General features: G+C 56.7%; 101 protein-coding genes, 3 tRNA genes and 2 pseudogenes (2 of these 106 cut by a window edge). 36 read left to right on the top strand and 70 right to left on the bottom strand.

The window, feature by feature from the left end; translation table 11 throughout:
• Positions 1-1,274, top strand: partial view of a DNA mismatch repair protein MutS gene (gene mutS, locus DVA43_RS23375; protein ID WP_114316920.1) — the end only. Its footprint begins 1,288 nt before the window's first position; only the last 1,274 of its 2,562 coding nucleotides appear in the window; its start codon lies beyond the left edge, outside the window; its stop codon occupies positions 1,272-1,274.
• A 151-nt stretch (positions 1,275-1,425) separates the two neighbouring features.
• Here mutS and DVA43_RS23370 read toward each other — a convergent pair whose 3' ends face one another.
• The 3 genes from DVA43_RS23370 to DVA43_RS23360 are packed head-to-tail and all read right to left on the bottom strand — an operon-like array spanning position 1,426 to position 3,695.
• Positions 1,426-1,665: a non-oxidative hydroxyarylic acid decarboxylases subunit D gene (locus tag DVA43_RS23370; RefSeq protein WP_114316919.1), complete on the bottom strand. Its 240-nt coding sequence runs from the start codon at positions 1,663-1,665 to the stop codon at positions 1,426-1,428.
• Between the two features lie 10 nt (positions 1,666-1,675).
• Entirely contained in the window at positions 1,676-3,103 is a 1,428-nt protein-coding gene (locus DVA43_RS23365; protein ID WP_114316918.1) for a non-oxidative hydroxyarylic acid decarboxylases subunit C, read from the bottom strand.
• Complete coding sequence (locus DVA43_RS23360) at positions 3,093-3,695, bottom strand: non-oxidative hydroxyarylic acid decarboxylases subunit B (RefSeq protein WP_114316917.1); 603 nt, start codon at positions 3,693-3,695, stop codon at positions 3,093-3,095. Before DVA43_RS23360 ends, DVA43_RS23365 begins: the two co-directional genes overlap by 11 nt.
• A gap of 172 nt (positions 3,696-3,867) precedes the next feature.
• On the opposite strand from DVA43_RS23360, the gene DVA43_RS23355 reads away from it, so the two are divergent.
• Complete coding sequence (locus DVA43_RS23355) at positions 3,868-4,275, top strand: MarR family winged helix-turn-helix transcriptional regulator (RefSeq protein ID WP_114316916.1); 408 nt, start codon at positions 3,868-3,870, stop codon at positions 4,273-4,275.
• Here DVA43_RS23355 and DVA43_RS23350 read toward each other — a convergent pair.
• A complete protein-coding gene (locus tag DVA43_RS23350; protein ID WP_114316915.1) occupies positions 4,272-5,159 on the bottom strand; it encodes a LysR family transcriptional regulator in 888 nt (295 codons plus the stop codon). The two genes, DVA43_RS23355 and DVA43_RS23350, sit on opposite strands and share 4 nt — an antisense overlap.
• Before the next feature lie 108 nt (positions 5,160-5,267).
• Between DVA43_RS23350 and DVA43_RS23345 the strand changes: the two genes are divergently transcribed.
• Positions 5,268-6,476: an MFS transporter gene (locus DVA43_RS23345; protein ID WP_114316914.1), complete on the top strand. Its 1,209-nt coding sequence runs from the start codon at positions 5,268-5,270 to the stop codon at positions 6,474-6,476.
• Positions 6,473-6,850, top strand: coding sequence for a DUF4440 domain-containing protein (locus DVA43_RS23340; RefSeq protein WP_114316913.1), 378 nt, complete (start codon positions 6,473-6,475; stop codon positions 6,848-6,850). Before DVA43_RS23345 ends, DVA43_RS23340 begins: the two co-directional genes overlap by 4 nt.
• Positions 6,851-6,901: 51 nt before the next feature.
• On the opposite strand, the gene rpoS is transcribed toward DVA43_RS23340, so the two are convergent.
• Positions 6,902-7,894 (bottom strand): RNA polymerase sigma factor RpoS, encoded by a 993-nt coding sequence (rpoS, locus tag DVA43_RS23335; protein ID WP_103180911.1) that lies wholly within the window; start codon positions 7,892-7,894, stop codon positions 6,902-6,904.
• A 60-nt stretch (positions 7,895-7,954) separates the two neighbouring features.
• Positions 7,955-9,019 (bottom strand): murein hydrolase activator NlpD, encoded by a 1,065-nt coding sequence (gene nlpD / locus DVA43_RS23330; protein ID WP_231604353.1) that lies wholly within the window; start codon positions 9,017-9,019, stop codon positions 7,955-7,957.
• On the opposite strand from nlpD, the gene DVA43_RS25210 reads away from it, so the two are divergent.
• The gene (locus tag DVA43_RS25210) at positions 8,925-9,128 is read left to right on the top strand and encodes a hypothetical protein (protein WP_231604148.1); all 204 of its coding nucleotides are present in this window, start codon (positions 8,925-8,927) and stop codon (positions 9,126-9,128) included. The genes nlpD and DVA43_RS25210 overlap by 95 nt on opposite strands.
• Before the next feature lie 66 nt (positions 9,129-9,194).
• On the opposite strand, the gene DVA43_RS23325 is transcribed toward DVA43_RS25210, so the two are convergent.
• The 11 genes from DVA43_RS23325 to cysG all read right to left on the bottom strand — a co-directional run bounded on the left by DVA43_RS23325 (position 9,195) and on the right by cysG (position 17,991).
• Complete coding sequence (locus DVA43_RS23325; protein ID WP_103822693.1) at positions 9,195-9,821, bottom strand: protein-L-isoaspartate(D-aspartate) O-methyltransferase; 627 nt, start codon at positions 9,819-9,821, stop codon at positions 9,195-9,197.
• Positions 9,815-10,576, bottom strand: coding sequence for a 5'/3'-nucleotidase SurE (surE, locus tag DVA43_RS23320; RefSeq protein WP_103180914.1), 762 nt, complete (start codon positions 10,574-10,576; stop codon positions 9,815-9,817). Before surE ends, DVA43_RS23325 begins: the two co-directional genes overlap by 7 nt.
• Positions 10,557-11,606 carry a tRNA pseudouridine(13) synthase TruD gene (gene truD, locus DVA43_RS23315; protein WP_114316912.1) on the bottom strand — a complete coding sequence of 350 codons (1,050 nt, stop codon included), beginning with the start codon at positions 11,604-11,606 and terminating at the stop codon, positions 10,557-10,559. The genes surE and truD overlap by 20 nt, the downstream gene beginning before the upstream one ends.
• The gene (ispF, locus tag DVA43_RS23310; protein ID WP_048959481.1) at positions 11,603-12,082 is read right to left on the bottom strand and encodes a 2-C-methyl-D-erythritol 2,4-cyclodiphosphate synthase; all 480 of its coding nucleotides are present in this window, start codon (positions 12,080-12,082) and stop codon (positions 11,603-11,605) included. The genes truD and ispF overlap by 4 nt, the downstream gene beginning before the upstream one ends.
• Entirely contained in the window at positions 12,082-12,792 is a 711-nt protein-coding gene (ispD, locus tag DVA43_RS23305; protein ID WP_114316911.1) for a 2-C-methyl-D-erythritol 4-phosphate cytidylyltransferase, read from the bottom strand. Before ispD ends, ispF begins: the two co-directional genes overlap by 1 nt.
• 19 nt (positions 12,793-12,811) lie before the next feature.
• On the bottom strand, positions 12,812-13,123 hold the full coding sequence (ftsB, locus tag DVA43_RS23300; RefSeq protein WP_032613637.1) for a cell division protein FtsB: 312 nt from the start codon (positions 13,121-13,123) through the stop codon (positions 12,812-12,814).
• A 167-nt stretch (positions 13,124-13,290) separates the two neighbouring features.
• Positions 13,291-13,614 (bottom strand): DUF3561 family protein, encoded by a 324-nt coding sequence (locus DVA43_RS23295; RefSeq protein ID WP_103822696.1) that lies wholly within the window; start codon positions 13,612-13,614, stop codon positions 13,291-13,293.
• A gap of 58 nt (positions 13,615-13,672) precedes the next feature.
• The gene (gene cysC, locus DVA43_RS23290) at positions 13,673-14,278 is read right to left on the bottom strand and encodes an adenylyl-sulfate kinase (protein ID WP_103822697.1); all 606 of its coding nucleotides are present in this window, start codon (positions 14,276-14,278) and stop codon (positions 13,673-13,675) included.
• A complete protein-coding gene (gene cysN / locus DVA43_RS23285; RefSeq protein WP_114316910.1) occupies positions 14,278-15,705 on the bottom strand; it encodes a sulfate adenylyltransferase subunit CysN in 1,428 nt (475 codons plus the stop codon). The genes cysC and cysN overlap by 1 nt, the downstream gene beginning before the upstream one ends.
• Positions 15,706-15,714: 9 nt before the next feature.
• Positions 15,715-16,623 carry a sulfate adenylyltransferase subunit CysD gene (gene cysD, locus DVA43_RS23280; RefSeq protein ID WP_015963247.1) on the bottom strand — a complete coding sequence of 303 codons (909 nt, stop codon included), beginning with the start codon at positions 16,621-16,623 and terminating at the stop codon, positions 15,715-15,717.
• A gap of 9 nt (positions 16,624-16,632) precedes the next feature.
• Positions 16,633-17,991, bottom strand: a complete 1,359-nt coding sequence (gene cysG, locus DVA43_RS23275) for a siroheme synthase CysG (protein ID WP_114316909.1) — start codon at positions 17,989-17,991, stop codon at positions 16,633-16,635.
• Positions 17,992-18,231: 240 nt separating this feature from the next.
• Here cysG and DVA43_RS23270 point away from each other — a divergent pair, with 240 nt between their 5' ends.
• Positions 18,232-19,275, top strand: a complete 1,044-nt coding sequence (locus tag DVA43_RS23270) for an aminopeptidase (RefSeq protein ID WP_114316908.1) — start codon at positions 18,232-18,234, stop codon at positions 19,273-19,275.
• A gap of 90 nt (positions 19,276-19,365) precedes the next feature.
• Here DVA43_RS23270 and cysH read toward each other — a convergent pair whose 3' ends face one another.
• From cysH to cysJ, 3 genes are all read right to left on the bottom strand, one after another.
• Complete coding sequence (cysH, locus tag DVA43_RS23265; protein WP_114316907.1) at positions 19,366-20,100, bottom strand: phosphoadenosine phosphosulfate reductase; 735 nt, start codon at positions 20,098-20,100, stop codon at positions 19,366-19,368.
• Between the two features lie 76 nt (positions 20,101-20,176).
• Entirely contained in the window at positions 20,177-21,889 is a 1,713-nt protein-coding gene (cysI, locus tag DVA43_RS23255; protein ID WP_103180923.1) for an assimilatory sulfite reductase (NADPH) hemoprotein subunit, read from the bottom strand.
• Positions 21,889-23,694 carry an NADPH-dependent assimilatory sulfite reductase flavoprotein subunit gene (cysJ, locus tag DVA43_RS23250; RefSeq protein ID WP_114316906.1) on the bottom strand — a complete coding sequence of 602 codons (1,806 nt, stop codon included), beginning with the start codon at positions 23,692-23,694 and terminating at the stop codon, positions 21,889-21,891. The genes cysI and cysJ overlap by 1 nt, the downstream gene beginning before the upstream one ends.
• Before the next feature lie 307 nt (positions 23,695-24,001).
• Between cysJ and queD the strand changes: the two genes are divergently transcribed.
• Entirely contained in the window at positions 24,002-24,364 is a 363-nt protein-coding gene (queD, locus tag DVA43_RS23240) for a 6-carboxytetrahydropterin synthase QueD (RefSeq protein ID WP_103822703.1), read from the top strand.
• On the opposite strand, the gene DVA43_RS23235 is transcribed toward queD, so the two are convergent.
• On the bottom strand, positions 24,365-26,689 hold the full coding sequence (locus DVA43_RS23235; protein ID WP_114316905.1) for a helix-turn-helix domain-containing protein: 2,325 nt from the start codon (positions 26,687-26,689) through the stop codon (positions 24,365-24,367).
• Positions 26,690-26,860: 171 nt separating this feature from the next.
• On the opposite strand from DVA43_RS23235, the gene DVA43_RS23230 reads away from it, so the two are divergent.
• Together DVA43_RS23230 and DVA43_RS23225 are read left to right on the top strand one after the other, a co-directional pair.
• A complete protein-coding gene (locus DVA43_RS23230; RefSeq protein WP_114316904.1) occupies positions 26,861-28,030 on the top strand; it encodes a M20 aminoacylase family protein in 1,170 nt (389 codons plus the stop codon).
• 26 nt (positions 28,031-28,056) lie between these two features.
• The gene (locus DVA43_RS23225) at positions 28,057-29,451 is read left to right on the top strand and encodes an MFS transporter (RefSeq protein WP_114316903.1); all 1,395 of its coding nucleotides are present in this window, start codon (positions 28,057-28,059) and stop codon (positions 29,449-29,451) included.
• Between the two features lie 20 nt (positions 29,452-29,471).
• Here DVA43_RS23225 and queE read toward each other — a convergent pair whose 3' ends face one another.
• Positions 29,472-30,143 (bottom strand): 7-carboxy-7-deazaguanine synthase QueE, encoded by a 672-nt coding sequence (queE, locus tag DVA43_RS23220; protein WP_103822707.1) that lies wholly within the window; start codon positions 30,141-30,143, stop codon positions 29,472-29,474.
• A 252-nt stretch (positions 30,144-30,395) separates the two neighbouring features.
• Between queE and DVA43_RS23215 the strand changes: the two genes are divergently transcribed.
• Positions 30,396-31,610 (top strand): glycosyltransferase, encoded by a 1,215-nt coding sequence (locus DVA43_RS23215; protein WP_114316902.1) that lies wholly within the window; start codon positions 30,396-30,398, stop codon positions 31,608-31,610.
• A 54-nt stretch (positions 31,611-31,664) separates the two neighbouring features.
• Here DVA43_RS23215 and eno read toward each other — a convergent pair whose 3' ends face one another.
• The 5 genes from eno to rlmD form a co-directional block, all read right to left on the bottom strand.
• Positions 31,665-32,960 (bottom strand): phosphopyruvate hydratase, encoded by a 1,296-nt coding sequence (gene eno, locus DVA43_RS23210; protein ID WP_103822709.1) that lies wholly within the window; start codon positions 32,958-32,960, stop codon positions 31,665-31,667.
• Between the two features lie 82 nt (positions 32,961-33,042).
• On the bottom strand, positions 33,043-34,680 hold the full coding sequence (gene pyrG, locus DVA43_RS23205; RefSeq protein WP_103180932.1) for a glutamine hydrolyzing CTP synthase: 1,638 nt from the start codon (positions 34,678-34,680) through the stop codon (positions 33,043-33,045).
• Between the two features lie 224 nt (positions 34,681-34,904).
• On the bottom strand, positions 34,905-35,696 hold the full coding sequence (gene mazG / locus DVA43_RS23200) for a nucleoside triphosphate pyrophosphohydrolase (protein ID WP_114316901.1): 792 nt from the start codon (positions 35,694-35,696) through the stop codon (positions 34,905-34,907).
• A gap of 69 nt (positions 35,697-35,765) precedes the next feature.
• On the bottom strand, positions 35,766-38,003 hold the full coding sequence (gene relA, locus DVA43_RS23195) for a GTP diphosphokinase (protein WP_103822711.1): 2,238 nt from the start codon (positions 38,001-38,003) through the stop codon (positions 35,766-35,768).
• Between the two features lie 52 nt (positions 38,004-38,055).
• Entirely contained in the window at positions 38,056-39,354 is a 1,299-nt protein-coding gene (gene rlmD / locus DVA43_RS23190; RefSeq protein ID WP_114316900.1) for a 23S rRNA (uracil(1939)-C(5))-methyltransferase RlmD, read from the bottom strand.
• A gap of 57 nt (positions 39,355-39,411) precedes the next feature.
• Here rlmD and barA point away from each other — a divergent pair, with 57 nt between their 5' ends.
• Positions 39,412-42,183: a two-component sensor histidine kinase BarA gene (gene barA / locus DVA43_RS23185; RefSeq protein WP_114316899.1), complete on the top strand. Its 2,772-nt coding sequence runs from the start codon at positions 39,412-39,414 to the stop codon at positions 42,181-42,183.
• A 40-nt stretch (positions 42,184-42,223) separates the two neighbouring features.
• On the opposite strand, the gene DVA43_RS23180 is transcribed toward barA, so the two are convergent.
• The 8 genes from DVA43_RS23180 to syd form a co-directional block, all read right to left on the bottom strand.
• The gene (locus DVA43_RS23180) at positions 42,224-43,363 is read right to left on the bottom strand and encodes a glycerate kinase (protein ID WP_114316898.1); all 1,140 of its coding nucleotides are present in this window, start codon (positions 43,361-43,363) and stop codon (positions 42,224-42,226) included.
• An 87-nt stretch (positions 43,364-43,450) separates the two neighbouring features.
• Positions 43,451-44,791: a glucarate dehydratase gene (gudD, locus tag DVA43_RS23175; protein ID WP_168194694.1), complete on the bottom strand. Its 1,341-nt coding sequence runs from the start codon at positions 44,789-44,791 to the stop codon at positions 43,451-43,453.
• A 12-nt stretch (positions 44,792-44,803) separates the two neighbouring features.
• On the bottom strand, positions 44,804-46,144 hold the full coding sequence (locus DVA43_RS23170; protein ID WP_103822956.1) for an enolase C-terminal domain-like protein: 1,341 nt from the start codon (positions 46,142-46,144) through the stop codon (positions 44,804-44,806).
• A 2-nt stretch (positions 46,145-46,146) separates the two neighbouring features.
• Positions 46,147-47,499 carry a galactarate/glucarate/glycerate transporter GudP gene (gene gudP, locus DVA43_RS23165; RefSeq protein WP_103822716.1) on the bottom strand — a complete coding sequence of 451 codons (1,353 nt, stop codon included), beginning with the start codon at positions 47,497-47,499 and terminating at the stop codon, positions 46,147-46,149.
• Positions 47,500-47,983: 484 nt separating this feature from the next.
• Complete coding sequence (locus DVA43_RS23160; RefSeq protein ID WP_103822717.1) at positions 47,984-48,433, bottom strand: flavodoxin; 450 nt, start codon at positions 48,431-48,433, stop codon at positions 47,984-47,986.
• Positions 48,434-48,436: 3 nt separating this feature from the next.
• Entirely contained in the window at positions 48,437-49,231 is a 795-nt protein-coding gene (gene truC / locus DVA43_RS23155; protein WP_114316896.1) for a tRNA pseudouridine(65) synthase TruC, read from the bottom strand.
• The gene (locus DVA43_RS23150) at positions 49,228-49,554 is read right to left on the bottom strand and encodes a YqcC family protein (RefSeq protein ID WP_103822719.1); all 327 of its coding nucleotides are present in this window, start codon (positions 49,552-49,554) and stop codon (positions 49,228-49,230) included. Before DVA43_RS23150 ends, truC begins: the two co-directional genes overlap by 4 nt.
• A gap of 633 nt (positions 49,555-50,187) precedes the next feature.
• Positions 50,188-50,733 (bottom strand): SecY-interacting protein, encoded by a 546-nt coding sequence (gene syd, locus DVA43_RS23145; protein WP_114316895.1) that lies wholly within the window; start codon positions 50,731-50,733, stop codon positions 50,188-50,190.
• Positions 50,734-50,801: 68 nt separating this feature from the next.
• Between syd and queF the strand changes: the two genes are divergently transcribed.
• The 5 genes from queF to xni all read left to right on the top strand — a co-directional run bounded on the left by queF (position 50,802) and on the right by xni (position 57,266).
• Entirely contained in the window at positions 50,802-51,644 is an 843-nt protein-coding gene (gene queF, locus DVA43_RS23140; protein ID WP_114316894.1) for an NADPH-dependent 7-cyano-7-deazaguanine reductase QueF, read from the top strand.
• Between the two features lie 116 nt (positions 51,645-51,760).
• Positions 51,761-53,125, top strand: coding sequence for a nucleotide 5'-monophosphate nucleosidase PpnN (gene ppnN / locus DVA43_RS23135; RefSeq protein ID WP_103822722.1), 1,365 nt, complete (start codon positions 51,761-51,763; stop codon positions 53,123-53,125).
• 549 nt (positions 53,126-53,674) lie between these two features.
• Positions 53,675-54,964: an HAAAP family serine/threonine permease gene (locus DVA43_RS23130; RefSeq protein ID WP_114316893.1), complete on the top strand. Its 1,290-nt coding sequence runs from the start codon at positions 53,675-53,677 to the stop codon at positions 54,962-54,964.
• A gap of 63 nt (positions 54,965-55,027) precedes the next feature.
• Positions 55,028-56,395: an L-serine ammonia-lyase gene (locus tag DVA43_RS23125; RefSeq protein ID WP_114316892.1), complete on the top strand. Its 1,368-nt coding sequence runs from the start codon at positions 55,028-55,030 to the stop codon at positions 56,393-56,395.
• Positions 56,396-56,507: 112 nt separating this feature from the next.
• Complete coding sequence (gene xni, locus DVA43_RS23120; protein WP_114316891.1) at positions 56,508-57,266, top strand: flap endonuclease Xni; 759 nt, start codon at positions 56,508-56,510, stop codon at positions 57,264-57,266.
• Between the two features lie 91 nt (positions 57,267-57,357).
• Here xni and rlmM read toward each other — a convergent pair whose 3' ends face one another.
• The 4 genes from rlmM to DVA43_RS23100 form a co-directional block, all read right to left on the bottom strand.
• Entirely contained in the window at positions 57,358-58,458 is a 1,101-nt protein-coding gene (gene rlmM / locus DVA43_RS23115; protein ID WP_114316890.1) for a 23S rRNA (cytidine(2498)-2'-O)-methyltransferase RlmM, read from the bottom strand.
• A complete protein-coding gene (locus DVA43_RS23110) occupies positions 58,451-58,846 on the bottom strand; it encodes a DUF423 domain-containing protein (RefSeq protein WP_039029918.1) in 396 nt (131 codons plus the stop codon). Before DVA43_RS23110 ends, rlmM begins: the two co-directional genes overlap by 8 nt.
• Before the next feature lie 45 nt (positions 58,847-58,891).
• The gene (gcvA, locus tag DVA43_RS23105) at positions 58,892-59,806 is read right to left on the bottom strand and encodes a glycine cleavage system transcriptional regulator GcvA (RefSeq protein ID WP_103180950.1); all 915 of its coding nucleotides are present in this window, start codon (positions 59,804-59,806) and stop codon (positions 58,892-58,894) included.
• Positions 59,807-60,155: 349 nt separating this feature from the next.
• A complete protein-coding gene (locus tag DVA43_RS23100) occupies positions 60,156-60,383 on the bottom strand; it encodes a YgdI/YgdR family lipoprotein (protein ID WP_032613722.1) in 228 nt (75 codons plus the stop codon).
• A 192-nt stretch (positions 60,384-60,575) separates the two neighbouring features.
• Here DVA43_RS23100 and csdA point away from each other — a divergent pair, with 192 nt between their 5' ends.
• On the top strand, positions 60,576-61,781 hold the full coding sequence (gene csdA / locus DVA43_RS23095; RefSeq protein ID WP_114316889.1) for a cysteine desulfurase CsdA: 1,206 nt from the start codon (positions 60,576-60,578) through the stop codon (positions 61,779-61,781).
• The gene (gene csdE, locus DVA43_RS23090) at positions 61,781-62,221 is read left to right on the top strand and encodes a cysteine desulfurase sulfur acceptor subunit CsdE (protein WP_114316888.1); all 441 of its coding nucleotides are present in this window, start codon (positions 61,781-61,783) and stop codon (positions 62,219-62,221) included. Before csdA ends, csdE begins: the two co-directional genes overlap by 1 nt.
• Here csdE and tcdA read toward each other — a convergent pair.
• A complete protein-coding gene (gene tcdA, locus DVA43_RS23085) occupies positions 62,212-63,018 on the bottom strand; it encodes a tRNA cyclic N6-threonylcarbamoyladenosine(37) synthase TcdA (protein WP_103822728.1) in 807 nt (268 codons plus the stop codon). The two genes, csdE and tcdA, sit on opposite strands and share 10 nt — an antisense overlap.
• Positions 63,019-63,088: 70 nt before the next feature.
• Entirely contained in the window at positions 63,089-64,186 is a 1,098-nt protein-coding gene (mltA, locus tag DVA43_RS23080) for a murein transglycosylase A (RefSeq protein ID WP_103822729.1), read from the bottom strand.
• Positions 64,187-64,393: 207 nt separating this feature from the next.
• On the opposite strand from mltA, the gene DVA43_RS23075 reads away from it, so the two are divergent.
• The 3 genes from DVA43_RS23075 (at position 64,394) to DVA43_RS23065 (ending at position 64,820) form a co-directional block, all read left to right on the top strand.
• Positions 64,394-64,470 (top strand) — tRNA-Met (locus DVA43_RS23075).
• Between the two features lie 43 nt (positions 64,471-64,513).
• Positions 64,514-64,590, top strand: a tRNA-Met gene (locus tag DVA43_RS23070).
• 153 nt (positions 64,591-64,743) lie between these two features.
• A tRNA-Met gene (locus DVA43_RS23065) sits at positions 64,744-64,820 on the top strand.
• A 103-nt stretch (positions 64,821-64,923) separates the two neighbouring features.
• On the opposite strand, the gene amiC is transcribed toward DVA43_RS23065, so the two are convergent.
• Entirely contained in the window at positions 64,924-66,177 is a 1,254-nt protein-coding gene (gene amiC / locus DVA43_RS23060) for an N-acetylmuramoyl-L-alanine amidase AmiC (RefSeq protein ID WP_103180955.1), read from the bottom strand.
• Between the two features lie 229 nt (positions 66,178-66,406).
• On the opposite strand from amiC, the gene argA reads away from it, so the two are divergent.
• Positions 66,407-67,738 (top strand): amino-acid N-acetyltransferase, encoded by a 1,332-nt coding sequence (gene argA / locus DVA43_RS23055; RefSeq protein WP_103180956.1) that lies wholly within the window; start codon positions 66,407-66,409, stop codon positions 67,736-67,738.
• Between the two features lie 48 nt (positions 67,739-67,786).
• On the opposite strand, the gene recD is transcribed toward argA, so the two are convergent.
• The 12 genes from recD to rppH form a co-directional block, all read right to left on the bottom strand.
• Positions 67,787-69,607 (bottom strand): exodeoxyribonuclease V subunit alpha, encoded by a 1,821-nt coding sequence (recD, locus tag DVA43_RS23050; protein ID WP_114316887.1) that lies wholly within the window; start codon positions 69,605-69,607, stop codon positions 67,787-67,789.
• Positions 69,604-73,149 (bottom strand): exodeoxyribonuclease V subunit beta, encoded by a 3,546-nt coding sequence (gene recB, locus DVA43_RS23045; RefSeq protein WP_114316886.1) that lies wholly within the window; start codon positions 73,147-73,149, stop codon positions 69,604-69,606. The genes recD and recB overlap by 4 nt, the downstream gene beginning before the upstream one ends.
• Positions 73,146-76,028, bottom strand: coding sequence for a pitrilysin (gene ptrA, locus DVA43_RS23040; protein WP_114316885.1), 2,883 nt, complete (start codon positions 76,026-76,028; stop codon positions 73,146-73,148). Before ptrA ends, recB begins: the two co-directional genes overlap by 4 nt.
• 141 nt (positions 76,029-76,169) lie before the next feature.
• Entirely contained in the window at positions 76,170-79,544 is a 3,375-nt protein-coding gene (recC, locus tag DVA43_RS23035; protein WP_114316884.1) for an exodeoxyribonuclease V subunit gamma, read from the bottom strand.
• Between the two features lie 11 nt (positions 79,545-79,555).
• Positions 79,556-79,879: a prepilin-type N-terminal cleavage/methylation domain-containing protein gene (locus DVA43_RS23030; protein WP_114316883.1), complete on the bottom strand. Its 324-nt coding sequence runs from the start codon at positions 79,877-79,879 to the stop codon at positions 79,556-79,558.
• Positions 79,864-80,268: a DUF2509 family protein gene (locus DVA43_RS23025; RefSeq protein ID WP_114316882.1), complete on the bottom strand. Its 405-nt coding sequence runs from the start codon at positions 80,266-80,268 to the stop codon at positions 79,864-79,866. The genes DVA43_RS23030 and DVA43_RS23025 overlap by 16 nt, the downstream gene beginning before the upstream one ends.
• Positions 80,265-80,828, bottom strand: coding sequence for a prepilin peptidase-dependent protein (locus DVA43_RS23020; RefSeq protein ID WP_114316881.1), 564 nt, complete (start codon positions 80,826-80,828; stop codon positions 80,265-80,267). The genes DVA43_RS23025 and DVA43_RS23020 overlap by 4 nt, the downstream gene beginning before the upstream one ends.
• Positions 80,819-81,283, bottom strand: coding sequence for a prepilin peptidase-dependent protein (locus DVA43_RS23015; RefSeq protein ID WP_114316880.1), 465 nt, complete (start codon positions 81,281-81,283; stop codon positions 80,819-80,821). Before DVA43_RS23015 ends, DVA43_RS23020 begins: the two co-directional genes overlap by 10 nt.
• A 183-nt stretch (positions 81,284-81,466) precedes the next feature.
• Positions 81,467-82,261 (bottom strand): thymidylate synthase, encoded by a 795-nt coding sequence (thyA, locus tag DVA43_RS23010; protein WP_103180965.1) that lies wholly within the window; start codon positions 82,259-82,261, stop codon positions 81,467-81,469.
• 6 nt (positions 82,262-82,267) lie between these two features.
• The gene (gene lgt, locus DVA43_RS23005; RefSeq protein WP_103180966.1) at positions 82,268-83,140 is read right to left on the bottom strand and encodes a prolipoprotein diacylglyceryl transferase; all 873 of its coding nucleotides are present in this window, start codon (positions 83,138-83,140) and stop codon (positions 82,268-82,270) included.
• A 185-nt stretch (positions 83,141-83,325) separates the two neighbouring features.
• Positions 83,326-85,572 carry a phosphoenolpyruvate--protein phosphotransferase gene (ptsP, locus tag DVA43_RS23000; RefSeq protein ID WP_114316879.1) on the bottom strand — a complete coding sequence of 749 codons (2,247 nt, stop codon included), beginning with the start codon at positions 85,570-85,572 and terminating at the stop codon, positions 83,326-83,328.
• A 12-nt stretch (positions 85,573-85,584) separates the two neighbouring features.
• Entirely contained in the window at positions 85,585-86,115 is a 531-nt protein-coding gene (rppH, locus tag DVA43_RS22995; protein ID WP_103180968.1) for an RNA pyrophosphohydrolase, read from the bottom strand.
• Between the two features lie 684 nt (positions 86,116-86,799).
• Here rppH and mutH point away from each other — a divergent pair.
• The 3 genes from mutH (at position 86,800) to DVA43_RS22980 (ending at position 88,997) form a co-directional block, all read left to right on the top strand.
• Complete coding sequence (gene mutH / locus DVA43_RS22990; protein WP_103822739.1) at positions 86,800-87,492, top strand: DNA mismatch repair endonuclease MutH; 693 nt, start codon at positions 86,800-86,802, stop codon at positions 87,490-87,492.
• A gap of 129 nt (positions 87,493-87,621) precedes the next feature.
• Positions 87,622-87,840 carry a YgdI/YgdR family lipoprotein gene (locus tag DVA43_RS22985; protein WP_039029896.1) on the top strand — a complete coding sequence of 73 codons (219 nt, stop codon included), beginning with the start codon at positions 87,622-87,624 and terminating at the stop codon, positions 87,838-87,840.
• 116 nt (positions 87,841-87,956) lie between these two features.
• Entirely contained in the window at positions 87,957-88,997 is a 1,041-nt protein-coding gene (locus tag DVA43_RS22980) for an NADP(H)-dependent aldo-keto reductase (protein WP_103180970.1), read from the top strand.
• Positions 88,998-89,138: 141 nt separating this feature from the next.
• On the opposite strand, the gene lplT is transcribed toward DVA43_RS22980, so the two are convergent.
• Both lplT and aas read right to left on the bottom strand, forming a co-directional pair.
• A complete protein-coding gene (lplT, locus tag DVA43_RS22975) occupies positions 89,139-90,332 on the bottom strand; it encodes a lysophospholipid transporter LplT (protein ID WP_114317189.1) in 1,194 nt (397 codons plus the stop codon).
• Complete coding sequence (gene aas / locus DVA43_RS22970) at positions 90,325-92,484, bottom strand: bifunctional acyl-ACP--phospholipid O-acyltransferase/long-chain-fatty-acid--ACP ligase (protein ID WP_114316878.1); 2,160 nt, start codon at positions 92,482-92,484, stop codon at positions 90,325-90,327. Before aas ends, lplT begins: the two co-directional genes overlap by 8 nt.
• Before the next feature lie 621 nt (positions 92,485-93,105).
• On the opposite strand from aas, the gene galR reads away from it, so the two are divergent.
• Positions 93,106-94,122 (top strand): HTH-type transcriptional regulator GalR, encoded by a 1,017-nt coding sequence (galR, locus tag DVA43_RS22960; RefSeq protein ID WP_114316876.1) that lies wholly within the window; start codon positions 93,106-93,108, stop codon positions 94,120-94,122.
• Here galR and DVA43_RS22955 read toward each other — a convergent pair.
• From DVA43_RS22955 to DVA43_RS22940, 4 genes are all read right to left on the bottom strand, one after another.
• Complete coding sequence (locus DVA43_RS22955) at positions 94,083-94,559, bottom strand: GNAT family N-acetyltransferase (protein ID WP_103822742.1); 477 nt, start codon at positions 94,557-94,559, stop codon at positions 94,083-94,085. The two genes, galR and DVA43_RS22955, sit on opposite strands and share 40 nt — an antisense overlap.
• A complete protein-coding gene (locus tag DVA43_RS22950) occupies positions 94,556-95,329 on the bottom strand; it encodes an FCD domain-containing protein (RefSeq protein ID WP_114316875.1) in 774 nt (257 codons plus the stop codon). Before DVA43_RS22950 ends, DVA43_RS22955 begins: the two co-directional genes overlap by 4 nt.
• Positions 95,330-95,419: 90 nt before the next feature.
• Complete coding sequence (locus tag DVA43_RS22945) at positions 95,420-96,847, bottom strand: glycoside hydrolase family 1 protein (RefSeq protein WP_114316874.1); 1,428 nt, start codon at positions 96,845-96,847, stop codon at positions 95,420-95,422.
• Entirely contained in the window at positions 96,844-98,181 is a 1,338-nt protein-coding gene (locus tag DVA43_RS22940; protein ID WP_114316873.1) for a PTS sugar transporter subunit IIC, read from the bottom strand. Before DVA43_RS22940 ends, DVA43_RS22945 begins: the two co-directional genes overlap by 4 nt.
• 292 nt (positions 98,182-98,473) lie before the next feature.
• On the opposite strand from DVA43_RS22940, the gene DVA43_RS22935 reads away from it, so the two are divergent.
• Positions 98,474-99,511: a LacI family DNA-binding transcriptional regulator gene (locus DVA43_RS22935; RefSeq protein ID WP_114316872.1), complete on the top strand. Its 1,038-nt coding sequence runs from the start codon at positions 98,474-98,476 to the stop codon at positions 99,509-99,511.
• Here the strand turns inward: DVA43_RS22935 and lysA are convergent.
• The gene (gene lysA, locus DVA43_RS22930; RefSeq protein ID WP_114316871.1) at positions 99,481-100,743 is read right to left on the bottom strand and encodes a diaminopimelate decarboxylase; all 1,263 of its coding nucleotides are present in this window, start codon (positions 100,741-100,743) and stop codon (positions 99,481-99,483) included. The genes DVA43_RS22935 and lysA overlap by 31 nt on opposite strands.
• Before the next feature lie 119 nt (positions 100,744-100,862).
• Between lysA and DVA43_RS22925 the strand changes: the two genes are divergently transcribed.
• Positions 100,863-101,801 (top strand): LysR family transcriptional regulator, encoded by a 939-nt coding sequence (locus DVA43_RS22925; protein ID WP_114317188.1) that lies wholly within the window; start codon positions 100,863-100,865, stop codon positions 101,799-101,801.
• Here DVA43_RS22925 and DVA43_RS22920 read toward each other — a convergent pair.
• Positions 101,788-102,480, bottom strand: coding sequence for an aspartate/glutamate racemase (locus tag DVA43_RS22920; protein WP_103176847.1), 693 nt, complete (start codon positions 102,478-102,480; stop codon positions 101,788-101,790). The genes DVA43_RS22925 and DVA43_RS22920 overlap by 14 nt on opposite strands.
• Before the next feature lie 137 nt (positions 102,481-102,617).
• Here DVA43_RS22920 and DVA43_RS22915 point away from each other — a divergent pair, with 137 nt between their 5' ends.
• From DVA43_RS22915 to DVA43_RS22905, 3 genes and pseudogenes are all read left to right on the top strand, one after another.
• Positions 102,618-102,941: a cupin domain-containing protein gene (locus DVA43_RS22915; RefSeq protein ID WP_039029883.1), complete on the top strand. Its 324-nt coding sequence runs from the start codon at positions 102,618-102,620 to the stop codon at positions 102,939-102,941.
• A 547-nt stretch (positions 102,942-103,488) separates the two neighbouring features.
• Positions 103,489-103,824, top strand: a pseudogene (locus DVA43_RS22910) (carbohydrate ABC transporter permease); the annotation flags it as partial.
• Between the two features lie 54 nt (positions 103,825-103,878).
• A protein-coding gene (locus DVA43_RS22905; protein WP_225321516.1) for an IS1 family transposase occupies positions 103,879-104,576 on the top strand; the annotation gives its coding sequence in 2 pieces (ribosomal slippage) (positions 103,879-104,128 and positions 104,128-104,576; 699 coding nt in all).
• A 17-nt stretch (positions 104,577-104,593) separates the two neighbouring features.
• On the opposite strand, the pseudogene DVA43_RS22900 reads toward DVA43_RS22905, so the two are convergent.
• The 4 genes and pseudogenes from DVA43_RS22900 to DVA43_RS22880 form a co-directional block, all read right to left on the bottom strand.
• Positions 104,594-104,902: pseudogene (locus DVA43_RS22900) on the bottom strand (oligogalacturonate-specific porin KdgM family protein); the annotation flags it as partial.
• 329 nt (positions 104,903-105,231) lie between these two features.
• Positions 105,232-106,410, bottom strand: a complete 1,179-nt coding sequence (locus DVA43_RS22890; protein ID WP_114316870.1) for an acetyl-CoA C-acetyltransferase — start codon at positions 106,408-106,410, stop codon at positions 105,232-105,234.
• A 170-nt stretch (positions 106,411-106,580) separates the two neighbouring features.
• Positions 106,581-107,093: a cupin domain-containing protein gene (locus DVA43_RS22885; RefSeq protein ID WP_114316869.1), complete on the bottom strand. Its 513-nt coding sequence runs from the start codon at positions 107,091-107,093 to the stop codon at positions 106,581-106,583.
• Positions 107,094-107,168: 75 nt separating this feature from the next.
• Positions 107,169-108,044, bottom strand: coding sequence for a LysR family transcriptional regulator (locus tag DVA43_RS22880; protein WP_114316868.1), 876 nt, complete (start codon positions 108,042-108,044; stop codon positions 107,169-107,171).
• A 105-nt stretch (positions 108,045-108,149) separates the two neighbouring features.
• Here DVA43_RS22880 and DVA43_RS22875 point away from each other — a divergent pair, with 105 nt between their 5' ends.
• Both DVA43_RS22875 and DVA43_RS22870 read left to right on the top strand, forming a co-directional pair.
• Positions 108,150-108,611: a multidrug/biocide efflux PACE transporter gene (locus tag DVA43_RS22875; protein WP_103176861.1), complete on the top strand. Its 462-nt coding sequence runs from the start codon at positions 108,150-108,152 to the stop codon at positions 108,609-108,611.
• A gap of 118 nt (positions 108,612-108,729) precedes the next feature.
• Entirely contained in the window at positions 108,730-109,959 is a 1,230-nt protein-coding gene (locus tag DVA43_RS22870) for an amino acid permease (RefSeq protein WP_114316867.1), read from the top strand.
• 43 nt (positions 109,960-110,002) lie between these two features.
• Here DVA43_RS22870 and DVA43_RS22865 read toward each other — a convergent pair whose 3' ends face one another.
• Both DVA43_RS22865 and yjdI read right to left on the bottom strand, forming a co-directional pair.
• Complete coding sequence (locus DVA43_RS22865; RefSeq protein WP_103176863.1) at positions 110,003-110,275, bottom strand: GNAT family N-acetyltransferase; 273 nt, start codon at positions 110,273-110,275, stop codon at positions 110,003-110,005.
• A 10-nt stretch (positions 110,276-110,285) separates the two neighbouring features.
• Positions 110,286-110,516 (bottom strand): 4Fe-4S mono-cluster protein YjdI, encoded by a 231-nt coding sequence (gene yjdI, locus DVA43_RS22860; RefSeq protein WP_040074154.1) that lies wholly within the window; start codon positions 110,514-110,516, stop codon positions 110,286-110,288.
• A gap of 185 nt (positions 110,517-110,701) precedes the next feature.
• Between yjdI and DVA43_RS22855 the strand changes: the two genes are divergently transcribed.
• On the top strand, positions 110,702-111,064 hold the full coding sequence (locus DVA43_RS22855) for a hypothetical protein (RefSeq protein WP_246842251.1): 363 nt from the start codon (positions 110,702-110,704) through the stop codon (positions 111,062-111,064).
• Positions 111,065-111,117: 53 nt separating this feature from the next.
• On the opposite strand, the gene ompA is transcribed toward DVA43_RS22855, so the two are convergent.
• Together ompA and DVA43_RS22845 are read right to left on the bottom strand one after the other, a co-directional pair.
• Positions 111,118-112,134, bottom strand: a complete 1,017-nt coding sequence (gene ompA, locus DVA43_RS22850; protein ID WP_371414045.1) for a porin OmpA — start codon at positions 112,132-112,134, stop codon at positions 111,118-111,120.
• A 143-nt stretch (positions 112,135-112,277) separates the two neighbouring features.
• The gene (locus tag DVA43_RS22845; RefSeq protein ID WP_114316864.1) at positions 112,278-112,907 is read right to left on the bottom strand and encodes a helix-turn-helix domain-containing protein; all 630 of its coding nucleotides are present in this window, start codon (positions 112,905-112,907) and stop codon (positions 112,278-112,280) included.
• 295 nt (positions 112,908-113,202) lie between these two features.
• Between DVA43_RS22845 and DVA43_RS22840 the strand changes: the two genes are divergently transcribed.
• Complete coding sequence (locus tag DVA43_RS22840; protein WP_003033850.1) at positions 113,203-114,438, top strand: tyrosine-type recombinase/integrase; 1,236 nt, start codon at positions 113,203-113,205, stop codon at positions 114,436-114,438.
• A gap of 251 nt (positions 114,439-114,689) precedes the next feature.
• Positions 114,690-115,343 carry the 5' portion of an EAL domain-containing protein gene (locus DVA43_RS22835; RefSeq protein ID WP_063215959.1) on the top strand. Its footprint extends 18 nt past the window's final position, so the window shows 654 of its 672 coding nt (coding positions 1-654); the start codon lies at positions 114,690-114,692; its stop codon lies beyond the right edge, outside the window.

Here is a 115,343-nt window from a genome sequence, read left to right as displayed (position 1 = left end):
ACGAAGAGCTGGACGAGTGGCGCTCACTGGCCGATGGCGCGACAGATTATCTGGATAAGCTGGAGATCCGCGAGCGTGAGCGCCTTGGACTGGACACCCTGAAGGTCGGTTACAACGCCGTACACGGTTACTTTATTCAGATCAGCCGTGGACAGAGCCACCTGGCCCCTATTCACTACGTGCGCCGCCAGACGCTGAAAAACGCCGAGCGTTACATTATTCCGGAGCTGAAAGAGTACGAAGACAAAGTGCTCACCTCAAAAGGCAAAGCCCTGGCGCTGGAAAAACAGCTCTATGACGCCCTGTTCGACATCCTGATGCCGCACCTTGCGGATCTGCAGCAGAGCGCCGCGGCGCTGGCCGAGCTGGATGTACTGGTCAACCTGGCGGAACGTGCCGAGACGCTGAACTACTGCTGCCCAACCTTTACCGATAAGCCAGGCGTGCGCATTACCGAAGGGCGTCACCCGGTGGTGGAACAGGTGCTGAACGAACCGTTCATCGCCAACCCGCTGAACCTGTCGCCGCAGCGCCGGATGCTGATTATTACCGGGCCGAACATGGGTGGTAAAAGTACCTATATGCGCCAGACGGCACTGATTGCGCTGCTGGCCTACATCGGCAGCTACGTTCCAGCACAAAAGGTGGAGATCGGCCCTATCGACCGTATCTTTACCCGCGTCGGCGCGGCGGACGATCTGGCGAGCGGTCGTTCGACCTTTATGGTGGAGATGACCGAAACCGCCAACATTCTGCACAACGCCACGGAGTACAGCCTGGTGCTGATGGATGAGATTGGCCGTGGCACCTCAACCTATGACGGGCTCTCGCTGGCGTGGGCCTGTGCCGAAAGCCTGGCCAATAAGATCAAAGCCCTGACCCTGTTTGCTACCCACTACTTCGAGCTGACGCAACTGCCGGAGAAGATGGAGGGCGTGGCGAACGTGCATCTGGATGCGCTGGAGCACGGCGATACCATCGCCTTTATGCACAGCGTGCAGGATGGCGCGGCGAGCAAAAGTTACGGACTGGCGGTGGCGGCGCTGGCGGGCGTGCCGAAAGAGGTGATCAAGCGCGCGCGCCAGAAGCTGCGCGAGCTGGAAAGCCTGGCACCAAACGCGGCGGCCACCCAGGTAGACGGCACCCAGATGTCGCTGCTGGTCCCTGCCGAAGAGACCTCCCCGGCGCTGGAAGCCCTGGAGAACCTCGACCCGGATTCTCTGACGCCACGTCAGGCGCTGGAGTGGATTTATCGGTTGAAAAATCTGGTGTAGCGCTCTGCGGTCTGTATCGCCCGGTGGCGCTGCGCTTACCGGGCCTACGGGGATTTCGCGCGGGCTTTACGCCCGGTGGCGCTACGCTTACCGGGCCTACAAAAGACGCTGGATGCCAGGCCGGGTAAGGCGTAGCCGCCACCCGGCTTTTTTATCCGCGCTTATCTTCCGCCAGTAATGGCGGAATGGTCGGCACCTGCGGGGCATCGTCGATATCTTTCTGCGTCATGCGAAAGGCTTCGGGATAGTGTTCGCGGCTGGTGCGGCGCAGCGGCTCGGTATCACGCCAGGTATAGAGACAGTGCTGGCACTGATACACCGTCCAGACATCTTTAACCGGCGACGTCGCCATCACCTCAATATGTTCATCGGCACAACGTGGACAAATCATTTTCCCCTCCTTATTTACGTGCGGCCAGCATCGCGGTCAGTTTTTCAGCCCAGGCTTTGGTTTCAGGCAGATCCTGTACCGGCTGGCTGTAGTGACCACGCATATCGGGTGCAACCGGTGTGGTGGCGTCGATAATCAGTTTGTCGGTGATCCCCGCCGGACTTGACCCCGGATCCAGCTCCAGCACCGACATATTCGGCAACTGCACCAGATCCCCTGCCGGGTTCACCTTCGATGACAGGGCCCACATCACCTGCGGCAGGTTGAACGGATCGACATCCTCATCCACCATGATCACCATCTTCACGTAGCCCAGGCCATGCGGCGTGGTCATTGCCCGCAGGCCAACGGCACGGGCAAAGCCGCCGTAACGTTTTTTGGTGGAGATAATTGCCAGCAGGCCGTGGGTGTACATTGCGTTCACCGCCTGCACTTCCGGGAATTCAGCTTTCAGCTGCTGGTAGAGCGGCACGCAGGTTGCCGGGCCCATCAGGTAGTCGATTTCGGTCCACGGCATCCCGAGATAGAGCGACTCAAAAATCGGTTTTGTGCGGTAAGAGACTTTATCGATGCGCACCATGGTCATGTTACGGCCACCGGAGTAGTGTCCGGTAAACTCCCCGAACGGCCCTTCGATTTCGCGTTTGCGGCCTTCAATCACCCCTTCGAGGATCACTTCCGAACCCCAGGGAACGTCAAAACCGGTGAGCGGCGCGGTGGCGATCGGATACGGGCTTTCGCGCAGCGCTCCCGCCATCTCATATTCTGATTGATCGTACTTGAGCGGCGTGGCGCCCATCAGGGTGATGATCGGGTCATTGCCCAGGGTGATCGCAATCGGCAGATCCTGCCCGCGCTCTTCCGCTTTATGCAGGTGCAGGGCGATGTCATGCATCGGCACCGGCTGCAGACCCAGCTTGCGTTTGTCCTTCACCTCCATGCGGTAGATGCCGACGTTCTGCTTGCCGAAGTGATCCGGATCGAGGGGATCGCGGGAGACCACACAGGCTTTATCCAGATAGAATCCGCCGTCACCGTCGTTCAGGCGGAACAGCGGCAAAATATCGAACAGGTTGATCGCGTCGCCATCCACTGTGTTCTCTGCCCAGGCCGGGTTGGCGCGACGCTCCGGCACAACCGGGAAGTTATCCCAGCGGCGAATAAACTCGTCGATCTGCTTTTTCACTGGCGTATTCGGCGGCAGCCCCATCGAGATGGCATGGTTTTGCCAGGATCCGATGGTGTTCATCGTCACGCGGGCGTCGGTAAAGCCGCGGATGTTATCAAACCATAGCGCAGGTGCGCCATCGCCAATGCGCCCGGTGGCGTTGGCTGCCGCGGCCAGATCCGGCTCCGCATCAACCTGATCCGTGATTTTTAGCAGTTGCCCTTGCTCATCGAGCGCCTGCAGGAAGCTTCTCAAATCATCAAATGCCATGTTTATTCTCCTGGGAAAAATGTCTGGCCGCCTGTAACCTCTCCCAGCGACGGGCTTTGTTATGCGCCAGACCAAACTGATCGAGCACCCGGGTCACAATGTGTTGGGTAATGTCATCGGCGGTTTGCGGGTGGTTGTAATAAGCGGGCATCGGCGGCACCATTGCCACGCCCATGCGGGAAAGCGCCAGCATATTTTCAAGATGGATAGTACTGAGCGGCATTTCCCGCGGGACCAGAACCAGCTTGCGTCCCTCTTTTAACACCACGTCAGCGGCACGCCCCACCAGCCCTTCGGCGTAGCCCGCGCGGATACCCGCCAGCGTTTTCATGCTGCAGGGAATGACGATCATGCCGTCGGTGCGAAAGGAGCCGGATGAGATGGTTGCCCCCTGATCCGCCGGGCTGTGAACCACATCCGCCAGTCCGGCAACATCCTGAGCGGTATAGGACGTTTCCAGTTCAATCGTTGTTTTCGCCCATTTCGACATCACCAGATGGGTTTCTACTTCCGGCATGTCGCGCAGCGCCTGCAGCAATGCCACGCCAAGCGGCGCACCGGTCGCCCCTGTCATCCCAACAATCAATCTCATCCAACACCTCATTTCATTTGTTCGTATACGAACTTGTTACTTACCGTACGCCCGGATCTGGGCGCTGACAAGATCGTTCGCATACGATCACACGAAATGGTAAAACGGGCCGCATTAAATTCACCGCTGATCGGGGCTATCATACAGAGATCATTTTTATGCCGGAGAGTTCATGGAACTAAAACAAGAAGCGTTCCACCTGTTACGTCAGCTTTTTCAGCAACATACTGCGCGCTGGCAGCAGGCCTTACCCGAGCTGACTAAGCCGCAATATGCGGTAATGCGATCGATCGCTGAACATCCGGGCATTGAGCAGGTGGCGTTAACGGAAGTCGCGGTAAGCACCAAAGCGACGCTGGCTGAAATGCTGAGCCGCATGGAGGCGCGCGGGCTGGTGAAACGCGAGCACGATCCGGCAGATAAGCGCCGCCGGTTTGTCTTCCTGACGCCAGAAGGTGAAGCTCTGCTTGCAGGCTGTAAACCGGTTGGCAACACGGTGGATGAGGCGTTTTTAGGACGTCTCAACAAGGCCGAGCGGGAGCAATTCTCTGCGCTTATCAAAAAGATGATGCACGGCTAATTCACGCTGGTGCGCATAAAATCAATAAAGATGCGCACTTTCGCTGGCACATGCCGGGCATCAGGATACACCGCATAGATGCCTTGCTGCGCAAAGGTGTATCCAGGTAAAACCGGGACCAGTCTTCCCGCATCAAGCGCATCGCGCACCAGCCATTCCGGCAGTAACGCCACCCCACCTCCCGCAATGGCAAAGGCCATCAGCGCCTGAGCGCTGTCGGCAAACAAACGCGGCGCTTTTTTTATCTCCAGCATTTCAGGCGCGCCGCTGGCATCTTTCACCTGCCAACGCAGCGGCGAGGCAACACGCTCGTGAATAATCCAGTCGGCCTGCGCCAGTTGCACCAGCGATTTGATCGGATGATTAACGAGCCATTCGGGTGCCGCGACGGGGAGAATGGAGAAGTGCGAAATCAGCGCGGCGTGGTAGCGAGAATCGGCAAGCGTTCCCAGCCGGATGGCCACGTCAAAGCGCTCCGAGATAAGGTCGGCATGCAGTGACGACGAAACATGACGCACGCGAAGATCCGGATGCTGCTGGCTAAACCTGGCCAGCAGCGGCACCACGGCCTGCGAACCATACTCGGGCGTGGTCGTGATCCGCAGTTCCCCCGTGAGCCCCGCATGGTTGGCGCGGACATCATCCTGCAACTGCTCTGCGTCCTTCAGAAGCGCGACGCTGCGTTGATGAAACAGCACGCCCGCCTCGGTTAACGTCAGTCGTCGGGTGGATCGCAGCAGCAGGGTGACGCCCAGTTCAGCTTCGAGCTGGCGAATATTGAAGCTGACCACCGCTTTTGTCAGACCCATCGCATCCGCTGCCGCCGTGAAACTCCCGGTATCGGCCACCGCAACAAACATCTGCGTACGCTGTAAGTTAATCATCATCACCCTTTATACTGTCAAAATAATTTTGACAGTATATTCCGCTTTGTCAGGTTTATCCGTGCTTTTCGGGCCGATACGATACGCCACCTCACCGGAGGATCCACCATGACGTATCGCAGCAAAGTCGCCACAGTCTACCTGCTGGGCTTTTTTCTTGATTTGATCAACATGTTCATTGCAAGCGTCGCCTTTCCGGCGATGGCTCACGATTTTAACGCCCCCCCTTCAGCACTTGCCTGGGTCAGTAACGGATACATTGCCGGTCTGACGCTGGTGATCCCATTCAGCACCGTGCTTACGCGCCGGATCGGGCCAAAGCGCGTCATCCTGCTCTCGCTTTTTCTGTTCAGCGCAGCTTCTGCGGCGGCAGGCTTGTCTGCAACGCTTGAAAGCCTGATCGCATGGCGCGTACTGCAAGGGGTGGGAGGTGGCTTATTGATCCCCGTCGGACAGGCGCTGACCTGGCAACAGTTTAAGCCTCACGAACGTGCCCGGCTCTCCTCCGCGGTCATGCTGGTTGCGTTGCTTGCTCCCGCCTGCTCCCCTGCTGTCGGGGGCCTTCTGGTGCAGACGCTAAGCTGGCGATGGATATTTTTCGTCACGCTCCCGGCTGCCCTCACGACCTTTGTTCTGGCCTGTCTGTGGCTTAGACACGAAATACCCGCGATGAAAGCGGCCAGGTTGCTAAACCTGTCGTTGCTCGCGGACCCGCTTTTGCGATTTGCCATGCTTGTCTATGTCTGTGTGCCCGGTATGTTTATTGGGGTGAACGTCACGGGGATGTTTTATCTTCAGCACGAGGCGAACCTGAGCCCGGCAGCAACGGGAATGCTCATGCTGCCGTGGTCTGTGGCATCGTTTATCGCTATCACAGCGACGGGCCGCTACTTTAACCGCATCGGCCCTCGCCCCCTTATTGTTACAGGTTGCCTGCTCCAGGCGCTGGGTATTCTGCTTTTACTGGACGTCAGCCCGGACGGCGCGGCGCTGTTACCCACCGTGGCGTTTGTGCTGATGGGGGCCGGGGGAAGCCTGTGCAGCAGCACGGCTCAGAGCAGCGCTTTTCTGACGACGCGCCGGGAAGATATGCCAGACGCCAGCGCCCTGTGGAATCTCAATCGTCAGTTGAGCTTTTTTGCCGGTGCCCTGCTGCTGGCGCAGGCACTGAGCCTAGCGCAGGTCTGGCTGCCGCCGCTCGCCGCATGGCACTGGGCGTTTATTTTTGCCGCAGGCATGACCTTGCTGCCTGTTCTGTACGTTTTTCGTCTTAACAATACGCAGGTCCTCACCCAACTGAGACAGGAGAATTCATGACGCCTTTCGAACACGACATTATCGACCTCCACATTGCGCTTGAAAACTGGTTAGGCAAAGGCGAAGGCGATACCAACGCCCTGCTCGCCCGTTTCAGCCCCGATTTTCTAATGATCCCGCCGGGCGGTGTCCCACTCGACTATCAGGCCCTTGCCAATTTTTTGGAAAGCCAGCGCGGAAGCCGTCCGGGGCTGAAGATCTTGATTGATGAATTAACAACGTTACAGACCTGGGATAACGGCGCAGTGCTTCACTACCGTGAAACACAAACCCGCCCGGATCAGCCGGTGAACGTACGCTGGTCCAGCGCCATCCTGAACCAGGAGGGAGACAACCTCACCTGGCGTCTGCTACACGAAACCGCAGCGCCTTAAGCAAAAGAAAAAGGCCAGTCTTTCGACTGGCCTTTTTTGACGAAAAGGTGCTTACTCGCGGAACAGCGCTTCGATATTCAGCCCTTGTCCCTGCAGGATTTCACGCAGGCGACGCAGACCTTCTACCTGAATCTGACGAACACGTTCACGGGTCAGGCCGATTTCACGACCGACATCTTCCAGTGTCGCAGCTTCATACCCCAGCAGACCGAAACGACGTGCCAGCACTTCACGCTGTTTGGCGTTCAGTTCGAACAGCCATTTGACGATGCTCTGTTTCATATCATCGTCCTGCGTGGTGTCTTCCGGGCCGTTGTCTTTTTCATCGGCCAGGATGTCCAGCAGCGCTTTCTCGGAATCGCCACCCAGCGGGGTGTCGACAGAGGTAATACGCTCGTTGAGACGTAGCATACGGCTAACATCATCAACAGGTTTATCAAGCTGTTCGGCAATCTCTTCCGCGCTTGGCTCGTGGTCCAGCTTATGGGACAACTCGCGTGCGGTACGCAGATAGACGTTCAACTCTTTCACAATGTGAATAGGCAGTCGAATCGTACGGGTCTGGTTCATGATTGCCCGTTCGATGGTCTGTCGGATCCACCACGTCGCATAGGTTGAGAAACGGAACCCACGTTCAGGGTCAAATTTCTCTACTGCGCGGATCAGGCCCAGGTTGCCCTCTTCAATCAGATCCAGCAGAGCCAGACCACGATTGCTGTAACGACGGGCAATCTTAACCACCAGACGCAGGTTACTTTCAATCATGCGACGACGTGAAGCCACATCACCACGTAATGCCCGGCGCGCGAAGTAAACTTCTTCTTCGGCTGTTAACAGTGGGGAGTAACCAATCTCTCCAAGGTAAAGCTGAGTCGCGTCCAGCACACGTTGTGTGGCACCCTGCGATAACAGCTCTTCTTCAGCTAAATCGTTATCACTGGGTTCCTCTTCTACTAAGGCTTTTTCGTCAAAAGCCTCTACTCCGTTCTCATCAAATTCCGCGTCTTCATTTAAATCATGAACTTTCAGCGTATTCTGACTCATAAAGGTGGCTCCTACCCGTGATCCCTGGGCGCAACATACCAAAAGATATGTCCCGCCAAATTATCGCTGCGGTAAATACTGCAGCGGGTTTACGGATTTCCCCTTGTAACGAATTTCAAAATGCAAGCGTGTAGAACTGGTTCCGGTGCTACCCATGGTAGCTATTTTCTGCCCCGCCTTAACTTCTTGTTGTTCCCGGACCAGCATCGTATCGTTATGGGCGTAGGCACTCAGGTAATCATCGTTGTGTTTGATGATAATAAGATTACCGTAACCGCGCAGAGCGTTACCGGCGTATACCACGCGTCCATCAGCGGTCGCGATAATAGCCTGTCCCTTACTCCCTGCGATATCGACCCCTTTATTTCCCCCCTCGGAGGAAGAAAAGTTCTCGATAACCTTGCCTTCAGTCGGCCAGCGCCACGAAGAAATTGGCGAGCTGGACGTCTGACTACTGGCAACGGGTGCGGTAGAGCTAACCACAGGAGCCGTAACGGGTGCTGTAACAACAGTCGCAGTCCCCTTATTGTTCGGCAACATCTTGTTAGCACTCTGTTCACCTGAATCTTCAGAATACGTAATTGTCGGTTGCGACGCAACCACTGTGCTTGATTTTTGCGCAGGCGTCACACTGTTATTTTGCGCCGTGACGTCAGCCGCAGAAACGGTATTGCCTGGCGTTAACGGCGCGCCGGTCGCATTGCCTACCTGCAGCGTCTGGCCGACATTCAGGCTATACGGGGCCGGAACGTTGTTTCGCTCTGCTAAATCACGGAAATCGTTCCCGGTGATCCAGGCAATATAGAAGAGGGTATCGCCGCGTTTCACGGTGTAAGTGCTGCCGCCGGTATAGCTGCCTTTCGGAATGTTCCCATACTTGCGGTTATACACAATGCGGCCATTTTCCGTCTGGACAGGTTGTTCCACTGGCTGAATCTGTACTGGCTGGGTAACCGGACGCTGAACAGGCTGGATTTGCGGAGTTTGTTGCGCCGTTGAGGTGCCCATCTTAGGCGGAGGGGTGATCAGCATGCCACCGGATGAATTACCAGAACCGCTATCACCGCCGACCGAACTTACAGGCGCAGGGGCATTATTCGATGTTGAACAACCTGCCAACCAGATTGAAACCAGTGACAATGCCGCAACACGGCTGATGGTGAATTTTGGGCTTCCCGCGCTCATTTATCCCCCAGGATTATTTTTAATTACCAGTGACTTAAAATTACCGTAATGTCACGACGTTTTGCGCCACACCATACGCTGAATTTGCCTGAATAACCCTGGAAAAATCCGAGTCTCAGGCCAGCTCTCCTTTTACCAGAGGCACGAAACGTACGGCTTCTACGGTATCGATAATAAACTCGTTGCCCCGTCGACGAACACGCTTCAACAGCTGGTGTTCATCGCCCACCGGTAAAACGAGGATCCCGCCATCGTCCAGTTGCGCCATCAGCGCAGCCGGGATCTCAGGCGGTGCAGCCGTCACGATAATGGCATCAAACGGGCCGCGAGCCTTCCAGCCCTGCCAGCCATCCCCGTGACGGGTAGAAACATTATGTAAATCGAGCTGCTTCAGGCGGCGGCGCGCCTGCCATTGCAGCCCTTTAATGCGCTCAACCGAGCAGACATGATGCACCAGGTGCGCCAGAATGGCGGTCTGGTATCCAGAACCGGTGCCAATCTCCAGCACCCGCGAGTCCGGGGTCAGCTCCAGCAGCTCGGTCATGCGCGCCACCATATAGGGCTGGGAGATGGTTTGCCCCTGCCCTATCGGCAACGCGACGTTTTCCCACGCCTTGTGCTCAAACGCCTCATCCACGAACTTTTCCCGCGGTACCCGCGAGATGGCGTCCAGCACCCGCTCGTCAGCAATGCCCTGACTGCGTAATTGATTCAGAAGAGTTTGTACACGATTGCTTACCATTGCGAGCTCACCCCGGCGCGATCCAGCCAGCCTGAAACCACATCCTGCGCGTTATGCGCGGTCAAATCGACGTGCAGCGGGGTGACGGAGACGTAGCCTTCATCTACGGCGGCGAAATCGGTATCCGGCCCGGCATCATGTTTTTCGCCCGGCGGCCCAATCCAGTACAGCGTGTTGCCGCGCGGATCTTCCTGCGGGATCACTTTATCCGCCGGGTGTCGGCTGCCACAGCGCGTCACGCGGATACCTTTGATTTGATCCAGCGGCAGATCGGGCACGTTGATATTAAGGATGCGGCCAGTACGCAGCGGCTCACGGCTCAGCGCCCGCAGGATGGCGCAGGTGACCGCGGCGGCGGTATCGTAATGCTGATGGCCGTTAAGCGAGACCGCCAGGGCAGGAAAGCCGAGATGGCGTCCTTCCATGGCGGCCGCCACCGTACCGGAGTAGATCACGTCATCGCCCAGGTTGGGTCCGGCATTAATGCCGGAGACCACCACGTCCGGGCGGGGACGCATCAGCGCATTAACCCCCAGAAAGACACAGTCGGTCGGGGTGCCCATCTGCACGGCGATATCACCGTTATCGAAGGTAAAGGTGCGAAGAGACGACTCGAGGGTTAACGAGTTAGAGGCACCGCTGCGGTTACGATCGGGAGCCACCACCTGCACCTCGGCGAACTCACGTAGCGCTTTCGCCAGCGTCTGAATGCCTGGCGCATGGATCCCGTCATCGTTACTCAGCAATATTCGCATAGTCACCCGAAGTGTTGATAAGTTCCCTGACAACACTGGTGGCAAAGCTGCCTGCCGGCAGCCAGAAACGTAGCTCGACGGTTACGTCATCCCACCAGTTCCAGCTCAACTGTTGCGGATAGAGCAGCATCGCCCGGCGTGCCGCTTCGACTTTTTCCCGCACCAGCAGTGAGCATAACTCTGTTTCATCGGCGATGGCAGACTGTTCAAAGCGCAGCGCATCACCCTGCGGACCCCAGTCGCCGGTACCCGGCAGGGCCGCAGTGATCATCAGCGTTTTTGCCTCGACGCGCGCCTGCACATCGCGCAGCTCTTCGTCAGTGGCGACAAACCAGCTGCCGCGTCCCGCTAATTGTAGCGCATCGCCGACAACGACTTGATTCGCGTCTGTTTTTTTCAGTCGCTCGCTGACGATTTGATTAAACAACGCACTGCGGGCTGCCGACAACCAAAAACTGCGTTTATTGCGATCGCGCACCGGAGCATTGCTCTGCGCCCAGCGCAGCGCGCCCTGCAAGTTACTGCCGCCGATGCCAAAACGCTGCGCGCCAAAGTAGTTCGGCACCCCTTGCGCCTGGATGGCCTTAAGACGTTGCTCCACCTCGTCGCGGTGGCTTACCTCGCGCAGCACCAGGGTAAAAGCATTGCCCTTTAACGCGCCGAGGCGCAGCTTGCGCTTATGGCGGGCGTATTCCAGTACCTGGCAGCCCTCAAGCTGGAACTGGCTTAACTCGGGCATCCCATTACCCGGCACCCGCGCGCAGAGCCACTGTTCCGTCACAGCGTGTTTGTCTTTCTGCCCGGCGAAGCTCACTTCACGGGCGTGAATTTTCAGGAACTTTGCCAGCGCATCGGCCACAAAACGGGTGTTGCAGCCATTTTTCAGGATCCGCACCAGAATATGCTCGCCCTCGCCATCCGGCTCGAAACCCAGATCCTCGACGACCCTAAAATCTTCCGGGTTGGCTTTCAGCAGCCCCGTGCCCTGCGGTTTACCGTGCAGGTATGTCAGGTTGTCGAAGTCCGTCATTTTACCGCCTTCACCAGCAGCGCCACGGCTTCGCAGGCGATGCCTTCACCACGGCCGGTAAAGCCGAGTTTCTCGGTGGTGGTCGCTTTGACGTTGACGTCATCCATATGGCAGCCAAGATCTTCGGCGATAAAGACGCGCATCTGGGGAATATGCGGCAGCATTTTCGGCGCCTGGGCAATAATGGTCACATCCACATTGCCAAGGGTATAGCCTTTGGCCTGAATACGGCGCCAGGCTTCGCGCAGCAGCTCGCGGCTGTCCGCCCCTTTGAAGGCCGGATCGGTATCCGGGAACAGCTTGCCGATATCACCCAGCGCCGCGGCACCCAGCAGCGCATCGGTTAACGCGTGCAGGGCAACATCGCCATCAGAATGCGCGAGCAGTCCTTTTTCATAAGGGATGCGTACGCCGCCAATGATAATTGGGCCCTCGCCGCCAAAGGCGTGTACGTCAAAACCATGTCCAATTCGCATTATGCCTTCTCCTGATGGGTCGAACGGGTAAGATAAAATTCTGCCAGCTGTAAATCTTCGGGGCGCGTCACCTTTATATTATCTGCGCGCCCTTCAATCAGTTCCGGGTGAAAACCGCAATACTCCAGCGCCGAGGCTTCGTCGGTGATGGTTGCGCCTTCGTTCAGCGCACGGGTTAAGCAGTGGTGCAACAGCTCGCGAGGGAAAAATTGCGGTGTGAGTGCATGCCAGAGGTCAACGCGCTCCACCGTATGGGCGATGGCCGGTATTCCCGGCTCGCCGCGTTTCATGGTATCGCGAACCGGCGTGGCGAGAATGCCGCCAACGCGGCTGGTTTCGCTGATGGCCAGCAGCCGCGCCAGGTCATCCTGATGCAGGCACGGCCGCGCCGCATCGTGCACCAGTACCCACTGCGCGTCACCGGCGGCTTTCAGACCCGCCAGCACCGAATCGGCGCGCTCTGCGCCACCGTCCACCACGGTCACCTGCGGGTGGCGGGCAAGCGGCAGCGCGGCAAAGCGGGCGTCGCCCGGGCTGATAGCGATAACGACCCGCGTCACGCGTGGGTTCGCCAGCAGCGCCGCCACGGTGTGCTCAAGGATCGTTTTATCACCAATTGAAAGGTATTGTTTAGGACATTCAGTCTGCATGCGCCGGCCAAACCCGGCGGCTGGCACAACGGCGCATACGTTGGAAAAAGTTACTGCCATGGCGTAATCCTGGGCCTGATTATCGAGTGTTTTGTACTGAGCCCTGGTTGCGTTTAGACGCATCCGGCACCAGACGATAGAAGGTTTCGCCCGGCTTAGTCATGCTGAGTTCGTTGCGCGCGCGCTCTTCAATGGCTTCCTGTCCGCCATTGAGATCGTCAATTTCCGCAAACAGCTGATCGTTTCGCGCTTTTAATTTGCTGTTTGTTGCCTGCTGCGCCGTCACGTCATCGCTGACGCGACTGTAATCGTGAAGGCCGTTCTTACCGAACCACAGCGAATACTGAAGCCAGACCAGCAGAGCCAGCAACAGCAGCGTAAGTTTACCCATCCTGCCCCCTGAAAAACGGCATCATCATCCCATAACTTTCCCCATGACTCTACATCGGGGCTACAGAGATGCCGCAACATTGCGGGCAAATGTACCACATTTTTTTTGCAGATTCGCGCAAGCCAACAATGTCACATAGTTGGTTACGGTTTGAATTATGGCTGAACTTATCCCATGAGCCACAAAAATAACAGTCCGACCATGGCGACGACCGTCATAACCGTTATCAGGGCGCTGTAGAGCAGTTTACCGTTAAGCAGAGAGTGCAGCGCGATCCCTACCACTACGGCAACGGGCATCAGCGCCAGAAAGAAAGGCCAGGTATAAAGGAAGAAAAACAGCGTATTGCTGCCATAAAACAGGAAAGGGATCCCCAGTGCCATCAGCCATGACGCAAAGCCGACAATCGCCCCAGGAAAAGACCAGGTCGTCTCGTCATGTGCCGATACTGTGTCCGACCCGGTGATGATGTAGTTTTCACTGTTCCGCATAGCTGATCCTGTGACCGTGACATATTGATGGAGATTAAGCATCCCCATCAATACCATCTCAGGATCTGATAATATCGCCCTGCCGGAGCAGGTCTAATAATTGACCCACCAAATTTGTTACCAATTGTTGGCCTTCCAGGTGGATATCGGGATTTTCCGGCGCTTCGTAAACCGCATCAATGCCGGTGAAATTCTTCAGCTCGCCAGCGCGCGCCTTTTTGTACAGTCCCTTCGGATCGCGTTGCTCGCATATTTCCAGCGGGGTATCGACAAATACCTCAATGAAGCGGCTGTTTCCTACCCGCTCACGCACCATCTGCCGCTCGGCGCGGTGCGGTGAGATAAAGGCAGTTAACACCACCAGCCCGGCATCGGCCATCAGGCTGGCCACTTCGCCCACCCGACGGATGTTCTCTTTGCGATCCGCATCGCTAAAGCCCAGATCGCTGCACAGCCCGTGGCGCACGTTGTCGCCATCCAGCAGATAGGTGCTGACGCCCGCTTTGTGCAGCGCCTCTTCCAGCGCACCCGCAACGGTGGACTTACCGGACCCCGAGAGCCCGGTAAACCACAGCACAACCCCACGGTGACCGTGGAGCTGTTCGCGTTCGGCCACCGTGACCGGATGAGGATGCCAGACGACGTTCTCATCATGCTGCGCCATTACTTGCCTCCCAGCAGATCGCGCGCGCCCCAGTGCGGGAAGTGTTTGCGCACCAGCGCGTTGAGCTCCAGCTCAAAGGTGCTGAATTCCGACGGCACCGCGCTCGCCTGCGCTTTAGGTTCGCGCACCATCCCTGCGCCAACGGTGACGTTGGTCAGACGGTCGATAATAATCAGCCCGCCGGTTACCGGGTTCTGCTGATACTCGTCCAGCACCAGCGGCTCGTCGAAGGTGAAATCCACCAGACCGATGCCGTTCAGCGGCAGTTCAGTCACGCTGTGCTGCGCCAGGTTGTTAATGTCGACCTGATACTGAATGCCATCGACGCGGGCGCGGGTTTTCTTCCCGGCAATCTTGATGTCGTAGCTTTGGCCCGGGCTCAGCGGCTGCTCGGCCATCCACACCACATCCACCGCGGCGCTTTGTACCGCAGGCAGCGACTCCTGCGCATCCACCAGCAGATCGCCGCGGCTGATATCGATCTCATCTTTCAGCACCAGGGTGACCGCTTCGCCGGCACCCGCTTCCTGCAGATCGCCATCGAAGGTCACGATACGGGCAATGGCCGATTCCACGCCTGACGGCAGTACCTTCACGCGCTGGTCTACGCGCACGCTGCCGGAGGCAATCGTGCCGGAGAAACCGCGGAAATCGAGGTTCGGGCGGTTAACGTACTGTACCGGGAAGCGCATCGGCTGCGTATCCACGTCGCGCTGGATCTCAACGGTCTCCAGCACTTCCAGCAGCGTCGGGCCGCTGTACCACGGCATGCTCACGCTCTGGGAAGCGACGTTATCCCCTTCCAGCGCCGAAAGCGGCACAAAGCGGATATCGAGGTTGCCCGGCAGCTGCTCGGCAAAGGTGAGATAGCTCTCGCGGATCTCGTTAAACTTCTCTTCGCTGAAGTTGACCAGATCCATCTTGTTAACTGCCACCACCAGATGCTTGATCCCCAGCAGCGTGGAGATAAAGCTGTGACGACGGGTCTGATCCAGGACCCCTTTACGGGCGTCGATCAGCAGGATCGCCAGGTCGCAGGTTGAGGCCCCGGTCGCCATATTGCGGGTGTACTGCTCATGCCCTGGGGTATCGGCGATAATAAATTTGCGCTTCTCGGTAGAGAAATAGCGATAGGCCACGTCGATGGTGATGCCCTGCTCGCGCTCCGCCTGCAGGCCATCCACCAGCAGCGCCAGATCGAGTTTTTCACCCTGGGTACCGTGACGCTTGCTGTCGTTGTGCAGGGAGGAGAGCTGATCTTCATAGATCTGACGGGTATCGTGCAGCAGACGGCCAATCAACGTGCTTTTACCGTCGTCCACGCTGCCGCAGGTCAGAAAACGCAGCAAACTTTTGTGCTGCTGGGCGTGCAGGTAGGCTTCGACGCCGCCTTCGTTGGCGATCTGTTGAGCAATAGTGGTATTCATGGCGGCTCCTTAGAAATAACCCTGACGTTTCTTCAGCTCCATCGAGCCTGCCTGGTCGCGGTCAATCACGCGCCCCTGTCGCTCGCTGGTGGTGGACACCAGCATCTCTTCGATGATCTCCGGCAGCGTTTGCGCGTCGGATTCCACCGCGCCGGTCAGCGGCCAGCAGCCGAGGGTACGGAAGCGCACCATCCGCTTTTTGATCACTTCGCCAGGCTGCAGGTCGATGCGATCGTCGTCGATCATCATCAGCATGCCGTCGCGCTCCAGTACCGGGCGTTCAGCCGCCAGGTAGAGCGGAACGATCTCGATATTTTCCAGATAGATGTACTGCCAGATATCCAGCTCGGTCCAGTTGGAGAGCGGGAAGACGCGGATGCTTTCGCCTTTATTGATCTGGCCGTTGTAGTTGTGCCACAGCTCCGGACGCTGGTTTTTAGGGTCCCAGCGGTGGAAGCGGTCACGGAAGGAGTAGATACGCTCCTTGGCGCGGGATTTCTCTTCATCGCGGCGGGCGCCGCCGAAAGCGGCATCAAAGCCGTATTTGTTCAGCGCCTGCTTCAGCCCTTCGGTCTTCATGATGTCGGTGTGCTTGGCGCTGCCGTGGACAAACGGGTTAATGCCCATCGCCACCCCTTCCGGGTTTTTATGTACCAGCAGCTCACAGCCGTAGGCTTTGGCGGTACGGTCACGGAACTCATACATTTCGCGGAATTTCCAGCCGGTATCCACGTGCAGCAGCGGGAACGGCAGCGTGCCCGGATAAAAGGCCTTACGCGCCAGATGCAGCATCACGCTGGAGTCTTTGCCGATGGAGTACATCATTACCGGATTTGCAAACTCAGCGGCCACTTCGCGGATAATATGAATACTCTCCGCTTCCAGTTGCCGCAGGTGCGTCAGTCGTTTTTGATCCATAACCGTTCCTTAAGCCAAATTGATAACAGAAGAACCAAAGCCTTCTGTGTCGGTTGTATGTTGGAACCAGGCGAGCGTGCTGTGCAGCTGCACCACTTCCCCCACCACAATCAGGGCGGGCATCGGGGCATCTTTCGCCAGGGTTGCAAGGTGTTGTAATGTGCCGGTCACCACGTGTTGATCGACGCGCGTGCCGCGGGATATCACTGCCACAGGCGTATCTGCATCGCGCCCGTGACGAATAAGTTGTTCACTGATTTCCGCCGCTTTCATGGTGCCCATATAGATCGCCAGCGTCTGACGGCTCTGGGCCAGATGGGTCCAGTCAAACGGGGTGCTGTCGGCTTTATAGTGGCCGGTGACAAAGGTGACGCTCTGGGCATAATCCCGGTGCGTCAGTGGAATACCGGCATAGGCCGTTACCGCGGAGGCTGCGGTGATCCCCGGCACCACCTGGAAGGGCACGCCCGCTTCGGCTGCCGCCTGCAATTCTTCGCCACCACGACCAAAGATGAACGGATCGCCACCTTTGAGACGCACCACGGTTTTGCCTTCTTTCGCGGCGGCGATCAGCATCTGATTGGTTTCATGCTGCGGTACGGCGTGGCCGCCCGCGCGTTTGCCGACGCAGATTTGCTCGGCGTCGCGACGAATCAGCTCGCGCACCCCGTCGGTCACCAGATGGTCATAGAACACCACATCCGCATCCTGGAGTACCTGAAGGCCGCGAAGCGTCAACAATCCGGCATCACCCGGCCCCGCGCCAACGAGGATGATCTCCCCGCTGGTGCTGCCCGGGTTGTCCAGTTCGTCTTCGAGGATCTTCTGCGCCGCCGTCTCATTACCGGCCTGCATCAGGCTGGCAAAGCGGCCACGAAACACGCGCTCCCAGAAGCGTCGGCGTTCCGCCACGCTGGTCAGGCGGGTTTTCAGATGGTTGCGCCAGAAGCTGGCTTTTTCTGCCATCCGGCCAAGGCTGGTGGGCAGCAGCGCCTCGATTTTTTCCCGCAGGACGCGCGCCAGCACCGGCGCGGTGCCGCCGGAGGAGATCGCCACCAGCAGCGGCGAGCGGTCAACAATCGACGGAAAAATAAAGGAGCAGAGCGGCTGGTCATCCACCACGTTCACCAGACGGTGACGGGCGTGAGCGGCATCGGAGATGCGCTGGTTGAGCGCGCGATTTTCCGTTGCGGCAATCACCAGCACCACATTGTCGATTTGCGCTTCAGCAAAGTCCGCTTCGGCAACAACCTGCACGCGCGCGCCTGCCCGATGTAAAAAGGCAATTTTGCGCTCAGCGATTTCGCCGCTGCCGACAACCAGCACCGGGCGGTCTTTTACAGCAGCGAATAAAGGAAGGTAATCCACAATGCTACAACTCGCTAACAACAAGGAATAGGGGGACTATAGGGGGCGGCTACGAGCGAATGAAATTACGAATTGGAATGAGTAGTTACTCAATGGAATAACGCGCTGAAAAAGCTCATATCAAAAAGTGCTTAACGCGCGACATTCCGGGCATTTAAGAGCAAATCAAATTGTGTAAGCGCGGTCACAGTTTCATACTAAGCGCGTTAAAATTTTGCGTTATTTTTTTAAGGACTCACTATGTTTTCCGCAATGCGCCACCGATACGCTGCCCTGGCGCTCGGCGTTTGCTTAATCGGAACGGTTCAGGCTAAGACCTCGCCCCTGGGTGAGATGGCCGCGACGCAGGCACGTCATATTGCCACCTTTTTTCCGGGTCGGATGACCGGCACCCCCGCCGAAATGCTCTCCGCTGACTACGTGCGCCAGCAGTTCGCCGGGATGGGCTACCAGAGCGATATCCGCACATTTCAGAGCCGCTACATCTATACCTCACGCAATCTGAACAAGAACTGGCACAACGTCACCGGCAGCACAGTGATTGCGGCCCATGAAGGCAAAGCCGCTCAGCAGATTATTATTCTGGCGCACCTCGACACTTATGCCCCGATGAGCGACAGCGATGCCGACAACAATCTCGGCGGCCTCACGTTACAGGGCATTGATGATAATGCCGCCGGGGTCGGGGTGATGCTGGAGCTGGCCGATCAGTTAAAAGATATTCCCACCCAGTACAGCATCCGCTTTATCGCCACCAGCGGCGAGGAAGAGGGACGGCTGGGCGCCGAGAATGTCCTTAAACGCATGAGCGCGGCCGAGAAGAAAAACACCCTGCTGGTGATCAACCTCGATAATTTGATTGTGGGGGATAAGCTCTATTTCAACAGCGGCAAAACCACCCCAGGTCCGGTACGCAAGTTAACCCGTGACCGCGCGCTGGCGATTGCCCGCGCCCACGGCATCTATGCTGCCACCAACCCGGGCGGCAATGCCGCGTATCCGAAAGGCACCGGCTGCTGCAATGATGGCGAGGTGTTCGATAAAGCCGGGATCCCGGTGCTCTACGTTGAAGCGACCAACTGGTCCCTGGGCAAGAAGGATGGTTATCAGCAACAGGCAAAATCTAAAGCATTTCCAGAGGGAATAAGCTGGCACGACGTCAGGCTGGATAATCTGCAGTATATCGACGAGGCATTGCCGAAGCGGATTGAACACCGCAGCCGGGATGTGGTACGGGTGATGCTGCCGCTGGTGAAGGAGCTGGCGAAAGCGGAGAAAGCCTGAGGCAGCTGCCCGGGGGCGCTGCGCTTACCGGGCCTACAGGATGCTTATTCGTAGGCCCGGTAAGGCGTAGCCGCCACCGGGCAAAAAACATTACCCTTCGTGCAGCCCGCACTCGCGCTTGAGGCCAAAGAAACGGGTCTCTTCTTCTGCCATACCCGGCTCCCATTTACGGGTGGTATGGGTATCCCCCACCGACAGATAGCCTTGATCCCACAGCGGATGGTATTTCAGGCCATGCTGTTGCAGGTACTGGTATACGGTCCGGTTGTCCCAGTCGATAATCGGCAGCACCTTGAACACCCCGCGCTGGATCGCCAGCACCGGTAAAGACGCCCGGCTGCCGGACTGATCCCGGCGCAGGCCGGCAAACCAGGTTTTGGCGTTGAGTTCAGACAGCGCCCGGTTCATCGGCTCGACTTTGTTGATGGCATTATATTTCTCAATGCCCTCGACGCCCTGCTCCCACAGCTTGCCGTAGCGTGCTTCCTGCCAGGCCGCGCTCTGCTCTGCACGGTAGACCTTCAGGTTCAGCTTAAGCTTGTCCGTCAGCTCATCGATAAACTGATAGGTTTCCGGGAACAGGTAGCCGGTATCGGTGAGGATCACCGGGATATCCGGGCGAATCTTATTCACCAGATGCAGGCTAACCGCCGCCTGAATACCGAAGCTCGACGAGAGCACATATTCGCCCGGCAGATTTTCCAGCGCCCAGGCGACACGCCCTTCGGCGTCCAGCTTCTCCAGCTCCGCGTTGGTTTCGGCCAGCGCCAGTATGCGTTCGACTTTTGGCAGATCGTTAAGGGCGTTTAGATCGAGTACGGACATAAGAACCTCGTTTGCCTGTTTTGCCGGGCGGCACTGCGTCTGCCCGGCCTGGAAAATCGGTAAAACCCGTGGGATGTTATTCCCAGAAATCCCTTGCGGGATCGAGCACCGGACGAATGATGCCCGCACGCACCGTAAAGTCGCCGAAGCCTTCACCCGCTTCGCGCTCTTTCGCCCAGCGCCCGATAAGCAGGTCAATGGAATCAAGGATTTCCGGCTCGGTGATGTTTTCCCGGAACATGCGCGGAATACGGGTGCCGATACGGTTACCGCCCAGATGCAGGTTGTAGCGCCCCGGCGCTTTGCCCACCAGCCCCAGCTCGGCCAGCATCGCGCGGCCACAGCCATTCGGGCAGCCGGTCACGCGCATCACGATATGTTCGTTCGGGATGCCATGTTTCTCCAGAATCGCTTCGACCTTGTCGGTAAACGACGGCAGGAAACGTTCGGCCTCAGCCATCGCCAGCGGACAGGTCGGGAACGACACGCAGGCCATGGAGTTTTCGCGCTGCGGTTTAACCGCCTCCATCAGGGCATGATCCCGCGCCAGCTTCTCGATCTTCGCCTTCTGGCTTTCCGGCACGCCGGCAATGATCAGGTTCTGGTTGGCGGTGATACGGAACTCGCCCTGGTGGATCTTCGCGATCTCCAGCAGGCCGGTTTTCAGCGGACGGCCCGGATAATCCAGGATACGGCCATTTTCAATAAACAGCGTCAGGTGCCATTTATCGTCGATACCTTTTACCCAGCCAATACGATCCCCACGCCCGGTGAATTCGTACGGGCGGATCGGCTCAAACTTGATGCCCGCGCGGCGTTCCACTTCGGCTTTAAACGTCTCAACGCCCACGCGCTCAAGGGTGTATTTGGTCTTGGCGTTTTTACGATCGGTACGGTTGCCCCAGTCGCGCTGAGTGGTCACTACCGCTTCCGCCACCGCCAGGGTGTGCTCCAGCGGCAGATAGCCAAACTCGCTCGCGGTACGGGCGTAAGTCTTTTTGTTACCGTGCTCAATAGAGAGACCGCCGCCCACCAGCAGGTTAAAGCCCACCAGCTTACCGTTCTCGGCGATTGCCACGAAGTTCATGTCGTTGGCGTGCAGATCGATATCGTTCTGCGGCGGGATCACCACCGTGGTTTTGAACTTACGCGGCAGGTAAGTCTGGCCCAGGATCGGCTCTTCGTCAGTGGTCGCCACTTTCTCCTGATCGAGCCAGATCTCGGCATAAGCGCGGGTACGCGGCAGCAGATGCTCGGAGATCTTCTTCGCCCACTCGTACGCTTCGGCATGCAACTCAGACTCGTACGGGTTAGAGGTGCAGAGCACGTTACGGTTCATATCGTTGGCGGTCGCCAGCGCGTCCAGCCCGACGGAGTGCAGCATCTGGTGTACCGGCTTCACGTTCTTCTTCAGAATGCCGTGGAACTGGAAGGTTTGACGGTTGGTCAGACGGATGCTGCCGTAAATTGTATTTTCACCGGCAAACTTGTCGATCGCCTGCCACTGTTTGGTGGTGATGATGCCACCCGGCAGGCGGCAGCGCAGCAGCATCGCATGACGCGGCTCCAGCTTCTGTTCAGCACGCTCGGCGCGGATATCGCGGTCGTCCTGCTGGTACATGCCGTGGAAACGGATCAGCAGGAAGTTGTCGCCTTTGAAACCGCCGGTCAGACCGTCATTTAAATCTTCGGCAATGGTGCCGCGCAGGTAGTTACTCTCAACCTTCATGCGCTCGGCATCAGACAGTTTGCCTTCGACCACCAGTGGGCCAGGATGTTTTTCGCTCATTAGTAGACATCTCGCTGATAACGGCGCTCGACGCGCAGCTCACTTAAATATTCATCCGCCGCTTCGGCATCCATACCGCCGAATTGGGCAATCACTTCCAGTAAAGCCTGCTCAACGTCTTTCGCCATGCGATTGGCGTCGCCGCAGACATAAATGTGGGCACCGTCATTGATCCAGCGCCACAGCTCTGCGCCCTGTTCGCGCAGTTTGTCTTGTACGTAGATTTTTTCTTTCTGATCGCGGGACCAGGCCAGATCGATCCGGCTCAGTACGCCCTCTTTAACGTAGCGCTGCCACTCCACCTGATAGAGGAAATCTTCAGTGAAGTGCGGGTTGCCGAAGAACAACCAGTTTTTACCTGGCGCTTCGTCGGCGGCGCGCTGCTGCATAAAGGCGCGGAACGGTGCAATACCGGTGCCCGGGCCAATCATGATCACCGGGGTTTCCGGGTTGGCGGGCAGACGGAAGTTGTCGTTGTGCTCGATAAAGACTCGCACCTCGCCCTCTTCTTCCACGCGATCCGCGAGGAAGCTCGACGCGCCGCCAGCACGGGCGCGGCCTTCGATGTCGTAACGCACCACGCCCACGGTGACGTGGACTTCGTTCTCCACCTCAGCCTGAGCAGAGGCGATAGAGTAGAGGCGCGGCGTCAGCGGACGCAGCAGGCCGATTAACGCATCGGCTTCGAGCTGGGCTGGCGCGAAACGCACCATATCCACGATAGGCGTGGTGGCGGCGTAGTGTTGCAGTTTGGCTTTGTCGCCCACCAGCGGCAGCAGGGATTCGCTGCGGGTCAGGGTGGCGTAGTTTTCCACGATGTTCGCGGTATTAACGGTCAGCTCGAAATGCCACTGCAGCGCTTCAGAGAGCGGCAGCGTTTTGCCTTCCACGGTGACCGGTTCGTCACCCTTCAGCCACAGCAGCTCAACCAGCTCTTTCACCAGCGCCGGATCGTTCTGGTACCAGACGCCAAGAGCATCGCCCGGCTGGTAGCGCAAGCCGGAGTCGCCGAGATCGATTTCGATATGGCGTACATCTTTTTCTGAATCGCGACCGGTAATTTTCTGGTTCACCGAGAGGCTCGCCGTCAGCGGGGCTTCTTTGGTGTAGGGGCTGGTGTGAATGTCGTTGACTGCGCCAGCGGCGGTGGCTGCCGCCTGGGCTGGCGTCTCGGTCGGTACGCGGGCTTTCAGCACCTCGACAATGCGCGCGCGCCATTCGGCCGCCGCAGCCTGGTATTCAACGTCGGTATCGACGCGGTCCAGCAGGCGTTCTGCCCCCAGCTCGGCCAGTTTGCTGTCGAAATCTTTGCCCGACTGGCAGAAGAATTCATAGGAAGAGTCGCCCAGGCCGAAGACCGCAAAGGCGGTGCCCGCCAGTTTTGGCGCCTTTTTCGAGAACAGGAACTTATGCAGCGCAACCGCTTCTTCAGGCGGCTCACCTTCGCCCTGGGTTGAGGTTACAACGATAACCAGCTTCTCTGACGCGATTTGCTTAAATTTATAGTCCCCGGCGTTCACCAGGTTCACGTTCAGTTTGGCTGCGAGCAGATCGTCGCGCAGGGCTTCCGCCACGCGACGGGCGTTGCCGGTTTGCGAGGCGGAGATAAGCGTGATTGCCGGGATCTCAACAGCCGTAGCCGGCGCACTCGCCACAGCCCCCGGCTGTTGATTGAGCATTCCCCAGAAATAACCGGATACCCAGGCCAGCTGGGTGGGTGAAAAGTCAGTGGTGGCCGCCTGCAGGCGTGCCAGTTGCTCCGGGTTCAGGGGAAGCAAATTTGAAGGTGGGGCCTGTGTTGTCATGCGTCGTTATGTTCCAGTAGCAAAGCTGAATTTTTATCTGAAAGACAGAACAGAGTGTAAGGTTAACGGCGCGGATCATAACAATTAAAGACAGGATGGAAATAATAAATAACCAAATGGACTAACCTCTTTTAGCTATTGTTCTTAACAATAAAAGTGATTAATCATCTCCTTGAAAAGTAAAATAAAAAACAGCACTAATTACGCTGTCTGGTGCCCCTGACCATAATGCCCGTTTTAGTTAATGATAAAAAATGTACTTTCCGGTACTCTACGGCGGTTTTTTCCGCATTTTTGAGAGTCCACGATGTCCACCACACTGTTTAAAGATTTCATCTTCGAAGCCGCCCACCATCTGCCTCACGTCCCGGAAGGGCATAAATGTGGTCGTCTGCACGGACACTCCTTTATGGTGCGTCTGGAGATCACGGGTGAAGTCGATCCGCATACCGGTTGGATCATGGATTTTGCCGAGCTGAAGGCCGCCTTCAAACCGACCTACGATCGCCTCGATCATTACTATCTGAACGATATTCCGGGACTTGAAAACCCGACCAGCGAAGTGCTGGCAAAATGGATCTGGAATGAGATCAAACCGCTGGTGCCGCTGCTGAGTGCGGTAATGATCAAAGAGACCTGCACCGCAGGCTGCGTCTATCGCGGCGAATAATTACGTCTCATGAGAGAGCAACGGCGCGAGCTCAAAGAGCATCAGCGCGTTACTTTCCAGCGACGCCGTAATCTGCCAGCCATCATGAAGCCGTTCATCACGCATTGACAACGTTGGACGCGCTTTATGCTCCATCCAGCGCCACATCTCTTCGTCAGGTCCCCTTTCACTGCGCACGCCTTCAATCAAGGGGTACAGCGCGCCGTTGTGCTGATCAAACAGATGACACTTAATTCGCCACCTGCCGCTTAGCCCCTTCAGCTGAACATGGTACTGCTGGCGAAAACGCTGAATGAAAGCCTCTTCGCTGGAGAGTAACGGGTTAAACACCACCGTATTGCGCAGCAGCAGTTGGTATCCGTTGTGGTGGCGCAATAGCAGAAGATTCTTTTCGTTGACTAACACCTCACCGCGCAGGCGTCGCCACAGCCAGACTACCCAATAGATCGGGCGCGGCAGGCCGTGGTTGTACTGCAGCGCCAGGCTCGAGGTATCGATGGTATTGTTGGCCCGCGCTTCCCCCTGTAAGCCCGAGTTGAGCCAGAACCCGGCCAGCCACACCTGTTCCGACAGCCCGAGCAGGTTTTGCATCAGCAGTGCCCCACGAAAAAACCAGCCGTTGGTGGCCCGCGTGTTCCCGGTGAGGGTATTCCACGATAGCAGCCATACCGGAAGCGAGAGCTTTCGCTGACGAAGCGAGGTCAGGATCTGCCGGACCTTCTGCACCGGATAGTTTTCAGAGGAAGAGAGATGAGCCGGATCCAGCTGCGCCAGATCGAGAAGCTCATTGGCATCGGCCGGACAGGCCAAAAAATCGGCCTGGGTGAGGAGAGTCGAGTCCAGCAGAGCCTCATCGTTATGCCCCGTGTGCCCGGGCGCAAAACGGTGCCACACGCCGAACGTCGCCTGCGGCAGATATTCCCGCAGCGTCGCCCGCTGAGCCTGCCAGACCTGCGCTCTTGTCTCCTCGCTCGCCTGCGTTGACCAGTGCATCACAAATTGCCAGCGATCGGTAATCTCAGGCGAAAAGTGATTGACCGACTGCTGTAAGAAACGCGCCAGCAGGTCGGTGCGAGTTGTCAGGCCGGTATGCAGCAGCACCGTCCACTGTTTTTGAGCAAGCCAGCTGAAGACCTGATGAAGGTTGTACCAACAGGCATAACCTGCCATCAGCGGATCGTCCCAGCCGCTGGCAAACAGGCGGCTACTGAGAAACGGCTCCGCGATATCAATCCCGAAAAGAGGCATCGCCTCCCCCAGCTTTTCCAGCTCCCGGCGCACATCCTCGCGCAGCAGATCGTCCAGCTCACGCACCGTCACCACCATTCGGGTATGACGCAGCGGCGCAGCGGGCTGGAGAAGATGCAGATCGAGCACCCTCTCCTGCACCGGATGCGGATTTAATGGCAACGGCTCCCGACCGCGCGTTTCGGCTTCATTTAGCAGGCTGAAGAGCTTGTCCACCGCCACCGGATAAAGCTGCTCTCCATTGCCTGGACGTAGACGGGGCATCCCGGCGTGATGACGACGTTGTTTGCGATACGCTCCCGGAGCCATCTGGTGATGACGCCGGAACAGATCGCTCATCATCCGCGTACTGGCGAACCCCTGCTCCAGCGCAATCTGATGCAGCGGGCGGTTGGTCAGGCGAAGCGCGTCGGCCGCCTTCTCAAGGCGCAGGGTGGTAATGTACTGCATAAAACTGACGCCCATCTCTTTGCGAAAAAGACGGGAGAGCCAGGCTTCTGAAACAAATTCGCTTCCGGCGATTTCAGCAAGCGTAATGCGTCGGGTGTAGCTGGCGTTGATGCGTTCCACCACCCGGGCGATGCGTTTGCTTACGCCCGGATGATGTTCCCGCAGAAGCAGGCGGGCGGGTTGCTGAAACCGGCTGGTCAGCAGGAGCAGGATCTCGCTCAGCCAGCGGGTCGCCTCCAGCCGGTAGCGATGCTGATCGTTGATCAGGGTGCAGACCAGCAGTTGGCGCAGAAGATGGCGTAGCTCATCACCAGGAGGCCAGCTGCTCCCGGCTTCGGGCGGGATGGCGTAATCATGGGTAAAAAAGTCGCTACAGAGCTGCTGGATCCTGCGCCCGGAAAGCATGACACACATCGTCGTATTGCCGCTCTCGCTGGTAAGCTGCCAGCGTTGATTGCGATTAACGATCGTCAGGCTATCCGCTGTCAGGGTCATCTGCCGCTGGTCGGTGTGCAGGTCGGCGCTCCCTTCCAGCAGCCACAGCAGCGTCAGCGCGTCGTCCTCCTCCTGATGAAACTGACGAATATCCTGCACCTTCACCCAAAACTCGCTACCCCGTTGCTCCATGTGTTCCTCCAGGGAAGACAAATTATGACGCGCTGTTTTTTGTCATAACGGAATTGTATGAAAAACAATCAGAAATAATGCGTCGCTTCACAACAAAAAAGTGCATTTTCCGTCGCTGCGATCGGCATAAACTCGAAATTAGCATTGTTTGATAAAAAAAGGATAACAAAAATGACACATCCGATTGTTGAAGCACTACAGGGCAACGAAGCGCAGTTTATTGAGCTGCGGCGACATTTTCATCAGCATCCTGAGATCGGTTTTGAGGAGCAGCAAACCAGCCAGCGCGTTGCGGAACTGCTTCAGCAATGGGGATATGAGGTACATCACGGGATGGCAAAAACCGGGGTGGTCGGCACCCTGAAAGTGGGCAACGGCAGCAAACGTCTTGGTCTTCGCGCCGATATGGATGCGTTGCCGATGCAGGAGGAGAGCGGCAAAGCGTGGAGCAGCACCGTTGAAGGCAAATTCCACGGCTGCGGTCACGACGGCCACACCACCACCCTGCTCTATGCCGCCGAGTACCTGGCGCGCACCCGCAACTTTAACGGCACGCTGCACCTGATTTTCCAGCCAGCGGAAGAGCTCCTGTATGGCGGACGGGTGATGGTCGAAGATGGCCTGTTTGAGACCTTCCCCTGCGACCATATTTTTGGCCTGCATAATATGCCGGGGCAGAAACTGGGCAAAATTGGCCTGCGCGATGGCGCCATGATGGCCTCCTCGGACACTATACACATTGAAGTTAATGGCGTGGGTGGGCACGGTGCCCTGCCGGAACATACCGTCGATGCGACGCTGGTGGCCTGCCATATTACCCTCGCCCTGCAGTCGATTGTGTCGCGCAATATCACTCCATTTGAACCCGCCGTGGTGACGGTCGGCAGTATTCAGGCCGGTCATGCGCCCAACATCATCAACGACAAAGTTCTGATGAAACTGACCGTGCGCACCCTGAACGAAAAGGTGCGTCAAACCGTCCTGCAGCGCATCCACGATATCGCCGTTGCGCAGGCAGATAGCTTCAACGCCACGGCCACCATCCGCCATATCAACGGCAGCCCGGTGCTCATCAATAATCCTGCGGCCAACGAGATGGTGCGTACCGTCGCCCAGGATCTGTTCGGACAGGATGCTGTGGCCGCTATCGGTTCATTCATGGGCAGTGAAGACTTCGCCTTTATGCTTGAAAAGAACCCTGACGGCTGTTACTTCACCATCGGCGCTGGCGATGAAGCGGATCGCTGCATGGTGCATAACCCGGGCTATGACTTTAACGACAAGATCCTGATCACCGGCGCCGCACTCTGGAGCGCCCTGACCGAACACTATCTGCGTTGATCCCATATCCCCAGGAGGGCTGCACAATGAGTACCGTTCCCCTGACAGGCACCCCGGCTTTCGCAGGTAACGATCGACTGCTGGCGGGTATTGTTCTGAGCGTTCTGACATTCTGGTTATTTGCCCAGTCGGTGATTAACGTCGTGCCGGCCATGAAAAATAGCCTCGACATATCCCTGGAGACGCTCACGCTGGCAGTCAGTCTCAGCGCGTTATTCAGCGGCTGCTTTGTGGTTGCCAGCGGTGGCTTTGCCGATAAGTTTGGCCGCGTGCGCCTGACGGTTATCGGCCTGGTGCTGAGTATCATCGGCAGCGGCCTGCTGTTTCTGGCCCGGGAACCGGTGCTTTTCCTGCTGGGACGGGCGATCCAGGGGCTGTCGGCAGCCTGCATTATGCCCGCGACACTGGCGCTGATTAAAACCTGGTACGACGGTAAAGCGCGCCAGCGGGCGATCAGCTTCTGGGTCATTGGCTCATGGGGCGGCAGCGGCCTGAGCTCGTTTGTTGGCGGCGCGATTGCCACCAGCCTGGGCTGGCGCTGGATTTTTGTTTTTTCCATCGCGATGGCCCTGGCTGCACTGCTGTTGATCCGTGGTACGCCGGAAAGCCGAAGCGCCAGTGCTGGTCAGCACAAGCTGGATATTGGCGGACTGGTGAGTTTTGTCTGTATGCTGGTGCTGCTCAACCTGTTTATCAGCAAAGGGCATAGCTGGGGCTGGGGCAGCGGCCTGTCACTGACGGTGCTGGGGGCAACGATCCTCGCGGCACTGGGTTTTATCTATACCGGCCTGCGCAAAGGCGATGCGGCGCTGATTGATTTTGCGCTGTTTAAAAACCGGGCCTACAGCGCGGCGGTGCTCTCGAACTTCATGCTCAACGGCTGTATTGGCACCATGATGATCACCAGCATCTGGTTACAGCAGGGCCATCATCTGACGCCTTTGCAAACCGGAATGATGACGCTGGGGTATCTGGTGACGGTGCTCGCCATGATTCGCGTGGGAGAAAAGCTGCTTCAACGCTATGGCGCTCGCCTGCCGATGATGACCGGCCCGGTGTTGACCGCAATCGGCATCACCTTTATCTCCTGCACTTTCCTGAGCAAAGAGATCTATATCGTGACCGTCTTTTTCAGCAACGTCCTGTTTGGTCTCGGGCTGGGCTGTTATGCCACGCCATCGACAGACACGGCGGTGATGAACGCGCCAGAGAGCAAAGTTGGGGTGGCATCAGGGATCTATAAGATGGGCAGTTCGCTGGGCGGAGCAATGGGGATCGCCGTAACGGCTTCACTGTATGCCCTGCTGCTGCCGCTGGGCATGGCCAGCGCCGCCCAGTATGCGCTGCTGTTTAACAGTGCGATTTGTCTCGGTTCGGCGGTGGTGGCCTGGGCGTTATTACCCAAATTGCGGGCCCCTTAGTAACAGAGGCCGCAGGGCTATCAGGCGATGTTCAGGTATTTGTGCGTCTGCATCGACAGACGCCAGTTACGCGCAATACAGGTCTCAATACACAGACGGGTGGCATCCTCTTTCTGGCTGATGGGCTGCAGCGCAATAACGCGCTGTTTTTCGTCCGTCAGCGTTGCCAGCAGCTCGTCCAGCGCTTCGATATCGCGCGTGCGCCCGACCGGGTGTTTGATCTCATCGGCACGCTCCAGCGCCTGGGAGAGGATATCGTAGCCGCCGCGCATATTTACTTTTGGTGATACCGTCACCCAGGTGGTGTGGGAGCAGCGCACTTCATGGGTGCCGCTGGTCTCAATCTGGCAGCTAAAGCCGTTCTTCTCCAGCAGCATGGTGAGCGGCATTAAGTCATGAATGCAGGGTTCGCCGCCGGTGATCACCACGTGGCGCGCGGTCCAGCCCTGACGGCCAATGATCGCCAGCAGATCTTCCGGATTGGCTGCGCCCCATTTATCGCTCTCTTTGGTTTTGGCCAGGATGCTAAACAGCGACACTTCCCGATCCGCGAGCTTATCCCAGGTATGTTTGGTGTCGCACCAGGCACAGCCAACCGGGCATCCCTGCAGACGAATAAAAATAGCGGGAACGCCGGTGAAGTAACCCTCGCCTTGCAGGGTCTGGAACATCTCGTTAATCGGGTACTGCATAGTTATCTCTGGTCAGATTTACGGGGGGGCATTATTGCAGATCGCACATAATCAGGCAAAACAACCCCGGCCACGATTTTATTCCTGTCAGTTTAAGGATAGCCAGGCTAACACCCTTAGGGTAGAAAGCCGTTGTCAGAAGGCAATGTTAAAAACATTAAAACTTACGCTACGCTTTTAAGATATCGCCCACCCGGCTGTCGACGTTAACCCCCCTTGACTGAGTAGCCATCAGAATACTGGACAAGCAGAATGAGCCATTTTGCGGTAATAACGCTACCGTTATACAGCCATATGCGCGCTATGGAAGCACTGGCAAAACACCTTATCGTGCGCGGCCATCGGGTCACTTTTTTTCAGCAGGAAGAGGCTCGCACGCTGCTCAGGGAACCGCAGGCGCGCTTCATCGCCGTGGGTCACCCGACGCCGTCTGCGATGAATGAGCCAGGTTTTTTCCGCCTGATATCAGATATGGCAAGCGTTACCGATATGCTGTGCCGTGAACTGCCTCTCGCCTTCCGACAGCACAATATTGACGCCGTGATTGTTGATCAGATGGAGCCGGCTGGAGGGCTGGTTGCACAAGCGCTCAACCTGCCCTTTATCTCCATCTGCTGCGCCCTGCCGGTAAACCGGGATAACACTATTCCCTTGCCGGTGATGCCTTTTCGCTATGGCACCAGCAATCGCAGCCGGAAATTATACGCCTCCAGTGCGGATGTGTATGACTGGCTGATGTCGAGACAGGGGCGAGTGATTGCCCGTCATGCCCGGGCGTTTGGTCTGTCCTCGCGCAACAGGCTGGATCAATGCCTGTCGCCGTTGGCGCAAATCAGCCAGACCATCCCAGGCTTTGATTTTCCACGTACCTTGCCCGCCTGCTTCCATGCGGTAGGCCCGCTACGCTACGATCCGCCAACGGTCTCTTCCGGCAATAAGAAGCCGTTTGTTTTTGCGTCATTAGGCACGCTCCAGGGCTACCGCTACGGGCTGTTCCGCACAATTGCCCGCGCCTGCCGACAGGCGGGTGTGCCCTTGCTTATTGCCCACTGTGACAGACTGAATGCAAGTCAAACCGCCCGGCTGGCACGTGCCGGGGCGAAAACCGTAGGATTTACCGATCAGCTGGCGGTATTGCGCGATGCCAGCGCCGTCATCACCCACGCTGGGCTGAATACGGTTATGGATGCCATCGCCACCGCCACGCCGATCCTCGCCGTGCCTCTGGCGTTTGATCAGCCAGGCGTCGCCGCCCGAGTGGTCTTCAGCGGCATTGGCCTTAAGGCCTGCCGTTTTTCGCCGAGCCGCACGCTCAGCCAGCATCTTCTCGACCTGCTGGAAAATAAGCAGTACACGCAGCGCATCACCGCCCTCCAGGCTCAGCTGATAAACGCCGGAGGGGCAGCACGGGCTGCCGAAATTATTGAACAGGCGGTATGCACACGTCATAGCGTACCGACGGTGTGATGATAAAAAAACCCGCCGAAGCGGGTTTTTCTAAAGATGAAGGTTCAGCGTGAATTACTGACCTTTGATCTCTTTACGACCGTTGTAAGGTGCTTTTTCGCCCAGCGCTTCTTCGATACGAATCAGCTGGTTGTATTTAGCAACACGGTCAGAACGGCTCATAGAACCAGTTTTGATCTGGCCAGCAGCGGTACCAACAGCCAGGTCAGCGATGGTCGCGTCTTCAGTTTCGCCTGAACGGTGAGAGATAACGGCAGTGTAGCCAGCGTCTTTCGCCATTTTGATCGCAGCCAGAGTTTCGGTCAGAGAACCGATCTGGTTGAATTTGATCAGGATGGAGTTAGCGATGCCTTTCTCGATACCTTCTTTCAGGATTTTGGTGTTGGTTACGAACAGGTCGTCACCAACCAGCTGGATTTTGTCGCCCAGTACTTTAGTCTGGTATGCGAAACCATCCCAGTCAGACTCGTCCAGACCATCTTCGATGGAGACGATTGGGTACTGTTTGGTCAGCTCTTCCAGGAAGTGAGTGAACTCTTCGGAAGTGAACGCTTTGTTGCCTTCGCCAGCCAGAACGTATTTACCGTCTTTGTAGAATTCAGATGCTGCGCAGTCCATCGCCAGGGTGATGTCGGTGCCCAGCTCGTAGCCTGCTGCTTTAACTGCTTCAGCGATTACGGCCAGTGCTTCGGCGTTAGAACCCAGGTTAGGTGCATAACCACCTTCGTCACCAACAGCGGTGTTCATGCCTTTGGCTTTCAGAACTTTTGCCAGGTGATGGAAAACTTCAGAACCCATACGGATGGCTTCTTTAACAGTTTTCGCGCCAACCGGCTGAATCATGAATTCCTGGATGTCGACGTTGTTGTCAGCGTGCTCACCGCCGTTGATGATGTTCATCATCGGAACTGGCATGGAGTATTTGCCTGGAGTGCCATTCAGTTCAGCAATGTGTTCGAACAGTGGCTGACCTTTAGAAGCTGCTGCTGCTTTGGCGTTTGCCAGGGAAACAGCCAGGATTGCGTTCGCACCGAAGTTAGATTTGTTTTCAGTACCGTCCAGATCGATCATGATCTTGTCAATGCCAGCCTGATCTTTGGCATCTTTGCCAAGGATTGCCTGAGCAATAGGACCGTTTACTGCGCCAACCGCTTTGGTTACGCCTTTGCCCAGGAAGCGGGATTTGTCGCCATCGCGCAGTTCCAGCGCTTCGCGGGAACCAGTAGAAGCACCTGACGGCGCAGCAGCCATACCTACGAAACCACCTTCCAGGTGTACTTCGGCTTCAACAGTCGGGTTACCACGGGAGTCGATGATTTCACGACCGATGACTTTAACGATTTTGGACATTAGATTTTCCTCAGTACAAGTTAAACTAAAACTCCAGACAAACAGCGCGTACCCTTGGTACGCGCTGCCGTTCTAACTTTTCTTACTTCGCCTGACGCTTCTGGAACTCAGTCGCGGCTTTTACAAAGCCAGCAAACAGCGGATGTCCATCACGCGGCGTAGAAGTAAATTCCGGGTGGAACTGGCAGGCAACGAACCACGGGTGGTTCGGCACTTCGATGATCTCGACCAACTGATCATCCCCGGAGCGGCCCGCAATACGCAGACCCGCAGCTTCAATTTGTTTCAACAGCAGGTTGTTCACTTCATAACGGTGACGATGGCGTTCAGTGATGACTGGCGCACCGTACATCTGGCGTACCAGGCTGTCATCAGAGAGCTGGCAAGCCTGAGAACCCAGACGCATCGTGCCACCCAGATCGCTTTTCTCGGTACGGACTTCGACGTTACCTTCTTCGTCGCGCCATTCGGTAATCAGCGCCACAACAGGGTACTTACAGTCTGGCACAAATTCCGTAGAGTTCGCGTTTTCCATGCCCACCACATTACGGGCAAATTCAATCAGTGCAACCTGCATACCCAGGCAAATGCCGAGGTAAGGAATATTGTTTTCACGCGCATAGCGTGCGGTAGCGATCTTGCCTTCAACGCCACGGTAGCCGAAGCCGCCAGGGATCAGAATAGCATCCAGATCTTTCAGAATTTCTACACCGCGGGTTTCAACATCCTGCGAATCGATCAGCTTGATGTTGACGGTTACGCGGTTTTTCAGGCCACCGTGTTTCAGCGCTTCGATAACGGACTTATAGGCATCCGGCAGTTCGATGTACTTGCCGACCATACCGATAGTCACTTCACCCGCCGGGTTCGCTTCTTCGTAAATAACCTGTTCCCATTCAGACAGGTTAGCTTCCGGACAGTTCAAGCTGAATCGTTTACAAATATAATCGTCCAGGCCCTGTGATTTCAACAGGCCCGGAATTTTATAAATGGAATCGACATCTTTCATTGAAATAACGGCTTTTTCTGGCACGTTACAGAACAATGCAATTTTTGCACGTTCGTTGGCCGGAACCGCACGATCGGAGCGGCAGACCAGAATATCTGGCTGAATACCGATGGAGAGCAGCTCTTTAACGGAGTGCTGAGTCGGTTTGGTTTTTACTTCACCTGCGGCAGCCATGTACGGCACCAGAGTCAGGTGCATGAACAGCGCGTGTTCGCGACCAATGTCCACCGCCAGCTGACGGATCGCTTCCAGGAACGGCAGGGATTCGATATCGCCTACGGTACCGCCGATTTCTACCAGCACGACGTCGTGGCCTTCGCCACCGGCAATGATGCGCTCTTTAATGGCGTTGGTGATGTGTGGGATAACCTGAACGGTTGCGCCCAGGTAGTCACCGCGACGCTCTTTACGCAGAACGTCGGAGTAGATACGGCCAGTCGTGAAGTTGTTACGGCGGGTCATTTTGGTGCGAATGAAGCGCTCGTAGTGACCCAGGTCCAGGTCGGTTTCAGCGCCGTCTTCAGTAACGAACACTTCCCCGTGTTGGATCGGGCTCATGGTACCTGGATCGACGTTGATGTACGGATCCAGCTTCATCATGGTCACATTGAGGCCACGGGCTTCAAGAATGGCTGCGAGGGAGGCTGCGGCAATGCCTTTACCCAGAGAGGATACAACCCCGCCGGTCACAAAAATATAGTTCGTTGTCATGCTGAACCTGAGAAGTTAGGGTGAAACGATGGAATAACCAGGACGGGAAAGTAGTATACCCGAACACGGCGAGCGCCACAAACTTTCATTCTCCGTCTCCTGTCTCAGGCTTTGACTCATATTGGGAGTGAGAAAATAGCCCCTTTTGGGTAAATGTTTTTGACGCAAATCAAGCGCTTGTCATTTAAAAAATCACACAAATTGCGCTTGATCGCAAAAACCCGTTAGAGATCAGATTCCTGGCGTTTTACTTCCTGCCAGACTTCTTCCATCGCGTCGAGGTCCACGCCGGTCATTTCCAGGCCGCGAGCCGCGATAATGCGCTCCACTTCCCGGAAGCGGCGCTCGAATTTGAGGTTCGCTTTCTGCAGCGCCACTTCGGCTTTGACGCCCAGATGACGGGAAAGATTGACGGTGGCGAACAGCAGATCTCCTATCTCCTCTTCAAGCTTCTGCTGATCCACTACCGCCTGCTGCGCTTCGTGCATCACCTCGTCAATCTCTTCATGCACCTTGTCGAGCACCGGGCCCAGAGATGTCCAGTCAAACCCTACCGTCGAGCAGCGTTTCTGGATCTTGTGCGCGCGCATCAGCGCCGGCAGGCTTAACGGAATATCGTCCAGCGCCGAATGTTGCAATTTTTCAGCCCGTTCCGCGCTTTTAATCTGTTCCCAGCGGGCCAGAACCTCGGTACTGTTTTCGGCGGTAGCATCACCAAAGATGTGCGGGTGGCGGCGCTCCAGCTTGTCGCTGATGGCGGCGCAGATATCATTGAAATCAAACTGCCCCTCCTCCTGGGCCATCTGCGCATAGAACACCACCTGGAACAGCAGGTCACCCAGCTCGCCACGCAGATCGTCAAAATCTTCCCGGGAGATGGCGTCCAGCACCTCGTAGGTCTCTTCCAGAGTGTAGGGGGCGATGGTGGCGAAAGTCTGCTCTTTGTCCCACGGACAGCCGTTTTCCGGGTCGCGCAGACGTTGCATAATGCTGAGCAGGCGGTCGATTTGGGTCATAGTTTTGTCCTGATAAAAAAATGCCGGGTGGCGGTTTACGCCTTACCCGGCCTACAAAAGAAGGTGCGATTATCCGCCGTGCAGACGACGGGCGTCGATCACATCCGGCACCTGGTTCAGCTTGCCGAGCACGCGGCCCAGCACCTGCAGGTTATAGATTTCGATGGTCATATCAATGGTGGCGAGCTGCTGGCGCGTATCGCTGCGGCTGGCGACGCCCAGCACGTTCACCTTCTCGTTCGCCAGAATGGTGGTGATATCGCGCAGCAGGCCGCTGCGATCGTTGGCTGAGACCCGTACCACCAGTGAATAACCGGCGGAATAACTCTCGCCCCACACCGCATCCACGATGCGTTCCGGCGCGTGGGACTGTAAATCGTCCAGCTGATCGCAGTCCGCACGGTGAATGGAGATCCCGCGCCCCTGGGTGATAAAGCCGACAATCTCATCCCCCGGGATTGGCTGGCAGCAGCGGGCAATATGGTGCATCAGGTTGCCGACACCCTCCACCACCACTCTGCCTTTGTCCTTTTCTTTGCCACGGTGCGAGGGGGCGTAGCTCTTCTGCTGAAGCTGCTTCAGCGCCGCCGCATCCTGCTCTTCCGCGCTCGGTTTGTTGAACTGCGCCTGCAGGAAATTCACCATCTGGTTAAGACGAATATCCCCACCGCCAATGGCGGCCAGCAGCTCATCCAGCTCGTTAAAGTTGTAGCGCGGCAGAAGGAATTTCTCTGCCTCTTTCAGGTGGATGCCTAAATGCTCCAGTTCATCGTCAAGGATCTGGCGTCCGGCAAGAATATTCTTGTCGCGATCCTGCTTGCGGAACCAGGCATGAATTTTTGAGCGCCCGCGGCTGGTGGTGACATAGCCGAGGTTCGGGTTCAGCCAGTCGCGGCTCGGGTTCGGCTGTTTCTGGGTAATGATCTCAATCTGGTCGCCCATCTGCAGCTGGTAGGTGAACGGTACGATACGCCCGCCGATTTTGGCGCCGATGCAGCGATGCCCCACATCGCTATGGATATGGTAGGCGAAGTCGAGCGGCGTTGAGCCTGCCGGCAGGTCAACCACGTCACCTTTCGGCGTAAAGACGTAGACCCGGTCGTCAAAGACCTGGCTGCGCAATTCGTCGAGCATCTCGCCGGAGTCGGCCATCTCCTCCTGCCACGCAATCAGCTTACGCAGCCAGGCGATACGATCTTCATGACCGGAGCGCGCCCCGCTTGTGGGCCCCTCTTTATACTTCCAGTGCGCGGCGACGCCCAGCTCGGACTCTTCATGCATCTGCTTGGTACGGATCTGGATTTCGACGGTTTTGCCGCCCGGCCCCAGCACCACGGTATGGATCGACTGGTAGCCGTTCGGTTTCGGATTGGCGACATAGTCGTCAAACTCATCCGGCAGGTGACGGTAATGGGTGTGGACAATCCCCAGCGCGGCGTAGCAGTCCTGCAGCCGCTCGGCGACGATACGCACGGCGCGCACATCAAACAGCTCGTCAAAGGCGAGGTGCTTTTTCTGCATTTTGCGCCAGATGCTGTAGATATGCTTCGGACGGCCATAGACTTCGGCCTTCACGCCCTCTTCTTTCATCGACTTACGTAAGCCGCCGACAAACTCATCGATATAGTGTTCACGATCGATACGGCGTTCGTGCAGCAGCTTAGCAATGCGTTTGTATTCCGCCGGGTGCAGGTAGCGGAAGCAGTAATCCTCCAGCTCCCATTTCAGCTGGCCGATGCCCAGACGGTTCGCCAGCGGGGCATAGATGTTGGTGCACTCTTTCGCCGCCAGCACGCGTTCGTCTTCCGGCGCGTCTTTGACTTCCCGCAGGTGGGCAACGCGTTCGGCAAGCTTAATGACCACGCAGCGGAAATCATCCACCATCGCCAGCAGCATACGGCGAACGTTATCCACCTGTTCAGACGAGACCGAATCGGTGTGGGTGGCTTTGAGCTGACGGATGGCGGCCATATCGCGCACGCCGTGGATCAGCGCCACGATCGATTTCCCGACGCTTTCGCGCAGCACCTCTTCTGTGACCACCTCGGCGTCGGCCAGCGGGAAAAGCATAGCCGCACGGAGGGTGTCGATATCCATACTCAGCATGGAGAGGATCTCAACCATCTCTACGCCGCGCCACAGCAGCAGCTCGGCATCGGGATGCCCCTGTGTGGTGCGCAGACAGTAGGCCCATGTTTCGGTTAAGCGTTCACACGACTGCTGGCTGGCGATCCCCAGACTTGCGATCCATTTTTGTGGGTCAAACTCACCAGCTTTATTGAGATGTGCACTTCTTACCGCAACCATTGTCCTCTCCTTTAGGGACCCCTGCCTGTCGAATTCGACAAGCCGAAACTCATCAATTGTGTTCAAACAACGCCATTGATTCCAGATGCCCAGTGTGCGGGAACATATCAAGCATTGCCAGACGCTGAATCTGGTAACCCGCCGCTAATAACGCCTCGCTATCGCGGGCAAGCGTCGCCGGATTACAGGAAACATAGACCACACGTTTGGGGGCCAGTTTAATAATATGCTGCATCACGCCTGGCGCGCCTGCGCGTGCCGGATCAAGCAGAATTTTATCGAAACCGTGCGCCGCCCATGGCTGCTGTGTAACATCCTCTTCCAGATTCTCGTGAAAAAATGTCACGTTTTGCAGCGCATTGTGAACAGCGTTATCGCGCCCCTTTTCCACCAGCGCCGCCACCCCTTCAACGCCGACCACGCTTCGTGCCCGTTTTGCCAGCGGCAGGGTAAAGTTGCCCATCCCGCAAAACAGGTCGAGCACCCGATCCTCCGGCTGAATATCCAGCCACGCCAGCGCAGTCGCGACCATCTGCTGGTTAACGCCGTCATTCACCTGGATGAAGTCGCGCGGGCTGAACGTTAAGCGTAGCCCGTCTGAATCATACCAGGGCGTTTCCCCGCTCAGTTGCTCAAGTATCTCGCTTTGCGGGGCGAGATAAAGGTCAAGCTCATGGGAATGCGAAAAGCGTTCCAGTTTTTCGCGATCTTTGGCCGAAAGCGGTGCAGTATGGCGCAGCACCATCAGCGGGCCGCTGTTCGCCAGCACCAGTTCAACGTGCCCAAGATGGCGTACGCCCTGCAGGTCAGAGAGGCATTTGCGCACTTCTGGCAGCAATGCCTCAAGACGGGGCACCAGAATGGGGCACTCTCTGACATCAACGATGTCGCTGGAGTTGGCCTTGCGAAAACCCATCTCCAGACGGGCGGTTTTCGGCTGATAATTGAGGCTCAGACGCGCCCGGCGGCGGTAGCCCCAGGGTTTATCTGCGATGACCTCATTGACGTCGTGCTTCAGCAAACGCGCCAGGGCGTTGCTTTTGCTGCGCTCCTGCAGCGCGACGCTGGCATGCTGCTGTTGGCAGCCGCCGCAGATGCCAAAGTGCGGGCAGCGGGGCGTTTCGCGTTCCGGGCTATCATTAAGACGGCGCTTTACCTGTCCGCGAGCGTACTGACGTTTCTCTTCCGTCAGGGTGATTTCCGCACGCTCATGGGGCAGCAGGCCGGGAATAAATATGGTCTTGCCCTCGTGGCGCGCCACCCCCTGTCCGAACGGATCGAGGTCTGTCACTTCAACAGTTATGATCTGACGCGTCGTCACGCGTCGCTTTGCAGAGTAGAATTGCGCCATCGCCGGGAATTTTCTCAAATGAACATATTGACTCTAATTGTCCCATAACGGAACTCCATGACCAACTACAGCCTGCGTGCGCGCATGATGATTTTGATCCTCGCCCCTACCGTACTCATTGGTTTACTGCTGAGTACCTTCTTCGTGGTGCACCGTTATAACGACCTGCAACGTCAGCTCGAGGACGCCGGTGCCAGCATTATTGAGCCGCTCGCGGTCTCCAGCGAGTACGGCATGAACCTGCAAAATCGCGAGCCCATCGGCCAGCTCATCAGCATTCTGCACCGTCGGCATTCGGACATTGTGCGGGCGATTTCAGTGTATGACCAAAATAATCACCTGTTCGTGACCTCCAATATTCAGCTTGATCCGGACACCCTGAAGCTGCCGGATGGTACGGCGTTTCCAAAGCGGCTGAGCGTGATCCGCCAGGGCGAAAAAATGATCCTGCGCACCCCCATTATTTCGGAAAGCTATTCACCGGATGAATCTCCCGCGTCGGACGCTAAGCCCAATAACAACTTGCTGGGATATGTGGCGCTGGAGCTGGATCTCAAGTCCGTGCGGCTGCAACAGTACCGGGAGATCTTTATCTCCACGGTGATGATGCTGTTTTGTATCGGCATTGCGCTGATCTTCGGCTGGCGACTGATGCGGGATGTAACCAGCCCCATCCGCAACATGGTGAATACCGTCGACCGGATCCGCCGGGGCCAGCTCGACAGCCGCGTCGAAGGCTTTATGCTCGGCGAGCTGGATATGCTGAAAAACGGCATCAACTCGATGGCCATGTCGCTGGCGGCATACCATGAGGAGATGCAGCATAACGTCGATCAGGCTACTTCCGACCTGCGCGAAACGCTGGAGCAGATGGAGATCCAGAACGTTGAGCTGGATCTGGCTAAAAAACGCGCCCAGGAGGCGGCACGCATCAAGTCGGAGTTCCTGGCGAATATGTCCCACGAGCTGCGCACCCCGCTGAATGGGGTGATTGGCTTTACCCGCCTGACCCTGAAAACCGAGCTCAACCCGACCCAGCGCGACCACCTGCATACCATTGAACGCTCCGCCAATAACCTGCTGGCGATCATCAATGACGTGCTGGACTTCTCCAAGCTCGAGGCAGGCAAATTGATCCTTGAGAGTATTCCGTTCCCGCTGCGCAACACCCTGGATGAGGTGGTCACCCTGCTGGCGCACTCCTCCCACGACAAGGGGCTGGAGCTTACGCTGAACATTAAAAATGATGTGCCGGACAACGTCATTGGCGATCCGCTGCGCCTGCAACAGGTGATCACCAACCTGGTGGGTAACGCCATTAAGTTCACCGAGAGCGGGAACATCGACGTGCTGGTCGAAAAACGCTCCATCAGCAATACCAAAGTGCAGATTGAGGTGCAGATCCGCGACACGGGGATCGGTATTCCTGAGCGCGATCAGTCCCGGCTGTTCCAGGCCTTCCGCCAGGCCGACGCCAGCATCTCCCGCCGCCACGGCGGTACCGGGCTGGGGCTGGTCATCACGCAAAAACTGGTTAATGAGATGGGGGGCGATATCTCCTTCCACAGCCAGCCTAACCGGGGCTCGACCTTCTGGTTCCATATCAACCTCGACCTGAACCCGAATGTGCTCACCGATCGTCTGGCCATGGATTGTCTGCAGGGTAAACGGCTGGCGTACGTGGAGCCCAATACCGCCGCCGCGCAAAGCACCCTCGATGTGTTAAGCACGACACCGCTGGAGGTGGTCTACAGCCCGAACTTCTCCACGCTACCGGTTGACCATTACGACATCCTGCTGCTGGGGATCCCGGTGACCTTTACCGGCGATCTGACCATGCAGGAGGAGCGGCTGGCGAAAGCGGCCTCGATGACCGATTACCTGCTGCTGGCCCTGCCCTGCCATGCCCAGATCAATGCCGAGGAGCTAAAACATGACGGGGCGGCCGCCTGCCTGCTGAAACCGCTGACGGCCACCCGCCTGTTGCCAACGCTGACGGAATATTGCCGTCTGAACCATCACATTGCACCGATTACCAGCGATGATAGCAAACTGCCGATGACCGTGATGGCGGTGGATGACAACCCCGCCAACCTCAAGCTGATCGGGGCGCTGCTGGAAGATCAGGTTCAGCATGTCGAACTGTGCGAGAGCGGTTTGCAGGCCGTGGAGCGAGCGAAGGAGAAGCCGTTTGACCTGATCATGATGGATATCCAGATGCCCGGTATGGACGGCATCCGCGCCTGTGAACTGATTCGCCAGCTTCCCCATCAGCAGCAAACCCCGGTGATCGCCGTGACGGCGCATGCGATGGCGGGGCAAAAGGAGAAGCTGCTGAGCGCCGGGATGAACGACTATCTGGCGAAGCCGATTGAAGAAGAGAAACTGCACAGCCTGCTGCTGCGCTACAAACCCGGCCCTACCACAGGTCACTGGCTCCCCGCAACGGAGGTCCCGCCGGCGGTCCCGGAGATCGTAGTTAACGGCAGTGCCACCCTCGACTGGCAGCTGGCGCTGCATCAGGCGGCGGGCAAAAACGACCTCGCGCGGGAGATGCTGCAGATGCTGGTCGCGTTCCTGCCGGAAATCCGCAATAAAGTGGAAGAGCAGCTGGTGGGAGAAAACCCGGAAGATCTGGTCGGGGCGATCCATAAGCTGCACGGCAGCTGCGGGTACAGCGGGGTGCCGCGTCTTAAGAATCTCTGTCAGCTGCTGGAGCAGCAGTTACGTTCCGGCACGCCGGAAAGCGAGCTGGAGCCGGAGTTCCTGGAGTTGCTGGATGAGATGGATAACGTCACGCGGGAAGCGATGAAGGTGCTGGGGTCGTAAGGCCCCTCTCCCGACAGGAAGAGGGGGGGTAAAGAAGGGATTACAGCCCCCCTCCCACTTTTAATACGGCGGCGATATTGCGGGCCGCCATCCGCACGTTTTCTTCGGCATCTTCCAGCGCCTCCTCCAGCGTGCAGACGGTATAAATCACGCTGAATACCGCGTCGATACCATGCTCGTGCACCACGCCGACATCCGCCGTCAGGCTGCCCGCCAGGCCAATGACCGGTTTATTGTAGCGTTTGGCAATCTTCGCCACCCCTACCGGCACTTTGCCATGAACGGTCTGGCTGTCGATCCGCCCTTCGCCGGTGATCACCAGATCGGCATCGGCCACCAGGCCGTCGAGATTGAGCGCATCGGTGACGATTTCAATACCCTGGCGCAGTTGCGCGCCGCAAAATGCGTACAACGCCGCGCCCATACCGCCCGCCGCGCCGCCACCCGCCAGCCCGAGCACGTCAACGTCCAGGTCGCGGGCGATGATCCGGGCATACTGCGTCAGCGCGCGATCGAGGCGCACGATCATCTCTGAGGTCGCCCCCTTCTGCGGACCAAACACGGCGGTAGCGCCGTTGTCGCCGGTCAGCGGGTTGGTGACGTCGCATGCCACCTCAATGCGGCACGACGTCAGCCGTTTATCCAGACCACTGATATCGATACGAGCCAGCCTTTCCAGTTCACCGCCGCCGGGACCGATGGCGTGACCCTGTTCGTCCAGCAGCTTCGCGCCAAGCGCCTGCACCATTCCTGCGCCGCCATCGTTGGTGGCGCTGCCGCCAATCCCAATGATGATATGTTTTACGCCTGCATCCAGGGCATGGCGGATCAGCTCCCCGGTTCCCCAGGAGGTGGTTTTCAGCGGATTGCGCTGGGCCGGGGGAACCAGCTCCAGACCGCTGGCCGCCGCCATCTCGATGAATGCGCTTTTTCCATCGCCGGAGCGGCCATAAAAACCGTCAACATGCTCGCCGAGCGGCCCCGTTACGCGTAGCTGAATAATTTCACCCTGGGTGGCGGCGACCATCGCTTCCACGGTGCCCTCCCCACCATCGGCAACCGGCAGTTTCACGTACTCCGCCGTGGGGAAAATCTCGCAAAATCCTTGCTCTATCGCCGTTGCCACTGCCAGGGCACTCAGGCTCTCTTTGTAAGAGTCCGGTGCGATCACTATTTTCATAAGCCGTCCTTACGCATGTTGACTACCATAAGCATACACCCGTCACGCAAGAGAAAATGCCGACTCCCGCAGGAACCGGCACCGGACTTAACGCACCATGCAAGGGCATTTGTTGTTGAAGGTCCACTCCGGAATCAGGTACTGCATCGCCATCGCGTCGTCGCGTGCGCCCAGACCATGCTGCAGATAGAGCTCGTGCGCCTTCATCACCTGATCCATATCCAACTCCACGCCCAGACCCGGCGTGGTTGGTACCTGCACCATACCGCCCTTGATTTCGTACGGCTGTTTGGTCAGGCGCTGGTTGCCCTCCTGCCAGATCCAGTGGGTGTCGATGGCGGTGATGTTGCCCGGCGCGGCAGCGGCCACGTGGGTGAACATCGCCAACGAGATATCAAAGTGGTTATTGGAGTGCGAGCCCCAGGTCAGGCCGAACTCGTGACACATCTGCGCCACGCGCACCGAGCCCTGCATGGTCCAGAAGTGCGGGTCCGCCAGCGGGATATCCACCGACTGCAGCGACAGGGTATGCCCCATCTGACGCCAGTCGGTGGCGATCATGTTGGTGGCGGTTGGCAGACCGGTGGCGCGGCGGAACTCGGCCATCACTTCACGGCCGGAGAAGCCCTGCTCAGCACCGCACGGATCTTCCGCATAGGCCAGCACGCCTTTCAGACGCTTACCGATGCGGATCGCCTCATCCAGCGACCAGGCCCCGTTTGGATCAAGGGTGACGCGCGCCTGTGGGAAGCGTTTCGCCAGCGCAATGATCGATTCGGCTTCTTCTTCACCCGCCAGCACGCCGCCCTTCAGTTTGAAATCGTTAAAACCGTACTTCTCGTAGGCCGCTTCCGCCAGACGGACCACCGCATCAGGGGTCATCGCCTCTTCATGGCGCAGGCGATACCAGTCGCACTGCTCATCCGGCTGGCTCTGATACGGCAGCGGGGTCAGCTTGCGGTTGCCGACGAAGAACAGGTAGCCCAGCATCTCAACTTCAGTGCGCTGCTGCCCATCACCCAGCAGGGAGGCGACGTTAACGCCCAGATGCTGGCCCAGCAGATCGAGCATTGCGGCTTCAATGCCGGTCACAACGTGAATAGTGGTGCGCAGGTCGAAGGTCTGCAAACCGCGGCCACCCGCGTCACGGTCGGCAAATTCGTTACGTACGGCGTTAAGAACGTTTTTATAGGCGCCGAGGGTTTGCCCCACCACCAGCGGGATCGCCTCTTCCAGTGTTTTACGGATCTTCTCGCCACCCGGGATTTCACCTACCCCGGTGTGACCGGAGTTATCTTTGATGATCACAATATTACGGGTGAAGAACGGGGCATGGGCGCCGCTCAGGTTCATCAGCATGCTGTCATGGCCGGCAACCGGGATAACCTGCATAGAGGTCACAACAGGAGTAGTAAACGTGCTCATAATTCCATCCTTTAATCAGTGGCGACCGAACGCCGGGCGTTTACGGTCAAAGGTCCAGCCGGGGATAAGGTACTGCATTGGGCCTGCGTCATTACGCGCGCCGCCTGGCAGTTTCTTATACGCTTCATGCGCTTTGTGGATCTGATCCCAGTCAAGTTCCACGCCAAGCCCCGGTGCATCAGGTACGGCAATCTTGCCGTGTTTAATTTCGAGTGGATTTTTGGTCAGGCGCGCTTCGCCTTCCTGCCAGATCCAGTGGGTGTCGATAGCGGTCGGCGTGCCCGGTGCGGCAGCGCCGACATGGGTAAACATCGCCAGCGAAATATCAAAGTGGTTGTTGGAGTGGCAACCCCAGGTCAGGCCCCAGTCATCGCACAGTTGCGCCACCCGTACCGCGCCGGAAAGGGTCCAGAAGTGCGGGTCCGCCAGCGGAATATCGACCGCATTGAGCATGACGGCGTGCCCCATCTCGCGCCAGTTGGTGGCGATCATGTTGGTCGCCACCGGCAGGCCCGTGGCGCGGCGGAACTCCGCCATCACCTCACGGCCAGAGAAGCCCTGCTCGGCGCCGCACGGATCTTCGGCGTAGGTCAGGACATCGCCCAGCCCTTTGCACAATGAGATGGCCTCATCCAGCAGCCAGGCGCCGTTGGGATCCACAGTAATGCGGGCATCCGGGAAGCGTTTTTTCAGGGCACGGGCGCTCTCAATTTCTTGCTCGCCCGGCAGAACGCCGCCTTTCAGTTTGAAATCCTTAAAGCCGTAGCGATCCTGCGCGGCTTCCGCCAGACGCACCACCGCCTCACTGGAGAGCGCCTCCTGATGGCGCAGGTGATACCAGTCGTGGCTGCCCGGCGAACGTTCCAGGTAAGGGAGATCGGTTTTGGTGCGATCGCCCAGGTAGAAGAGATAGCCCAGCACGGTGACCGCATCGCGCTGCTTGCCCGGACCGAGCAGTTCGCACACCGGCACGTTCAGCGCTTTGCCGAGCAGGTCCAGCAGCGCCGCTTCCAGCGCCGCCACCGCATTGACCCGCAGCTCGAATGTCCAGGCACCTTTGCCGAAGGTATCGAAATCGGCAGACTGGTTGCCTTTGTGCACGCGCTGCACCACTTTGTTCAGGCGCGCCACCTCCTGACCCACCACCTGCGGAATGGCATCCACCAGGGTCTGGTAGATCACCTCGCCGCCTGGCGCTTCACCTACGCCGGTATTCCCGGCGTTATCGGTCAGTACCACGATATTGCGGGTAAACCAGGCGTTATGCGCGCCGCCGATGTTCAGCAGCATACTGTCCTGGCCGGCAACCGGGATAACCTTCATTTCAGTGACGACAGGGCTGGATTGCATACTCATCATTAACGCTCCGTAACAGGTTTCAGCTCAATACGTTTGATATCACCTACCAGTACTAGGTAGCTCAGCACCGCCACCAGGGCATGGATACCGACGTAGATCAGCGCCCCGTTAAACGAGCCGGTGGTACCGACGATGTAGCCAATGGCAATCGGAGTCACGATGCCGGAGATGTTGCCGAACATATTGAACAGACCGCCGCTCAGGCCGCTGATCTCTTTCGGCGCGGTATCTGCCATTACCGCCCAGCCCAGCGCACCGATACCTTTACCGAAGAAGGCCATCGCCATAAAGCCGATAATCATCCACTCGGCGTTCACGTAGTTACACATCACCATCGTCATGGAGAGCAGCATACCCAGCACGATTGGCGTTTTACGGGCGATATTCAAAGAGCCAGTACGACGCATCAGCCAGTCGGAAATTACCCCGCCCAGTACGCCGCCGACAAAGCCGCAGATTGCCGGAACGGAGGCGACAAACCCGGCTTTCAGAATCGACATGCCGCGCGCCTGCACCAGATAGACCGGGAACCAGGTAATAAAGAAGTAGGTTAAGGCGTTGATGCAGTACTGGCCGAGATAGATCCCAAGCATCATGCGGGAACCCACCAGCTGTTTGATTTGGCCCAGTTTCTGGCTGAACGGGACTTTCGCTTTGCTGCTCGCCTGATCCATGTTGATCAGCGCGCCGCCTGCGGCGATGTAGTCCAGCTCTTTCTGGTTTACGCCGGGATGCTGGTTCGGTTCGTGGATCACTTTCAGCCAGATAAAGCTGATCACAATGCCCAGACCGCCCATAAAGAAGAACACATGCGACCAGCCCACCTCGTGCGTCAACCAGCCCATGATAGGTGCGAAGATGACGGTGGCAAAGTATTGTGCGGAGTTGAAAATGGAGACCGCCGTTCCCCTCTCCTGCGCCGGGAACCAGGCAGCCACGATTCGGCTGTTGCCCGGGAAGGATGGGGCTTCTGCCAGCCCGACGAGGAAGCGCAGGGTAAAGAGCGCGACAATGATGCCAAAGCCGTTAAAGATATCCACAAAGCCCTGCAGCAGGGTAAACATGGACCAGATGAAAATGGACCAGAAATAGACGCGTTTTGAACCGAAGCGATCGAGCAGCCAACCGCCTGGAATTTGGCCGATAACATAGGCCCATGAAAATGCGGAGAAAACATACCCCATACCGACCGGATCCAGCCCGATATCTTTTGCCATTTCTGAACCAGCAATCGACAGGGTGGCGCGGTCGCCATAGTTGAAGGATGTGACGATAAACAGCATCACCACTATCCAGTAGCGGGCGTTAGTGCGCTTTTCAGCGCTGCTCGCCGCTTGGCTTAATGAACTCATTCTTGCACTCCTGAATCATAGCGTTTCTGCTACGTTCATTCTGAACAGCTCAACCGTAGGGTAATCAGAATGACGTGTATGTGTTTTTGCAGTTCGAACATGTAGGTCGTTTCGCCTTACTGACTGCATTTTTATTAACTGGCGGAAAAAGTATAAGAAAGGAATCAGGCCCCTCTCACCGTGCAACAACACAACATTGGCAAGGCTCTGTGCGGTTGTTTGTGGCAAAAGCCCAGGACAATGGAAGAGACTTCACGGAAATGAAAACTGCCTGCCCGTAAGGGGAAGGCCAGAGTCAGGGAATAACGGGAGTGTGAAACAGGTCGCTTGACGCAGTGAAAATGCCTGCTAATAACCGTGCTTCAGGTGAGGATTTACGGGCGATTGCCCAAAGCTTACTCGATTCAGTTAACTTATACTGGCTGCATGGTCGCTTTGTTAACTGGCAAAGGGTTCTGGCCCTCCGCTCAGGGAGGGCAGGAACTTATTTTAGCAATGTGCCCCACTGTTCAACCCAGGGATTGGATTCACCTTCCGGTTCAGGGTGTTCAGAGGCGTCAATCATCAGCATCTCACCCACGCGCTGCGCGCTTTGCTCCTGTAACAGAGCGTCGAACAGCTTGCCGCCACCGCAGAAATTCGCGTAAGTGCTATCACCGAGCGCAATAATGCCGTAACGCATTTCCGGCTGATAACCCAGTTTATCTTTAATTCCCTGGTACAACGGAACAATGCTGTCCGGGAGATCGCCCTGCCCGGTTGTCGAGGTGACCACCAGCGCATACTGGCCCTGGTATTTTTCCCAGTCGGCCAGATCGGGATCTTCATAGACCGTGGCTTTATGGCCCATACCCGCCAGAATCGCTTCGGCCTCTTCTGCCACCAGCAGCGAGTTACCGTACATCGTGCCGACAAAAATTCCGATTACCGCCATGTTTTACTCCCTGATTGAACGCTCGTTCCGATCATCCTGAACGTTGGTTACGTCAAACTCAACCCTTTCATTTTCGGGGAGTTGTCCGCGCCATCCAAACTGTGACAACGCCTGCATCCACACCTCGTCCAGCCCGGCCCGGATCGTCAGCGGCTCACCGGTAAACGGATGGATAAGTTGCAGCTGGCTGGCGTGTAACATCAGACGATGACAGCCGAAATGCTCTGCGGCGCTGCGGTTTTGCCGCAAGTCGCCATGCTTGCTGTCGCCGATGATCGGATGGCGAAGATGCGCAAGGTGGCGTCGCAGCTGGTGCTTACGCCCGGTTTTCGGCTCCAGTTCAATCAGACTATAGCGCGTGGTGGGAAACTTACTGGTGGCAACCGGCATTTCAGTGGTCGCCATGCCGCGATAGTCGGTTACCGCGGGCTGCGGGCCTTTGTCGTCGCGGGCATACTTATCGGCAATTTTATCCAGCTCTTCCGTCAGGGGATAATCGAGCGTGGCGCACTCTGTCAGCCAGCCCCGGACAATCGCATGGTAGCGTTTCTGGATCTGATGCTGCTCAAACTGCTGCGCCAGACGTCGACCGGCCTCGCTGGAGAGTCCCATCAACAGAACGCCGGAAGTGGGTCTGTCCAGACGGTGGGCAGTGAAGACATGCTGACCGATCTGATCGCGCACCGTCTGCATCACTACCACTTTTTCATCCCGGTCCAGCCAGCTACGGTGCACCAGCCAGCCGGAGGGCTTATTAACGGCAACCAGCCACTCATCCTGATAGAGGATCTCGATCATGCTTCGTCGCCGAAGAGCGTATCCAGCGCCAGCAGCGCGGCCAGCACCGCGTCGCGTGACGGATGGGCAGCGTCCAGCGCCATTTCATAATAGGGCGCTACGGCAAAGCTCTGGGGTAGCGGATGGCCACTATCGAGCAGGGCATGCATGCGGGGAATGAGGACCCATTGCAGCCACTCAAACGGCTCCAGGGTATCCATACAAAAAGGTTGCGTGCTCTCAAACGCGTCTGGCTGCGGCGCCGTCTCCTGCCACAGCTGATGATCGCGCAGTAAAGCTTCAATGGCGTGCAGTTGCGCGCGCACGTTGTCGTGATGGGTCATGAAAACCTCAACTGAAAATGTGAACGGCGCGCAGCATAGCAAAGACCACGCAGAAATAAAAAAAAGGGAGCACTGTAAAAACAGTGCTCCCGGTTCGTTTCGCAGCAATCCAGCTACTTTTAGTGCTCCCTGCTCATCCGTGACAACTTTTCCTCTGACCCTAAGGTCTGGTCTTCCCTTGACCGCTGCATCCTGCGCACATCGTCCTGATGTGACTGCTTCTTCCTGAAGCGTCCTGGTCTTCCTGACCCACCGGACATCTGTACCGGCTCTCATTCTCCTTCCTGGAGGTGTCCTTCAACGCGTCCTGCGTGATCCTCTTGCTTCATCCTGAAGCCTTCCTTGTAGCGTCTTCCTGACGTGTCCTTGTTAAGAAACGTCATCATCCTGATGTTCGTTTCTTGTGTCGGCTTCCTGTCGACGGAGATAGAATCCATGATTCCGCTTCGTCTTACAAGGCACTGCGTAAGCCACATTAAAGAGTTTGCGTATCTGTACCAAGCGTTATGAAAGCGCAACAAGATGATAATAAAGTATTTTTTAAATGACCTGATGTTTTAAACATTCAAGTAATAAGGGCGATCTCTCACAAACTCTGTAAGAGATCTCTCACACGCGCAGTAGTATGCAGGATTACACGACGGGATGAAGGTGATTAAGAAAATCCGCAAGAGAAGCGGAGAGGGTCTGACGTTTCTGCGTACCCAGTGTCTCTTTTACCACGTTGCCCGTGAGGTTGCAGACAGAGATAACGTCCATCTCACTGTCGAGCGTGGCGATAAACAACGTTGGCGATAGCTTCAGGCGCTTCTGGGTAACGAGGTGCCCTATCAGGTTCTCCTGCACGCGCAGCAGGTCTTCTTCGCTCCAGGTTTGCAGCAACGTCATCGCTTCATTATCAAAGCGAGCGCACATATCCCCGGCGAACTGTGTGGTATAGAACGCGTGAACCGGAGGTTGTACCACAATGTCCATGGCACGTTCAATGGCATTTACACTCTGCTCAACGGTAAAGGGCTGCGGCTGCCATGTCACGGTATCCCCGGAAGAGGTAATAATGCAGGGAGAAGGCACGCCGTACAGCTCTTCGCTTTGCGGCCATGACGCTTTCTGTTCATGCCAGGCGTCACAGTAACGCGTAGTAAATGCGGTTAACGCAGCAGCAGTCTCTTTATCCACCGGTTTCTCTCTTCATATAAGCCAGGATACACTCAGCCCATAGTTTACCTTTAAAGTGACAATGAAACATGTCTTACGAAAATCATGATGCCTTATCGGGCCTGACGCTGGGCAAAAGCACAGCCTACCGCGACATCTACGATGCCAGCCTGCTACAGGGCGTGCCGCGCAGCCTTAACCGCGATCCGCTGGGTCTGAAGGCCGATGGCCTGCCCTTCCACGGCGGCGATATCTGGACGCTCTATGAGCTCTCCTGGCTTAACGCCCGCGGTTTGCCGCAGGTGGCCGTGGGCCACGTTGAGCTGGATTACACCAGCGTCAATCTGGTGGAGTCCAAAAGCTTTAAGCTTTACCTCAACAGCTTTAACCAGACCCGCTTTGAGAGCTGGGAAGCGGTACAGCGCACTCTGGAGAGGGATTTAAGCGCCTGTGCCCAGGGCAAGGTCACGGTGGCGCTCTACCGGATTGATGAGCTTGAAGGCCAGCCCATCGCCCACCTCCACGGCACCTGCATCGACGATCAAGACATTGAGATCGACAACTATCAGTTTGACACCGCGTGGCTGGAAAAGAGTGCCAGCGGCAAAGTGGTGGAAGAGACGCTGGTCAGCCACCTGCTCAAATCCAACTGCCTGATTACTCATCAGCCTGACTGGGGTTCGGTGCAGATCCAGTATCGCGGGGCAAAAATCGATCGTGAGAAGCTGCTGCGCTACCTGGTCTCCTTCCGTAACCATAACGAGTTCCACGAACAGTGCGTGGAGCGCATCTTCAACGACATTCTTCGTTTCTGCCAGCCGGAGTCGCTCAGCGTCTATGCCCGCTATACCCGACGCGGCGGACTGGATATCAACCCGTGGCGCAGCAACACCGATTTTGTTCCCGCCATTGGTCGGTTAGTGCGTCAGTAAAATAAATAAATTCGCAATCTGCGCGGTATGTTCCGCGCTTTAGGTTGTGAAAGGTCATAAGCCAGGGCTATTGTAATCAACGGGGAAAGACGATAAACGTCCCGTAAGGAGCTCACTTGATTACACATATTAGCCCGCTTGGCTCAATGGATATGTTGTCGCAGCTGGAAGTGGACATGCTCAAGAGCACGGCCAGCAGCGATCTTTATCAATTGTTTCGCAACTGTTCACTTGCCGTTCTGAACTCCGGTAGCCTCACCGACAACAGCAAAGAGCTGCTGTCCCGCTTTGAAAGCTTTGATATCAACGTCCTGCGCCGCGAACGTGGCGTAAAGCTGGAACTGATTAACCCGCCGGAAGAGGCCTTTGTTGACGGGCGCATCATTCGTGCGCTGCAGGCTAACCTGTTTGCGGTTCTGCGCGACATCCTGTTCGTGAACGGCCAGATCAGTAACGCCGGTCGTTTCCAGCATCTGAACCTGGAAAGCTCCGTTCATATCACCAACCTGGTCTTCTCTATCCTGCGTAACGCCCGTGCCCTGCACGTGGGCGAAGCCCCAAGTATGGTGGTGTGCTGGGGTGGTCACTCCATTAACGAAACCGAATATCTCTATGCCCGTCGTGTGGGTACCCAGTTGGGTCTGCGCGAGCTGAACATCTGCACAGGCTGTGGCCCGGGTGCGATGGAAGCGCCGATGAAAGGTGCGGCAGTGGGTCATGCGCAGCAGCGCTACAAAGAGGGGCGCTTCATCGGTATGACCGAGCCATCGATCATCGCCGCTGAACCACCGAATCCGCTGGTTAACGAACTGATCATCATGCCGGACATTGAGAAACGTCTGGAGGCGTTTGTCCGCATCGCCCACGGGATTATCATCTTCCCGGGCGGGGTGGGTACGGCAGAAGAGTTGCTCTATCTGCTGGGCATTCTGATGCATCCGGCTAACCAGGATCAGGTGCTGCCGCTGATCCTTACCGGCCCGAAAGAGAGCGCCGACTACTTCCGCGTACTGGATGAGTTCATTGTGCATACGCTGGGCGAAACGGCGCGTCGTCACTATCGCATTATTATTGACGATGCCGCAGAAGTGGCACGCCTGATGAAAAAGGCCATGCCGCTGGTGAAAGAGAACCGCCGTGATACCGGGGATGCCTACAGCTTTAACTGGTCGATCCGTATTTCGCCGGATCTACAGATCCCGTTTGAGCCGTCACATGAAAATATGGCTAACCTGAAGCTCTACCCCGATCAGCCGGTTGAAACACTGGCTGCCGACCTGCGTCGCGCCTTCTCGGGCATCGTGGCCGGTAACGTGAAAGAGGTAGGTATCCAGGCCATTGAGGAGTTTGGTCCTTATAAAATCCATGGCGACCGCGAAATGATGCGCCGCATGGACGATCTGCTGCAGGGCTTTGTCGCCCAGCACCGTATGAAACTTCCGGGCAGCGCCTATATCCCCTGCTACGAGATTTGCGCATAACGCCCCTGCCCGGCTGCGTATCGGGCACCTTCTCACTCTCTCCCGCCGGGAATGGCCTTCAGCCGCCCGGCTTTTTTATTGCCTTCAGTTACATGGCGTGGCGTCAGATATCACCATAACTTATCTTTTTACGTTTGCGTTATGAAACGCAAACGATTACGTAGATTTTCTAAGCGTGATTTATTAGGTACAAATGCTTTAAATCACGAAAAAATCCTCTAAAACGCGACTTATACAGCGTATGACACCTATATTGCTGGGCTCTCTATCACGCTACATATCGTTAATGATAGCCTTCGCGCCCAGAAATTCGCTGTGATGTTTTCTTAGCAGATAAATGGTCTAAAGATATCCACCTCAAAAGTAGATTATTGCATTTGAGATCGGGATCACTGATAGATCCATTATGAAAATGTATCTTTCCGCCCGCCGATAGTTACGGAGAAAAATTATATAAAAACCGTCACTGAGCGAATTTCATATTACGATTTGTCCTTTTTGCATCGAATTTGACCAGAAACCTGACATTAGCTACTCCTGGAGACACAGATGGAAACCACTCAAACCAGCACCGTTGCTTCGATTGAAACCCGAAGCGGATGGCGTAAAACCGATACCATGTGGATGCTTGGCCTGTACGGCACAGCAATCGGCGCTGGTGTTCTCTTCTTGCCTATTAACGCGGGTGTTGGCGGCTTAATTCCGCTGATCATCATGGCAATCATTGCGTTCCCGATGACCTACTTCGCACACCGCGGCCTGACCCGTTTTGTGCTCTCCGGTAAAAACCCGGGTGAAGACATTACTGAAGTGGTTGAAGAGCACTTCGGGATTGGCGCAGGTAAGCTGATTACCCTGCTCTACTTCTTCGCGATTTACCCTATCCTGCTGGTTTATAGCGTGGCTATCACCAACACCGTTGAGAGCTTTATGACCCACCAGCTGGGCATGACGGCGCCACCGCGCGCCATTCTGTCGCTGATCCTGATTGTCGGTATGATGACTATCGTGCGCTTCGGTGAGCAGATGATTGTAAAAGCGATGAGCGTACTGGTGTTCCCGTTCGTTATCGCCCTGATGGTGCTGGCCTGCTACCTGATCCCTCAGTGGAACGGCGCAGCGCTGGAAACCCTCTCCCTGAACAGCGCGTCTGCTACCGGTAATGGCCTGTGGATGACCCTGTGGCTGGCCATTCCGGTAATGGTCTTCTCCTTTAACCACTCGCCGATCATCTCCTCCTTCGCCGTGGCGAAGCGTGAAGAGTACGGCCAGGGCGCCGAGAAGAAGTGCTCCAGCATCCTGGCTCGCGCTCACGTGATGATGGTGCTGACCGTTATGTTCTTCGTCTTCAGCTGCGTACTGAGCCTTTCCCCGGCGGATCTGGCGGCAGCGAAAGAGCAGAACATCTCGATTCTCTCTTACCTGGCGAACCACTTTAATGCCCCAGTGATTGCCTGGATGGCGCCAATCATCGCGATTATCGCTATCACTAAATCTTTCCTCGGCCACTACCTGGGCGCGCGTGAAGGCTTTAACGGTATGGTGATTAAATCTCTGCGCGGTAAAGGTAAGAGCATTGAAATCAACAAGCTGAACAAAATCACTGCGCTGTTCATGCTGCTGACCACCTGGGCGGTTGCGACTCTGAACCCGAGCATCCTCGGCATGATCGAAACCCTGGGCGGCCCGGTCATCGCGATGATCTTGTTCCTGATGCCGATGTACGCCATTCAGAAAGTGCCAGCGATGCGTAAATACAGCGGCCAGATCAGCAACGTCTTCGTTGTGGTTATGGGTCTGATTGCTATCTCCGCTATCTTCTACTCGCTGTTCGCGTAATGCCTCCCGCGCCATCTTCGGATGGCGCAATCTACTCCTCTGACGTAAAGCAACGGACGCATCATGATTAGCGTTTTCGATATTTTTAAAATTGGTATTGGTCCTTCCAGCTCGCACACCGTCGGGCCAATGAAAGCAGGTAAACAGTTCACGGACGATCTTATTGCGCGCGGAATGCTGCACGACACCACCCGCGTAGTTGTAGATGTCTATGGCTCCCTGTCGCTGACCGGCAAAGGTCACCATACCGATATCGCCATCATTATGGGCCTGGCGGGCAACCTGCCGGATAGTGTTGATATTGACGCCATCCCGGGCTTTATCCAGGACGTTAACACCCATGGCCGACTGCTGCTGGCCAACGGTGAGCATGAAGTTGAATTTCCGGTTGATCGCTGCATGAATTTCCACGCCGACAACCTGTCGCTGCACGAAAATGGTATGCGCATCACCGCGCTGGCAGGCGACAAGGCGATTTACAGCCAAACCTATTACTCTATCGGCGGCGGTTTTATCGTCGACGAAGACCATTTTGGGCAGCCAGAGAGCGCGCCTGTCGCGGTGCCGTATCCGTATAAAACGGCTGCCGACCTTCAGCGTCATTGCCATGAGAGTGGCCTCTCTCTCTCCGGCCTGATGATGCAAAATGAGCTGGCGCTCCACAGCAAAGAGGAACTGGAACAGCACTTTGCTAACGTCTGGGAAGTGATGCGCGGCGGTATTGAGCGCGGCATCACTACCGAGGGCGTGCTGCCGGGTAAACTGCGTGTTCCGCGCCGTGCAGCGGCCCTGCGTCGGATGCTGGTGAGCAGCGATAAAACCACCAGCGATCCGATGGCGGTCGTGGACTGGATCAATATGTTCGCGCTGGCGGTGAACGAAGAGAACGCCGCGGGTGGCCGCGTGGTAACGGCCCCAACGAACGGTGCCTGCGGTATCGTTCCTGCGGTGTTGGCTTATTACGACAAGTTTATCCGCGAAGTAAACGCTAACTCACTGGCCCGCTATCTGCTGGTGACCAGCGCCATTGGCTCGCTGTATAAGATGAACGCCTCGATCTCTGGCGCCGAAGTGGGCTGTCAGGGCGAAGTAGGCGTGGCTTGCTCCATGGCGGCGGCGGGTCTGGCTGAGCTGCTGGGCGGCAGTCCGGCGCAGGTCTGCATTGCGGCAGAAATTGGCATGGAACATAACCTCGGTCTGACCTGCGATCCGGTGGCCGGCCAGGTGCAGGTGCCCTGTATCGAGCGTAACGCCATTGCCTCCGTGAAGGCGGTGAACGCCGCACGTATGGCGCTGCGCCGCACCAGCGAGCCGCGCGTCTGCCTCGATAAAGTGATCGAGACAATGTATGAAACCGGGAAAGATATGAACGCCAAATACCGCGAAACCTCCCGCGGTGGCCTGGCGATGAAGATTGTTACCTGCGACTAAGCCTGAAAAGGAGCCTTGTTTTGCGAGGCTCCTTCCCGTTCTTCCCGCCTCTCGTAGTTTCATGCCGCCGACGGTGTTACCCTTAATCCACTGGATATAAGAGGGATTATCTGTGGCCGTTCATTTGCTTATTGTCGACGCGCTGAATCTTATCCGCCGCATTCATGCGGTACAGGGCACTCCCTGCAAGGATACCTGCCTGCATGCTATGGAGCAGCTTATTCGTCACAGCCAGCCCAGCCATGCGGTTGCCGTTTTTGATGATGAAGCCCGCAACAGCGGCTGGCGTCACCAGCGCCTGCCTGATTACAAAGCCGGCCGCGCGCCGATGCCGGACGATCTGCACGCCGAAATGCCCGCCATCCGCGCCGCCTTTGAGCAGCGCGGAGTCCCCTGCTGGGGCGCCCAGGGCAACGAAGCCGACGATCTCGCGGCGACTCTGGCGGTCAAAGTGGCCAGTGCAGGCCATCAGGCTACCATTGTCTCGACGGACAAAGGCTATTGTCAGCTGCTTTCCCCCACCATTCGCATTCGCGACTATTTCCAGAAACGCTGGCTCGATGCGCCCTTTATCGCCAGTGAGTTTGGCGTATCCCCCCCGCAGCTGCCGGATTACTGGGGACTGGCGGGGATCAGCAGCTCAAGGGTGCCGGGCGTAGCGGGCATTGGCCCGAAAAGTGCCGCCCAACTGCTGGCTGATTTTCAGGATCTGGAAGGGATTTACGCCCGTCTGGATGAGGTGCCGGAGAAGTGGCGCAAAAAGCTGGAGGCGCACAAAGAGATGGCCTTTATCTGCCGGGACGTCGCGCGGTTGCAGACGGATTTACAGCTAGACGGGAATTTGCAGCAGCTCAGGTTAGAGCGAGTGTGACGTCATGCCCGGTGGCGCTGCGCTTACCGGGCCTACGGGACGAGGGGTGTTGTAGGCCCGGTAAGCGCAGCGCCACCGGGCGTTGTACAGATTATCTCTCGTCGCGACGACCACCCACGGCAGCCCACCAGCGGCGCACATGCACGGTAACCTCTTCGCGGTCGTGGTACAGCTGACGCGCCTGGATCTCCGCATTGATGCCATGCTCATCAAGCTGGGTCTGGATGTATGCCAGGTTCTGGGAAACCTCTTCGTAGCGCTTTTTCATCGGCAGCTTGAGATTGAAAATCGCCTCGCGACACCAGCCGTTGACCAGCCAGGTTGCCATCAGCGCAGCCACCTTGGCCGGTTTTTCTACCATATCGCACACCAGCCACGAGATGTTATTGCGGTTCGGACGGTAGCGGAAACCATCCTCGCGCAGCCAGGTCACCTGGCCTGTGTCCATCAGGCTTTGCGCAATCGGGCCGTTATCAATGGAGTAGACCCACATGTTGCGTTTCACCAGCTGATAGGTCCAGCCACCCGGACAGGCACCCAGATCCACCGCATACATCCCGTTTGCCAGACGCTCATCCCACTCGTCGGCCGGAATAAAGATATGGAACGCCTCTTCCAGCTTGAGGGTGGAACGGCTCGGCGCGTCGGACGGGAACTTAAGACGCGGGATCCCCATGTAAAACGGCGAATTGTTGGTGGTATAGGAATACCCGGCGTAGCAACAGCCCGGAGCGATAAAGAAGACATGCACCACCGGACGCTTTGGCGTCTCATAGTTGGTGAGCACGCCGCTGTCACGCAGTGCGGCGCGCAGCGGCACGGTGAATTTGCGGCAGAACTTCATCAGCTCTTTGCTTTCGTTAGTATCGGCCACCTCAACGCGCAGCTCACCGCCCTTCTCCACGACGCCCTGCAGCATACCAGCAATAGGGGTAATACGATCCTCTGGCGGCAGATCCTGCAGCAGCTCGCCGGCCACAAACATCTGACGGGCAAAAATCAGCGAGCTGAACGGCAGCTCGCGAACCAGTTTATCGGCATCTTCGGGTTGATAGCATTCGAAAACAACGTAGCCCGCATTCTTTTTCACGCGAGCGAAACCAAAGACCTCACGCTTCGCGGCTTTATCAGTAATTTCCGCGGCACACTCTTTTTCAAAGCCCGGGCGACAATATAAGACAACTTTATTCATGAACAACGCCCTTGCGTTTCAGACGGAACGAACCGATTAACATTAAAACCCACCCGACCAGGAAGCTGACGCCGCCCACCGGGGTAACAAACGCCCATAGACGTAAATGCGACAGCGCAAGGCAATAGAGGCTACCGCTGAACAACACGGTGCCCAGCGCCATAAATACGCTGCTCCAGTAAAACCAGATGCTGATGCGACGCTGCATCGCCACGGCCAGTCCGAAGATTGCCAGGGTATGAAACGCCTGATATTCCAGACCGGTATGGATCCAGCCCATCTCCACCACACCCAGGGATTTGCGTAATACATGTGCGCCAAAGGCGCCCAGCGCAACAAAAATGAAGCCACTCACCGCGGCAAAAATCAGCATAAAACGGCTGGTCATGTTTCTGTCCTGAAGTTATGCGCGCCCTGCACGCAAAAGAAAGTGTTACTCGTACCGAAAGCGGAATTTTTCTTGCTCGTTGGCCGCCTTTGCCAGGATCCACTGGCGAAACGCGGCTATTTTACCCAGTTCTGCCTGACTGTCATGACAAACCAGATAAAATGCGTTCTTACTGACCAAAACATCATTAAAGGGGCAGACCAGGCGGCCAGCCTCAATTTCAGACTGCGCCATCACGTTGTTAGCCAACGCCACGCCCTGTCCGTGGATGGCAGCCTGTAACACCATCGCACTGTGGCTAAAGATGGGTCCCTGCTGCACATTGATATGGTTAAGACCGAGCTGGCGGGTATAAGTTTGCCAGTCGCGGCGAGAAGCATCATGCAAAAGCGTGTGTTGCGCCAGATTGTCCGGCGTTTTTAACGCTTTTTCGCCCGTTAAGAGTAGTGGCGAGCAGACCGGCAGCAAATATTCCGCGTACAATTTTTCAACACGCAGCCCTGGCCAGTTGCCCCGGCCATAAAAAATCGCTACGTCGACATCGTCTGCCAGCTTCTCTTCCTGACGGTCGACCGCCTGGATTCGAACGTCGATTCCCGGATAAGCTGAGTTAAAGCTTGAGAGTCTCGGCACCAGCCATTGAATGGCAAAACTTGGCAATAAACTGACCGTCAGTGCCCCTTTGGCACTGCGCGCCTGCAGCTTACGGGTGGCCTCGGTGAGCTGGGAAAATATCTCTTTGATATCCTGAAAATAGCTCTGCCCCTCTTCCGTCAGAAGCAGGGAACGGTTGCGGCGGCGGAACAGCTTGAGGCCCAGAAAATCCTCAAGAGACTTGATTTGATGACTGACTGCGGCCTGAGTCACAAAAAGCTCATCGGCCGCGCGCGTGAAGCTCAGATGGCGCGCAGCAGCATCAAATACACGTAATGCATTAAGTGGTGGTAATCGCTTGGACATGGTTATCTGGCTTAGATGTTAACGGCTTTTAACAAACAGGAAACAACGTTTAACCTATTAGTTTTTTTTATCTGAGCCATTATAAATTGTCCGTTGAGGAACTACCAGCAAATACCTATAGTGGCGGCACTTCCTGAGCCGGAACGAAAAGCTTTTTTTGGAATGCGTGTTCTGATGGGCTTTTGGCTTACGGTTGTGATGTTGTGTTGTTGTGTTTGCAATTGGTCTGCGATTCAGACCACGGTAGGAAAACTACCACCTTTTCACTTCCTGTACATTTACCCTGTCTGTCCATAGTGATTAATGTAGCACCGCCCAATTGCGGTGCTTTTTTTTGTCTGCAATTCCGTTAGTGGTCCAGTTCAACCATCTCTTTCACATCACTGCGGTTGATCTGCTGTTTATTCCCGTTCGCGTCCTTATACGAGATCATGCCGGTATCATTATCAGTCTGCGGCTTACCCTCTGAGACGATGGAGCGGCCATCGTTAGTGTGCATAACATAGTTGTTGCCAGAACAGGCGCTCAGGGCAAAGGTAAGCATACAGGCAGAGGCGATTGCGATAGTCTTTTTCATTTTCTTCTCCTTCAGCAATTAATGCTATTTCAAGCGTGTTTATTAACAGGCTAAGACATTCTCCTGACTCTATTTCAGCATAACCTGCTTCGTCTGCTGCGCCAGGATAAACAGACAATTCCGATAGAGATCAACCTTCTTGCCCTGCTGCTGAATTTGCGCGACGATCTCATCATCACGAAGAGGAATTCCATGAACGCATTCAGCCCTGCCCATTTTCGCGCGCAGTTTCCGGCCCTGGCCGATGCCGGTGTCTATCTTGATAGCGCTGCGACAGCCCTTAAGCCTCAGGCAGTGATCGAGGCCACCAACCAGTTTTACAGCCTGAGCGCCGGCAATGTGCATCGCAGCCAGTTTGCCGAAGCCCAGCGCTTAACCGCGCGCTATGAAGCGGCGCGGGATCAGGTTGCCCGCCTGCTTAACGCTGAAAGCGGCAAAAATATTGTCTGGACGCGGGGCACCACCGAAGCCATCAACATGGTGGCGCAATGTTATGCCCGCCCGCGCCTGCAGCCGGGTGATGAGATTATCGTCAGCGAGGCGGAGCACCACGCTAACCTCGTGCCGTGGCTGATGGTGGCCGAACAGACCGGCGCGAAGGTGGTTAAGCTGCCGATTGGCACAGACTGCCTGGCGGATGTGGCTCGCCTGCCCGAGTTGATCACCCCGCGTAGCCGCATTCTCGCGCTGGGGCAGATGTCCAACGTCACCGGCGGCTGCCCGGATCTGGCCCGCGCCATTCGCCTCGCCCATGAGAGCGGGATGGTGGTGATGGTGGATGGCGCCCAGGGCGTGGTCCACTTCCCGGCGGACGTGCAGGCGCTGGATATCGATTTCTATGCCTTCTCTGCACATAAGCTGTACGGCCCTACCGGGATTGGCGCGCTGTACGGCAAAGCGGCGCTGCTGGAGGAGATGTCCCCCTGGCTCGGCGGCGGCAAGATGATCACCGAGGTGACTTTCGACGGCTTTAAAACTCAGCAGGTGCCTTATCGTCTGGAAGCCGGGACGCCAAACGTCGCAGGCGTCATTGGCCTGAGCGCGGCGCTGGAGTGGCTGGCGGATATCGATCTGCAACAGGCAGAGAGCTGGAGCCGCGGGCTGGCAACGCTGGCGGAAGAGGCGCTGAAACAACGTCCCGGTTTTCGCTCCTTCCGGGTACAGGATTCGAGCCTGCTGGCATTCGATTTTGCCGGGGTTCATCACAGCGACATGGTGACGCTGCTGGCGGAGTATGGCATTGCCCTGCGCGCCGGCCAGCATTGCGCCCAGCCGCTGCTGGCGGCGCTGGGCGTCAACGGCACGTTGCGCGCCTCGTTTGCTCCCTATAACACCCAAAGCGATGTCGACGCGCTGGTTGCCGCCGTCGATCGCGCTCTTGCTTTACTGGTGGATTAATGACAAGCCCAACCCTGGCCGGACATCCGTTCGGCACCGTCATCACTGAAGAGACGTTAAAACAGACCTTTGCCCCGCTGACCCAGTGGGAAGACAAATATCGCCAGCTGATCCTGCTGGGCAAGCAGCTCCCTGCGCTGTCTGATGAACTCAAAGCGCAGGCCAAAGAGATCCCCGGCTGTGAGAACCGCGTCTGGCTTGGGGTTACACAAATTGGGGATAAGCTGCATTTTTATGGCGACAGCGAAGGGCGGATTGTTCGCGGCTTGCTGGCCGTGCTGCTGACCGCCATTGAGGGGAAAAGCGCCGCGCAGATCCTGGAGGAGAATCCGCTGGCGCTGTTTGATGCGCTGGGGCTACGCGGCCAGCTTAGCGCCTCGCGCAGCCAGGGACTGACTGCGCTCAGTGACGCGGTACTGGAAGCGGCACGTCAGGCCTGACGTTCCGCCTTCGCCATCATCTTTTTCAGGGCATGAGAGACGGCGATAAAACCAAAGCTCGCGGTCACCATCGTGGCCGCGCCAAACCCGGAGGCACAGTCCATCCGTTTTGGCCCTTCCGCAGTGCTTTTCATGGCGCAGACTGAACCGTCTGCCTGCGGATAGACCAGCGCTTCCGTTGAAAAGACGCAGTCGATGCCCAGCTTGCCTTTGCTGTTTTTCACCACGCCAAAATCGCTTTTCAGACGCTCGCGCAGCTTGGCCGCCAGCGGATCCTGAATGGTTTTCGCCAGGTCCGTCACCTGGATCTGCGTTGGGTCGATCTGCCCGCCCGCGCCGCCGGTGGTCACCAGCGGCACTTTATTACGGCGACACCAGGCGATCAGCGCCGCTTTCGGGCGCACACTGTCGATGGCGTCGATCACATAGCTGTAGCCAGCTCCCATATACTGCGCCACATTATCGGCGGTCACAAAATCATCGATGACGGTGACGCGACACTCCGGGTTGATCTGACGAATGCGATCCGCCATCACCTCTGACTTCGCCAGCCCGACGCTGTCGCGCAGGGCGTGGATCTGCCGGTTAGTGTTAGTGACGCAGACATCGTCCATGTCGATAAGCGTAATGGCGCCGATCCCGGTTCGTGCCAGCGCTTCCGCTGCCCATGAGCCGACGCCGCCAATGCCGACCACGCAGATGTGCGCATCAGCAAACAGTTGCAGGGCTTTTTCACCATATAAACGTGCGGTGCCACCAAAACGCTGGCGCCAGGCTTCGCTCATTACCACAGACATAAGACCTCAGATGTAAAAAGGGTGAGAGTTACCCCTCACCCCGGAAAACATAGCGTCAATATTACCACACTCAGCCGCTAAAGACGTTGCCCGTACTTGCGGCGGTTTTCAGCACCCACACGCGGCCGTAGTGGTTATACCAGCCCGCGCGGTGGCCGGCATCGGCACCAATGCCCTGATAGATATCAAAGTGCTGGCCTTTAATCGCGCCACCCACGTCCAGCGCCACCATCAGGCGCAGCTCGTACTGGCCGCTGAATTTGCCTTCGTTATTCAACAGCGGGACTTCGGCCAGCAGCGTGGTGCCCGGCGGGATCACTGTCTTGTCAGAAGCGACCGATGCGCGGCCAATCAGCGGCACCGCGCTGGCACCTTTCACCGGGGCAAAGTTTTGTGGTTTAAAGAAGACAAACGACGGGTTCTGCTCAAGCAGCTCACGCACTTCATATTCGCTGTGCTTCTCGCCCCACTCGCGGATCGCCTGCATCGACATATCTTCGCGTTTCACTTCTCCGCGATCGATCAGCACTTTACCGATACTGCGGTAGGCATGGCCGTTTTTACCCGCATAGCTGAAGAAGTTAAGCGGGCTGCCGTCGCCAAAATCGATATAGCCGCTGCCCTGCACATCCATGATGAAGTTATCCATCAGCGAGTTGCTGTAAGCGAGGACATAGTTGTCGCTCAGCGCGCCCGAGTAGATTTCGGCGCGGGACGGCAGGCGGCCACGTTTTGGCGGCATGCGGTAGATAGGGTATTTGAACTCACCCTGCGCGGTATGGCGAGCCTGTACCACCGGGGTGTAGTAGCCGGTAAACTGGACGTTACCGTAGTTATCGGTGCCCTCCATCTGCCAGGCATCAATGCCGAACTGGCGCATGGTGCGGGTATCGCCCCCGGCGCGTAACCAGTCCTGCACGGCGTTATAAACGGCGTTCTGCGAGCTATACAGCCGCGGCGATGCGGTGCGGATCTGGCTCACCTGCTCGGCGAAATCCCCGCCATTAATGGGCGCGCCCACCGCGTCCGGCTGGTTTACTAAAGAGAAAGGCTGGGTCAGTTTCCCGTCTTTATATTGCTGACCGCGATCGGTCGGTTTGGAGGAACAGGCGGCGAGAATTGCTACCAGTGCGCCTGTCATCAGATACTTCGCCCAACGTCCTTTCATATATCCCATCTTCAAGTTGCCCCATTCTGCGCAACGAAGATAACAAACCGGCAAAGGTATTGAAATGCGATTGCCTTCCCTTAGGCAAATTTTGCGCAAAAAATATTCAAATCGACGACAGAGCGGACAAATCAACGTCTAATTTGGTGATTTTTACGAAAAAGGGTTGCATCAAAAAGTCAGCAGAGTATAGTGCGCATCCACGGACGCGGGGTGGAGCAGCCTGGTAGCTCGTCGGGCTCATAACCCGAAGGTCGTCGGTTCAAATCCGGCCCCCGCAACCAATTAAAATTTGATGAAGTATCTTCTGCAAAGCAGAAAGACGGACGCGGGGTGGAGCAGCCTGGTAGCTCGTCGGGCTCATAACCCGAAGGTCGTCGGTTCAAATCCGGCCCCCGCAACCAATCAAATTTAAAGAAGTAAGTTTATACAAAGCAGTTCGAATCACAGGAAGGCGGCGACGCAGTGAATCCTTAGGAGCTTACTCCAGTAAGTGACTGAGGTGAACGAGGAAAGCCAACGCACATGTGGTTTGAAATGCGAAGTATAAAGACGGACGCGGGGTGGAGCAGCCTGGTAGCTCGTCGGGCTCATAACCCGAAGGTCGTCGGTTCAAATCCGGCCCCCGCAACCAACACTTCTAAAAACAATAAACACCCTTCCGGGTGTTTTTTTGTTTTTGTCGTCAGCCCACCCGTAGGCCCGCGCAAGCGCAGCGCCTCCGGGCAGTGTTGATCTTATCCGCGTCTCGCCAGCGTCGCCCCGTCAGAGAAATAGGCCTTAATCCCCGCCAGTATCGACTCCGCCACTTCCTGCTGGAACTTAGCCGTTTTAAGTTTGCGCTCCTCTTCCACGTTACTGATAAACGCGGTTTCCACCAGAATCGACGGAATGTCCGGCGCTTTTAACACCGCAAATCCGGCCTGCTCGACGCTGTTCTTATGCAGTTTGTTCACATGCCCAAGCCTGCCCAGCACCGCTTTACCAAACTTCAGGCTGTCGGTGATGGTCAGCGACTGGACCATATCGAACATGGTGTGGTCGACGTAGCGATCGCCGCTCCGCCCTACCCCACCGATAAGGTCGGAGGCGTTCTGGGTATCGGCAAGATAGCGTGCTGCGGTACTGGTCGCCCCTTTGGTGGAGAGGGCAAACACTGATGACCCGCTGGGCTGACGGCTGGTAAAGGCGTCCGCATGGATAGAGATGAAGAGATCCGCACGCTGCTTTTGTGCTTTCGCCACACGCACTTTTAACGGAATAAAGACATCTTCGTTGCGCGTCATGTAGGCGCGCATGTTGCCTTCTCTGTCGATCATCGCCTTCAGGCGACGGGCGATTTGCAGCACCACATCTTTTTCCCGGGTCCGGTATTTGCCTACCGCGCCGGAGTCCTCGCCGCCGTGCCCCGGATCAAGCATGATCACAATCGGGCGATCGCGTCCCGCTTTGCCGGGCTGCGGGCCGCTTTGCGCAGGCGGTACCTGTTTTTCCAGATCGCCTTTGTTGTAATCCTCCAGCAGGGCCAGCAGCGGATCCTGAATATCGGTCGCGTTGGCAGGATAGAGGTCCATAACCAGACGCTCTTTAAAACCGGCCACCGGCGCGAGAGCAAAAAGCTGCGGTTTGACGTTCTGCTTGAGCTCAAACACCATGCGCACGGTTTTCGGATCAAACTGCCCTACCCGCGCGGACTTGATAAAGGGATCGTCGCCGCGGATCTGGGCGCTCATTCCTTTCAGCACCGAGTTAAGATTTACGCCTTCGATATCCACCACCACCCGCTCCGGGTTGCTCAACGCGAATTGCTTATAGTTCAGCACCCGGTTTGACTCGACCGTCACGCGCGTATAGGTCGAAGACGGCCAGACGCGCACCGCAACAACCTGACTGACGGCGGCAAACCCGACCTGACTAACGCTAAGCAACCACATTGCCCCAGCCCCTTGTAACAGGCGACGGCGACTTAATGCTTTACTGGATCCCGACATGCTTCTCCCGAGCAAAGATATCGAATAACTTTTCATAACGTCCAAATTGACCGAAAACTTTAACGAATGATGCATAACCTGTCATCCCTAAAAGGGTAAACAATCATGCGTTAACGATAACTTAACTGAATCTTTTCTTTGCTTCGCAGAAAAGTTTGGCTTGCGCACAGCGCGATATTCGAATAAAAATACAAAAATTACGAATAAACATTCATTGAGGGGTTGTGCCGTGGTGAAGGAACGTAGAATCGAACTGGTCCAGGGATTCCGCCATTCTGTTCCCTATATCAACGCCCACCGGGGAAAGACGTTTGTCGTCATGCTGGGTGGCGAAGCCATTGAGCATGAGAATTTCTCCAGCATTGTCAATGACATCGGCCTGCTGCATAGCCTGGGTATTCGCCTGGTCGTCGTGTATGGCGCTCGCCCGCAGATCGAGGCGAATCTGGCCGCGCATCATCACGAGCCGATCTACCACAAACATACCCGCGTCACCGACGCTAAAACGCTGGAGCTGGTTAAGCAAGCCGCCGGTCTGCTGCAGCTGGACATCACCGCGCGTCTGTCGATGAGCCTTAACAACACCCCGCTGCAGGGGGCGCATATTAACGTGGTCAGCGGTAATTTTATTATCGCCCAGCCGCTCGGCGTGGATGATGGCGTGGATTACTGCCACAGCGGACGTATTCGTCGTATTGATGAAGAGGCGATCCACCGTCAGCTCGACGGCGGCGCGATTGTGCTGACCGGCCCGGTTGCCGTCTCTGTCACGGGCGAAAGCTTCAATCTCACCTCCGAAGAGATTGCCACCCAGCTGGCGATCAAGCTGAAAGCAGAAAAAATGATCGGCTTCTGCTCCTCGCAGGGGGTGATGAACGAGCTCGGGAATATTGTCTCTGAGCTGTTCCCTAACGAGGCTCAGGCGCGCGTCGATGCCCTTGAGGCGCAGGGGGACTACTACTCCGGTACCGTGCGTTTTCTGCGGGGCGCAATCAAAGCCTGCCGCAGCGGCGTGCGTCGCAGCCACCTGATCAGCTATCAGGAAGATGGCGCCCTGCTGCAGGAGCTCTTCTCCCGCGACGGTATAGGGACGCAGATTGTGATGGAGAGCGCCGAGCAGATCCGTCGCGCCACCATCAACGACATCGGCGGCATTCTGGAACTCATCCGCCCGCTGGAGCAGCAGGGGATCCTGGTGCGCCGCTCCCGCGAACAGCTGGAGATGGAGATCGACAAGTTCACCATTATTCAGCGCGATAACCTCACCATCGCCTGTGCGGCGCTCTACCCCTTCCCGGAAGAGAAGATCGGTGAAATGGCCTGCGTGGCGGTGCATCCGGATTACCGCAGCTCATCGCGCGGCGAAGTGTTGCTGGAGCGGATCGCCCTCCAGGCGCGGCAGATGGGGCTGAGCAAGCTGTTTGTGCTGACGACCCGTAGCATTCACTGGTTCCAGGAGCGGGGTTTCACGCCGGTGGACATTGATTCCCTGCCGGAAACCAAGAAAGAGATGTACAACTATCAGCGCCGTTCAAAAGTGCTGATGGCGGACCTGGGATAACGGTCATCACCCACAGGCCGGGCAAGCGCTGCCCGGCTTTTCACTCGCTTATAAGGCTTCAAAGATCGCACTCAGCCCGCTGCGTCGCTCTGTACGGGTAGTGACAGCCTGCGTCAGCACCCCTTCATCCGCATACAACGACAACCGCCGACGGGCGCGGGTAATGGCGGTATAGACCAGCTCGCGGGTCACAACGGGCGACATCTGGTTAGGTAAAATCAGTGCCGCGTGATCGAACTCAGAGCCCTGGGATTTATGCACCGTCATGGCCCAGGCGGTTTCATGCTCCGGCAGGCGGCTGGGCTGCACGGACTTCACGCTGCCGTCCGGCATCTGGAACCAGACCCGCAGTCCCTGACCCCGGTCCAGCGCAATCCCGATATCGCCGTTAAACAGGCCCAGCGCGCTGTCGTTGCGTGAAATCATCACCGGCCTGCCTTCATACCAGCGCGAATGGGGCTGACGGCCAATACGGCGTTTTTGCGCCAGCACCTGCTCAAGCTTTTCATTGAGCCCGGCGACGCCGAAGGGGCCATCCCGTAAAGCGCAAAGCAGCTGGTAGCGGCCAAATGCCGCCAGGATCTCCGCTTCGGAGGCCTGCTGCTGCACGCTGTCGAGAAAATGTTGATACCCCTGCAGGGCATCTTCCAGCATCGCCAGATACTCTTCCCCGCTCTGGAGCTGCTTTTTCTCAATATCACTGAATTTGCCATCAAATACCGAGCGGATAGCGTGGCGATCGCCCCGATTGACCGCGGCCGCCAGTTGCCCGATGCCAGAATCGCTGCCAAAACGGTAGCTTTTTTGCAGCAGGCACAGGCTGTCGCGTAGCGCACCCGCGACAGGGCTGACGTTGCCCTCCATCTCGCATCCCGTCATGCTGGCAAGCTCCTGCGCGCGCCGGACCGTAAAGCCGGCGCTGGCCCAGGTACAGATATCACCCAGCACCGCGCCCGCTTCGACGGAGGCCAGCTGGTCGCGATCGCCGAGGAAGATCACCCGGGCATGAGGCGGCAGGGCTTCAATCAGACGCGACATCATCGTCAGGTCAATCATCGACGCCTCATCCACCACCAGCACATCCAGGTGCAACGGATTACCTGCATGGTAACGCAGGCGCTGGCTGCCCGGCTGCGCGCCAAGCAAACGGTGCAGCGTGCTCGCTTCCGTCGGGAATCGCGCGCGCTGGGCCTCGGTCAGGGGCAGTTTTTGCAGCGCGCCGCCCAGCGATTCGGTCAGACGAGCGGCCGCTTTACCGGTGGGTGCCGCCAGCCGGATCCGGCATTTCTCTTCTCCCGCCATCTGGATCAGCGCCGCCAGCAGGCGGGCGACGGTGGTCGTTTTGCCGGTCCCCGGTCCGCCGGAAATCACGGAAATACGCCGCGTTAACGCGACTGCCGCAGCCACCTTTTGCCAGTTGACGGCTTCATCAGAGGTGAACAGCGCATTCAGCGTGCGCTGAACGTCGGCGCTGTCATGGGGCAACGGCTGATTGGCTTCGCTAAAGAAGCTGGCCACCGCCCGCTCATAGCGCCACATCCGATTGAGGTAGAGCCGCTCGCCGGTGAGCACCAGCGGCGTCGGTTCATCCCCTGCGCTCACCGCGCGGGAGCGCAGCAGCGTAGCGGTCCAGTCCGGCTCCTGGTCAAACAGCGCAAAACAGGCCTGCAGCGCGGCGCTTTTCGCCTCGGCACGCAGCCGGGACAACGGCAGGCAAACGTGCCCTTCTCCCGCATCACGGCTTAAGATCGCCGCCGCCAGCATCACCGCCGGTTCGTCGTTTCCTGCTACCATCATCGCAAACTGTACATCCAGACGACGCAGCACGCGCTGCTCTACGGCTTCCAGCAAGTGTTCCTGCATCGTCATTGTGTTAGCTCCTCGTTGCTGGCGGAAAACAGGCTATCCATTTGTTCGATTAACGCTTCATCAGGACGGGTGGCAAAGCAACCGGCGCCCGGCGAGCTGCCATCCACGCCACGTAAAAACAGGTAGATTACCCCACCGAAATGGTGTTGATAGTCATAGTCGGCAATACGGTGACGTAAATATCGGTGCAGCGCCAGGGTGTAGAGCTGGTACTGCAGATCGTAGCGGTGCGACTGCATCGCTCGGGCCATGGCCTGCGGGGTATAGGCCTCGCTGTTTTCACCCAGCCAGTTGGATTTATAGTCCAGCAGGTAATAGCGGCCATTATGGCGGAAGACCAGGTCGATAAAGCCTTTCAGCATGCCGCGCACCTGACGAAAATCGAGCGGCGGGCAGCCCCGGGAGAGCGGATCGTACTCGCGGATCAACGCATCCAGCGCCCCGGCGGTGAGCGGCCCGGCGATGGGCAGATAAAACTCCATCTCAACCTGCTTATCAGCGGCTGTCAGCTGGCTCAGTGAGATCCCCTCCTCATTGAGCGGAGTCTCCAGCACCTGCGCGATCCAGCGGGTTAACACCGGCTCCCAGCGGGCATCGTACCCCCCTTTTTGCAACATCTCCAGCACCCACTCCGGGGAGATGGGCTGCGTAAAATCGAGTGCTTCAAACAGGCTGTGTAAAAAGGTGCCCGGCGAGGCGCCGCGCGGAAACTGGTGCGGCGTCAACTCTGGCTCCTGCGGCACTTCGCCGGTGCCTGCGGCATCAACATCGAGGCGTGGCATCAGATCCTGGGCGATACTGTGCCCGTGCTGCTGAAGCCCGGAATAGCTGGTGACCCGCCAGTCGTCATACAGCATGCGGGCCACCTGCCGCGCCTGCAGATCCGGTAACACCGGATCCGGCATATGCCAGCGGGCGGCGTCTGCCACACCGGCAACCTGCAATGCAATGTGCTCATTGCACAACGCCTCCAGACACTGGCGCAGACCGGCGGCATCTTTCGGCTCGCCGCGCTGGATCAGGCGTCCAAGCGCGCTCAGGTGGAAATCGCTGTCACCCGATTTTTCGCCACGCCGACGGAACAGCGGCGCCACGCCTAAGCTGCAGTGCCACACCGAACGGGTCAGTGCCACATAGAGCAGGCGTAAATCTTCCGCCAGCCGTTCAGCCTCGGCCAGCTCCACGCTGTCGTCGGCCTTGCTGAGGTCGAGCACCGCTTCGAAGGTTTTACGATCGTGATAAAAGGCCTGATCCTGAACCCGGTAGTTGGCAATAAAGGGCAGCCAGACCAGCGGATACTCCAGCCCTTTCGATTTGTGAATGGTGACGATTTTAACCAGATGCTTGTCACTTTCGAGACGCATTTGCTGGCTTGAGGCGTTGCTGTTCGGCTCGGCGATGTGCTGCGCCAGCCAGCGCACGAGGGCATATTCACTCTCAAGCTGGGCCCCCGCCTCCTGCAACAGTTCGCTGATGTGCAGAATATCGGTCAGGCGGCGTTCCCCTCCGGCAGTTGCCAGCATATTTTCGGCGATGTTGCGCTGGGTCATGAGGTCGCGCAGCATCGCCATTACGCCCCGCTTCTGCCAGCGTTCACGGTAACGGGTAAACTCTTCTACCGCCTCATCCCAGAGTGTCTCACTGTTATTCAGCGTATCGATATCCTGGGCGTTAAGGCCGAGCATGGCGCTTGCCAGGGCGCTGCGCAGGGTACTTTCACGCTCCGGCGCCAGCACCGCCTGCAACAGCCAGAGCATCTCCTGGGCTTCCAGCGTTTCAAATACGCTGTCGCGGTTGGAGAGATAGACCGAGGGAATGCCAAGCAGGGTCAACGCATCACGGATCAACGCCGCCTCCTGACGGCTGCGCACCAGCACCGTAATGTCTGACGCCTTCACCGGTTGGGCATCCTCGCCCCGGTGCAAAATGGCTTCGCCGCGTACGCCAGCGCTCAGCCAGTCGCGGATTTGCGCCGCGCAGTGCTGGGCCATAAAGGTCTGGTAATCTCCGACGCCACACCCTTCGCCCTCCATCAGCCAGATGCGCATCGCGGGCTGGAAATCGCCTTTATACTCGAAACGCAGCGTGGCGTTTCTCGGGGCAGATTTGACCGGTAAGAAGGGGATCTCACGGAACATGAAGGCATCGTTCATCTGTGAAAAGAGCGTGTTCACGCTCTCCACCATGCCGGGGGCCGAGCGCCAGTTGGTATCCAGCGTATAGTGCGCGGCCACTTCGCCACGCGCTTTCATGTAGGTGAAAATATCCGCCCCACGGAAGGCGTAGATCGCCTGTTTCGGGTCGCCAATCAGCAGCAGAGCCGTATCCGGCTGCTGGCGCCAGATGCGGCGGAAAATCCGGTACTGCTGGGGATCGGTATCCTGAAATTCATCGATCATCGCCACCGGAAAACGGGTCCGGATGGCGGCAGCCAGCGCCTCGCCATTGTCGCTGTTGAGGGCATCATCGAGACGACTGAGCATATCGTCGAAGCCCAGCTCACCGCGACGGCGCTTTTCCCGCGCCACCGCTTCGCGGATCTCTGACAGCGCACGGGTGATCATTAGATCGTTAAGGGTTAACGGCTCTGCCAGCAGGTTATCGATGGCGGAAAAGAGCGGGTGTTCCGGCACCTCGCCCCCCGCTTTCGTGCGCTCGGCAAGGAATGACTGGGAGAATTTTTCCAGCGCGTCAGGCAGCTGATAGCTGTGCTTCTCTTCCTGAGCCCAGGCCGTCACGCGTTCGATATATTTTGCCTGGTTGCCGCGGTTGAATTTACGCCGGTCGATGCCGGAGCGCTCAATCACCGCCTCGATTTCCGCCACGCTGTCAGACCACTGCTGTTTCATGGCGGCGATCAGGCCGACAATCTTCTCATGGCGTGAAGCCAGCGTTTCGTCCGCAGGCGGGGCAGATTTGATGACCGGGGCTTCCCCCTGCAGATAGCGATCGATGGTCCGCAGTAGCTCGTCCGGGCCTTTCCAGAGATTATGTACCGCTTCGGCGATATCACGTGGCAGAGGGTAGCAATGGCGACGCCAGAAGTCGGCGCACGCCTGGTAGCGCAGCTGGGATTCATCTTCGATAAGTTGCTGCTCAAAAAGCATGCCTGATTCAAACGCATTCAGGCTGAGCATGCGCTGGCAGAAGCCGTGGATAGTAAACACGGCAGCCTCATCCATCTGCCGTTCCGCCAGCAGCAGCCACTGTGCCGCCTGCTGTTTATCGTCAATCTCATCCAGCAGGCTGGCATACAGCGGGTTATCTGTACTCTGTCGCAGGCAGGCGATGCGCAGCTCATGAATGTTGGCGCGGATACGTCCGCGCAGCTCTTCCGTCGCGGCTTCAGTGAAGGTTACCACCAATAGCTCTTCCACGTTGAGCGGGCGGCTAAACGCCGCGCTGCCGCCCAGACCGAGCAGCAGTCGCAGATAGAGTGCAGCGATGGTGAAGGTTTTTCCGGTTCCCGCTGAGGCCTCTATCAGTCGCTCCCCCTGTAATGGTAAACGTAAGGGGTTAAGGGACTCAGCGGTATCGGTCATTCGTTCTTACTCCTGGGCAAAGATTGCTGCAATGCGCTCACGCTCTTCCATACCGTCCAGCCCGCAGGCGGGGTGACATCGGCCTTTTTACTCTGGCTACCGGAAACCTGTGACAGGATAGCCATCCCCTGCGGGGCGACCACGGCCTGGTGGAAGAAGTCGGCCACTTTCTGTGGCGTGAGCTGTTTTATCTCGGCCACTACTTTATCATGCGAATCGAAGCGCATATTACCCCGATCAAAATCTTTGCTGATTTTTGACGCTTCTTCAGCCAGCGTCTGCGGCGGCTGCATAATCTGGGCAATCACCGCCTGTTGAATCTGGGCAAATTCTTCCGGCTTCATCGCACGCAGCTTCGCTTCTGCCTGCGGGAAGAAGGCCTGGAAACGCTGCCAGAGATAATCTGGCTGTTTATCACTGCTTTGCAGCAAGAAGCCCATCCCCCACTGGCGACCAACGTTCATCGAAAAGGCAAAGACGGCATAGCCCAGCTGCTCTTCGGTACGTAACTGGGTGTAGAACCAGGGCTGCACGATCTGTCCGAGTACAGCGCTGTATGCTGAACTGGCGTATTCGTCATAGCCGGTCGGGACAAAGACCGCTGCCAGAGCGGAATCCGTACTGCTGCCCGCTTTTTCGAAAATCACGTTCTGCTGTTTTTCGACCAGCACGTCCTGGTTACGACACCATTCGGTCCCCTTTGCACCCAGCTGAGTACGCACATCCTGCGCCAGCGTTTTCGCCTGATCTTCACTCATGTTGCCCACCACCAGAAACTCCGGACGGGCATTGGTCTTCAGCGCGGCACGGTAGGCCATCACCTCGTCCAGCGTGATGGACGGCAGCAGTTCCCGGCGCTCCTCGCGCTGGAAGTAGGGAACCTGCGAGAGCATCTGCACCGGCATAATAGCCTGATCGAAGGCTTTGCCCTTTTCTGCGGAATCCATCATCTGCGCGTACCAGGACTTAGCCTGCTCCAGCTGCTCCTCGGTGGCGGTGTAGCTGAAATAGCCTTCCAGCAGCGCTTTAAAGAGCTGCGGCAGACGCTGGGTGTAACCGTTGGCGTTGAGCATCAGGCCATTATTGGCGTTGGTCGAGAAACCGATCCCGCCGACTGCGGCCTGGTTGCTGAGCTGATCCAGCGCGATACCGGCCAGATAGTCATTCAGCGCAAACATCACCTGATTTTTAGCGGTATTCATCGCCGCAGGGTTACGCAGCACCATGCTGACGTTGGCTTTTGGCTCGCTGGCGAAGTAGCGGCTCGGGGTATAGACCACGCGCAGGTCAGGCTCATCCACAATCAGCTGCGGCTGTGGATAATCTTTAGTCGGTTTGATAAGGGTAAAGTCGTCCGGGATGTAAGGGTTCACCTCCGGCAGCTTGAGGGCGATCCCGGCGGCTCGCTTCTGCCAGTCGGCAAAAGTTTGCTCGCTGATTTTGTCCACCTGGTATTCGGCGTTCACAAAGTAAGCGGTCTTGTTATGCGGCTCGTTCGGGCTGATATACCAGATACGGGCGTTCTGCGGCGTCATCATCGCCAGTCGGGCTTTGACGGCGTCGGCATCATATTGATCGGCGATATTGACCGCATCCAGCGTATGTTCAACCGGCACGCGGATCATGGTATCGGCCAGCCACTCGACGTAGTCCATATCGCGGGTAATGGAAGGATAACGGAAGTCGAGATCCAGCACGTGCGCCAGCTCGTCAAAGTAGCGTTTATCCACCCCTTTTTCACGCAGCAGCGAAAGGTAGCTGAAAATCGCGGCGACAACGTCATCGCGATGGGCCAGACCTTTATCGGTTAAGGTGGCGGAGATCGCCAGCACGCCGCTGTTGCCGTTAACGACGGGATCGGAGTCGGCGCGAATACCTTCCACCAGCCCCTGCTTTTGCAGCCAGTCGGAGAGGGTGTCCGGGCTACGGTTGCCAATCAGGTAGTTAACCAGCTCGTCGGTTTTACTGCGAAACTGCGGCGTATTGTTATCAATACGGAACTCCACGCGCAGCACCTTGCGGGGCATCGCAGGAACATAGTGAATGATCAGGCCTTTCTGCGCGTCGGTGACCACCGGCACGGTGATTTCCGGGCGGGTGATATTTTTATTCGGCACCCGGCCATAGGTCTGGGCAGCCAGCTGCGCCAGTTCCGGCAGCGGCTTATTGCTGTAGACCACGGCCTTCATCAAGTTAGCGGAGTAGTATTTGTCGCGAAACGCGTGCAGCGCATCAAGAACCGGGCTGCCCGGCTTGTCGCTCAGCGTCTCAAGATTTCCGCCGGAGAAGCGCGATCCTGGGTGCGCGGGGTTGATGGTTTCGGCGCTGACCTGCGCCATGCGCATCCCGTCCCGGGTACGCGCCAGCGTCAGCTCCGCATTCACGGCGTTGCGCTCACGATCGGCATATTTTTTATCCAGCAGCGGGGCAGCAATGGCATCCGCCAGACGATCGACGGCACCTTCCAGCGCATCGTTTTCCACTTCAAGATAAAAAGCCGTACGGTACGGCGCGGTGCTGGCGTTATGGCTGCCACCGTGCATTTTCAAGAATTCGGCCAGGCTGTCAGGCTGCGGATAGTTCTTTGAGCCCATCAGGGTCATATGTTCAAGATAGTGCGCGAGCCCTGGATGGGATTCAGGATCTTCCAGCGAGCCCACCGGCACCACCAGCGCCGACAGTGACTTTACGGCCTGAGGATCGGAAACCAGCAGCACGACCATCCCGTTATCAAGACGGATCGCCTGATATTCACGGGTATCTTTATCACTTTTGCGGATCGTTTCCTGAACGGGTTGCCAACCGGTATTTGCCTGACTGAGGGGGGCCCAAAGAGCGACGAACAAAACTAACATTTTCAACAAGGTGCTGCCTGGCATTCACTACCTCTTCATCACGGACATCATCATTAACAAGCTTCGTGCCGGACACGCCAGCATCTCTTTGTTTTGGTACATCAGTCCATGACAAGTTGCGCATCATAAATGAATGCCCAAATCCGTGCAATTTTTATACAGGCGTCAGGACTGATTAAATTTATACAGCGGTAACAGGTAGCGTCGGGCCTCGTCGGTGATGGCCTCGAAGTACTCAGGTTCAAGGGTTCGCCACAGGCGTTGATACCAGACGTCGTCACCTTCCCCGCGGACGATCATGTTGCCTTCGTAGGCCTGCAAAAATTTGCTACGCGCTTTTTGCAGGGTCGCCTCATCCGTTAACATGGCATCATTTGTGGCGTCATAACAGGTTTTAATCCATGCCCCCCCACTTTCTGGCAGCAGTAGCAGCGGCGTGTTCATCCCCTGCTGGTAACCCTCAACCAGCTGCGACAGATAGTTCATGGCCTGTTCAGCAGAGAGCGCCGGGAAGCGCCATTCACCCTCTTTGCGGACAAATAACCGGCTCTCACCTTCGCCACCGCTCGCACAGTAGACAAGGTGTTCCAGCCAAAGTTGCAAACCTTGCGAAACGCTGAGTATCGACGGTCGCCAGCGCAGCAGCCCGTCGGGCTGCACGTGCTGTAGCCACCCCGTCAAATTCACACCGTTGCAGTTGAGATCGATCTCCATGCTCGTACCCGGCTGACGGCACTCAATCACCCGACCAGCCAGGGCCTGCATCTCCTGACACTGAGCCTCCCAGACGATCTCGCCGAAGGCGCCATAGGGCAGTTGACCTGCCGCGCGATATTGACGGAACAGCTTCTGCGCATCTTCCTGCTCCACCAGCGCATTCAGCAATTGCTGATTAAGCTGATAGCGGCTTAAGCCATCCAACGTAAACGGCTCGGCATCCGGGATCTCGCTCTCTTCGGAGCGGAAGTTAACCTGCAGCCGCATCTGGAAAAACGCCCGCACCGGGTGCGCCCAGAAACGCTGAAGCTGTTCAAAGGGAACGGTATCAAGCGCTAACGGCTTCAACGTCTGGATAAAGTCGCCATGGGCTACGCCCTCCCGTTTCGCGGCGGGCAGCCATTCCCGGGCATAGCTCTGCTGCTCGTTAGCCTTGTAGTTCTCCGCATCAAACGGCATACGGCTGTGACAACAGGTGATATGCGCTTTTACGCGCTTTTCGCTCTCATCACAGTTGAGCGCCTCATCGCCCGGCAGGTAGTGGCTTTGCCCGATGTAGTCCACCAGTTCCTGCACCAGCACGGAGGGGAACCGTTCGCTGTTATCCTGGATAGAGCGGCCGATATAGCTGATGTAGAGCTGCTGTTGCGCGGAGATCAGCGCCTCAAGGAACAGATAGCGGTCATCATCGCGACGACTGCGGTCGCCGCGCTGCGCATTCTGACTCATTAAATCAAAGCCCAGCGGCGCCAGCGCGCGCGGGTAAATGCCGTCGTTCATGCCCAGCAGGCAGACGACCTTAAACGGGATGGAGCGCATCGGCATCAGGGTGCAGATGTTTACCGGCCCGGCGAGAAAACGCTGGCTGATACGCTCCTGGTCGAGACGCAGGGTTAACTCATCCCGCAATAACGACAGGGGGATCGCTTCACCATAGTGCGAGGAGATCCCTTCATCGATGATCGCCTGCCACTGCTGCTCGATTAACGCCATCGCCGCTTCGGTTTCCTGATCCGGCAGGAAGAAATCATTGAGCATCTCACGACATACCGGCATCCACTCGTCGAGCGGGCGGGCTTTCATCAGCTCCCGACGCCAGCGGTTAAGCTGCATCAGCAGTGACGCCAGATGCCCGACCAACTCGGCAATTAAGCCGCTGGACTCATCATAAGGCAGCACGGCATTCCATTCCCCCTGGCTACTCTCCATGGCGTACCCGAGCAGCATACGCGTCAGGCCAAACTGCCAGGTGTGCTGGCCGGTGACGGGCAACTCAAACTCCTGCACGTTGTCATCGTCCATGCCCCAGCGCACGCCCGACTCGTTAACCCACTGGCGCAGGTAGCGCAGCGCCTCCTCGTCAATATCAAAACGAGCCGCCAGGACCGGGACATCCAGCAGGGCCAGCACATCTTCCGGGACGAAGCGGCTGTCCGGTAGAGAGAGCAGGCTGACAAACGCCTGCAGGGCCGGGTGCGATTGACGCGCACGACGGTCTGATATCGCAAACGGCAGATAGCGGTCGCCCGTCGCACTCCCAAAAACGGCCTGGATATAGGGGCTGTAGCTGTCGATATCCGCCACCATCACCACGATATCGCGCGGCGTCAGCTGCGGATCCTCCTCCAGCATCGCCAGCAGTTTGTCGTGTAGCACCTCCACTTCGCGCTGCGGGCTATGGCACAGGTGAACGGTCACGCTGCGATCGTCAGGATCGAGCCGGCGTTTGCTGTCACTGCGGGCAAACTCCGTAGCGGTGATGCCTGTCACCGCGCGGTTATCCAGCTCCAGAATGTCCCGCTGTATGTTATGCAGCAGGCTGTCCGGGGTGATATCCGCAAAGGCGTCGACATCCCCTTCCCCGGAGGCGGTCAGCTCCGAGAGCATATAGATATAGTCGCGCCCCAGCTTGCCCCAGGAGGCGAGCAGCGGGTTCGGCAAGTGCTGGATCCCCTGTTCGTCAAAGAGTTCAGAGGCCGTCTCGCTGTCTTTAAACAGCGGTACCGTGCCGTCATCAAACAGGCGACGACGCTGGCGCGTCACCATGCGGGCCAGCCAGCGGGCATCCTGAATATCTCCCCAGTAATGGCGGCAGGGGTTGGTGAAAAGAATATGAATGTCGATATGCCTGCCCAGGGCATTCAGCGCTTTCAGGTAGACCGGCGGCAGTGCGGATATTCCGCAGATAAAGATCCGGGACGGCAAACCGGCAGGCGTCTCAGAGGCGGACTCCAGGGTCGCGATAAAACGCTCATATAAATTTGCGCGGTGCCACTGCGGCTGGCCCAGCGCCTCAGTATGGGCGACCAACGCTTTCCACAGCGGCGCCTGCCAGATTTGCGCCTGGTCGAGACCGTCGACAAGCTCGCCCGCCTCCCAGCGCGTTAACCACTCCGGCCGATAGACCAGATACTGGTCATAGAGATCCGCCGTACGTGACGCCAGCTGGAACAGCTTCCGTTTATCGGTATCGTCATTCAGGTAGTGCCGCAGCATGACAAACTCATCATGGGTCAGCATCTCAGGCAGCAGCGACATCAGCTTCCAGCTCATGCTCTGTTTGCTGAATGCGCTCTGTTTTGGGATCTCCGGCAGTACGCGGACGAACATATCCCAGATAAAGCTGGCCGGCAGCGGGAAATCAATATTGGCGGCGATACCAAACTTCTGTGAAAGAGACATCTGTAACCACTGCGCCATACCGGTGCTCTGAACCATGATCATCTCTGGTTCAAAGGGATCGTCGAGCCGCTGCTGCTCGACAATAAATTCCATCAGTGCTTCCAGCACATCAAGACGGTTTGAGTGGTAGACCCTTAACATTGCTGCTCCAACTACTGGCTAACCGGGCAGTGCAGGCGTGTCATTTGACCCTGCCGACCCAGAGGAGAAATAAGTTTGACCGAGATGCTGACACATCCAGCCTGTGTTGTCTGCATCCTGTTTACCTGCCAGCCGCCAGGCGCATCCCCGGCGCTCAACTGGGACAGCGTCTGAGCATGACGCCAGAGCTGGCGATACTGCTCAAGCGTGACAAACCGACTGGCTAAAACACGATGGTAACCCGCCAGCGCGGTGACGACCATGACCATCAGCACCATTGCCAGCAGGACCTCCACGATGCTGAACCCTTTCTGTCTGGCTATTGTGGCTGACATAACGCCCTCTCCTTCAGGGGACAAAAATCGCTCCAGCCGTGGGGCAAAAAATGTACGCCGTCTGCCTTTACCTCGCCCAGACGCCACAACGTGATACTATCGCTGCTGGCGATAAGCAGTGCGCGCCCCCCGGTCAGACGTAAACAGACTCGCCAGGGCTGCAGAGGATGCTGCTGGCACGCATAGTCCACCTGCGTTTGCCAGTCGAGCGTTCTTCCCCACTCCAGCGCCGACTGGGCGGTAGCCTGATGCTGTATCGCCTGCCGTTCTGCACTGACGATACGCAGTAGCGCGTCGAGCTGCTGGTTAAGTCCGGCCAGCATCAGGCTACCCAGAATTAACAGCAGGAGCACCAGCGCCAGCGATGACATTCCCCGTTCGCGGCTCATAAATTAAACCCGGTAACGATGTGGCGCACCTCAACGCCGCCGTCACGCTGCGCGTTGACGGCGGCCGCCAGCATCAGACTCAGCTCCGGCGCAAAGCCTGCGCGGGCAATGCGCTGCACCTGAAAACGCAGGACCGTGATCCGGTCGGGATCGGTTATTCTCTCCCACCCCTTACCTTCACACTGTGTCGCGCCGCGCACTGTTTCCAGCGCACCGCCGTTCAGGCGAAACCCGGTCTGTTCCGCAGCGGCAGGCGGGGAGGTTTCCCAGCGGCCGCTGCTGTTTTCGTCCCACTGCACAATGACACATTCACCACCCTGCCCCACTTTTAACGCCTCGCCAGTGCACTCGCCCGCGCAATACCCCGCCCGCTGCAGATGTTTACCGATAGTGGTTATGCGTAGCCAAAGCTCTTCTTCAAGCTCCTGCTGTTTCGTGAGCCGCGTGACTGACTGCTGGAGCGCGGGCAAAAACCGCGCTGCGCTTAACAGCAGCACGCTGCTTATCGCCATCGCGATGAGCACTTCCGTGAGGGAAAATCCCCGCTGCTTTACCGGCATGCGAACGCTCCCTTGCCGTTGCACATCCGAATACGTCCCCATGAGGAGATGAGAATAAGCCACTCGCCGGCCTGGCTTTGCAGACGCACCCTTCCGGCCCAGGCGGTATCCCGCAAACCGTAAAATCCCAACCCCGGCGTTAACTCGGTAAGGCTGATATCCGACCACTGCGGGATTAGCACAAAGGCATTGTCCGCCTCACACGCGGGAATCCCCGTCTTTAACAGGCACCACCGCTTGCCGTCCTGTTTGAGTGTGACGATATGGTCGCGGTTATTTCGCCAGGCATCATTGCGTAGCACCACCAGAAAATCACGCACCTGGCGCGCCGTCTGCCATAGCTGCTGTTGCTGCTGCCAGGATCGCCAGCCGTACAGCCCCGCAGCGCTCAGCGTCATGATGAGCGAGAGGGCGATCAGCATTTCCATGAGGGTAAACCCCTTTTCCTTTTTCATGGCGGCAGTGTGCCGGGGGAAAAGAAACAGATCGAGGCGACATTAGGCGAATTACGAGGCGCTTTCCGCGCTTTATGAGGGATTGCAGCCCGTTGCAATTCTCGCGGAAGCAGGCTCGCAAAAGACGACGACAGGCGTAAAAAAACCGGCGCAGAGTGCGCCGGTTGTGTCAGGATTGCAGCATCAGACCGCTACAGGCGCTTTGATCCCCGGATGCGGGTCGTAGCCTTCGATTTCGAAATCTTCAAAGCGATAGTCGAAAATAGAGTCCGGCTTACGTTTGATAATCAGCTTCGGCAGCGCGCGCGGCTCGCGAGTCAGCTGCAAGTGGGTCTGCTCCATATGGTTGCTGTAGAGGTGGGTATCCCCCCCGGTCCAGACAAAATCACCCACTTCCAGGTCGCACTGCTGGGCCATCATATGCACCAGCAGCGCATAGCTGGCGATGTTGAACGGCAGGCCGAGGAAGACATCGCAGGAGCGCTGATAGAGCTGACAGGAGAGTTTGCCATCCGCCACGTAGAACTGGAAAAACGCATGGCACGGAGCCAGGGCCATCTTGTCCAGTTCGCCCACGTTCCAGGCCGACACAATGATACGGCGTGAATCGGGATCGTTTTTCAGCTGGTTCATCACGGTGGTGATCTGGTCAATGTGGCGGCCATCCGGCGTCGGCCAGGCGCGCCACTGCTTGCCGTATACCGGGCCCAGGTCGCCGTTCTCGTCTGCCCATTCGTCCCAGATAGAGACATTGTTCTCGCGCAGATAAGCGATGTTGGTGTCGCCCTGCAGGAACCAGAGCAGCTCGTGAATAATTGAGCGTAAGTGGCAGCGCTTGGTTGTGACCAGCGGAAAGCCTTCCTGCAGGTTGAAGCGCATCTGGTGCCCAAAAATGGAGAGGGTGCCGGTACCGGTACGATCGTTTTTTGGCGTGCCCTCATCGAGCACTTTTTGCATCAGTTCAAGATACTGTTTCATGATTCCTCAGGAGACCTGTTGCTGTGGACGACGGTACGCCCAGACCATCATTGCGATACCCGCGACGATCATCGGAATGGAGAGGATTTGCCCCATGCTGATGTACTGGACCCATGTCCCGGTAAATTGCGCATCCGGCTGGCGGAAGAATTCCACGATAATGCGGAACGCGCCATAACCAATCAGGAACAGGCCAGAGACGGAGCCCGTCGGGCGCGGTTTACGGATGAACAGGTTCAGAATGATAAACAGCACCACCCCTTCCAGCGCCATTTCATACAGCTGCGACATATGGCGCGGCAGGACGCCGTAGGTGTCGAAAATCGACTGCCATTCCGGGTGCGACGGCAGCAGAGCCATATCTTCGGCACGGGACTGCGGGAACAGCATAGTAAACGGTACGCTCGGGTCGACACGGCCCCACAGCTCGCCGTTGATAAAGTTACCGAGACGGCCTGCGCCCAGACCGAACGGGATCAGCGGCGCAATAAAGTCAGAGACCTGGAAGAAGCTGCGTTTGGTGCGCTTCGCGAAAATGACCATCACCAGAATGACGCCAATCAGGCCACCGTGGAAGGACATGCCGCCGTCCCAGACGCGGAACAGGTAGAGCGGATCGTTCAGGAAGACCGGGAAGTTGTAAAACAGCACATAGCCGATACGTCCACCGAGGAAAACGCCGAGGAAACCGGCATACAGCAGGTTCTCCACTTCGTCTTTGGTCCAGCCGCTGCCCGGGCGTTTGGCGCGACGGCCAGCCAGCCACATGGCAAAGACGAAACCGACCAGATACATTAATCCGTACCAGTGCAGCGCGACGGGTCCTACTGAGAAAATGACCGGATCAAACTCCGGAAAATGCAGATAGCCACTGTTCATCTGTCACCACAAGATGTTGTTATTCCGCTGAAAGTGGACAGCGGTAGAGAAGCGCGCAGAGGAGTACCCTGCGCTCCAAAGTTGCGAATCATAGCACAAGCGAGCGTGGAGGTTGCGCCAGAGATGTAAAAGATGTGTATAGGGGTTTGTATCCCCCGGCGCAGACGCTGAGGGATACCTGGTGCCTAACGTCCGCCGCGGATCAGCCCGCCCATGCCGCGACGCTCCATAAAGGCCGCCACCTGATGCCGCACCTCCGTTGCCAGCTGGGCTTCAAGACTGCGTTTCGCCAGCTGCTGGGCCTCTTCAAAGTCGATATGGCGCAGCAGATACTTCACGCGGGCAACGGAACGTCCGTTCATGGACAAGTGGCGGAAGCCGAGACCAATCAGGATCGCTACACACATTGAGTCGCCCGCCATCTCACCGCATAAACGCAGATCAATACCGTTGGCGTCCGCCTCGCGGGCAATCATCGCCAGCGCGCGCAGCATCGCCGGATGCAGGCTGTCGTAAATACTCGCCACCCGGGTGTTGTTGCGATCCACCGCCAGCATGTACTGGGTCAGGTCGTTGGTGCCCACCGAAATAAAGTCGACGCGCGTGGCCAGCTGCGGGAGCATAAAGACCATCGACGGGACTTCCAGCATCACGCCAATGCGCGGCTTCGGTATTTCGTAGCCGATCATCTCTTCGACTTCGCGTCCGGCACGCTCGATCAGGCGGCGGGCTTCGTCGATTTCGTCAATGCTGGTGACCATTGGCAGCAAAATACTGAGGTTGCCGGTCGCCGCATTGGCGCGCAGCATGGCGCGCACCTGGATCAGGAAGATCTCCGGCTGATCGAGGGTAATGCGGATCCCTCGCCAGCCCAGGCAGGGATTCTCTTCGCTGATAGGCATGTACGGCAGTTGCTTATCTGCGCCAACGTCCAGCGTACGTAGCGTCACCGGCTTGTCGTTGAACATCTGCAGCATGCCCTGATACTGCGCCACCTGCTCCTCCTCAGAGGGGAAGCCGCTTTGCAGCATGAACGGGATCTCGGTGCGGTAGAGACCGATACCATCAATACGGCTGCCGAGCTTCTCTTCATGTTCCGGGCTTAACCCAGCATTCAGCATTACCTTGATGCGCTCACCGCTTTTCAGCGCCGCAGGCTGGTTGACGTCGTCTTCCGCCAGACGGCTCAGCTCATTCTCTTCGCTGATAAGGCGCTGATATTCCTGCAACAGTACCGGTTCAGGATCGACCAGCAGCTCGCCGCGATAGCCGCCCACCACCAGCGTTCGGCGGTGCAGCGCAGAGGGCTGAATATCGGCCCCCATTACGGTCGGGATCCCGAGCGCCCGCACCATAATGGCGGCGTGGGAGTTGGCGGCGCCGTCGCGAACCACGATCCCGGCCAGTCTGTCCTGCGGCAACTCCGCGAGCGTGGTGGCGGAAAGCTCATCCGCCACCAGCACAAAGCGCGGCGGCCAGGTATTGGCAGCCTGAATGGTGTCATCGAGATGGAACAGCAGACGCTGACCTAAGGTACGCAGATCCCCGGCACGCTCTTTCAGATAGCCATCGGTCAGGGCGGCAAACTGTTCGGCGAATTTTTCGACGACCTTTTTGACGGCCCACTCCGCCACCGAGCCCCTGTCGACCTCATCAAACAGCTCCCGACGGAGCCGGGCATCAGACAACAGGTGTGAATAAAGATCGAAGATCGCTGCCGTCTCTTTTTGCGCACCTGCGGCATAGCGCTTGCTGTAGCGGCGAAATTCGTTGGCAGCCTCCTCCAGCGCGCCGGTCAGACGTTCGCGCTCAAGGGCGGTGTCCAGCGTAGAGGCTTCGTAAACCTGCTCCATGAGCGGCAGCGTGGCGTCCATCCAGCCTTCGGCGATCGCGACGCCGGGTGAGGCCGGCAAGGCGCGAATACGTGTCTGCCGGTACTGACCAAACAGCGCCGCGAGCTGGGACTGGGAGAGAATAGCCGCCATTTGCGTGGCCAGCGTAACGAGGAATGACTCCTCGCTTTCGTCGTACTGACGCAGCTCACGCTGCTGCACAACCAGCACGCCCAGCAGCTGACGACGCTGGATGATCGGTACGCCCAGGAAGGCGCGAAAACGCTCCTCTTTTACGGAGGGGATATATTTGAAGCTGGGGTGTTTTTGCGCATCGGCAAGGTTGATGGGTTCGGCCAGACGCCCGACCAGACCCACTACGCCTTCATCAAACGCCAGCGCAACGGTACGACCACGCGGTTTTTTCAATCCGCGCGTGGCCATAAGGTAGTAACACCTGCGGTCGTGGTCGGCCAGATAGACCGAACAGACCTCGGTTTCCATCGCAAGGCAGATATCAGTGACCAGAATATCCAGCGCCTCGTTGAGCCGTGGGGCACTGGCCACCTTCTCGACTATTTCGCGCAGGCGGGTGAGCATAATGTGCGTAGCTTAACCTCTTTTACGTCGCCAGGCAGGTGCGCTCTGGGGCTTAGGAGGAACCTCCTGAAGCATCATTACGGCACTTGCGAACTCTTTCATCACCCTACGGTAAACATCGCGCTTAAACGACACGACCTGCCGAACGGGATACCAGTAGCTGACCCAGCGCCAGCCATCAAACTCAGGCGTGCTGCTGGTTTGCATATTGATATCCGCATCGCTGCTCACCAATTGCAGAAGAAACCATTTCTGTTTCTGGCCGATACATACCGGCTTTGTGTCCCAACGCACCAAACGCTTCGGTAACTTGTAACGCAACCAGTTGCGGGTCGAAGCCAGAATGCGAACATCCTTGCGGCTTAAGCCAACTTCTTCGAACAGCTCCCGATACATCGCTTGCTCTGCGGACTCTCCAGGGTTAATCCCGCCTTGGGGAAATTGCCAGGAGTGCTGACCATATCGCCGGGCCCACATGACCTGCCCCTGGCGATTACAAATTACGATACCTACATTCGGGCGGTAGCCATCGTCATCAATCACCGGACTACCCCAAACTAAACCTTATATATAAATGATTGTTTCACACTCCAGTGAGGCGGTAAACCACTCTCTTTCGGGCCTGGAGCCGAATAACATTTGAATAACTCACAATTATCATCGGAGTTATAAACAGATGACCGCCCGGAAGGGCAATTTTATACACTTTTTCTGTGGATAGAGTTGTGAAGAAGTATGGAATTACCGATGGACAACCCAGATCACTCTGAATATTGCAGAGATTAGCGTTTTTTACAACTCTCTATTTTTCATTAGTTTAAATGAGATTATCTGTGAAATGCACAGCATTGTGTGATGCAGGTCACCTGAAAGATCGTTGTGCTGATGAAAGATCGAGCAACGTCGGTTTTATCCACAGATTGTGCCAATAAGTTAGGCACATTTTGTCTGAATTTTCGATTTTCGTCGCGCGTCAAGGCTGTAAATGGAAACAGTAGTGGGGGTTATTCCCAGTTATCCCATTTTTCTGTGGATAACTGGGTGTAAGATCCTGTTTATTGTCAGTGACCAGATTTGGACAACCTGGATAACCGACCGGCAGCGCAGGGGAAAATGCCCATAAAAATACATATAAATCACTAACCTGGCACATGCAAAAAGAAAAAGATAAACTCTTTCAGTGCGGTGGAAAACTGCTGTTCATTTTTCAACCAAAAGGCAATTATCATGCTTCCCCTCGCTCCCCTCTCTTCGCCTCCTGCTACAGAAGCGGTGTTACTGCAACAAGCGCAGCGTCTGGCGGGCTATTCGCTGGGTGAACTCGCTGCCCTGGCAGGCCTGCCCATTCCGCCCGATCTTAAGCGCGATAAAGGCTGGACAGGCGTTCTGCTGGAGCTGTGGCTGGGTGCCAGCGCGGGCAGTAAGCCTGAACAGGATTTTGCCGCCCTGGGGGTAGAGCTCAAGACCATCCCCATCGACAGCGCAGGCCGCCCCCTGGAGACGACGTTTGTCTGCGTGGCGCCGCTAACCGGCAATACGGGGATCACATGGGAGAGCAGTCACGTGCGGCATAAGCTGAAACGCGTGCTGTGGATCCCGGTTGAAGGGGATCGCGCGATCCCGCTGGCCGCCCGTCGCGTGGGAGCCCCGCTGATCTGGAGCCCGAACGAAGAAGAGGATCGTCAGCTGCGTCTGGACTGGGAGGAGTTGATGGACATGATCGTTCTGGGTCAGGTTGAGCGCATCACTGCCCGCCACGGCGAGGTGCTCCAGCTACGGCCAAAAGCCGCAAACAGTAAAGCGCTCACCGAAGCCATTGGCGCACGCGGCGAACCGATCCTCACCCTGCCCCGGGGCTTTTATTTGAAAAAAAACTTCACGGGCGCGTTGCTGGCACGTCACTTTCTTCTGAATACCTGACTTTTTAGCCAGAATGTTGCTTTTTATCACACATTTCCCTGTTTTTTCAGAATTGACCACTTTCAGAAAAGCAACGGCAGAGTTATTACTACACTGATAACTAACACGAGCCAGGCGGAGGTAACAAGAATGAAGAAATGGGCAGTGATAATCTCGGCAGTTGGTTTAGCGTTTGCCGTTTCTGGTTGTAGCAGCGACTACGTCATGGCGACCAAAGATGGTCGTATGATTCTGACCGACGGCAAACCCGAAGTCGACGATGATACCGGGCTGGTCAGCTACCGCGATCAGCAGGGTAACAATATGCAGATTAACCGCGACGAAGTTTCACAGATTATAGAAAGATAATAATAAAGGTCAGCGGCTTGCTGGCCTTTTGATTTTTCTCTTCCCCTCTGTCATGTTTATAGTCCTTTGTCGGGAGTTTCCTGACGCAGATAACATGTCAAATAAGGAAGCCGGCTATGCATTATCACCGTATCCCCCATAGCGCTCTTGAGATAAGCCAACTGGGGTTGGGCACGATGACATTTGGTGAACAAAATAGCGAAGCCGATGCCCATGCACAACTCGATTACGCCGTCAGCCAGGGCATTAACCTGATTGATGTCGCGGAAATGTACCCGGTTCCGCCACGTCCTGAAACGCAGGGCTTAACTGAAACCTACGTCGGCAACTGGCTGGCAAAGCGCGGTAATCGCGAAAAGCTGATTGTCGCCTCCAAGGTCAGCGGCCCCTCCCGCAATAACGACAGCGGCATTCGCCCGAATCAGGTCCTCGATCGTAAAAACATCCGCGCCGCGCTGGACGCCAGCCTGACGCGTCTGCAGACCGATTACCTCGATCTCTATCAGGTTCACTGGCCGCAGCGCGCAACAAACTGCTTTGGCAAACTGGGCTACAGCTGGAGCGACAGCGCCCCTGTTGTCACGCTGCTGGAAACCCTGGAAGCGTTAACCGAGTGCCAGCGCGCGGGCAAAATCCGCTACATCGGCGTCTCTAACGAAACGGCGTTCGGCGTGATGCGTTATCTGCACCTGGCGGACAAGCACGACCTGCCGCGTATCGTGACCATTCAGAACCCGTACAGCCTGCTGAACCGCAGCTACGAAGTGGGTCTGGCGGAGGTGAGCCAGTATGAAGGTGTTGAGCTGCTGGCGTACTCCTGCCTGGGCTTTGGTACGCTGACCGGTAAGTATCTTAACGGCGCAAAACCGGCGGGAGCGCGTAATACCCTCTTCAGCCGCTTTACCCGGTACAGCGGCGAGCAGACGCAAAAAGCGGTGGCAGCCTATGTCGATATCGCCAGACGTCACGGGCTCGATCCGGCGCAGATGGCGCTGGCCTTTGTGCGCCGTCAGCCGTTTGTCGCCAGCACCCTGCTGGGCGCGACCACCATGGAGCAGCTGAAAACGAATATCGAAAGCTTCCATCTGGAGTTGAGCGAAGAGGTGTTAGCGGAGATTGAGGCGGTGCATCAGGTGTATACCTATCCGGCACCGTAATAAACGCAAAAAGGCAACGACAGTTGCCTTTTTAGTTTCATTGGTCGGGTAAGGCGAAGCCACCACCCAACAAGTCGCTCCGGCGGCGCTTCGCTTGCCGGGCCTACAAGGTCAAAGGCGGATTTCGTAGCCGCCGCCACATCATCGACGACGCTGCCACACCCAGAGCGCCGCTATCGCCACCGCAAACAGTCCGCCAAACCCGACGCCAATGCCCACCACAGGCACGCCCACCTTCACCGCAAGCGAGTAAAGACCGAGCATCAGCAGCATGGCGGCGTTTTCGCCGAGATTTTGCACCGCGATGGCATTTCCCGCGCCGACGGTATGCTTCCCGCGTTCCTGGAGCAGCGCGTTCAGCGGCACCACAAAGAAGCCCCCGCAGATCCCCATCAGGAAGAGCAGCGCATAGGAAGGCAACAGCGCATGTTGCAGGGCGAAGATCAGCACCACCAGGCCGATCAGGACCCCGGCAGGCATGCAACGGGCGACGGTTTGCAGCGTCACCAGCTTCGCCGCAGCCCCCGCGCCCAGCACGATCCCCACCGCCACCATGGCGTTGAGATAGGTCGGCGTGGCGTTATCGGTAATGCCCAGCGCCGTCGGCACCCAGAGCACCAGCAGGAAGCGCAGCGTCACCCCTGCCCCCCAGAACATGCTGGTGCCCATCAGTGAGAAACGGGTTTCGCCGTTACGCCACAGTACGCGACAGGCGTTAAAGAAGCTGGCGGTCATCGGCGTAAAGCGCCAGGACTGCCCCGGACGCGCCGCCGGCAGTTTCGGGATAAACAGGTTGGCAAGCACCGCCCCGCCATACACCACGGCACAGACCCCCAGCGCCGCCAGCACGTGCCAGTCCGCCAGCACGCCGCCGGCTACCGAGCCCAGCAGGATCGCCGCAATGGTGGAGGCCTCCATCAGCCCGTTGGCTTTCACCAGCTTATCGCCGGTGGTGAGTTCACCGAGAATGCCATATTTAGCCGGGGAGTAGGCTGCCGCCCCGACGCCCACCAGCGTATAGCCCACAAACGGATTGACGCCAAAGCAGATACTCGCCGCCCCCAGCAGTTTCAGGCTGTTGGCAAACATCATCACCCGCCCTTTGGCGAAGCTGTCCGCCACCTGGCCAACAAAAGGGGCAAAAATGATGTAAGCGCCCACAAACACCATCTGCAGGATCGGCTGGCTCCAGTCCGGGTAAAACTGGGATTTAAGCAGCGCCAGAGTGGCAAACAGCAGCGCGTTATCACCAAAGGCAGAGAGAAACTGGGCGGCGATAACCGCCATCATCCCTTTCGACCAGATGGATGTGTTAGTAGGTACTGACTCACTCATCATGCGGCTCCGCCTGTTCAACCATGCCTTTCAGGGTGACAAAATCCGGCTTACCGCTGCCCAGCACCGGAAGTTGTTTGAGATAACGAATATCACGCGGCACAGCCAGTTCAGGGATGCCATGTTCGCGCGCCTGTTGCAGAAGTCGCTCGCGTTTCAGTTCGCTGTCGGTGGTAAAGAGCACCAGGGCTTCACCTTTACTGGCGTCGGCCTTCACCGCGGTGGCGTGCATTTTGTCAGGGGATACCCCCAGCGCCAGCTGCTCCACCATCTCCAGCGAGACCATTTCACCGGCGATTTTGGCGAAGCGCTTCGCCCGTCCCTGGATCTGCACGTAGCCCTGGTCATCGAAGCGCACGATATCGCCAGTGTCGTACCAGCCGGTCTCCACCTCGCCGTTGGCGTTTTCCGCCGTTGGCGCTTCCAGCACGCCCGGATTTTCCACCCGCAGATAGCCGTTCATGATGTTCGGCCCTTTCAGCTGCAGACGTCCGCCCTCTTCAATGCCCGGCACAGCGAGCAGACGGGCGTCCATTCCCGGCAGAATGCGTCCTACCGTTCCCGGTTTGGCCGCCATCGGCACGTTAATAGAGACCACCGGCGCGCACTCGGTCACGCCGTAGCCCTCCAGAATGCGCAGGCCAAATTTATCCTGCCACAGCTGGCGGGTGCTCTCCTGCAATTTTTCCGCTCCGGCTACCACGTAGCGCACGCGATGGAAATCATACGGATTGGCAAAACGGGCGTAGTTGCCAAGGAAGGTCGAGGTGCCGAAGATCACCGTACAGTTACGGTCATAGGTCAGTTCAGGCACGATGCGATAGTGCAGCGGGCTCGGGTAGAGGAATACTTCAGCACCGGTCAACAGTGGCGTGAACAGCCCCACCGTCAGGCCAAAGGAGTGAAACAGCGGCAGCGCCGACATAAAGCGATCCCGGGCGGTAAAGTCGGCGATGGTCTTTATCTGCTCGACGTTAGCCAGCAGGCTTTTGTGGCTGTGAACCACCCCCTTCGGGTTCCCCTCCGAGCCGGAGGTAAAGAGGATCACAGCGGCATCTTCCGGCTGCTGTTTAACCTGCGCCAGGTGCGGCATCAGCAGGTGAGCAAAGATCCACAGCTTATCGCCGAGGGTGACTTCCGCCTTAAGATCTTCCAGAAAGACCCAGCGTACCTGAGTAAGCTGCTCCGGCAGATGCCAGAGTTTGCCTTTATCAAGAAACGTGCGTGAGGTGAAGACGGTCTTGATCTGCGCGGCGGTGAAAGCGCTGCTGAGCCCTTTCACCCCTGCGGTGTAGTTGAGCATGGCCGGGACACGGCCACGGGAGACGGCGCCAAAGATCACCGCCGCGCTGATCCCGGCGTTCGGCAGCATCAGGCCAATCTTCTCCCCTTGCTGGCTGTATTTCTCCAGAATACGGCCGACAAACAGCGTCTTGGTCAGCAGCTTGCGATAAGTATCAGGCGCAAAATTGATGTCATCGATGCAGTTTTTCTTCGCGCCATAACGGTACATCGCCGTCAGCAGCGACTCATACAGCGTTTCACGCGGACGCACCGCCATGCGGGCTTCCATCATGATCTGATGCAGCATCTCCCCGGCGATCTTACGTCGGTCGCGGGCGCGGGGCGCATCGGGCATCGGCAAGGTGGTTGGCGGCAGCAGATGCAGGGTAATCCGCGGGAACAGGCGCTGCTTCACCAGTCCTTTCAGGCGGCTGAAAAAGGTCAGCTCCGCGCCTTCAATGCGCACCGGCACTACCGTCGCGCCCGATTTCGCCGCCACAAAGCCCGCGCCGTCATAAATTTTCATCAGCGAGCCGGTGATGGAGATGCGCCCTTCCGGGAAGATCACCACCGGGCGTCCCTGCCCGATCAGACGCACCAGATGTTTGATCATCATCGGTTTGGTGGGATCGAGCGGAACGAACTCAATCACGCTCGACAGCCAGCGCATGTACCACTGCTGGCTGATGGAGGTGTAGACCGCAAAGACCGGGCGCACGGGTAAAAACAGCGCCAGCAGAATGCCGTCAATAAAAGAGACATGGTTGGGGGTAATAATAACGCGTTCAGCGTGCAGAGCCTGGGTGTCGCCAGTCAGACGGACGCGAAAGAGGATACGAAACAGTGTGCGGAAAAACCCAAATAGCATTTCAACTCCCTTTGCTTTTCAATTAGCCGGGTTACGGTAAATTGTGGCAGATTACACGAGAAGTGCGGTGGGAGCGACAACCGGATAGGGACAAAAAAAACCTGCGCATCTGCGCAGGTTGGTGCAAGAGATGAGTACGCAGTACGTACTAAGAATTCTCACCAATCAATACCTCTGGGATCTTGATTGTGGCTCCGGGCCCTCGACTTCACCAGCGCAAAAAAGCAAGGGAATGAGCCGAATTGCAACCAGGTGTGAATTTTCTCCCTGGCTGTTACATGTTGAACAACAAGCAAAAAAAAACCTGCGTAAGAACGCAGGCTGGTGTAAAGCGTGTCAGTTAACCCGGGGTCAACTTCACCTATCAATACCTCTGGGATCTCAAATGTAGCAACGCGGCCCAAACCCCTGCCAGCAGACAATCGCAACAGCCTGAGGCAAAGTGTAACCAAAGATTCAAATTCACCCTCTTCTGTCACGCTTCGCTGTGTAACGATTACACCGTTTCCGCCAGCGTTTCTCACCTTTGTGAATTGCCTCACCGCCCTGCGCTTGAATACGCCTCACTTTTCCGCAACACTATTGAGTGTGTAAACGCTTACCCTAACAAGAAGGTAGAGAATGGCGACAATAAAGGATGTGGCCCGACTGGCGGGTGTTTCCGTCGCCACGGTTTCACGTGTGATCAACAACTCTCCGAAAGCCAGTGAAACCTCCCGCCAGGCGGTGCTGACCGCCATGGAATCCCTGAACTATCACCCCAACGCCAACGCCCGGGCGCTGGCTCAGCAGTCTACCGATACCGTCGGGCTGGTGGTGGGCGATGTCTCCGATCCCTTTTTCGGCGCGATGGTCAAAGCCGTCGAGCAGGTCGCCTACCAGACCGGTAATTTTCTGCTGATCGGCAATGGCTACCACAACGAGCAGAAAGAGCGTCAGGCGATTGAGCAGCTGCTCCGCCACCGCTGCGCGGCGCTGGTGGTGCATGCCAAAAAGCTGCCGGATGACGAGTTAGTCCATCTGATGAAGCAGATCCCCGGCATGGTGATTGTGAACCGCATTATTCCCGGCTATGAACAGCGCTGCGTGGCGCTGGACGATCGCTACGGCGCCTGGCTTGCTACCCGCCATCTGATCCAGCAGGGGCATACCCGTATCGGCTATCTCTGCTCCAACCACCCCATTTCGGATGCCGAAGATCGGCTGCAGGGTTATTACGATGCGCTGCGTGAGAATGACCTGCCCTGCAACGATCGCCTGGTCACTTATGGTGAACCCGACGAGCGCGGCGGCGAGCAGGCGATGACCGAGCTGCTGGGACGGGGGCGTAACTTTACGGCGATCGCCTGTTACAACGACTCGATGGCCGCCGGGGCGATGGGTGTGCTGAACGATAACGGCATTGACGTGCCGGGGGATATTTCGCTGATCGGCTTCGATGACATTCTCATCTCCCGCTATGTGCGGCCGCGCCTGACCACGGTGCGCTATCCTATCGTCACCATGGCGACCCAGGCGGCGGAGCTGGCGCTGTCACTGGCGGATAAACGCCAGCCGCCGGAAATCACTCACGTATTCAGCCCGACGCTGGTGCGTCGTCACTCCGTTGTGCCGCCCGCAGAGTCCGCCAGCGAATAGCGGTAGAGATGAACGGTTTTGTCCGGGTACTCCAGACCGTCACCGATATAGTGCCAGCCGTAGCGCTCATAAAAATCGCGGCAGGCAGACCAGAGATGCAGTTCGCTAAAGCCGCTCTCTGCGGCGTAGCGCTGAACATGCCGCTGTAACTTCCCCGCCAGTCCCTGTCCGCGCGCCGCGTCGTCCACATACAGCGCCGCCAGCCAGGGATGGAGATCCTGGCGGGTAATCAGATCGCAGCGCCATAACCCCACCGTGCCGAGCAGGCGTTTCCCTTCGGTAGCAATAAAGGTGAGCGGCAGCGCGCCGGGGGTCTGGCTATAGGTCACGACGCTGGCAAAAAAGTCACGCGACAGGCCGTCACCAAAGGCCTGCCACAGCCAGTCAATCACCTGCTCCGCGTGATGCGGGGCGGCGTACAGCGGTTGAATAATCACATCAGTTTCCCCTGGAAAAGGGGGACCGACTCAAACAGGTAGCCGTCAAAGTCCGGGGCGTCCTCGTCGGAGAGCTCCAGCAGACTCTTTTTGACATTTTCCAGATGCTGCCACATCGCCTGCCAGGCACCCATCACGTCGCGACGGCGCAGGGCGGCGAGGATGGTTTGTCTGTCGCCCAACCACTTCAGGCGATACGCCCGGCTGGCGATATGGGCATTGAACTGCTGCCAGAGCGGGCTGCTGTCCATGTGATGCCAGATACTTTCGACGGTGCCCAGCAGCATCTGATTCTGCGTTGCCCCCGCCAGCACCAGATGGAACATTTTATTGTTGTCCTGGCTGTTATCGTTGGCGGCGATCGCCCGCTGCTCTTGCTCGATGATGCGGCGCAGGTTATCGATGTCCGCCCGGGTCGCCATCTTCGCAGCAAAGGCGGCAATGTTACTTTCAAGCAGCTGGCGCGCCTGCAAAATCTCGAACGGGCCGACGTCGCTGTGAAAGAAGCGCTCTTCCTCGTTCTCATGCTCTTCAGGAATGCGCATCACGTAGACGCCGGAACCCTGACGAATATCCACGGTGCCCTGTAGCTCCAGCATCAGCAGCGCCTCCCGCACGATGGTACGGCTGACGCCGTAGGTTTCCGCAATGTTGCGCTCCGGCGGCAGACGTGAGCCCACGGGATAGTGCCCCTGGACGATCTGGGCGCGTAAATCCTCGCCAATCTCCTGGTACTGCTTCTTTTCCGCCGGGACGACAGCCTTATCCACGTTATCACCTGTACTGAGAGTTAATGCGCAGGCCGGGCAGCTTCCCGGCCAGTTTGTGCCCTATGTTACCAGAAGCGTCGCACTCTTCGCCTACTTCCATTCATCATCAATGGTCAGGGTCAGCACGCGCTTATCGCGCAGTTGCCGGAACCAGCTGGCCGATTTTTTGGGGCGTCGGGCGCGGTTGTCCGCCAGATCGATCTCAATCAGGCCGTAGCGGTTCTTAAAGGCGTTCATCGGCGAGACGTTATCGGTGAAGGCCCACAGCATGTAACCGTGGCAGTTGGCCCCCTCCTCCCGCGCCAGCAGCGTGTAATAGAGGTGCTCGCTGATAAAGTTGATGCGGTAGTTGTCCTCGATGATGCCATCGCGGTTACGGTACTGGCCTTCGTTTTCCACCCCCATCCCACTTTCGGCCACGAACCAGTCGATATTGCGGTAGTCGTTTTTGATGCGCATCGCCATGTCGTAGATGATGCGCGGGGCGATCTCCCAGCCGCGGGAGGGGTTCATCCTTCGCCCCGGCAGGTCAAACGGCTCGTAGTAGTATGCCGGATGGAACGGCGTCTCGGGATGCCAGGCCCGGGACGGCGCCTTCACCCGATGCGGGTAATAGAGATTGATCCCCAGCTCATCGACGGTGTTCTCCGCAATCAGGGCCAGTTCGTCGTCGTTGTACTCCCACCGCACCTGATGTTTTTCCAGCAGGGTGAACAGTTCCTGGGGATAACGTCCATGCACCAGCGGATCGAGGAACACCCGGTTGTAGAACAGATCGTAGATCTCCGCAGCCTTTATGTCGTGGGCGGCCCGGGAGCGAGGATAAGTGACTTCCGGATTGAGAATGCAGCCTACGCTGCCGCTGTAGCCCTTCTCGCGGAACAGCTTCACCACCTTCGCCGTCGCCAGCACTTTGTGGTGGTTCCACTGCATCCAGGTATGGGTGTTCTGCTCATAAGGCCAGCGCAGGGCGTCGAGGTATACCCGGGTCTGCACCACAATCGGCTCGTTGAAGGTAAACCAGCGCTTCACCACATGGTGATAGCGGGCAAAGACCTGTTCAGCATAGCGGGTGAACAGCTCGACCACATGCTTCGACGCCCAGCCGCCGTAGGTTTCCAGCAATGTGCCCGGCAGCTCGTAGTGCTCGAGACAGATCATCGGCTCAATGCCCTGGCGGTGCATCTCGGCAAACAGGGCGTCGTAATACGCAGCGTACTCCTCATCAACGGTGGCGTTTTCGTAGTCGGTAAGAAAACGCGACCAGTTGATGGAAGTGCGGTAGTGGGTCAGCCCCGCCTGCTTCATCAGCGCCACATCTTCACGGAAGCGGTTGATAAAGTCAGTCGCCACCGCCGGGCCGTAGCCGTTGTGCCACACCTGACGATCGTTTTTGTACCAGAGATCGATCCAGGAATCCTGCCCGGCTTTTTTGCCGCTCCAGCCCTCGGTTTGCCAGGCGGAGGCCGCGGCCCCAAGGATAAACCCCTCGGGGATAGTCATCTGTTTAATGCTCATGCGTTATTCGTCGCCTCCTGGTTCGCGGCCTGCATCGCGGCCTGCTCTGCCCGGCGGGAGGCGATCTTCACAAACGGCAGATAGATCAGTACGGCGGTGATAATGCAGACCAGCTGGGTTACGACCGCGCCCATCGACCCGGCGGTAGAGAGCCAGGCGTTGATCAGCGGCGGCGTGGTCCAGGGCACCATCACCACCGCTTTGCCGGCAAAGCCGGTGACGGTGGCGAAGTAGCCGATGGTGCCGGTCACCAGCGGGGTGATGATGAACGGGATCGCCAGAATCGGGTTGAGCATGATTGGCATACCGAAGATCACCGGCTCGTTGATGTTAAAGATCCCCGGGCCGATGGAGAGCTTGGCGATCTCCTTCATCTCTTTGCGTTTGGTGCCGATCATCACCGCGATGAGCAGGCCGATGGTCAGACCCGAGCCGCCGATGCTCATATAGACATCCCAGAACGGCATGGTGATGATGTTCGGGATCTCTTTGCCCTGCTCAAAGGCGCTCATGTTGACAGTGATCGCTCCCAGCAGCAGCGGCTCACGGATCGGTTTGATCAACTGGTTGCCGTGGATCCCTATCACCCAGAAGAGCTGGGCCACGAACATCAGCAGCAGGATCCCCGGCAGGCTTTGCACTACCCGCTCAAGCGGCTGCTGCACCACCTGGTATACCGCATCGTAGAGATACATGCCGGTGAGCTGATGGAAGACAAAGCCGAAGGTGGCAATGGTAGTAGTGGTGATGATCGCCGGGATCAGGGCCGAGAACGAGGCCGAGACGTTCGGCGGTACGGTATCTGGCATCCTGATTTTCAATCCCGGGCGCCCCTCCAGCCAGCAGTAGATCTCCACCGACAGGATGGCGATAAACATGCCGAGGAAGAGGCTGCGGGTATCCGAGAACTGGCGCAGGAGCACATCTTTTACCATGTGCATTTCGCCATCGACCATCATCTCAACGGTGGTCGGGGTGACGCAGATAAAGCAGATCACCGCCAGCAGCCCCGGGAACAACGACTTAATACCGTTGATGCGCCCCAGCTCAATGCCGATCAGGAACACGGCCCCGATATTGAGGAAGTTGAGCGTGGCGTAGTTCAGGGCGCTGGTGATCGGTTTCAGCGTGGCGAGAAACGAAAGCGACTGAAAGCTGGCTAAGCCGTTCTTCGGATCCAGCACCATGTTGGAGATTAGCACCGAAAATGCGCCAACAATGATGACCGGCATTAAGGTGATGAAGGCGGACTTTATCGCCATGATATAGCGATAACTGTTGAACTTTGTGGCGAAACTGCCCAGAGAGTTGATCAGTTTTTCCTGTAATGCCATAGGGTAGTACCTCAGTAAAAGGGCCTTTATTGGGATTTAGGTGTTCAGCCGGCTTCTATTGGCATACCAAAAATAGCTTCTGGTGAAGATTTGTTCTGTGATTAAGCTCCCAACGCGGTAAGAGGTATCCCGGAGTATGATTTATCAACACTTTGGTATGCCACTTGTTGTTACTCCTTCATCTGTTGCCGGAAAGCGTGATCGTGATGGGGGTTTTCACCCTCCCGCCCGGCTTATGCCTCTGAACGTCTGTGATAAACTTCCGTGCATAACGTGGAAGCAGGAATATCGAATGGCAACAATGCTGGATGTCTCACTGCGTGCGGGCGTGTCGAAAGCCACCGTATCGCGCGTACTGAACGGCACAGGTCAGGTAAAAGAGAGCACCCGTCAGCAGGTTTTTAACGCGATGGAAGAGCTGGGCTATCGCCCCAATTTCCTGGCGCGATCGCTGGCGAACCGGACCAGCAACAGCATTGGTCTGGTGGTCTCAACCTTTGACGGTTTTTACTTTGGTCGCCTGCTGCAACAGGCCTCAAGACAGACTGAAACGCACGGTAAGCAGCTGATTGTCACCGACGGTCACGACACCCCTGAGCGGGAAGAGGAAGCGGTGCAGATGCTGGCCGATCGCCAGTGCGATGCCATCGTGCTCTACACCCGCTACATGAGCGAAAAAGCGATCATGAAGCTCATCAACAGCGTGCAGATGCCGCTTATCGTGATCAATCGTGACGTCAGCCAGGCGCGGGAGCGCTGCGTCTTCTTCGAGCAGCAGGAGGCGGCCTTCAACGCGGTGGAGTATCTGATAAGCCAGGGGCACCGGGAGATCGCCTGCATAACCGTGCCGATCCACACCCCTACCGGCAAGGCGCGGCTGACGGGCTATCGCAAGGCGCTGGAGAAGCACGGCATTCCCTGGGATGAGAACCGGGTGAAGTATGGCGATTCGGGAATGACGCGCGGATACGAGCTGTGTCAGGAGCTGCTGAACGAGAAGGTGACGTTCAGCGCCCTGTTTGCCTGTAACGACGATATGGCGCTGGGCTCGTCGAAGGCGCTGCACCAGGCCGGGCTGCGCATTCCACAGGATGTGTCGTTGTTCGGCTTCGATGACGCACCGTGTGCGAAGTGGCTGGAGCCGGGGCTCTCTACCGTCTATCTGCCCATCGACAACATGATCACCACCGCGATCGATCAGGCCATCCGGCTGGTCAAAAACGAGCCGATCGAAGCGATCCCGCCCTTCACCGGCACGCTGGTGTTACGCGATTCGGTGGCGACGGGACCCTGGTGGGATCAGAACAGTTCGAGGGCGAGCAGTTCCTGAATGGTCTGGCGGCGGCGGATCAGGCGCGCCGCGCCCTTATCGAACAGCACTTCCGGCAGCAGCGGACGGCTGTTGTAGTTAGATGACATAGACGCGCCGTATGCGCCGGTATCGTGCAGCACCAGATAATCCCCCGGTACGACCGGCGGCAGCGCACGGGTTTCCACTTTTCCGCCCTCCAGCTGGGTAAACACATCCCCGGATTCGCACAGCGGCCCGGCCACCACCGTCTCCACGAGATCGGCCTGAGATAAGTCGCGGCCATCGGCAGCCAGCGCCGAAATGTGGTGGTAGCTGCCGTACATGGCCGGGCGCATCAGATCGTTGAAGCCCGCATCAATCAGCACGAAATGGCGGCTGCCCATCGCCTTCACGCTGCGCACCTGCGACACCAGCACGCCCGATTCGGCGACGAGGAAACGCCCCGGTTCGATCTCCAGCTTCACCGGGTGGCCCAGATGGGCGGCGATTTTGTCGCGGGCGCCATTCCAGAGGCCGTAGTAGTGATCGGTATCGATCGCCTCTTCCCCTTCACGATAGGGGATCGACAGCCCGCCGCCCGCAGAGATCGCCTCCAGATCCTGACCAAACTCAATCACCTGGCGCACCATGGCGCCGCACACCTGCTCGAGATGACCGTAGTCCACGCCGGAGCCGATATGCATATGAATGCCCACCAGCTTCAGGTTATAGCGTTGCAGTACGGCCAGTGCCGCAGGCAGATCGCTGTACCAGATGCCATGTTTGCTGTTTTCGCCGCCGGTGTTGGTCTTCTGGCTGTGGCCGTGACCAAAGCCCGGGTTAACCCGCAGCCAGACGCGGTGGCCCGGCGACACCTGACCGAGCTGCTCCAGCATGTCCACGGAACCGGCGTTAACCGGGATCTGTAGCTCATGCACCCGGGCAAGCGTGGCGCTGTCGATCAGATCAGCGGTAAAGACAATCGCATCGCTGTCGATCTGCGGATCGTAGCCCGCCGCCAGCGCGCGCTCGATTTCACCCAGCGACACGGAGTCGACCTTGACGCCCTGCTCGCGCATCAGGCGCAGAATATGGATGTTGGAGCAGGCTTTCTGGGCAAAGCGCACCACGTCGAACTGATGCAGGGCGGCAATTTTGTCGCGGATGATCTGCGCGTCGTAGACCCAGACAGGGCAGCCAAACTCGGCAGGCAGGCGCAGCAAATTGTCGGCATTGAGATCGGTATCGGTGTTGTTCAGCGGGCGTGGCATGGTGCTCTCCGGGAATACGTTTTTTATGATTACGCCACAGCCCGAAGAGAATAAAAAATATCGTTTTATCGCCACTCTATGCAAAAATGATATGGATTATGTTCAACCAGGTTGCTGCCATGCCCGCTGTGAATTTACGCCATATTGAGATTTTCCACGCGGTGATGACCGCCGGGAACCTGACCGAAGCCGCACGCCTGCTGCACACCTCGCAGCCGACGGTGAGCCGCGAGCTGGCGCGCTTCGAGAAGGTGATCGGCCTGACGCTGTTCGAGCGCACCCGCGGGCGGCTACACCCTACGGTGCAGGGGCTGCGGCTCTTCGAAGAGGTGCAGCGATCCTGGTACGGGCTGGACCGTATCGTCAGCGCCGCCGACAGCCTGCGCGAGTTTCGCCAGGGCGAGCTCTCCGTCGTCTGCCTGCCGGTCTTCTCCCAGTCATTTTTACCCGCCCTGCTACAGCCGTTTCTTGCCCGCTACCCGGACGTGAATCTGACCATCGTGCCCCAGGAGTCGCCCCTGCTGGAGGAGTGGCTCTCGGCCCAGCGTCACGATCTCGGCCTGACCGAAACCCTGGCGACCCCCGCGGGCACCGCGCGTCACGAGCTGCTGTCATTAGATGAGGTGTGCGTCCTGCCCGCCGGCCATCCCCTCGCCGCAAAAGCGGTGCTGACGCCGGGTGATTTTCAGGGCGAGAACTACATCAGCCTGTCGCGCACTGACAGTTATCGCCAGCTGCTGGACCAGCTTTTTGCCGAACATCAGGTGAAGCGACGTATGGTGGTGGAGACGCACAGCGCGGCCTCCATCTGTGCGATGGTGCGCGCGGGGGTGGGGATTTCGGTGGTCAATCCGCTGACAGCGCTGGATTACGCCGACAGCGGGATTGTTATTCGCCGCTTCAGTATTTCGGTGCCGTTTACGGTGAGCCTGATCCGCCCGCTGCACCGCCCAGCCTCGGCGCTGGTGGACGCTTTCAGCGCGCATCTGCAACAGGGGCTGGCGGCGATCACCGACCCGCTGGAACAGCTTTTAGCCTCGCCCGTTACGAAAGGATAAACTCCACCGCATCAGCGGCGTGGATCGCGGCGGTATCAAATACCGGGATCGGGCTTTCATCCGCCGGGATCAGCAGGCCAATCTCGGTGCAGCCAAAGATCACCCCCTGCGCCCCTCGATCGGCGAGCTTGCGGATCACGCTGAGGTAGTACTGGCGTGACGTCTCGCTAAAGGTGCCAAGACACAGCTCTTCAAAGATGATTTGATTGATCCGGGCCCGATCCGCCTCGTCCGGGATCAGGCTCTCGATGCCGTACTGCGCCGTCAGCCGCCCGCGGTAAAAATCCTGCTCCATGGTATAGCGTGTACCCAGCAGCGCCACGCGGTTCATGCCCGCCGCGGTAATCGCCCGCCCGGTAGCATCGGCGATATGCAGGAACGGCAGGGAACAGCGGGTTTCAATCTGCTCAGCGACTTTGTGCATGGTGTTGGTGCAGAGCAAAATGGCCTGCGCCCCGGCACCCTGCAAGCCCAGTGCGGCCTCCGCCAGGATCTCTCCCGCCTTTTCCCAGTCGCCGCTGGACTGGCAGGCTTCGATTTCATGAAAATCGACGCTGTGCAGCAGCAGGCTGGCCGAGTGTAGTCCCCCGAGGCGCTGTTTTACCCCTTCGTTGATCAGACGATAATAGGGAATGGTGGACTCCCAGCTCATTCCTCCCAACAGGCCAATCGTTTTCATCTTGCTCTCCTTTCCGGTTTCATCCAGTGAAGCAAACTTGTGATCGAGTTTCCAGTTCTCTGGTTCAACATTTCCTTTTAGCTGGCTCTGGGATAAATTAAATGAAACGATGTTTCACTATATAACAGGACATGAGCATGTTTATTTTCCATAAAGAGACGCAGCTTGAAGATCTGGGTAATGGCGTGACGCGCCGTATTCTGGCGCACGATGGCAAAATGATGGCGGTAGAGGTCAATTTTGAGCAAGGCGCCGTTGGCCCAATGCATAACCATCCCCATGAGCAGCTGACCTATGTTTTGTCCGGTGAGTTTGAATTTACCATCGGCGAAGAAAAGCATGTGGTGACCGCGGGGGATACCCTTTATAAGCAGCCGCATATTATGCACGGCTGCGTTTGCCTGAAACCGGGTACACTGCTGGATACCTTCACCCCGGTTCGTGAAGATTTCCTCAAATAAAAAAATAAGGCGATGCGCGGGCATCGCCTTTTTCTTCTTAAGTGCAATTCACTTTATTTCCGCGAAGAATCATTCAACAAGTTAATTATATCCTCGCTACCTTACTTCTCATGTTACAGTTTTGCTACAAATATTAGTAGTTTGTATCTGCTATCAATAATTCCCAGAATATGTGAGCAAAGTCCCCGTTTAGCTGGCCCTCTTCCCTCATTTTTTCGCGCATACCGATAAAAATGCCACCCATCTCACCTTATTGAAACGCTGTTTCGACCTTGATCACATTTCCACTATTTATCGAATGACGTGGATTTAAATCACAATAAAATAAATTAAAACGTCGTTTTACAAATTGAAAACGGTGGTTCATAAGATTTAAAAAATTGCTTAACCGGGCAGGATGCGCCCGGCATTACCGGCACTCACAAACAGGTAGAAGGAGATACCGCAGTGAAATTTCGCACCAGACGCATTCCGCTGTTCGCTTGCTGTTAAGCGGGCAGAGCCGGGCAGATTCCGTTTTAAACCATTAATTACCAGGTAGGTATGTATGAATGAAAACAAGATGCTGGGGCTGGCCTGGATATCACCCTACATAATTGGGTTGATACTCTTCACCGCTTTCCCCTTTGTTTCATCTTTCTTCCTCAGTTTTACTGAGTACGATTTGATGAGCCCGCCCGTATTTAACGGCGTAGAAAACTATCGCTACATGTTTACGGAAGATACCCTCTTCTGGAAATCCATGGGCGTGACCTTTGCCTACGTATTTTTAACTATCCCGTTGAAGCTGGCCTTTGCGCTGGGTATTGCGTTTGTTCTGAACTTTAAACTGCGCGGCATCGGCTTCTTCCGTACCGCTTATTATATTCCGTCTATTCTCGGGGTAATGCTGCCAACTTACTGATTTAGTGTATGATGGTGATTTTAAGGTGCTTGCGTGGCTTCCATTTCCATCAGATGTCCCTCCTGCTCCGCTACTGAAGGCGTGGTGCGTAACGGCAAAAGCACTGCCGGACATCAGCGCTATCTCTGCTCTCATTGCCGTAAAACATGGCAACTACAGTTCACTTACACCGCCTCTCAGCCCGGTACGCACCAGAAAATCATTGATATGGCCATGAATGGCGTCGGATGTCGCGCCAGTGCACGCATTATGGGCATTGGCCTCAACACGGTTTTACGTCACTTAAAAAACTCAGGCCGCAGTCGGTAACCTCGCGCATACAACCGGGCAGTGATGTGATTGTCTGCGCTGAAATGGACGAACAGTGGGGCTACGTCGGTGCTAAATCACGTCAGCGCTGGCTGTTTTACGCGTATGACAGGATACGGAGGACGGTTGTGGCGCACGTCTTCGGTGAACGCACTCTGGCCACACTGGAGCGTCTTCTGAGCCTGCTGTCGGCCTTTGAGGTCGTGGTATGGATGACGGATGGCTGGCCGCTGTACGAATCACGCCTGAAGGGAAAGCTGCACGTTATCAGCAAGCGTTACACTCAGCGCATTGAGCGACATAACCTGAATCTGAGACAACATCTGGCAAGGCTGGGACGGAAGTCACTGTCGTTCTCAAAATCGGTGGAGCTGCATGACAAGGTCATCGGGCATTATCTGAACATAAAACACTATCAGTAAGTTGGAGTCATTACCAAGCTGTCTTTACTTTCGAGCGTAAAGCCTGGTGTTAACGCAATGTTCTGGTTCGCTTTCCAGCGCCAGCTAATCTGATCTTCGTGGCCGTTACCCACTACGTCCGCAAATGGCTGGTCAGCTTTATCGCCGCCAGATTTCCATTTTGCTTCTACAGAGAAACCAAAGCCATTTTCGAAACGGTGCGAAACCGAAACACGGTCTGCGTTCGAGCCGCTATCGATATATTCGTGACGCAGATCCACGGTGACAGCCTGAGCTGCGAAAGAAGCGCCAATAAGTGAAGCAAGGACCAGAGATTTCTTAAACATGGAAAAACCCTCGTTTAAAATGATGTTTCGTTTTTATGGAATTGCATTTTATTTTTTAATAAACGTAATTTTAGTGATCGCGATCGTAATTATTTGTTTCATTTTTTTCGGCAAGCCCAGCCGTGAGCAATATCAACAAAACAGGCCTTTTAAGCGGAATTTAACGGATCACGATCACACTAAATCGTTATTACAGATTCAGCGAATACGTTAAATATTTTGCGGGTGCTTAAGATTTTACTTACAGGAGGGTAAAATATGACGGTGCTCACAAACAAATAAGCCTCCGGGGTCGGAGGCTTATTTGGGTTGATATATATCAACGCGAATTATCTTTCTATAGCCAATGCCACGCCCTGCCCGCCGCCGATGCAGAGCGTAGCCAGCCCTTTACGCGCATCGCGTTTCACCATCTCATGCACCAGTGAGACCAGGATACGGCAACCCGATGCGCCAATGGGGTGACCCAGGGCGATCGCTCCACCGTTGACATTCACCCGGCGTTCGTCCCACTCCAGCATTTTACCCACCGACAGCGCCTGGGCAGCAAAGGCTTCGTTCACTTCGATCAAATCCACATCCGCCAGCTGCCAACCTGCCCGTTCAAGGCAGCGGCGCGTGGCGTGAACCGGGGCGATGCCCATTAAGGCGGGATCGACACCCACGCTGGCAAAGGCTTTGATGCGCGCCAGCACCGGCAGATTCAGCGCTTCGGCTTTGCTCTCGCTCATCATCATCACTGCGGCGGCCCCGTCGTTAATCGAAGAGGCATTCCCGGCGGTGACCGAACCGGTGAGTTCAAAGGCTGGGTTCAGCTGCGCCAGCCCCTCTGCGCTGGCATCGGTGCGCGGCTGTTCATCAGTATCCACCAGCAGGCTCTCCCCACCCTGCTTCCGGGCGACAACCGGGACGATCTCGTCGCGAAAACGGCCCGCGTCGATGGCCGCCCGGGCCTTATGCTGGGAGCTGAGGGCATAGGCGTCCTGCAGCTCACGGGAGATGCCATATTCGCGCGCCAGGTTCTCCGCCGTGACGCCCATATGGTAATCGTTGAAGGCATCCCACAGCCCGTCATGCACCAGGCTGTCGATAAGCTGACTATTACCCAGCTGGGCGCCGGTACGGCTGTCGGTGAGCACGTGCGGGGCACGACTCATGTTCTCCTGGCCGCCGGCGATCACCACATCGGCTTCGCCGCACTGTATCGCCTGGGTCGCCAGATGCAGCGCCTTCAAACCGGAGCCACATACGTCGTTGATGGTAATGGCAGAGACGGTATTGGGTAATCCGCCCTTCAGCGCGGCCTGACGGGCAGGGTTTTGCCCGGCGCCTGCGGTCAGCACCTGACCGAGGATCACTTCGTCGATCTCGTGTGCCTCAATGCCGCTTCGCTCCACCAGCGCGCGAACCACCACGCTGCCTAACTCAACCGCCGAGTGGCGTGAGAGCGCTCCCTGGAAACAGCCGATTGCGGTACGCAATGCACCGACTATCACGACGTCTTTCATCTCTACCTCTGCGCAAAATGACACCGCTCATAGTAGAGGATTGTTATCAACTAATGATGTAATTGTTTAAAAAAAGTGAGTTTTATCACAAAGGATTCTGGAGGGCGGGAGAAATGAATGTTCTGCCGATACCGGGAAACTTACCCTGCGCGGGCGCAGGGCAAAGCGGGTCAAGATCTCCAGTACTGGGTTAAGGCGGGCGAGTTTCCATTTACCGGATCCTGCTCAGGAAACGGCAACGCCACGATCCGCGCCAGCATTGCCGGCGTTGCCGCCTGCTTGCAGAGATCGACATCCGTACCCGGTGGATAGGCTCCCACCACCAGAAAATCGTCGGTTGCAGATAGCCGGCAGTGCCCGGTTCCGGCAGGCAATAACAGTGCGTCTCCCGCTGTTACTTCGATCTCTTCGCCCCTTGGTCCGCCAACGATGAGGCGCGCCGCTCCCCGGGCAATACCTAAGACTTCATGTCCATTAGAGTGGTAGTGGTGATAATCAAAAACCCCATCGCGCCACTGCGGCGGCCAACCGTTGTCGGCAAATCGTTGTTCAAACTGGCTTGCGCGATCGCCATCCGTTATCACCCCTTTATAGAGCAGCACCGGCAAATGGGGATTATTCGGCACCCAGTCTCTGGCGGAGAGCATCAGCGTCCGGGGCGTGATTGTCTCTTTAGCAGTCATGGTCTCTTCTCAGTCAGTCATTGCACTCCGCTAAGTGTAGTTCGTTTTAATGTCGCCACTGACGGGGGGCAGAGATCACCGCGGATCCGCTTTTTGCTGTAAATAATGGCGCAGCCAGTTGCCTGCCGTCCCCGGCGGGGAGCGTTTATTCCAGACCAGATCGATCGCCACCGAGCGCGGCCAGCCCGGCACATTGAGCTGCACCAGCGCTTTCGCCGGGGCAAACTCCTCCACCAGCGCACAGGGCAGCGCGCACCAGCCGAAGCCCTGAACCGCCATGCTGAGCAACATCAGGTAGTTGGGCGCCGACCAGACTGGCCCCTGCGCCAGCACCGGTTCGCGCTCCAGATAGGTATTCAGGCGCAGCTCCCGCCAGCTGTGCAGTTCATCGTGCTCCGTTCGCGCCTGCGCGGCCAGCGGATGGCTGGCTGACGTATAAATTGCCATATGGCTCTGCATCGGCAGGCGAACGGCGGCAATGTCGGTGGGATAGCTCTCCCGCGCCTCGGTGAGGCCAATCTGCGCCCGCTCCTTTTGCAGCAGATCGATGACATCTTCCTCTTCACCAATCAGACACTCAAATTCGGTGTGGGGAAAACGCTCATCAAAACGAAACAGCATCTCCTCCAGCACGTCCGGATGCAGGGTATCGGAGAGGACAAAGGTGAGCCGCGCTTCGGTCTCTTCGCTGAGGGATACCGCCAGTTCATCCAGCCGCGCGCTGGCCGCCAGAATCGACTGCACATAGCCCAGCACCTGCTTGCCCTGGGCGGTGAGTACCGGCTGGCGGGCGCTGCGGTCGAACAGGGCAAAACCCAGGTCATCTTCCAGGTGGGCAATGGCGGTGCTGATGGTGGACTGGCTTTTCCGCAGGCGGCGGGCGGCAGCGGAAAAAGAGCCCGCGGCAACCGTCTCGACAAATGCGGTTAACGCTTCGGGTGAGTAGCGCATGAAGTATCTACTTTATCGATGGAATCTCACTTTTATATATCAGTTTTAACGATAAAAATAGCTGCATGATTTACCCATCCAGGCTTGTTTTTGAGGTAATAAGTTATGCAGCACAACGATGTTCAGCGCAGAAAACTGCCGGAACGCATTTTCCATGCCGTCTGCTTTGAGGGTATAGCCACGGCGATCCTGGCCCCGACCACCGCGTGGCTGATGCAGCGCCCGATACTGGAGATGGGCGGATTAACTGTTCTCCTCGCCACCACGGCAATGATCTGGAACATCATCTTCAATTACCTGTTCGACAGGCTGTGGCCGCGACATAAGGTGCCCCGCACCGCGAAAGTCCGCGCACTGCACGCACTGGGCTTTGAGGTGGGGTTCATCTTTATCGGCGTCGGGATTGTGTCGCTGGTGCTGGGCGTGAGCCTGCTTCAGGCCTTCACCTTAGAGATTGGCTTCTTTATTTTCTTCCTGCCGTACACCATGGTTTATAACTGGGCGTACGATACCCTGCGCGATCGCATGATTAAGCGACGCCAGCAGCGGCAGGCTGCCACCTCTTAACTCCCCCGGCCGGAAATGCTTTCCGGCCCGCTTAAAACCGTTCCAACCGCCAGACCAACTGTTGATTATGGTAAAATAGTCTCCTTTTTGTTGGTTTTATAGTTGATACGTTTCTCTCATGTCGAAAATCTGGTCTAAAGAAGAGACCCTATGGAGCTTTGCCCTGTACGGCACAGCCGTGGGCGCAGGAACCCTGTTTCTGCCCATCCAACTGGGATCTGCGGGCGCTGTCGTCCTGTTCATCACCGCCCTTGTGGCATATCCATTCACCTACTGGCCCCACAAAGCGTTATGCCAGTTCATCCTCTCTGCAAAAACCAAAGGTAGCGAAGGGATCACCGGTGCGGTGACCTACTACTACGGGAAAAAGATCGGCAATCTGATCACCACGCTCTACTTTGTCGCCTTTTTTGTGGTGGTGCAGATCTATGCCGTGGCAATCACTAACTCGCTCACCGAACAGCTGGCGAAGCATATGACGGTGGACACCACCGTGCGGGTGCTGGTCAGCCTTGGCGTAGTGCTGGCGCTAAATCTGATCTTCCTGATGGGACGGCATGCCACTATTCGGGTGATGGGTTTTCTGGTCTTCCCGCTGATCGCTTACTTCCTGCTGGTGTCGCTCTATCTCACCCACAGCTGGCAGCCCGCGCTGCTCACCAGCCAGATGAGCGTTGATAAGCATACTCTGCACCAGGTGTGGATCTCCATTCCGGTGATGGTGTTCGCCTTCAGCCATACCCCGATTATTTCAACCTTTGCCGTCGATCGGCAGGAAAAATATGGCGAGGCCGCGATGGGCAAATGTACCCGCATCATGAAGGTGGCCTACCTGGTTATCTGCCTGAGCGTGCTCTTCTTCGTCTTCAGTTGCCTGATGTCGATCCCACCCTCTTACATCATCGCCGCGAAAGAGGAAGGGGTCACCATCCTCTCGGCGCTCTCGATGATGCCCTCCTCCCCTTCATGGCTTGGGATCTCCGGGATTGTTGTCGCCATCATCGCGATGTCGAAGTCGTTTCTCGGCACCTATTTTGGCGTGATTGAGGGGGCTACAGCGATGGTGAAATCAGGGTTAAACCAGGTTGGCGTAAAGAAAAGCCGGGCCTTTAATCGGGCGGTATCGGTGATGGGGGTCTCCCTGATCACCTTTGCGGTGTGTTGCATTAACCCTAATGCCATTTCGATGATCTACGCCATCAGCGGGCCGCTTATCGCCATGATCCTGTTTATCATGCCGACCCTGTCGACCTTCCTGATCCCTGCCCTGAAGCCTTACCGCTCCATCGGCAATGTGCTGACGCTGATCGTCGGGGTGTTATGCGTGTCGGTGATGTTTATTGCCTGACTAAAAGACAGCACGCTGTTTTACGACAGCGTGCTGTGCCGCGTCAGGCGCGGATATCGTCATACTCGCGGGTGTTATCAAATTCGTGTTTCGCAAACGGGCAGAGGGGAATAATTTTACGGTTTTCGGCACGCATCTTTTCCACCACCCTTGCCACCAGCTGTTTGCCCACGCCCTGCCCTTTCAGGCTGGGATCGACATCGGTATGCTCAATAATGCTGAGATGCTCGCCGGTGGGGACAAAGACGATCTCCGCAACCTGATTGCCTTCGGCATCGTTCACGTAAAACTTGTTATGGCCTTCCTGAATGTCCATGGTTTCTCGCTTATTTGTGGCGGTATTTAAGTGCGCCGCTGGGGCAGGTATCGATCACACGCACGACCGTATCGACATCCACTTCGTCAGGGATGATCCACGGTTTACGTTTAAGGTTGAAGAGCTTAGCGCTTCCGCGCACGCAGTTTCCCGCATGTTGGCAGATGCCGGTATTGAAGTAGACGTCAATTTTCTCACCGGTATAGGCCCGGTATCCCGCCTCCAGCAGTTCATTATCCATGACATTGCCTCTGAATTATTATGGTTGGGATTAAGCATAGCGCGACATCTCTATTCAACCTGCTCGTTTAAAAATAAACAACATTAATCTGTAATCTGGCTACCCACGCTGGATAATTAACGCTGTTTTTCAGTAATACAGGTCAGATAATGAGAAAGATATCCCCGCTCATACTGGTATTTAGTATGGTTTTTATCACCGGCTGTAGCAGCCCGGAACCGGACAAAGTTGAACAGATCAACAGACTGCATATTCCATTAGTTCTGCCCGGCAGCAAAGCCCCACCGGCGCAGACATCCCATATCGCCTCGCTGTACCATTCCAATAAACAGGATATAGATACGCTTACCGACACGCTTAAAAAGCAATATTTACAGGATGTAAAACCCAAAGAGATATTTGAAATGGATAGCGATGTACAGCCCGTCTACGCTTCTCTTTCCCGATTAGAAGCATTAGCCATGATGAATCAGCAATACCTTAAAGATAAGAATGAAATGGGGTTACAGCAGATACATATTGTGCTCAAACCGGTTATTACCGGCTAATCTTCGATAAAAAACCCGGCAGGTTAATGCCGGGTTTAAGGCGTTTAAGAATTTTATTTATTGCTGATCTCTACCACCACCCGACGATCCGGGGACAGACAACCAATCAGCGCGTTGCCACTCTGACCATTACATTGAGCTCCCGTCACGGACTCGCTCGCACCACGGCCTGCTGTGGTGATGTTTTGCGCCGGAATGCCCAGCGCAACCAGTTCATCAGCAACGGCCTGCGCGCGGCGTTCAGAGAGTTGCAGATTGTAGTCAGGCGTACCGATTCGATCGCTATAGCCGATAACCACTGTCGACTTGTCGTTGGCAGGCTGTAAACCCGGGCTATTATAGAGCTGGCGAATCGCTGCGTGGCCTTCGCTGGTAAGGGTTGCAGAGTCATAATCAAACATCACATCGGATTTCAGGTTAAAACGCTGTGGCGCGGGGGCCGGTTCAACGGTAGCCGCGGGAGTGACGACAACAGGTGCGTCTTCATGCTGACCAAAACGGTAGCTCAGCCCGGCCGTAACCGAACTGACATCACTGCTTACCCCAATCTGATTGGCGTTGCCAACGTTGCTTACCCACTGATACTCAAGGCGGCCCGCCCAGTTTTTGTTAAAGGCATACTCGGTTCCTACAGCAGCCAGCGGGCGGACTCCGGTTTCAAAGCGATTATGACCGCTTACATCTGATTCAGCCCGGTACCCCATTGCCCCGGCCCGGCCATACAGGTCCCATTTCGGCGTGACGGCATAGCTGGCTTTCAGGGACATCTGGATCCCCTGACTTTTCATCCTGCCGCCAGCGCCGGCGTGATGGCCGTTTAACTGCATACTCCCTAAATAGTCGTAACCACCTTCCACAGCAAGCCAGGAGTTAATCTGGTAACCGGTATAAATACCGCCACTCACATTATCTTGGTCTAAGTCAAAATGGTTTGAGCCACTGTTATTATCCAGCGCTTTGCTACCCGTGTTGGTATCGAAATAGTGCGACCAACCCAATTTTCCACCGCTGTACCAGGTTCCGGCATCACCTGCAGCAAAAGCTGCGGTAGCGGTAAAAGCATTTGCGATAATTAACGCAATAATAGTCTTTTTTCATAACAATCCCGTTCACACTTACTGTAGATAAATTTCTTTATTAATTTCAGTAGGCAAACGATATAGAAAAAAAGCTATCAGGTTAATTATCATTCTGTTTAAAATTAAATTTTCAGTTAAAAACTCTCTGGCAAACTCTTTAATTCCTGAAGATAACCGCCACGTTTAAAGTTGATATATCCCCCTCGTTTCAGGGCAGAAATGACATTTAACACACTGCTGCGGGAAAGCAGCGTTCTGTCCTGAATATAATCGAGGATCGATATACGCATGCGAGTCTGTTCCGGCAGCGTGATCATCTCCAGCAGGTGGTTACGTATCACGGAATAGGTTCGTTGTTGTACCACTAGCGCGTCACGATAAAACAGATAAGCAGTATGGTAGGAGAGCACCGCTGCCACCTCCTCCCATAACCCTTGCCGGGAAATAAGTTCAGCCGCCCGCTCTGCATCAATTCGTAACAGTGTCGACTCAGCTTCAGTGCGCAGAATATGGCCTTTTGTCGGCTGGATCATCTCCGCAATACCAAAAAGATGCGCTTCGTAAACCGTGACAATCAACAGCCCATCAGAGGCACGCAGGATGGATAACTCTCCCTCGATAAAAAAGTAGAGCTGGGGACGTCCTTTGTATGTCCAGGTCATTCGCTTGCGGGGGATGACCTGGAGTTTATCCGCGATCGGCTCAAGCGCCGCAAGCAGACGCTGCATGGCCTCTTCGGGACGAACGGGTGAAATAAGATGCATATTATGACCTGATAACGTTGGATAGCAGCCAGAATAGCTCTGCGATTTGCGCAGGTTGGCCTCTACTTCTCTCTTCAGATATAGCAATGAATAAACGGCGGGTAAAATTTACGTTGTTTATTTTTAAATTTTGCACGACGGGGACGGATGCTGTGTCGCGCTATTGCAGAGATAAAAGCTGGAGCGGGCGAAGGGAATCGAAACTCTGTTTCATTTTTCCATAACGCGACGGTCATAGAATCAACATAGTAACTATTATTGATACTTGATTGCGAGATTTTAGAGGATCAATCTCATGACAATCAAGGGCCAGGAGTATCTTTATCTTTCACCGGACGGTGTTTGGCAGTTTCAAATCTACGTTCCTGCTTACATGCGCCACATGTTCGGCGGGAAGCGCCTCTACCGGAAAAGCACTGGTACAAGAGACATTTACAAGGCTCGACACTTCCGCAATCACATGCTGGTAGAGTGGAACAACCTGAAAGAACAATTCAAGCCAGATACAGAGGACAGGCGCATCCAGCTTGCGATCACTTCCCTGCACTCACAGATCCGCAAGAATAAAAACAAACCCCTGATTGAGGAGCGAGCCAGTTCTATTCCTCACCTGTGCCTATTACGTGACGAATACGCCACTGCTTACCGGGATCGGCGTTCACTGTCCACACTGAGCAAATCGGCGCGAGCCGTGGAGGTTTTTCTCCAGAGTATCGGGAAAGTTGATATCAGTTTGGATCAGATAGGACGGCGGCTGGTTACGGATTTCATCGAAGAACAGCAGAAACGCGACGTAGCAGGGCAGACGCTGCAAAACTGGTTAACGTCACTGGGAAGCCTCTATGAGTTTGCCAAACGTCGCTACGACGCTATAGCGCCGCTTAATCCGTTTCACGGCATGAACCTCGAAGCACGGCGCACTATTGAGAGCTACCAGCCGTTTGAATGGCATCAACTATCTACCCTGCTCAACGAAGCAGACGAAGAACTACGAGCCGTCATTCTGATCGGTTTGTTCTCTGGTGCAAGGCTGGACGAAATCGCCAGCTTGAAAAAATCAGATGTTGTTATAGTGGAAGGGATACAGACTTTCTTCATTAGCAAATCGAAAACGAAAGCAGGGGTTAGGCACATACCGATCCACGCTTTTCTGATCGGTATGGTGGATTATTATCTGAGTTTGAACACTGGAGATTACCTGTTACCACAGGCTAACAAGATTGAACGCAAAGACGGGAAAAAGGGGCCGTTCTATTCCCAGGCATTCACCCGCTTACGGCGTCGCGTAGTGCCTATGGCTACAGATCGCCAATGCTTTCACAGTTTGAGGGGGCATTTTATCACGTGTCTTGACCGTGCCGGAGTACCCGAACAGCGTATAGGCTACATCACGGGGCACTCTTCCCAAGCCGCAGCCACAGAAGCATTCAAGACATACAGCGCGGGGTGTTCCATGAAAGAATTGTCCGACTATGTGGAAATGGTGGATTATCCAGAGATCATCTTCCCTGAAACGGAAAAAGGGGCGTAAGCCCCTTATTTATAAACAAATTGATTAGATTAATAAGCTATTGTTTATGAATAATACACGCTAATTCTTGCTTTACGAACAAAGCAGATTAAAACAGTAACAAAAAAGCATCAAAGCCATAACACTAAAACCCCAAAAAAAACCCACCAAATTCACTAGGTTACACACCTAAATAACAGAAACCATTATTGATTTTTTGTTACAAAGACCACATTATGAATGAACCTATGTAGAAATTTAAGGTGTTTGTTATGGATACTACATTCATTGCTGAACCTATAGTAAGCATTGACGAAAAGTTGTTGGGCGTTGAGCTTCTCACTCGCTTCATTTCCCCAGATGGACGCCCCCTTCATCCTGAGTTCGTAATTTCATCTTGGGATTTAGATAGGAAACGGGTTTTCCTATACGAACAATGCGGAAACATTGCCAGTATGCAAATGTGGTTCGAACGAAAGAATCTATTTTGTACACTGAACATTGATCAGCAAATGGCTTTTCTGATACGTCATGACTACATACTTAGACAAACTTTCGAATCGATGCCATTCATCAAACTTGAGCTTTCTGAGAATTTCCTAGGTTTAGATAAAGGATTAAAAAACCCCTTGTTAAAGTCGCTGAGCCAGGGTGTGAATGGGCTGTGGCTCGATGACCTTGGGGCAGGTAATTCGAATGTAGTTAGTTTGATAGAAGGTTACTTTGAAGTAGTAAAAATAGATCGCATTTTCTTTAATGAGCAGGTGAAAAAACCAACCTTCTACGAATTAATTGTATTAATTAAAAAATACTGCGATAAAATTATTATTGAAGGCATTGAGGATAGAAAAAGTATGGAAATCTTGCGTGAAGTAGGCATTTGGGGGTTACAGGGTTATCTTTTTAAATCCATCCCATTTGAGAAC

This window comes from Leclercia sp. W6, from assembly GCF_003336345.1.
Classification (GTDB): Bacteria; Pseudomonadota; Gammaproteobacteria; order Enterobacterales; family Enterobacteriaceae; genus Enterobacter.
This window is presented reverse-complemented; position numbering and strand designations above follow the sequence as displayed.

What these genes read in the sequence shown, in the direction of transcription:
- DVA43_RS23370 (WP_114316919.1), bottom strand. Translation starts at nt 1,665, where the DNA reads ATGATTTGTCCACGTTGTGCCGATGAACATATTGAGGTGATGGCGACG.
- DVA43_RS23365 (WP_114316918.1), bottom strand. Translation starts at nt 3,103, where the DNA reads ATGGCATTTGATGATTTGAGAAGCTTCCTGCAGGCGCTCGATGAGCAA.
- DVA43_RS23360 (WP_114316917.1), bottom strand. Translation starts at nt 3,695, where the DNA reads ATGAGATTGATTGTTGGGATGACAGGGGCGACCGGTGCGCCGCTTGGC.
- DVA43_RS23355 (WP_114316916.1), top strand. Translation starts at nt 3,868, where the DNA reads ATGGAACTAAAACAAGAAGCGTTCCACCTGTTACGTCAGCTTTTTCAG.
- DVA43_RS23350 (WP_114316915.1), bottom strand. Translation starts at nt 5,159, where the DNA reads ATGATTAACTTACAGCGTACGCAGATGTTTGTTGCGGTGGCCGATACC.
- DVA43_RS23345 (WP_114316914.1), top strand. Translation starts at nt 5,268, where the DNA reads ATGACGTATCGCAGCAAAGTCGCCACAGTCTACCTGCTGGGCTTTTTT.
- DVA43_RS23340 (WP_114316913.1), top strand. Translation starts at nt 6,473, where the DNA reads ATGACGCCTTTCGAACACGACATTATCGACCTCCACATTGCGCTTGAA.
- rpoS (WP_103180911.1), bottom strand. Translation starts at nt 7,894, where the DNA reads ATGAGTCAGAATACGCTGAAAGTTCATGATTTAAATGAAGACGCGGAA.
- DVA43_RS25210 (WP_231604148.1), top strand. Translation starts at nt 8,925, where the DNA reads ATGCCACCGGATGAATTACCAGAACCGCTATCACCGCCGACCGAACTT.
- DVA43_RS23325 (WP_103822693.1), bottom strand. Translation starts at nt 9,821, where the DNA reads ATGGTAAGCAATCGTGTACAAACTCTTCTGAATCAATTACGCAGTCAG.
- surE (WP_103180914.1), bottom strand. Translation starts at nt 10,576, where the DNA reads ATGCGAATATTGCTGAGTAACGATGACGGGATCCATGCGCCAGGCATT.
- truD (WP_114316912.1), bottom strand. Translation starts at nt 11,606, where the DNA reads ATGACGGACTTCGACAACCTGACATACCTGCACGGTAAACCGCAGGGC.
- ispF (WP_048959481.1), bottom strand. Translation starts at nt 12,082, where the DNA reads ATGCGAATTGGACATGGTTTTGACGTACACGCCTTTGGCGGCGAGGGC.
- ispD (WP_114316911.1), bottom strand. Translation starts at nt 12,792, where the DNA reads ATGGCAGTAACTTTTTCCAACGTATGCGCCGTTGTGCCAGCCGCCGGG.
- ftsB (WP_032613637.1), bottom strand. Translation starts at nt 13,123, where the DNA reads ATGGGTAAACTTACGCTGCTGTTGCTGGCTCTGCTGGTCTGGCTTCAG.
- DVA43_RS23295 (WP_103822696.1), bottom strand. Translation starts at nt 13,614, where the DNA reads ATGCGGAACAGTGAAAACTACATCATCACCGGGTCGGACACAGTATCG.
- cysC (WP_103822697.1), bottom strand. Translation starts at nt 14,278, where the DNA reads ATGGCGCAGCATGATGAGAACGTCGTCTGGCATCCTCATCCGGTCACG.
- cysN (WP_114316910.1), bottom strand. Translation starts at nt 15,705, where the DNA reads ATGAATACCACTATTGCTCAACAGATCGCCAACGAAGGCGGCGTCGAA.
- cysD (WP_015963247.1), bottom strand. Translation starts at nt 16,623, where the DNA reads ATGGATCAAAAACGACTGACGCACCTGCGGCAACTGGAAGCGGAGAGT.
- DVA43_RS23270 (WP_114316908.1), top strand. Translation starts at nt 18,232, where the DNA reads ATGTTTTCCGCAATGCGCCACCGATACGCTGCCCTGGCGCTCGGCGTT.
- cysH (WP_114316907.1), bottom strand. Translation starts at nt 20,100, where the DNA reads ATGTCCGTACTCGATCTAAACGCCCTTAACGATCTGCCAAAAGTCGAA.
- cysI (WP_103180923.1), bottom strand. Translation starts at nt 21,889, where the DNA reads ATGAGCGAAAAACATCCTGGCCCACTGGTGGTCGAAGGCAAACTGTCT.
- cysJ (WP_114316906.1), bottom strand. Translation starts at nt 23,694, where the DNA reads ATGACAACACAGGCCCCACCTTCAAATTTGCTTCCCCTGAACCCGGAG.
- queD (WP_103822703.1), top strand. Translation starts at nt 24,002, where the DNA reads ATGTCCACCACACTGTTTAAAGATTTCATCTTCGAAGCCGCCCACCAT.
- DVA43_RS23235 (WP_114316905.1), bottom strand. Translation starts at nt 26,689, where the DNA reads ATGGAGCAACGGGGTAGCGAGTTTTGGGTGAAGGTGCAGGATATTCGT.
- DVA43_RS23230 (WP_114316904.1), top strand. Translation starts at nt 26,861, where the DNA reads ATGACACATCCGATTGTTGAAGCACTACAGGGCAACGAAGCGCAGTTT.
- DVA43_RS23225 (WP_114316903.1), top strand. Translation starts at nt 28,057, where the DNA reads ATGAGTACCGTTCCCCTGACAGGCACCCCGGCTTTCGCAGGTAACGAT.
- queE (WP_103822707.1), bottom strand. Translation starts at nt 30,143, where the DNA reads ATGCAGTACCCGATTAACGAGATGTTCCAGACCCTGCAAGGCGAGGGT.
- DVA43_RS23215 (WP_114316902.1), top strand. Translation starts at nt 30,396, where the DNA reads ATGAGCCATTTTGCGGTAATAACGCTACCGTTATACAGCCATATGCGC.
- eno (WP_103822709.1), bottom strand. Translation starts at nt 32,960, where the DNA reads ATGTCCAAAATCGTTAAAGTCATCGGTCGTGAAATCATCGACTCCCGT.
- pyrG (WP_103180932.1), bottom strand. Translation starts at nt 34,680, where the DNA reads ATGACAACGAACTATATTTTTGTGACCGGCGGGGTTGTATCCTCTCTG.
- mazG (WP_114316901.1), bottom strand. Translation starts at nt 35,696, where the DNA reads ATGACCCAAATCGACCGCCTGCTCAGCATTATGCAACGTCTGCGCGAC.
- relA (WP_103822711.1), bottom strand. Translation starts at nt 38,003, where the DNA reads ATGGTTGCGGTAAGAAGTGCACATCTCAATAAAGCTGGTGAGTTTGAC.
- rlmD (WP_114316900.1), bottom strand. Translation starts at nt 39,354, where the DNA reads ATGGCGCAATTCTACTCTGCAAAGCGACGCGTGACGACGCGTCAGATC.
- barA (WP_114316899.1), top strand. Translation starts at nt 39,412, where the DNA reads ATGACCAACTACAGCCTGCGTGCGCGCATGATGATTTTGATCCTCGCC.
- DVA43_RS23180 (WP_114316898.1), bottom strand. Translation starts at nt 43,363, where the DNA reads ATGAAAATAGTGATCGCACCGGACTCTTACAAAGAGAGCCTGAGTGCC.
- DVA43_RS23170 (WP_103822956.1), bottom strand. Translation starts at nt 46,144, where the DNA reads ATGAGTATGCAATCCAGCCCTGTCGTCACTGAAATGAAGGTTATCCCG.
- gudP (WP_103822716.1), bottom strand. Translation starts at nt 47,499, where the DNA reads ATGAGTTCATTAAGCCAAGCGGCGAGCAGCGCTGAAAAGCGCACTAAC.
- DVA43_RS23160 (WP_103822717.1), bottom strand. Translation starts at nt 48,433, where the DNA reads ATGGCGGTAATCGGAATTTTTGTCGGCACGATGTACGGTAACTCGCTG.
- truC (WP_114316896.1), bottom strand. Translation starts at nt 49,231, where the DNA reads ATGATCGAGATCCTCTATCAGGATGAGTGGCTGGTTGCCGTTAATAAG.
- DVA43_RS23150 (WP_103822719.1), bottom strand. Translation starts at nt 49,554, where the DNA reads ATGACCCATCACGACAACGTGCGCGCGCAACTGCACGCCATTGAAGCT.
- queF (WP_114316894.1), top strand. Translation starts at nt 50,802, where the DNA reads ATGTCTTACGAAAATCATGATGCCTTATCGGGCCTGACGCTGGGCAAA.
- DVA43_RS23130 (WP_114316893.1), top strand. Translation starts at nt 53,675, where the DNA reads ATGGAAACCACTCAAACCAGCACCGTTGCTTCGATTGAAACCCGAAGC.
- DVA43_RS23125 (WP_114316892.1), top strand. Translation starts at nt 55,028, where the DNA reads ATGATTAGCGTTTTCGATATTTTTAAAATTGGTATTGGTCCTTCCAGC.
- rlmM (WP_114316890.1), bottom strand. Translation starts at nt 58,458, where the DNA reads ATGAATAAAGTTGTCTTATATTGTCGCCCGGGCTTTGAAAAAGAGTGT.
- DVA43_RS23110 (WP_039029918.1), bottom strand. Translation starts at nt 58,846, where the DNA reads ATGACCAGCCGTTTTATGCTGATTTTTGCCGCGGTGAGTGGCTTCATT.
- gcvA (WP_103180950.1), bottom strand. Translation starts at nt 59,806, where the DNA reads ATGTCCAAGCGATTACCACCACTTAATGCATTACGTGTATTTGATGCT.
- DVA43_RS23100 (WP_032613722.1), bottom strand. Translation starts at nt 60,383, where the DNA reads ATGAAAAAGACTATCGCAATCGCCTCTGCCTGTATGCTTACCTTTGCC.
- csdA (WP_114316889.1), top strand. Translation starts at nt 60,576, where the DNA reads ATGAACGCATTCAGCCCTGCCCATTTTCGCGCGCAGTTTCCGGCCCTG.
- csdE (WP_114316888.1), top strand. Translation starts at nt 61,781, where the DNA reads ATGACAAGCCCAACCCTGGCCGGACATCCGTTCGGCACCGTCATCACT.
- tcdA (WP_103822728.1), bottom strand. Translation starts at nt 63,018, where the DNA reads ATGTCTGTGGTAATGAGCGAAGCCTGGCGCCAGCGTTTTGGTGGCACC.
- mltA (WP_103822729.1), bottom strand. Translation starts at nt 64,186, where the DNA reads ATGAAAGGACGTTGGGCGAAGTATCTGATGACAGGCGCACTGGTAGCA.
- amiC (WP_103180955.1), bottom strand. Translation starts at nt 66,177, where the DNA reads ATGTCGGGATCCAGTAAAGCATTAAGTCGCCGTCGCCTGTTACAAGGG.
- recD (WP_114316887.1), bottom strand. Translation starts at nt 69,607, where the DNA reads ATGACGATGCAGGAACACTTGCTGGAAGCCGTAGAGCAGCGCGTGCTG.
- recB (WP_114316886.1), bottom strand. Translation starts at nt 73,149, where the DNA reads ATGACCGATACCGCTGAGTCCCTTAACCCCTTACGTTTACCATTACAG.
- ptrA (WP_114316885.1), bottom strand. Translation starts at nt 76,028, where the DNA reads ATGCCAGGCAGCACCTTGTTGAAAATGTTAGTTTTGTTCGTCGCTCTT.
- recC (WP_114316884.1), bottom strand. Translation starts at nt 79,544, where the DNA reads ATGTTAAGGGTCTACCACTCAAACCGTCTTGATGTGCTGGAAGCACTG.
- DVA43_RS23030 (WP_114316883.1), bottom strand. Translation starts at nt 79,879, where the DNA reads ATGTCAGCCACAATAGCCAGACAGAAAGGGTTCAGCATCGTGGAGGTC.
- DVA43_RS23025 (WP_114316882.1), bottom strand. Translation starts at nt 80,268, where the DNA reads ATGAGCCGCGAACGGGGAATGTCATCGCTGGCGCTGGTGCTCCTGCTG.
- DVA43_RS23020 (WP_114316881.1), bottom strand. Translation starts at nt 80,828, where the DNA reads ATGCCGGTAAAGCAGCGGGGATTTTCCCTCACGGAAGTGCTCATCGCG.
- DVA43_RS23015 (WP_114316880.1), bottom strand. Translation starts at nt 81,283, where the DNA reads ATGAAAAAGGAAAAGGGGTTTACCCTCATGGAAATGCTGATCGCCCTC.
- thyA (WP_103180965.1), bottom strand. Translation starts at nt 82,261, where the DNA reads ATGAAACAGTATCTTGAACTGATGCAAAAAGTGCTCGATGAGGGCACG.
- lgt (WP_103180966.1), bottom strand. Translation starts at nt 83,140, where the DNA reads ATGAACAGTGGCTATCTGCATTTTCCGGAGTTTGATCCGGTCATTTTC.
- ptsP (WP_114316879.1), bottom strand. Translation starts at nt 85,572, where the DNA reads ATGCTCACCCGCCTGCGCGAAATAGTCGAGAAGGTGGCCAGTGCCCCA.
- mutH (WP_103822739.1), top strand. Translation starts at nt 86,800, where the DNA reads ATGCTTCCCCTCGCTCCCCTCTCTTCGCCTCCTGCTACAGAAGCGGTG.
- DVA43_RS22985 (WP_039029896.1), top strand. Translation starts at nt 87,622, where the DNA reads ATGAAGAAATGGGCAGTGATAATCTCGGCAGTTGGTTTAGCGTTTGCC.
- DVA43_RS22980 (WP_103180970.1), top strand. Translation starts at nt 87,957, where the DNA reads ATGCATTATCACCGTATCCCCCATAGCGCTCTTGAGATAAGCCAACTG.
- lplT (WP_114317189.1), bottom strand. Translation starts at nt 90,332, where the DNA reads ATGAGTGAGTCAGTACCTACTAACACATCCATCTGGTCGAAAGGGATG.
- aas (WP_114316878.1), bottom strand. Translation starts at nt 92,484, where the DNA reads ATGCTATTTGGGTTTTTCCGCACACTGTTTCGTATCCTCTTTCGCGTC.
- galR (WP_114316876.1), top strand. Translation starts at nt 93,106, where the DNA reads ATGGCGACAATAAAGGATGTGGCCCGACTGGCGGGTGTTTCCGTCGCC.
- DVA43_RS22945 (WP_114316874.1), bottom strand. Translation starts at nt 96,847, where the DNA reads ATGAGCATTAAACAGATGACTATCCCCGAGGGGTTTATCCTTGGGGCC.
- DVA43_RS22940 (WP_114316873.1), bottom strand. Translation starts at nt 98,181, where the DNA reads ATGGCATTACAGGAAAAACTGATCAACTCTCTGGGCAGTTTCGCCACA.
- DVA43_RS22935 (WP_114316872.1), top strand. Translation starts at nt 98,474, where the DNA reads ATGGCAACAATGCTGGATGTCTCACTGCGTGCGGGCGTGTCGAAAGCC.
- lysA (WP_114316871.1), bottom strand. Translation starts at nt 100,743, where the DNA reads ATGCCACGCCCGCTGAACAACACCGATACCGATCTCAATGCCGACAAT.
- DVA43_RS22925 (WP_114317188.1), top strand. Translation starts at nt 100,863, where the DNA reads ATGCCCGCTGTGAATTTACGCCATATTGAGATTTTCCACGCGGTGATG.
- DVA43_RS22920 (WP_103176847.1), bottom strand. Translation starts at nt 102,480, where the DNA reads ATGAAAACGATTGGCCTGTTGGGAGGAATGAGCTGGGAGTCCACCATT.
- DVA43_RS22915 (WP_039029883.1), top strand. Translation starts at nt 102,618, where the DNA reads ATGTTTATTTTCCATAAAGAGACGCAGCTTGAAGATCTGGGTAATGGC.
- DVA43_RS22890 (WP_114316870.1), bottom strand. Translation starts at nt 106,410, where the DNA reads ATGAAAGACGTCGTGATAGTCGGTGCATTGCGTACCGCAATCGGCTGT.
- DVA43_RS22885 (WP_114316869.1), bottom strand. Translation starts at nt 107,093, where the DNA reads ATGACTGCTAAAGAGACAATCACGCCCCGGACGCTGATGCTCTCCGCC.
- DVA43_RS22880 (WP_114316868.1), bottom strand. Translation starts at nt 108,044, where the DNA reads ATGCGCTACTCACCCGAAGCGTTAACCGCATTTGTCGAGACGGTTGCC.
- DVA43_RS22875 (WP_103176861.1), top strand. Translation starts at nt 108,150, where the DNA reads ATGCAGCACAACGATGTTCAGCGCAGAAAACTGCCGGAACGCATTTTC.
- DVA43_RS22870 (WP_114316867.1), top strand. Translation starts at nt 108,730, where the DNA reads ATGTCGAAAATCTGGTCTAAAGAAGAGACCCTATGGAGCTTTGCCCTG.
- DVA43_RS22865 (WP_103176863.1), bottom strand. Translation starts at nt 110,275, where the DNA reads ATGGACATTCAGGAAGGCCATAACAAGTTTTACGTGAACGATGCCGAA.
- yjdI (WP_040074154.1), bottom strand. Translation starts at nt 110,516, where the DNA reads ATGGATAATGAACTGCTGGAGGCGGGATACCGGGCCTATACCGGTGAG.
- DVA43_RS22855 (WP_246842251.1), top strand. Translation starts at nt 110,702, where the DNA reads ATGGTTTTTATCACCGGCTGTAGCAGCCCGGAACCGGACAAAGTTGAA.
- DVA43_RS22845 (WP_114316864.1), bottom strand. Translation starts at nt 112,907, where the DNA reads ATGCATCTTATTTCACCCGTTCGTCCCGAAGAGGCCATGCAGCGTCTG.
- DVA43_RS22840 (WP_003033850.1), top strand. Translation starts at nt 113,203, where the DNA reads ATGACAATCAAGGGCCAGGAGTATCTTTATCTTTCACCGGACGGTGTT.